This is a genomic window from Yonghaparkia sp. Root332 (genome assembly GCF_001425665.1).
Lineage (GTDB): Bacteria > Actinomycetota > Actinomycetes > Actinomycetales > Microbacteriaceae > Microcella.
Genome location: NZ_LMCX01000001.1, coordinates 452,456 through 562,786 on the forward strand (window position 1 = coordinate 452,456; position 110,331 = coordinate 562,786).

A 110,331-nucleotide genomic window follows, 5' to 3' on the forward strand; every position below is an offset into this window, starting at 1 on the left:
CCTCGTCCTGCATCGCGACGGCGGCCACGGCATCCTCGAGATTGAGGCTCGGGCCGTCGATGAACTGCGGGTCGCGGCGCGTCGACCAGGCGATCGACCGGGCGACGTTCTCGAGCTCGATGATGAAGCCGATCGCGCTCGTGCCGCCGCCGACGACCACGACGTCCTGGTCGGCGAACTCGCTCGCCGCGGCGTAGTCGGCGGTGTGCACGTGGCGGCCCGCGAACTCGCGCAGTCCGGGGTACCACGGCACGAACGGCGAGCCCCACGTGCCGGTCGCGTTGACGATCGTCGAGCCGAGCAGCTCGAGGTCGCCGCCCTCGGTGCTGATCTCGACGAGCAGGGGCCCGCCGGTGTCGGTGACGCGTGTGACGGTCGCGGGGCGCACGACCTTGAAGTCGTAGTGCTCCTCGTACTGGCGGTAGTAGTCCATGACGACCTCGCGCGCGGGGATGTCGCGGTCGGCCGTGCCGAAGCTCAGGCCGAGCTCGTCCATGCCGGGCAGGTCGTTGACGCGGTGGGCCGACCCGAGCCGGAGCGAGGCCCAGCGGTGCTGCCACGCGCCGCCCGTATGCGGGCCGCGGTCGAGGAGCACGAACTCCTCGCCGGCCTCGAGCCCGAGCCTCTGCAGGTAGTACGCGGCCGAGAGCCCGGCCTGCCCGGCGCCGATCACCACGCACTTCGTCGCGAGGGCGGATTCGGTCACGCGTAGAGGCTAGTCGTTCGCTCCGAGCGCAGGCCCGCGAGCGACTCTCGCGAAGGGGCCTGCATGGTAGACTCAGCCCCAGTTTTTGTACCGTCCCGATTCGGCGTTCCCGGGATTCCCGACAATCCTGATCCGACAATCTGAGTCGACACACTTGTGAGGGGGTCACGCATGGGGCGCGGTCGTCAGAAGGCGAAGCACACCAAGGTGGCGCGCGAGCTGAAGTACTTCACTCCCGACACCAACCTCAGCGCGCTCGAGCGCGAGCTCGCGGCCAAGGCTGCGGCGGAGGACGAGTACGTCGACAAGTGGGCCGACGACGAGGACGACGAGGACGACGCCTACGGCGTCCCCAGCGAGGCCCCGCGCACCGCGTAGGCCCCGCGCACGATCTCGAGCCCGTCCCCGCGAGGGGGCGGGCTTCGTGCATGCCCGCGTCGCCAACGAGACGGCGGATGCGCAGGCGCGGCGGGTGCGCCCAACCCTTCCGGGCATCCGCCCGCGGGGTTAGCGTGGCCTCATGCCGCTCGACCTCGACGCCCTCTACCGCGACCTCCATTCCCACCCCGAGCTGTCGTTCGCCGAGACCCGCACCGCAGGGTCAGCCGCCGCGCGTCTGCGCGAGCTCGGTCTCGACGTGACCGAGGGCGTGGGCCGCACGGGCGTCGTGGGCGTGCTCGCCAACGGCGCCGGGCCGGTCGTGCACCTGCGCGCCGACATGGACGCGCTGCCCGTGACCGAGGCGACGGGCCTCGATTACGCGAGCACGCAGCGAGCCGTCGGGCCCGACGGGGTCGAGGTCGGCGTCATGCACGCGTGCGGCCACGACATGCACGTGACGTGGCTGCTCGGCGCGCTCGAGCGGCTCGTCGCGACGCGCGAGGAGTGGTCGGGCACGGTGGTCGGCGTGTTCCAGCCGGCGGAGGAGACGATCGGCGGGGCGCGCGAGATGGTCGCCGACGGGCTCGTCGACCGGTTCCCGCGCGCCGACGTCGTGCTCGGCCAGCACCTCGCCCCGCTGCCGGCGGGCGTTGCGAGCGTCACGAGCGGCCCCGCGATGGCGGGCGCCGACACCCTCACGATCACGATGCACGGCCGCGGCGGGCACGGATCCCGGCCGCAGTCGACGATCGACCCCGTTCTCGCGGCGGCGTCCGCGGTCGTGCGCCTGCAGTCGATCGTCTCGCGCGAGGTCGCGCCCGGCGCGCTCGCGGTCGTGACTGTCGGGTCGTTGCATGCGGGCACGAAGAGCAACATCATCCCCGCCGAGGCGACGATGGGCGTGAGCGTGCGCTCGGTCGACGCGGATGTCCGCACGACCCTGCTGGACGGCATCCGCCGCATCGTGGAGGCCGAGGCGACCGCGAGCGGCATGACGGAGCCGCCGACCGTGGTCGTCGACGAGACCGTCGCCGCGACCGTCAACGACCCCGAGGCGACCGCGCGCGTTCGCGCCGCGCTCGAGGCGCGGTTCGGCGCGGAGTCGGTCATCGACATCGGCACGCTCACGGGCAGCGAGGACGTCCACGAGCTCGCCACCGCGGCCGGGGCGCCGCTCGTCTACTGGTTCGTCGGCGGCGTCGACCCGGAGGCCTTCGCCCGGGCGGCCGCGGCGGGCCGGGTCGAGCAGGAGATCCCGACGAACCACTCGCCGTTCTTCGCGCCCGTGCTGCACCCGACGATCGAGCACGGCGTCGAGACGCTCGTCGCGGCGACGCTCGAGTGGGTCGGGCGGGGCTAGCTCGCGCGGCGCCGTGGCGGGCTCAGCCCGCGTACGCGCCGACGAGGCGCACGGCGCCCCCGTCGACGCCCTTGGCGCCCTGCTCGAAGCCGGCGAGATCACGGGAGTGCGTCGACACCGCACCTGCCACCCACGACGGGATTCCGCGCGATTCGAGGGCGCGGATGACGGAGCTCGCGGAATCGTGCGCGACGACCGCGAGCATCCCGATGCCCAGATTCCACGTCCCCTCGGTCGATTCGAGGCTGTCGCCCGCGAGGTCGGCGAGCACCCGGAAGACCGTCGACGGGCTCCATGAGGCGCGGTCGAGCTCGACCCAGCTTCCGACGGGGAGGACGCGCGCGAGGTTCGCGGCGATGCCGCCGCCGGTGACGTGGCTGAGGGCGTGCACGGCGCCGGGGAGCTCGGCGAGCACGTCGAGCAGGGGCGCGGTGTAGAGGCGCGTCGGCTCGAGGAGGGCCTTGCCGACCGAGCCGCCGAGCTCGGCGAGGTCGTCGTGGTAGCCGATGCCCTTCTGGGCGAGGATGTGCCGCACGAGCGAGAAGCCGTTCGAGTGCAGGCCCGAGCTCGCCATCGCGATGACGAGGTCGCCGTTCTGCACGCGCTCCGGGCCGAGGACCTCGTCGGCCTCGACGACGCCGACTGCGGCGCCCGCGACGTCGTAGTCGTCGACGCCCAGCAGGCCCGGGTGCTCGGCGGTCTCGCCACCGACGAGCGCGGTGCCGGTCGCGGTGCAGGCCCCGGCGATGCCGCGCACGATGTCGGCGATACGCTGCGGGTGCACCTTGCCGCACGCGATGTAATCGGTCATGAACAGGGGCTTGGCGCCGACGACGACGATGTCGTCCACGACCATCGCGACGAGGTCCTGCCCGATGGTGTCGTGGATGTCGAGGGCCTGCGCGATCGCGACCTTCGTGCCGACGCCGTCGGTGCTCGTCGCGAGAAGGGGCTTGCGGTAGGCGGTGAGGGCCGAGGCGTCCCACAGGCCCGCGAAGCCGCCGACGCCGCCGAGCACCTGGGGGCCGTGAGTCGCTCCGACGGCGGCCTTCATCAGTTCGACGGCCAGGTCGCCCGCGGCGGTGTCGACCCCTGCCGCCGCGTAGCTCGAAGCGTTGTCATTCACGGACCCAGGCTACCGGCCGCGGCACGCGCGAATGAGCGGGTGTGTCAGACTGGATGCGGCCCGATCGGGCCGTCCCACCACCCCCTTTGGGAGCTCGCTCGCGCATGTGCGGCATCGTCGGAGTCGTCTCGTCCAGCCCCGTCAACCAGCAGGTCTACGACGCGCTGTCACTGCTGCAGCACCGCGGTCAGGATTCCACCGGCATCGCCACGGCCGAGGGCCGCGTGATGCACATCCAGAAGGCGAAGGGCCAGGTGCGCGAGGCGTACCGCACGCGCGACATGCGCTCGCTGCTCGGCACGATGGGCCTCGGCCACGTGCGGTACGCGACTCGCGGCTCGGCCTCGAGCGAGGAGGAGGCGCAGCCGTTCTACGTGAACGCGCCATACGGCATCATCCTCGTCCACAACGGCAACCTCACGAACACGCGCGAGCTCACGCGCGAGCTGCACGAGATCGACCGCCGGCACCTCAACACGAACTCCGACACCGAGCTGCTCGTCAACGTGCTCGCGCACGAGCTGCAGCAGCAGGTCACGGGCGACGACCTCGACCCCGACCAGCTCTTCGCGGCGATCACGCGACTGCACGAGCGCGTCGAGGGCTCGTACGCGGCGATCGCCCTCATCGCCGGCCACGGACTGCTGGCCTTCCGCGACCCGTTCGGCATCCGCCCCCTCGTGCTCGGCCGCCGCTCGACGGGGCTCGTCGGCGACGAGTGGGTGGTCGCGAGCGAGTCGCTCGTGCTCGAGCACGGCGGCTACGAGATCGTGCGCGACCTCGCCCCGGGTGAGGCCGTCTTCATCTCGATGGGCGGCGAGATGGTCTCGCGCCAGTGCGCGGTGAATCCGCGGCTGATCCCGTGCTCGTTCGAGTACGTCTACCTCGCGCGGCCCGACTCGATCATGAACGGCATCTCGGTGTACGAGGCGCGCCTGCGGCTCGGCGACCGCCTCGCGACGACGATCCAGCAGCACGCGCCCGCGGGCGACATCGACGTCGTCATGCCCATCCCCGACTCCTCGCGCCCCGCCGCGATGCAGGTCGCGCAGAGGCTCGGCATCGAGTACCGCGAGGGCTTCTACAAGAACCGCTACGTCGGCCGCACGTTCATCATGCCCGGGCAGGCGGAGCGCAAGAAGAGCGTCAAGCAGAAGCTCAACGCGATGTCGTCCGAGTTCCAGGGCAAGAGCATCCTCATCGTCGACGACTCGATCGTGCGCGGTACGACCTCGAAGGAGATCGTCGAGATGGCGCGCGCCGCGGGGGCCGCGAAGGTCACGTTCACGTCGGCCGCCCCTCCGGTGCGCTACCCGCACGTGTACGGCATCAACATGCCGACCTCGCGCGAGCTCATCGCGCACGGGCGGAGGATTCCGGAGATCGCGCAGGAGCTCAGCGCCGACGCGCTCATCTACCAGGAGGTCGCCGACATGGAGTCGGCGATCCTCGAGGGCAGCGACATCGAGGGCCTGGAGATGAGCTGCTTCACGGGCGAGTACGTCACCGGCACGGTGACGCCCGAGTACCTCGACTGGGTCGAGCGGAACCAGAACAGCTGATCGGCTCGGGCTGACGCTGCGGCGGATGCTCGGCGCGGGTCGCTCTTACTGCTCGAGCTCGCCCTCGACCGGTGCCGGGTCGACGGCCTCGCGCTCGGCCTGCAGCGTGCGGGCGCGCTTGCGCGAGCGGCGGTCGAGCACGATGCCGACGACGGCGCCGAGCAGCACGCCGATCGTGATGCCGTAGACCGAGAAGTAGGCGACGAGCGTCGCGAAGCCGACCTCTTCGTCGGCGGGGAACAGGCTCGTGGCGATGAGCGTGCCGAGGAAGCCGAGGAAGCCGCCGACGACGAGGAACGCGGGGATCTTCGGCGCGCGGCGCACGGTGACCTGCTCGGGCTGGGCCGGGGTGCTGGGCTGGGCCGAGTCGCCGGCCGGCGTGGTGTCGCTCACCCGCTCATTCTCGCGCACGGCAGGTGAGCGCCCGCTCACCACGCGACGGGCAGAAGGTGGGAGATGTCGGACCGCGCACCTGAGGCCTGGATGCGGCCGGCAGCGGTCGCGGTCGCCCAGTCGGTGCTGGTTCTCGGGTCGTCGTCGGCCCCGCCGCCTGCCGCGATCGCGACGAAGGTCTGCGCGTCGAGCTCGACGACATTGGGCGGCGTGCCGCGCGTGTGCCTCGGGCCTTCGACGATCTGAACCGCGCCGAACGGGGGCACCCGCACCTCCACGCTCTTGCCCGGAGCCGCCTCGGCCAGGCACTGCAGCAGATACCGCACGGCGGTCGCGAGCTCATCGCGCGCCGGGGCGGGGGCGCTCGGGTCGGCGACGCGGGCGGCGTAGGCCGCGACCGCGGCCCGCACGGATGCCTGACCGGCGGTCTCGTCGATGCGTGCGCGGGGCATCCCTCGAGGGTACGCGCGCCGCCGTCTGCTCGCCGTGACGCTCGCCCCTCTGCGGGTTCGTCGCCCGCAGCTCGCCGCTCGTCGTCCGCGGGCGGCCGCTCGCAGCCCGCAGCCCGCAGCGCGCGAAGCTCGCCGCTCGTCGCCCTGCTCGTCGCGACTTCCGTTGTTGAGGAGTGACGTAATGGCATTTCGACACTCCTCGACAACGGAAGGATGCGCGGACCGCACGCCGCACCCCGCGCGGCGCCGCACCCACGCCGTGCCCGCCGACGTCGTGCCCGCCGGCGTCGTGCCCGCTCGCGCCCGGAACGCGCCCCGCGCCCCGCGAACAGCCGCCCGCACCCCCGAACTGCGCATCTGCGCACGCTGGGTAGGCTGTGCGGGTGAGAATCCTCGTCCTCGGATCGGGCGCGCGCGAGCACGCCATCATCACGGCGCTCCTTCGCGAGAACGCGGGCCACCAGATCACCGCCGCGCCCGGCAACGCGGGCATCGCGCAGGCGGTCGAGACGGTCGCGCTCGACCCGACCAAGGCCTCCGTCGTCGCCGACTACGCCGTCGACAACGACATCGAGCTCGTCGTCATCGGGCCCGAGGCTCCGCTCGTCGCGGGCGTCGCCGACGCGCTGCGCTCGCGCGGCATCGCCACCTTCGGCCCCGGCAAGGCCGCCGCGCAGCTCGAGGGCTCGAAGACCTTCGCGAAGCGCATCATGGACGCCGCGGGCGTTCCGACTGGTCGTGCGGTGCGCGCTGGCACCCTCGCCGAGGCGGATGCCGCGCTCGACGCCATGGGAGCCCCCTACGTCGTCAAGGCCGACGGCCTCGCCGCCGGCAAGGGCGTCATCGTCACCGACGACCGCGACGCCGCTCGCGCCCACGCCGAGCACTACCTGCAGCAGGGCGGCGTGCTCGTCGAAGAGTTCCTCGCCGGCCAGGAGGTCAGCCTCTTCCTGCTGAGCGACGGCCACACCGTCGTGCCGCTGAGCCCCGCGCAGGACTACAAGCGCATCGGCGACGGCGACACCGGCCCGAACACCGGCGGCATGGGCGCCTACTCGCCGCTTCCCTGGGCCCCCGCGGGCTTCGTCGATGAGGTCATCGAGACCATCGCGCAGCCCACCGTGCGCCAGCTCGCCGAGGAAGGCACGCCCTTCATCGGGCTGCTCTACTGCGGCCTCATCGTCACCGACAGGGGCATCCGCGTCATCGAGTTCAACGCCCGCTTCGGCGACCCCGAGACTCAGGTCGTGCTGCCGCGCCTCGTCACTCCGCTCAGCGGCCTGCTCTTCGCCGCCAGCACCGGCCAGCTCGCCGGAGTTCCGCACCCCGAGTTCAGCGACGAGGTCGCCGTGACGGTCGTGCTCGCGAGCGAGGGCTACCCCGAGACCTCGCTCACCGGCCGTCCGCTCAGCGGTCTGGCCGAGGCCGAGCGAGTCGAGGGCGTGCACCTCTGCCACGCCGCGACCGCGCGCACCGACGACGGGTTCCTCGCCACGGGCGGCCGCGTGCTGAGCGTCGTCGCGACCGGAGCCGACTTCTCAGAGGCCCGCGAGCGCGCCTACGAGGCCATCGGCCGCATCGGTCTCGAGGGCGGCCAGTACCGCCGCGACATCGCCGCGCGCGTCGTCGAGGGCTGAGCCGCATGAGCGAGCAGGCCGCCGGGCTCGACGTCGACGCGCAGCACCTGCCGGGGTGGCGGCGCGCGTACTCCGGGAAGGTGCGCGACCTGTACGTCCCGGAGGGAGCATCCGACCTCGCGAGCGCCGTCCGGGTGCTCATGGTCGCGAGCGACCGGGTGAGTGCGTTCGACCACGTGCTCGAGCCGGGCATCCCGGGCAAGGGCGCCCTGCTCACGCAGCTCACGCGCTGGTGGTTCGACCGCCTCGGGTTCCCGACGCACCTCGACCCCGAGCAGAACATTCCCGCCGAGGTCGCCGACCGCGCCGTCGTCGCGCGCCGGCTGAACATGCACCCCGTCGAGTGCGTCGTGCGCGGCTACCTCTCCGGCTCCGGCTGGGTCGAGTACCAGCAGTCGCAGAGCGTGTGCGGCATCCCGCTGCCCGCCGGACTCACCGACGGCGACCGCCTGCCCGAGCCGATCTACACGCCGGCGTACAAGGCGCCGCTCGGCGAGCACGACGAGAACGTCACCTTCGAGCGCACCGTCGAGCTCGTGGGCGAGCAGACCGCGACGGCGCTGCGGGATGCCGCTCTCGACCTCTTTCGTCGCGCGAGCTCCATCGCCGAGCAGCGCGGGGTGATTCTCGCCGACACGAAGTTCGAGTTCGGCGACGACCCCGCCACGGGCGTGCTGACCCTCGCCGACGAGGTGCTCACGAGCGACAGCTCGCGCTACTGGGACGCGGAGCTCTACGCCGCGGGCGGCCCCGACCGCCTCGCGAGCTTCGACAAGCAGATCGTGCGCGACTGGCTCGCCGCCCACTGGGACAGGCACGGCACGCCTCCGCGCCTGCCCGACGAGATCGTCGAGCGCACGGCCGCGCGCTACCGCGAGCTCATCGCGCGGCTGACCGGCGCCTGAGCCGACCAGCGACCGGAACCGCCGGGAATCGTGCGCGACAGCCGTCGGTTAGAGCATCCATGACCGCCACCCCGCGCCTCGCCCACGACACCTCGATGGGAGCGGTGACGCTCGACGTCGCCGACCTCGATCGGCTCACCGCGTACTACCGCGACGGCGTCGGCCTCGAGGTGCTCGCGACCGAGCCCGCGCGCGACGGCGAGCCCGCGATCGTGACCCTGGGGCGCACGCGGCGCGACGCCGACGGCGCGACGGCCGCGAGCATCCCCCTCGTGGTTCTTCGGCACAGCCCGACCCTGCGCCACGCGGGGCCTCGGGATGCCGGGCTCTTCCACACGGCGATCCTGTTCGAGACGCAGGCCGCGCTCGCCGCCGCCGTCGCGACCGTCGCCGAGCGGCACCCGGGCACCTTCACCGGCTCGAGCGACCACCTCGTCAGCCAGGCGTTCTACTTCGACGACCCGGAGGGCAACGGCGTCGAGCTCTACTGGGACCGCGACCGCTCCGAGTGGAGCTGGACCCACGGCCAGGTCGAGATGTCGACGCTCTACCTCGACCCGAACGCGTTCCTGCAGCAGCACCTCACCGAGCAGGCGCTCGCCGAGCACGCGAGCGCGCCGGCCGTGATCGGGCACGTGCACCTCTCGGTCGGCGACGTCGCCACGGCGAAGCGCTTCTACGTCGACGAGCTCGGCTTCGACCTCACGACGAGCTACGGCGGGCAGGCGATCTTCGTGAGCGCCGGCGGCTACCACCACCACATGGCGATGAACGTGTGGCGCAGTCAGGGCGCGGGCCGTCGCCAGTCGACCCTCGGGCTCGGTCGCGTCGACATCGTGCTGCCGCACGCCGACGAGATCGGCGCCCTCGGCGAGCGCCTCGCCCACTTCGGCCACGAGGTGCGCGATGACGGCCGCACCGTGCACGTCGACGACCCGTGGGGCAACCTCCTGCGGGTCACGGTCGCGCCCGTCGTCTAGGAGAGCGTCGTAGGCTCGGCGCGTGACCGAGACCCGCCCACCCCGCGCGCTGCGGCTGAGCCGCGCGATCGCGGTCGCCCAGGCGCCGGTCATCCTGCGCCAGGGCCGACGGCTGCGGCGCGAGACGCCGCGCCTTCCCGACGCGCCCCTGCCGTGGGAGGGCACGGCCGGCGACGGCGAGCGCCCGCTGCACCTGCTCGTGCTCGGAGACTCGACCGCGGCGGGCGTCGGCGTCGATCACGCCGAGCTCGGGCTCGCCGGGCGGCTCGCCGAGGCCCTCTCCGCCCGCACCGGCCGGCCCGTGCAGTGGCGCGCCCGCGGGCGCAACGGCGCTACGGCCCGCGACGTCGTCCGCCACCACCTCGACGACGCCCTCGATGCCCCCGTCGACGTCCTCTTCCTCACGGTGGGCGCGAACGATGCGCTCGCCCTGCGATCGGCGAGATCCTTCGAACGGGATGTCCGGCGCATCCTCGATCGGACCCGCCGAGCGCACCCGCACGCGGCCGTGCTCATGTCGTCCCTGCCGGCGTTCTTCCGGTTCCGATTGCTGCCTGAACCCCTCCGCCGGACCCTCTACCGCCACTCGCAGGCGCTCGAGTCGGCGGCCCGCGCGGTCGTGACCAGCCGGGAGCGCGCGCACATGTCGCCGCCCCCTCCGCCGTACACGGACGGGTTCTTCGCGAGCGACGACTTCCACCCGAGCGCGCTCGGCTACCGCGACTGGGCCGACTTCGCCGTCGAGGACGCCGCGCTCGCGGGCATGATGGAGCTCCTATGACCTCTTCCGCGCCCTCCGCCCCGGCTCCGGGCGACTCGGTTCCCGCCGGGAGGCTCTTCGTCGACGAGTCGGGGCCGCGCGATGCGGAGTCGATCGTCTTCCTCCACGGCGGCAACGTCTCGGGCTGGATGTGGGGGCCGCAGCGGGACGCGATGCCCGACTACCACCAGCTCGTGCCCGACATGCCGGGCTTCGGGGAGTCCAACGACGTCCCGTGGCGCTCGATGGCCGAGACGGCCGATCGCATCGCGAGCATCATCCGTGAGCGCGGGCACGGGGGCCGCGCGCACATCGTGGGGCTCTCGCTCGGCGGGATCGTCGGGGCGCTCGTCGTCGCGCGCCACCCCGACGTCGTGCGCAGCGCCGTGCTGAGCGGCACCCCGCTCCGCGGGCTGGGCCCGGTCATGTCGTGGTTCTCACGCGTGCAGCTGAAGCTCTGGCAGACCGCCGCCTACTGGACGACGATGGGCCGCGGCTACCACCTCGATTCCGAGGCGCTGACGAAGTTCGTCGAGACCGGCATCGGCATCGACCCGCGCAGTGCGCGTCGCATGGTCGAGCAGACGAACGCGGGCATGCTGAGCGAGATCGACGGCTTCGACGGCAACCCCGTCCCCATCCTCGGCCTCGCGGGCGGCGCGGAGTCGCGCACCGTGACGGGCGCGCTGCGGTTCTTCCTCCGCGCCCCGAACGCCGAGGTGCGCCTCGCCCCCGGCATGCACCACGTGTGGAACATCGAGAACCCGCGGCTCTTCACCGAGACCGTGCGCGCCTGGATCGTCGACGGCCGCGCGCACGAGGAGCTCGAGGCCGTGCCGCCGCACCTCCTCGCGACCCCGCGCCGCGAACGGCGAGACGGCGACGACGGCGGCGCTACGAGCTGACGCGCTCGTCATCCGTGGACGGCACCTCCGCGATCTCGACGCGCTGCACGGGCAGCGCCTGCGCGTGCTCCCGCCGCACGAAGTCGACGATCCGCTCGCGCACGAGCACCTGCAGATCCCACATGTCCGAGCTGTTCGACGCCGACATGAGCAGCCGCACCCGCACGAGCCCGCCCGTCGCGTCGGTCACCTGCACGTTGGAGGCGGCGCCGTTGAACAGCGGCGTCTCGGCGAGGACGCGGTCGAGCTCGACCCGGACATCCTCGATCGGGACCCGCCAGTCGAGATCGAGCGACACGGTGCCCAGGAGGTCGGCCGTCGTGCGCGTCCAGTTCTGGAACGGGGTCGTCGTGAAGTACGTCGACGGCAGGACGAGTCGGCGCTGATCCCACACGCGGACGACGACGTAGGTGAGCGTGATCTCCTCGATGCGGCCGAACTCGCCCTCGACCACGACGACGTCGTCGACGCGGATGGCATCGGAGAAGGCGAGCTGCATGCCGGCGAACACGTTCGCGAGCGTCGACTGCGCCGCGAGCCCGGCGACGACCGAGGCGAGGCCGGCCGAGGCGAGCAGGCTCGTGCCGACCGCCTGCGCGCCGGGGAAGGTCAGGAGGATCGCGCCGATGGTCACGATGCCGACGACGACGAGGGCGAGGCGCTTGAGGATCAGCAGCTGGGTGCGCATGCGCCGCGCGACCCGGTTGTCGGCGACCGTGATGTCGTAGCGGCGCGTCGCCCGCGCGAACAGCAGCGTCACGATCGCGGCGACCGCCCAGCCGCCGGCCGCCAGGGTCGCGATGAGGAAGGCCTGATTGACCGCGGGCCGCCACTCGGGCTCGGGCAGCGTCAGCGCGACGGCGATCCAGACCGCGATGAGGGCGAGCAGGATGCGCACCCTCCTCCGCAGCGATCCGAGCGTCGCGTAGACGCCCGGCCGCCGTCGCGCCACCACGCGCACGATGAGCGCCATCGCGGCGACGAGGACGATGACGACGCCGAGGGCGATGGCCACGGCGATGCCGAGGCCCGTCCAGCTGGTCCAGTCGAGCACATCGACTCCTTCCGATCGGGGATGCGCGGGAGGCGCGCACGGGGCGCTGCGAGGACGCGCACCGCACGCAAAGCCCCCGACCCTACCCGCGGCCCCTGGAAGAACTGCGCGCATGAGCACGGATAGACTGGGGGCATCCACCACTTCGCATCTCGAACGGGAGTCGCCGTGCCCACCATCGTCGTCGAGGTCATGCCCAAGGCTGAGCTGCTCGACCCCGCGGGCAAGGCGGTCGCCGGCGCCCTGCACCGCCTCGGTCACGACCGCATCGGCGACGTCCGCATCGGCAAGCGCTTCGAGCTTCACGTCGACGGCGAGGTCGACGCCGAGCTGCTCGCCGCGGTCGAGAAGGTCGCCGGCGAGATGCTCGCCAACACCGTCATCGAGGACGTCGTGACCGTCGAGGTCCAGGGCGCGAGCGTTCCCGGCGAGACCCACTGATGCGCATCGGCGTCATCACCTTCCCCGGCTCGCTCGACGACCGGGACGCGATGCGGGCGATCCGCCTCGCGGGCGCCGAGCCCGTCGCGCTGTGGCACGGCACGCACGACCTGCAGGGCGTCGACGCCATCGTCCTGCCCGGCGGCTTCAGCTACGGCGACTACCTGCGCTGCGGTGCGATCGCGGCCCGCTCGCCGATCATGGCCGAGGTCATCGATGCGGCGAACGGCGGGATGCCCGTGCTCGGCATCTGCAACGGCTTCCAGATCCTCGTCGAGACCCACCTGCTGCCGGGCGGGCTCATCCGCAACGATCACGGCGACTTCATCCGCCGCGACCAGCGCCTGCGCGTGGAGTCGACCGATTCCGCCTGGACGAGTGGCTTCTTCGTCGGCCAGGAGATCACCATCCCGCTCAAGAACGGCGAGGGCGGGTACATCGCCGACGAGTCGACGCTCGACCGCCTCGAGGGCGAGGGCCTCGTCGCCTTCCGCTACCTCGATGTGAACCCCAACGGCTCGCTTCGCGACATCGCGGGCTTGCGCAACGAGCGCGGCAACGTCGTCGGCCTCATGCCGCACCCCGAGCACGCGGTCGAGCCGGGCTTCGGCCCCGACACCCGCGACGCGATGCGCTCGGGCGTCGACGGGCTGACCTTCTTCACGAGCGTGCTCACCGCGACCCTCGCGAGCGCGTGACCCCGAAGCGCCTCTACCGCGTCGTCGCGACCGCCGAGGCGATCACCTGGACGCTCCTGATCGGCGGGCTCGTGCTGCGCGCCGTCGTCGGCGGCGAGACCGGCGACCTCGCCGTGCGGGTCGGCGGGAGCATCCACGGATTCGTTTTCCTCGCCTACGGGGCGACGGCTGTGCTGACCGCGATCAATCAGCGCTGGGGGGTCGGCCTCGGCTTCCTCGCGGTCGTCACCGCGGTCATCCCGTACGCGACGATCCCGTTCGACATCTGGGCGCACCGCGCGGGCCGCCTCGACGGCGACTGGCGTCGCGAGGCGACGGACGACCCGAGGGACGCCGTCTGGTTCGACCGCCTGGTTCGGTGGATGCTCCGCCACCCGTACCTCCTGGGTGCCCTGCTGCTCGCCGCCGTCGTCGTGATCTTCGTCGTGCTGCTGCAGCTCGGCCCGCCCGTACCGAAGGACTAGCGGCCGCGAGGGCCCTCGAATCGGGGGCACGGGGGTCCACTCGAATCGCCCTGGCGCCGCATAGAGTAAGAACAGGATTCACGTTCGTGCTCCGCCCCTTCGTCGATCGAGGCCCCGATGCTGCGTTCCTCCTCTCTTCGCGCGCGGGGGTGCATCCTCGGCGTCGCAGTGACGCTCACCACTGCGAGCCTCGTGGTTGCCGCACCCGCGGCCGCGGTGACCTTCGGTCCGGTGTCCGACCTCGCCTGACTTCAGCAGGCGATCGCCGACGCGAACGCGAACCCGGGCGCCGACGTCATCACGGTCGCACCGACAGCCACGATCGTCGGGGCGGGCGGCGCCGTCACGGTCGACTCGAACCTCGTGATCGACCTCGACGGCGCGACAGTCGACGACCTCCGCGTGTTCGTGGTCGGCGCTGAGCTCACGCTGCAGGACGGCACCTGGACGGCGCTGCCCGACGCGAACGCGACGCTCGTCGCTCCGGGGTTCGGGGTCGGTGCAACAGCCTCCCTCACGCTGCAGAGCATGACCGTGACGGCGACTGGCTCGGAGTGCGACGCCGCGATCGGCGGCTGGTTCACGGCAGCCGGCCAACCTACGCAGTGCAACAGCGGCACGACCGCGGCCTCCGGCGCGATCACCATCGTTGACAGCACTGTCACGGCAACGGGCGGCAGCTTCGGCGCCGGCATCGGCGGCGGATCCCGCGGCGACCAGGGGTCGGTCACGATCACGAGCAGCACCGTGACCGCGACGGGCGGATACGGCGCGGCCGGCATCGGTGGCGGCAAGGATCGACCGGGCGGGAGCGTCGAACTCACCGACAGCACCGTAACGGCGACCGGCGGCATCGGCGGGGCTGCCGGCATCGGCGGCGGCGAGTACAGTGCGGGCGGCTCGGTCGTCATCGATGGTGGAGTCATCATTGCGAACGGTACGAGCCGAGGCGCGGGCATCGGCGGCGGCGGCGAGTTCGGCGTCGGCGGCACGACGACGATCACCGGCGACGCGATCGTCACCGCGACGGGCGCGACTTTCTCGTCGGGCATCGGCGGCAGCTACCAGGGCCGGGGCGGCACGACGAACATCGGCGGCACCGCGGTCGTCACGGCGATCGGCCGCGACGGCGGCCCGGGCATAGGCAGCAGCTACACCTCCGCCGCGAGCGGGCCCACCACGATCACCGACGGCACGCCCACGCTCATCACCGCGTCGATCCAGGGTTCGTTCGCGGTCGCCTCGAGCGCCGCGGTCACGCTCGCCCCCACCGGCACCATGGTGCTCGACGGTGCGTCGAGCAACGCGGGCGCGATCACTGTGAACGCCCCGAGCCAGCTCGAGATCCCCTCAGGCGACACGTTCACGAACGCGCAGGCGATCGCCGGCACGGGCACGCTTCGCGGCGGCGGCACGATCGACAACACGGGCGTCATCTGCGCGAACGTCGGCACCGATCTGATAGTCACGGGCACGGCGTTCCTGCTCGAGTACGCGCTCCCCGGCGGCGGCACCGAGCCGCTCTCGGTCTACGCGACGAGCCTCACCGCTGGATGCCGCGAACTGCTCGACATCTCCACGAGCGAGCAGGTGCTGCTCGGATGGACGATCGGGGTCGACGGCCCCTACCTCACCACCCTCACCGATCTCGAGGCGGAGGTACCGAGCGGCAGCGCCACGCTGGAGCCGGTGCTCGCGGATGCAGTACTGACGTTCACCCCCGCATCGACGCTGTCGACGGCGGGCGAGACGGTGCAGGTGCAGGCGTTCGGCCCCATGCCGATGAGCATGACGCCGAGCACCGACCTCACCGAGTTCCTCCTGCTGGGCGGCGACATCGCGCTCGGTGCCGTGGGCGGCGAGTTCGTCTCGACGACGGCGGGCGAGCAGACCATCACGGGCACGCTCGGCTTCACGACGGAGGGCGGCGAGATCGTGCTGTCGGGATCATTCACGCACACGACTCTGACCGCGCCGCTCGACGCGATCGCACTGACGGCATCCGCGCTCACGGTCGATCAGGGCCGCTCGGTCACGCTGCAGGTCGAGGGTCAGGATGCCTTCGGCAACGCGATCGAGATCGATCCGGCCGACGTCGTGGTCACCTCCTCGGTGCCGACCGACGTCATCGACGGGCTCACCGTCACGTTCCCGACGGCGAGCCCCCATGTGCTGACCGTCACGGTCGGCGACGTGAGCGCGCAGGTGACGATCGAGGTCACGCCCGCCGCGGTCATCCCGGTAATCCCGGTCGACCCGGAGGATCCGACCAGCCCGGCCGTTCCCGAGCTCTCGGCGACCGGTGGCAACGACGTCACGGGCGGCATCGGTCTCGCCGCCCTCCTTCTAATGCTCGGCGTCGCGCTCGTCCTGGTTCGCCGCCGGCTCGCCTGACTCCGCTCGACGGCACGCTCGGCCGGGCACCCGCAGGGCCGAGCGTGCTCATCCGCGCGGGTAGGCTGGGAGCATCCGGCACGCCCTCGACACAGGAGCCCTCGCCACCGTGACCACCCCCACCACGCACGTTCCTGACACCGTCGAGAACGCCATCGCGACGCCCGAGAAGCACCAGCCGTTCGAGGCCCTCGGCCTCAAGGCCGACGAGTACGAGGCCATCAAGCAGCTGCTCGGCCGGCGCCCCACGAGCGGCGAGCTCGCCATGTACTCCGTCATGTGGAGCGAGCACTGCTCGTACAAGTCGAGCAAGGTGCACCTGCGCCAGTTCGGCCAGAAGGTCTCGGATGAGATGAAGACCCACCTCATGGTGGGCATGGGCGAGAACGCCGGCGTCGTCGACATCGGCGAGGGCTGGGCGGTCACGTTCAAGATCGAGAGCCACAACCACCCGAGCTACATCGAGCCGTTCCAGGGCGCCGCGACCGGCGTCGGCGGCATCGTGCGCGACATCATCTCGATGGGCGCGCGCCCGGTCGCGGTGATGGATGCCCTGCGCTTCGGCGCCATCGACCACCCCGACACGGCTCGCGTCGTGCCCGGCGTCGTCTCCGGCATCAGCCACTACGGCAACTGCCTCGGCCTGCCGAACATCGGCGGCGAGACCGTCTTCGACTCGGTCTACCAGGCGAACCCCCTCGTCAACGCGCTCGCCGTCGGCGTGCTGCGCCACGAGGACCTGCACCTCGCCAACGCTCGCGGCGTGGGCAACAAGGTCGTGCTGTTCGGCGCCCGCACGGGCGGCGACGGCATCGGCGGGGCGAGCATTCTCGCCTCCGACACATTCAGCGAGGGCGGGCCGACCAAGCGCCCCGCCGTGCAGGTCGGCGACCCGTTCGCCGAGAAGGTGCTCATCGAGTGCTGCCTCGAGCTGTATCGCGGCGACCTCGTGGAGGGCATCCAGGATCTCGGCGCAGCCGGCATCTCGTGCGCGACCTCCGAGCTCGCGAGCAACGGCGACGGCGGCATGGTCATCGACCTCGACGCCGTGCTGCTGCGCGACCCCTCGCTCACGGCCGAGGAGATCCTCATGTCGGAGAGCCAGGAGCGCATGATGGCGATCGTGCAGCCGTCGAAGCTCGACGCGTTCCTCGCCGTGACCGCCAAGTGGGATGTCGAGACGAGCGTGCTCGGCGAGGTCACCGACACCGGCCGCCTCGTCATCCACTGGCAGGGCGAGACGATCGTCGACGTCGACCCGACCACGGTCGCCGTCGACGGCCCGGTCTACAACCGGCCGTACCACCGCCCCGCATGGCTGGATGCCCTGCAGGCCGACAGCGCGGAGAAGCTCGCTCGCCCCGCCGACGACGCCGAGCTGCGCGCCCACGCGCTGCAGGTGCTGGGCGGCCCGAACCTCGCCGACACGGCCTGGATCACCAACCAGTACGACTACTACGTCATGGGCAACACGGCCCTCGCGACGCCCGACGACGCCGGCATGATCCGCGTCGACGAGCAGAGCGGGCTCGGCGTCGCCCTCGCGACCGACGCGAACGGCCGCTACTGCCAGCTCGACCCGTACGTGGGCGCGCAGCTCGCGCTCGCCGAGGCGTACCGCAACGTCGCGACCTCGGGGGCGACTCCGCTCGCCGTCTCTGACTGCCTCAACTTCGGCAGCCCCGAGAACCCCGAGGTGATGTGGCAGTTCGAGCGGGCCGTCACGGGTCTCGCCGACGCGTGCCTCGAGCTGGGCATCCCCGTCACCGGCGGCAACGTGTCGTTCTACAACCAGACCGGCGACGTGCCCATCCACCCGACGCCCGTCGTCGCGGTCATGGGCGTCATCGACCACGTCGACCGCCGCCTGCCCTCGGGCTGGCAGGACGAGGGCGAGAACCTCTACCTCATGGGCACCACGCGCGACGAGCTCGACGGCTCGGTGTGGGCGGACGTCGTGCACGGTCACCTCGGCGGCCTGCCGCCGCAGCTCGACCTCGCGGCCGAGAAGAACCTCGCCGGCCTCATGTCGGCCGCGGCCGAGGAGGGGCTCGTCACCTCGGCGCACGACCTCTCGGAGGGCGGCCTGCTCGCGACGCTGGCCGAGGGAGTGCTGCGCTTCGGCGTCGGCGCGCGCGTCTGGCTCACCGAGCTCATGGAGCGCGATGGGGTGGATGCTCTCGCCGCACTGCTGTCGGAGTCGCAGGCCCGCGTGCTCGTGTCGGTGGCCCGCGAAGACGACGTGAAGTTCCGCGGCCTGTGCGAGGGGCGCGACGTGCCCGTGCTGCGCATCGGCGTCACCGACGCCGAGGTCGACGGCCTCGAGATCCAGGACCGCTTCACGCTCACGCACGCCGAGCTGCGCCACGCGCACCGGTCGACGCTGCCCGAGCGGTTCGGCGCGGTCGTCGGGGGCTAGGCCTTCCGACCCTCGGCGGGCGACGAACCGAGGGCTAGGCTCGCGCTCGTGACGAGCATCACGGGGCTCAGCCGCGCCGACGTGCGCGAGCGACGCGACCGCGGTGAGATCAACACGCTGCCGAACGACACCGGCCGCTCGCTCTGGCGCATCCTGCAGGCGAACCTCTTCACGCTCTTCAACGCGATCGTCGGCGGCAGCTTCCTCGTGCTGCTCGTGCTCGGCTACTGGCAGGATGCCTTGTTCGGCTTCTTCGTCATCGCCAACGTCGCCATCGGGGTCGCGCAGGAGTTCCGGGCCAAGGTGACCCTCAGCCGGCTGGCGGTGCTCAACGCTCCGCGGGCGAGAGTCTTGCGCCGAGCATCCGCCGACGGAGACGGCGAGGTGGCGGAGGTCGCCATCGCCGACGTCGTGCTCGATGACGTGCTCGCGCTGAGCGCGGGCGACCAGGTCGTCGCCGACGCCGTCGTGCTCGAGGCGTCGGGGCTCGACGTCGACGAGTCGCTGCTGACCGGCGAGGCCGACCCGGTGCCGTCGCCCGCGGGCCGCGAGCTGCTGTCGGGGTCGACGGTCGTCGGCGGCAGCGGGCTCGCGCGGGTGATCCGCGTCGGCGCCGACTCGTACGCGAGCCGCATCACCGCCGAGGCGAAGCAGTTCTCGCTCGTCGGCAGCGAGCTGCGCGACTCGATCGCGCGCATCATCCGCTGGATCAGCATCGGCCTGCTGCCGGTCGGCGCGATCGTCGTCAACGGGCAGATGCAGGCGGTCGGCGGGTGGGAGGTCGCCCTGTCGTCGGGGGCCTGGCGCGAGGCGGTCGTCGCCGCGACCGCGAGCATCATCGCGATGGTGCCGCAGGGGCTCGTGTTCATGACGTCGGTCGCGCTCGCCGTCGGCGCCGTGAAGCTGTCGCGCCGCGAGGTGCTCGTGCAGGAGCTCGCCGCCGTCGAGGGCCTCGCCCGCGTCGACATGCTCTGCCTCGACAAGACGGGCACGCTCACCGAGGGCGGGCTCGCGCTCGACGGTGTCGAGGACGCCCCGGGCGTCGCCTCCGATCCGGCGCTGCGCGCGGCGCGGGATGCTGCGCTCGCGTGCTTCGCGGACGATCGCGACGCCAACGCCACGGCCCGCGCGCTCGGCGAGCGCTTCGGTGCGCGCGGGGGCTCGGCCTCCGCTGCCGCGGTCGACCCGTCTCTCGCCCCAGCGGCACCGAGCGTCGCGGCGCTGCCGGCGATCGTCGCGCGCGTGCCGTTCTCGTCCCTGCGCAAGTGGAGCGCCGCGCAGCTCGCCGACCCCGCCGGCAGCTGGCTGCTCGGCGCCCCCGACATCGTGCTCGCGCGGGTGGACGGGTCGGCGGGCGACGGCGTGGCGGTCGACGCCACGCTCGCGCGGTGCCGCGAGCTCGCCGCGAGCGGCCTGCGCACGCTCGTGCTCGCGCGCTCGAGCGCGCCCCTCACGTCGGCGGCCGGAGCCGGGGCCGACGAGCACGGGGTGATCGAGGCGCGCGAGGCCGCCCTCCCTGCCGGGCTCGAGCCGGTGGCGGTCGTCACGTTCCGCGAGCGGGTGCGGGGGGATGCGCACGAGACGCTGCAGTACTTCCGCGAGCAGGGAGTGAGCATCCGCATCATCTCGGGCGACGACCCGCGAACGGTCGCCGCCGTCGCGCGCGAGGCGGGCGTCGACCACGTCGGCGACGGCTTCGACGCGCGGCAGCTGCCCGAGGGAGTCGCCGAGCTCGACGACGTCATGGCGCGCGAGCACGTGTTCGGGCGCGTCACCCCCGAGCAGAAGAAGGCGATGGTGAAGTCGCTGCAGCGGCTCGGCTACACCGTGGCGATGACGGGCGACGGCGTCAACGACGCGCTCGCGCTCAAGCACGCCGACTTGGGGATAGCGATGGGGTCGGGGGCGCCGGCGACCCGGGCGGTCGCGCGCCTCGTGCTGCTCGACGGGCAGTTCAGCCGACTTCCGCGCATCGTCGCCGAGGGGCGGCAGGTGATCGCGAACGTCGAGCGGCTGGCGAAGCTGTTCCTGTCGAAGACGGTCTACGCGATCCTGTTCGCGGTCGTGTTCGGGGCGCTGCTGTGGCCGTTCCCGTTCCTGCCGCGGCAGCTGTCGATCGTCGACGGCCTGACGATCGGGCTGCCCGCGATCGTGCTCGCCCTGCTGCCCAACGCGCGCGTGTACCGGCCCGGATTCCTGCGGCGGGCGGCGAGGTTCTGCATCCCCTCGGGCGTGCTCGTGGCCGCGACCGTCATCGGCGTGGTCGCGTACGCGTACGCGGTCGTGGATGCTCCCGCCGACGAGGTGCAGACGACCGCGGTCATCACGCTCACGCTCTCGGCGCTGTGGGTGCTCGTGATCCTCGCGCGGCCGCTGTCGCGCGTGACGCTGCCCATCGTGCTCGCCGCGTACGCCGGGCTCGTGGTCGTGCTGTCGATCCCGATCGCCGTCGACTTCCTGCAGCTCGCCTCGCCGCCGCCGACGGGGCTGCTCGTCGTCGCGGTGGGCGCATCCGCCGCCTGCTCGCTCGCCCTCGAGGTGCTGCACCGCCTGATCGCCCGCGCGACCCGCTGACCCGTGCGGCCTGTCGGCCCGCGGCGACGATGCGCCAGTTCGATGACACTGCGCCACATCAAAGCCGCGCATCGTCACCAGACCTGCGCACTCACGCGCGCGGGGAGTGGAGGGCAGCGAGCATCCGCATACATGACGGACGGCCCCCGCCTCCACCCGACGAGGGCCGTCCGTGTCGTTCCGGGGCGGGAGGACCAGGCTTCCCCCCGCCCCGAACCTGAGCCGGGCTGCCGCACGACGGGCGACGAGCCCGTCGCGCGGCCATCCGGTGCCGCGTTCTAGTGCGCGACCGACTTCTCGGCGCCGACGCCCGTGAGCGACCGCACCTCCATCTCGGTCTGCTTCTCCAGGCTCTCCTTCTTCTTGTCGAGCACCGACCCGAGCCAGCCGAGGAAGAAGGCGAGCGGGATCGACACGATGCCGGGGTTCGACAGCGGGAAGACCGCGAAGTCGACCCCCTGCAGCATCGACTTCTCGCCGCCGGAGACGACCGGCGAGAGCGAGATGAGGATGATCGCCGAGGCGAGGCCGCCGTACATGCTCCACAGCGCGCCCTGGGTGGTGAAGTTCTTCCAGAACAGCGAGTAGACGATCGTGGGCAGGTTCGCCGACGCCGCGACCGCGAAGGCCAGGGCGACGAGGAACGCGACGTTCTGCCCGTTCGCGCCGATGCCGCCGAGGATGGCGACGATGCCGATGACGACGACCGTGCGGCGCGCGACCTTGACCTCGGCGCCCGGGGCCGGGTTGCCCTTCTTGACGACGCTCGCGTAGATGTCGTGCGAGAAGGACGCCGCGGCGGTGATGGTCAGGCCGGCGACGACCGCGAGGATCGTCGCGAACGCGATCGCCGAGATGATGCCGAGCAGCACCGAGCCGCCGAGCTCGAACGCGAGCAGCGGGGCGGCCGAGTTGGCTCCGCCGGGCGCGGCGGCGATGCGCTCCGCGCCGATGAGGGCGGATGCTCCGTACCCGAGCACGAGCGTGAACAGGTAGAAGATGCCGATGAGCCAGATCGCCCAGACGACGCTCTTGCGGGCCTCCTTCGCCGTCGGCACCGTGTAGAAGCGCATGAGCACGTGCGGCAGAGCCGCGGTGCCGAGCACGAGCGCGAGGCCGAGCGAGAGGAAGTCGAGGCGCGTGATGTCGCTCAGCCCGTACTGCAGGCCCGGGGCGAGGATCGCCGGGTTGCCCGAGGTCTCGACCGCGCTGTCGAGCAGCGTCGAGAGGTTGAACCCGTTGATCGCGAGCACCCAGATCGTCATGACGCCGGCGCCCGCGATGAGAAGGCCCGCCTTGATGATCTGCACCCACGTGGTGCCCTTCATGCCGCCGACGAGCACGTAGAGGATCATGAGCGCACCGACCACGGCGATGACGACCGACTGGCCGACGCGGTCGTTGATGCCGAGCAGCAGCGCGACGAGGCCGCCGGCTCCCGCCATCTGCGCGAGCAGGTAGAAGAAGCAGACCACGAGCGTCGAGATCGCCGCGGCGATGCGCACCGGGCGCTGCTTGAGGCGGAAGGCCAGGACGTCGGCCATCGTGAACTTGCCCGTGTTGCGCAGCAGCTCGGCGACGAGCAGCAGCGCGACGACCCACGCGACGAGGAACCCGATCGAGTAGAGGAAGCCGTCGTAGCCGTTGATCGCGATCGCGCCGACGATGCCGAGGAACGACGCGGCCGAGAGGTAGTCGCCCGCGATGGCCGAGCCGTTCTGCCCGCCCGAGAACGAGCGGCCGGCGGCGTAGTAGTCGGCGGCGGTCTTGTTGTTCCGCGAGGCGCGGAACACGATGACCATCGTGATCGCGACGAAGAGGCCGAAGATCGCGATGTTGAGGACGGGGTCGCCGGGGGCGGCCGGAGCGGTGACAGCGAGGTGCAGCATCAGCGCACGCCCTCCTTGGTCTCGAGACGGTCGCGGATGGCCGCCGCGTCGGGGTCCAGCTGCTTGTTGGCATACGAGACGTAGATCATCGTCACCGCGAAGGTCGTGACGATCTGCGAGAGTCCGAGCAGGATGCCGATGTTGACGCGGCCGAATACGGGCGTCGCCATGAAGTCGGGCGCGTACCCGGCGAGCAGCACGTACGTGAAGTACCAGAGCAGGCAGGCCGCGGTCACGGGAAGCACGAAGCCGCGGTGCTTGCGCTTGAGCCGGCGGAACTGCTCCGAATCCTGCGTCTCTCGGAACACCGCGGCCGAATGGCCGGACGAGTGCTCCACGTTCAGGGCGTCGTTGCCCATGGGTTCTCCTCGAGAGGTCGCGGCAGCGACGACGGCGACGCTGCCGATTGGTGACGGAACGCCCGCCAGCATCCCCCGAACGCGGGGCCCCGTCATCGGGATGCGCGCTCGTCGTCGCCGGGCGGCGTCGTGCGTGCGACGAACGGCGATCCGGCCGCCGTCGGCCGCGCACCCGGCCGCCCCGCATCGCCTACCGTGGTGCCGTGACCGCGTCCGTCCTGCTCGCCCTCGCCATCGGCGTGCTCGTCGGCATCGCCGCCGCGGTGCTGCTCGTCGTCGCGTGGCGGGTCGTGCGCCTCTCGCGCGAGATGGGCACGGCGGCCGAGCGCGCGACCTACTCGACCCTGCACCTCGCGAGCCAGGCGGCGACGCACGTGCGCGGCGGACTCGACACGGGCGACCCGCAGCGCGCCGTCCGCCCGCTGCGCCAGCTGCTCGACTGCCGCGTCCTCGCCCTCGCCGACGACCACGGAGTCCTCGCCATCGATGCCGGCCCCGCCGACCAGCGGCTCGCCGAGCACCTGCGCGAGACGGCCGAGGGGCTCGCGGCCGAGGTGCGCGCCGGCGACCGGCCGCAGGTCTTCCGCGGCATCGACCCGACCGGCAGGGGGATCCAGGCGACGGACGCCGTGGCCGCCCCGATCATCGCCGGCGACCGCACCGCGGGGGCGATCGTCGCGTTCTCGCCCACGGTCCGTCCGGGGCTCGTGCGCGCGACGGGCGAGGTGGCCGAGTGGCTCGCGGCGCAGCTCGAGCTCGGCGAGCTCGACGCGAGCCGCGCCGCGCTCGCCGAGGCCGAGGTGAAGGCGCTGCGCAGTCAGATCAGCCCGCACTTCATCTACAACGCGCTCACGGCGATCGCCAGCACGATCACCACGAACCCGCCGCGGGCGCGCGACCTCGTTCTCGAGTTCGCCGACTTCACGCGGTACTCCTTCCGCCGGCAGGGCGACTTCACGACGCTCGCCGACGAGCTGCGCAGCGTCGACAGCTACCTGCAGCTCGAGCGTGCACGCTTCGGCGAGCGCCTGACCCTCACGCTGCAGGTCGCGCCCGAGGTGCTCAGCACGGTCATCCCGTTCCTGAGCGTGCAGCCGCTCGTCGAGAACGCCGTGCGGCACGGCCTGGAGCCGAAGCCCGACGGCGGCAGCATCACGATCCGGGCGAGCGACGCGGGCGCGTTCGCGCTCATCGAGGTCGAGGACGACGGGGTCGGGATCGATCCCGAGCGCTTGCGGGGCATCCTCGCCGGGCGGCCGTCGGCCGATCACGTGGGCGTTCGCAACGTGGATGCCCGGCTGCGGCAGCTCTACGGCGACGAGCACGGGCTCGTGGTCGAGACGAACCTCGATGCGGGCACGCTCGTGAGCATGCGCGTGCCGAAGTCGCAGCCGCAGAACACGACCGCCCCCGGCCCGAGCAGCTGACGCAGTGCGAGGATGTGAGCCGTGACCGACCCGATGACCGTGCTCGTCGCGGACGACGAGCAGCCGGCGCTCGATGAGCTCGCGTACCTGCTCGGGCACGACGAGCGCATCGGCACGATCCACCGCGCGTCGAACGGCGCCGACGCCCTGCGCATCCTCACGCAGGAGACGATCGACGCCGTGTTCCTCGACATCCACATGCCGGGCCTGAGCGGCATCGACCTCGCCCGCGCGGTCGGCCACTTCGACCGCCGCCCGCCGTTCGTGTTCGTCACCGCCGACGAGGAGCGCGCGCTGGAGGCCTTCGACCTCTCGGCGGTCGACTACGTGCTGAAGCCCGTGCGCTCGGAGCGGCTCGCGCGCGCCGTGGGGCGGCTGCTGGATGCGCGTGCGGCGAGTTCGATCGAGTCGAGCGCCGACGCGCCCGCCGCGGCAGCGCCCGTCACCGCGCCCGCGGCACCGCCCACGGCGAGCACCCCCGCCCTCGTCGCCGTGAGCCTCGGCGGCACGACGCGCATGATCCGGCAGGACTCGATCCAGTTCGTGCAGGCGCAGGGCGACTACGCGCGCCTTCACACCGACGACGGCAGCTACCTGGTGCGCGTGCCCATGAGCGACCTCGAGCGGCAGTGGTCGGCCGCCGGCTTCGTGCGGATCCACCGCTCGTACCTCGTGTCGCTCACCCACGTGTCGCGCCTGCGCCTGGGGGCGAGCAGCCCGACCGTGCTCGTCGGCGGCACCGAGCTGCCCGTGAGCCGTCGCCTGCTGCCCGCCCTGCGCGACCGCGTCGCCGCCAACCGCATCCGGCCGCGGGCGTGAGCGAGGCGCACGAGCAGCCGGCGCCCGCGTCGAGCCCCGGCCCCGCGCGGCCCGAGCGCGTGCGGGTGACGGCGCCGAGACCCGGCGAGCCCATCGCGGCCCCGGCGGAGCATCCGTCGATCGAGCGCAGCGACACGGCGACCGTCTACGTGCGCTCGCTCATCCGGTCGCAGCTGCGCCTCGCGATCATCTGCGCGAGCGGCTTCATCGTGAGCCTCGGGATGCTCTGGCTCGTCCTCGCCGCCGCCCCCGCCCTCGACGCGGTCGTCATCGTCGGCGCCCCCGCGTCCTGGCTGCTGCTGGCGTTCGGGGCCTACCCGGCCATCCTCGCGTTCGCCGTCATCTTCGTCGTCGCGAGCACCCGCAACGAGGCCGGCTACCGCTCGCTCATGAGCTCGGGGGCGGAGCCGTGAACCCCGTCCTCGGGTACGTCGCGATCGCCGCGGTCACGATCGCGACGGCCCTCATCGGCTTCTTCGGGCTGCGCATATCGCGCACGACGCAGGACTTCTACGTCGCCTCGCGCACCGTCCGTCCCTGGTGGAACGCGTCGGCGATCGGCGGAGAGTACCTGTCGGCGGCGAGCGTGCTCGGCATCGCGGGGCTGATCCTGCTGCAGGGGGCGGGCGGGCTGTGGTTCCCGATCGGGTACACGGCCGGCTACCTCATGCTGCTGCTGTTCGTCGCGGCGCCGCTGCGGCGGTCGGGGGCGTACACGATCCCCGACTTCACGGGCGCGCGACTCGAGTCGCTCGCCGTGCGGCGCCTCACGACGGTGCTCGTGATCCTCATCGGGTGGTTCTACATCGTGCCGCAGCTGCAGGGCGCGGCGCTCACGATCCGCATCACGACCGGGCTGCCGTCGTGGATGGGCGCCGTCGCGGTGTCGATCATCGTGGGTCTCATCGTCGCCGCGGGCGGCATGCGCTCCATCACGTTCGTGCAGGCGTTCCAGTTCTGGCTCAAGCTCACGGCGATCGCCGTGCCGGCCGTCCTGCTGCTCATCACGGTGGGCCGCGATGGCGGACCGGCCGTCGACGCGGCGGTCGCGTTCCCGGCGGCGCTGGGCCCCGCATCCCTCGACGCGTACTCGACGGTGTCGCTCGTCATCGCGCTGCTGCTCGGCACGATGGGCCTGCCGCACGTGCTCGTCCGCTTCTATACGAACCCCGACGGCGCGGCGGCGCGGCGCACGACCCTCATCGTGCTCGGGCTGCTGTCGGTGTTCTACGTCTTCCCGACGGTCATCGGGCTGCTGGGCCGAGCGCTCGCCCCCGAGCTCGCGAGCTCGGGCGAGGCCGACGCCCTCGTGCTGCTGCTCCCCGGCATGGTCATCGGCGGGCTGCTCGGCGACGTGCTCACCGCGCTCGTCATCGCGGGAGCCTTCGGCGCCTTCCTCTCGACGACCTCGGGCCTCGTCGTCTCGCTCGCCGGCGTCATCTCGCAGGAGCTCGCGGGCGGCTCGGTGCGCGGCTTCCGCATCGCGGCGATCGCCTCCTCGCTCGTGCCGCTCGCCGTCGCGCTCGCGCTCGAGCCGGGCGGGCTCGCCGGCAGCGTCGGGCTCGTGTTCGCCTTCACGGCGTCGACCCTGTGCCCGGTGCTCGTGCTCGGCATCTGGTGGCGGGGGCTGACGGCGCGCGGCGCAATCGTGGGGATGCTCGGGGGCGCCCTCTTCTGCGGCACAGCGATCCTGCTCGGGCCGCTCCTGGCGGCTGGCGGGGGCTGGCCGTCGGGCGTGCTGGCCGCGCTAGCTCAGCCCGCGGCGTGGACGGTGCCTCTCGCGTTCGCCCTCACCGTGGTCGTGTCGCGCCTCGACCGGCGCCGCGCGCCCCGCGGAGCCGACCGCGTCCTCGCGCGGCTGCACGCGCCCGAGCCCGTCGCGTAGTCGCGGTGCCGCCGCGATCAGCCGGCGCGCGCCCTCAGCCCGCCCGGCGCGGCCAGCGCAGTCGGCGCTGCGCGAGCAGCACGCCGACGATCACGAGCAGCGCGCCGACGGGCTCGTTCCACACGAGCACCTCGCCGAGCACGACGATGCCGAGCAGGACCCCGACGACGGGCGTGATGTACGTGACGGTCGCGGCCCGGGTGGCCCCCCATGCGCGCACGACGTTCTGATTCCACACGTAGGCGAAGCCGGTGCCGAGAGCTCCGAGCAGCACGATCGCGACGATCACCGACGCGTCGAGCGTCATCGGCGAGGGGCTCACGACGGGCGCGAGCGCGAGCAGCACCACGGCCGCGATGCCGATGTAGACGAACGTGAACGACACCGCCGAGACGCCCGTGCCGGTGAGGAAGCGCCGCATGTACGACAGACTGAACCCGTAGCAGGCGGTCGCCCCGAGCATCGCGAGCTGCGGCACGAGGTCGCCGCCGAGCTCGATGCCGCGCCACGGCCCGATGATGACGATCACCCCGACGATGCCGATCGCGATGCCGATGACCTGCGCGCGCGTGAGCCGCTCGACCCGCAGCACGAGGGCGGCGATGATCGCCGTCATGATCGGCGTCGTCGCGTTGTAGACGCTCGCGAGCCCCGAGGCGACGTACTGCTGCGCCCACGCGAACAGCAGGTACGGCAGCACGCAGAACGTCACGCCGACGACGGCGAGGTGCCCGTAGATGGGCCCCCAGGCGGGCAGTCGGTCGCGGGTGACGAGGACGATGAGCCCGAGCGTGAGCGCTCCGAGCAGAGCCCGGCCGGCGGCGACCTGCACCGGCGTCATGCCGGTGAGCGCGATCGCGATGAACAGGAAGCTCGCGCCCCACACGAGCCCGCTGAGCGCGAACTGCGTCGCGACCCAGCCCTCGCGGGGCGCGGCGGATGCCCGCGGCGCGTCGGTCGTGTCGGTCACGCCCCGACGCTAGCGCCTCGCCACGACGCCGGCTGCCGCTCGCGAGCGCGACGGCCGAAAGCCGCCGCCGCTACGCCTGCGGCGCCCCCGGCTCGGTCGAGATCGTGCCCGTCGAGGCGATCTGCTCGTGGTGGTGGATCACCTCGGCGACGATGAAGCTCAGGAACTTCTCCGCGAACGCGGGGTCGAGCTCGGCCTCCTCGGCGAGGGCCCGCAGCCGCGCGATCTGGATGCGCTCGCGGTCAGGGTCGGAGGCGGGCAGGCCGACGGCGGCCTTGAGGCGTCCGACGGTCTGCGTGCACTTGAACCGCTCGGCGAGCAGGTGCACGAGCGCCGCGTCGATGTTGTCGATGCTCTTGCGCAGCGAGCCGAGCTCGCCGAGGGCCGCGTCGTCCATGCTCCGAGCGTATCCCGCGCGGGGCTCGGCGACGCCCCGTCCGAGGCGGCGCTCCGTCGGGGGCCTCAGTCCTCGGCGATCTCGGTCTCGGCGCGCTGCGCCCAGACGTCGAGCTCCTCGCGCTCGATCGCGCGGATCGCCTCGTCGACCTCCGCCGGCGTCACGAGCCCGTCGGCGACGGCCCGTTCGACGTCGCCCTCGCTCAGCAGCACCGCGGCCAGCAGGACGCCGCGCGCGCTCAGGTCGCTCGGCAGCTCGCGCACGAGCGTTGGGTGCGGGCTCGGAGCGGCCTCGGCCTCACCCGCGCAGCCCGCGAGCGCGATCGCGGCGAGCAGCGCCATCGATGCGGCGAGGGATGCCCTCGCCCGCATCACTTCCCGCCGGGCTTGCCGGCGTGGTCGGGCTTGCCGCCCCCGCCGCTGTTGCCCGAGCCACCGACCTTGTCCGGCTTGCCGGGCTTCTCCGGCTTCCCGGGCTTGCCGGCGCTGCCGGTGTCGGACGGCGACTCGGCGTCCGCGTCGGTCGACTCCTCGTCGGCGCCGAGCTTCGTCATGGCGCGCTCGAGGCGGGCGGCGTCGCGGTCCGCGACGCGCGCCTGCGTGCGGTCGAGCTTGTCGATCGCCTTCGAGAGACGTCGGTCGAGCTCCTCCTGCGCGGCGGCGCGGTCCTCCTCGGGGAGGGCGGCGATGGCCGCGCTCTGCGACTCGAGGAACTCCACGAGCGTCTCGGCGAACGCGACCTGCAGGCGCCCGGAGAACGCGACGGCGCAGTCGCCCTTGCCGCCCTCGGCCTCGGCGCGGCAGGCGTCGAACTCGGTCTTGACCTCGGCGAAGGCCGTGCGCCAGAGCTCGGCGCGCTCGTTCCAGGCGAGGAAGGACTCCTCGAGCTCCTCATCGGTCGACTCGGCGTCGCCGCCCTCGGCCTCGTCGCCCTCGGCGTCGTCGCCGTCGGCGGCGTCGCCCTCGGCGTCGTCACCGTCCGTGACTCCGTCGTCCTCGAGGGCGTCATCGAGCGCGTCATCCTCGACCAGGTCGTCGACGAGCTCCTCGCTCGCCTGCACTCCGAGCGATGAGAGCGCCGTCTCGACGGTCGTACGGACGTCCGACGCGTACGCCGCCGTCCCGATCCCTCCGATGACGAGCACGGCCGCGGCGATGCCGGCGGCGAGCGCAGTGAGTCCCCGATTCCCCATGGCCGCATGGTACGCCTCGGGGCGAGGCGCTCGCGTTCCCGCGAACGGGGGTCACCGTACCTGCGGATCCCGGCTCCGGCAACGGGGTGGGGGCGACGGATGCTCGGGGTTACGGTTCCGCGCATGACTGATCACGCCGCATCCCCCGACCCGTCGACCGCGTCGACCCTCATCGAGCGCATCGCGCTCAGCCACCCCCGTTCCGGCGCGGAGGGCCGCGCGTACGCCGAGGCGCTGCAGGCTCTCGCCGACTGCGCGACCGCGTGCACGGTGTGCGCCGACGCGTGCCTGAGCGAGGAGGACCCGACCGCGATGCTCGAGTGCGTGCGCGTCGACCTGCTGTGCGCCGCGATCTGCGCGGCCACGACGCAGGCCGTGGCCGGCGCGCCCGAGGAGCACTCGTCGATCATGCGCGCCCAGCTGCGGGCGTGCATCGAGGCCTGCCGCTCGTGCGCCGAGGAGTGCGAGCAGCACGCCGGCCACCACGAGCACTGCACGCTGTGCGCCGAGGCGTGCCGCCGCTGCGAGAAGGCCTGCGAGGCGCTGCTCGCCGTCATCGGCCGCTGACGCGGCGACGAGGCATCTCGCCCTCACGACGAGCGGCGCGGACCCCGACAGCTCGGGAGTCCGCGCCGCTCGCGCCGGGGAGCCGGTGTCAGTGAGCGTTCTCGAGCTCGCGGGCTCCGCGGCCGTCGGCGGGGACGTCGACATCGCGCAGCGCCAGGGCGGCCGCGCTCAGCACGCCGTCCTGCTCGATGAGCTCGCACGGGCGCAGGGCGCTCTCGGCGTGCATCCACGCGTCGAGGGTGTGGGCGGCGGCCAGGTGGTCGACGAGTCGACGCGCGTCGCGGGCGAACCGACGGGCGTCGGTGCGCACGGGGGCGGCGGCGTCGTCCACGGCCAGCTCGACGCCGAGGCGCCCGGCCGCGGCGACGATGCAGCCCGCGAGCGGAGGCAGCTGGGCGGCGACCGCGGAGCGCCCGCGCAGGGCCGTGGCGGCGAGCATCGTCGCCGTCGTGCGCGCCGTGATCACCCGGACGTCGACGGCGTCGACGTAGTGCCCGGGCGAGCAGTCGAGCCCCGCGCCCTCGAGGGCGGTGGCGAGCTCGGGCATCGACTCGCACGTCGCCGAGACGGCGGCGATGGCGAGGAACTCGTCGAGCTCGGCGGTCGTCGCCTCTGCGGCGAGGAAGGCGGCGAGGCGGTCGGTGCCGTCGGCCACGATCGGCGCGCGCGACAACCGGTCGCGCAGGGCCTCCTCGAGCGCCGACTCGAGAGTCCGGCGCACGTCGGCGAGGATGCCGTCGTCGGCCCAGCGCGGGTCGACGCCGACGATGCCGCCGTCGCCGAGCGCGTGGAGGAAGAGGAGCGCGAGCTGCAGGTCGTCGTCGGTCAGGATGTCGCGGCTGTTGATGACGGCGCGCTCGACCTGAGCATCCAACGACGAGACGATCGGGGGAAGGTCGATCGGGCCGGTGACGACGGCGACGACCGCGGCGCTCACGGGGCCGCGAGGAGTGGGGATGGCCATGGGGGCGCGCGTCGAGCGCGCGGCGGGGGCGATGCGGGTGGTCATAGTAGCGACGGTAGGTGCGCGCAAGAATGGCGAACAGGGGATTGACAGGCGTGCGACGCTTCGATGAGGTCGGGTGTGCGCGCGGAGCAGTCGACCTCTGCGCCCCCGATCGGAAGGACCCCTGGATGACCGAGCCCGCCCGCGCGGAGCCCACCGTCTCGGTCGTGATCCCGGTGCGCGACGACGCCGGCTACCTCGAGCGGTGCCTGCGCGCTCTCGCGGTGCAGACGTCTCCGCCGCTCGAGATCGTGGTCGTCGACAACGGCAGCACCGATGAGAGCGCGGCCGTCGCTCGGCGTCACGGGGCTCGCGTCGTCGAGCAGCTCCAGGTGGGCATCCCCATCGCGAGCGCGACCGGGTACGACGCCGCGGTCGGCGACATCATCGCGCGCCTCGATTCCGACAGTCGGCCCGGGCCGGAGTGGGTCGCCACGGTGCAGCGGCTGTTCGCCGAGCATCCGGAGGCGGACGCGCTCACCGGCAGCGGTCTGCTCGAGACGGACGAGGGCGAGTCGCAGCCCGTGCGGTCGCGCCTCTACCTCGGGCCGTACTTCGTGCTCGTGCGCTGGGCGCTCGCGAACCTGCCCGTGTTCGGGTCGGCGATGGCGCTGCGGCGCTCGGTGTGGGAGCGCGTCGGCGACGAGGTCTGCCGGCACGACGCCGACGTGCACGACGACATGGATCTCAGCGTGCACCTCGGCCCGGACGCGATCGTGCTCTTCGACGACCGGCTCACGCTCCCCGTCTCGGCGCGCCCGCTCGAGCACGTGCCGTCGATGCTGCGCCGCGGCTGGCGCGGCATGTACACGCTCGCGCGGCACTGGCCGCAGGAGCACCCGCTCGGGCGGCACGTGCGCCGCCTGCGCGCTCAGCGCTCGGTGCGGCGGCGCGCGGCCCTGAGTGCGGCGTCGCGCGTCGCCTGAGTCGCGACCGGCTCAGTCGAGCAGGTCGTGCCGCGCGATGATCGCATCGCGGCCGGGGCCCACTCCGATCGCGGAGATGCGCGCGCCGCTCATCGCCTCGATCGCGAGCACGTAGTCCTGCGCGTTCTTCGGGAGGTCCTCGAACGTGCGCGCGCCCGAGATGTCCTCCGACCAGCCGGGGAACTCCTCGTAGATCGGCGTCGCGTGGTGGAAGTCGCTCTGCGACACCGGCACCTCGTCGACCCGCACGCCGTCGACGTCGTAGGCGACGCAGACCGGGATCGTCTCGAGGCCGGTGAGCACGTCGAGCTTCGTCATCACGTAGTCGGTCACGCCGTTGATGCGCGCCGAGTAGCGGGCGATCGGGGCGTCGTACCAGCCGCAGCGGCGCGGGCGGCCCGTCGTCGTGCCGAACTCGTGGCCGTTGGCGCGGAGGAACTCGCCCCACTCGTCGAACAGCTCGGTCGGGAACGGGCCGGCGCCGACGCGGGTCGTGTACGCCTTGACGATTCCGATGACGCGGTCGATGCGGTTGGGCGCGATGCCCGAGCCTGTCGCGGCGCCGCCGCTCGTCGCGCTCGAGGACGTGACGAAGGGGTAGGTGCCGTGATCGACGTCGAGCATCGTGGCCTGACCGCCCTCGAAGAGCACGGTCTCGCCGCGCTCGAGCGCCTGGTGCAGCTCGAGAGCCGTATCGACGACCATGGGTCGCAGCCGGTCGGCGTACGACAGCAGGTCGCTGACGATCTCGTCGACCGTGATCGCGCGGCGGTTGTAGACCTTCACGAGCAGGTGGTTCTTCTGGTCGAGCGCGCCCTCGACCTTCTGCCGCAGGATGTTCTCGTCGAAGAGATCCTGCATGCGGATTCCCACGCGGTTGATCTTGTCGGCGTACGTCGGGCCGATGCCGCGGCCGGTCGTACCGATCTGGCGCTTGCCGAGGAAGCGCTCGGTGACCTTGTCGAGCGTGCGGTGGTAGTGCGTGATCACGTGCGCGTTGGCGCTGATGCGCAGCTTCGACACGTCGACGCCGCGCGCGCTGAGCGCCTCGAGCTCCTCGAAGAGCACCTCGATGTCGATGACGACGCCGTTGGAGATGACGGGCGTCACGCCCGGGGTGAGAATGCCGCTCGGCAGCAGGTGCAGGGCGTACTTCTCGACGCCGATGACGACCGTGTGCCCGGCGTTGTTGCCGCCGTTGAACTTGACGACGTAGTCGATGCGGCCGGCGAGGAGGTCGGTCGCCTTGCCCTTGCCCTCGTCGCCCCACTGGGCGCCGATGATGACGGCGGCTGGCATAGGGGGTCCCTTCGGATCGGAATGGGATTGCACCCCAGCCTATCGGGGTGCCGCGCGGCTCAGCCGAGCCACTGGCCGCGCGCGGGCGCGCGGTCCGCCGCCGCGAGGGTGCCGGGCGCGATCGCGAGGCGAGCCTCGACGGCGGCGAAGACGATCTCATCGGCGGCCGCGGCATCCACCATGCCCATCGCGTGGTGCTGCACGGCCATGCCGTCGGCGAGCGCCGTGAGCATGCGCGAGTCGGCGTCGACGTCGAGGCTGGATGCGGCTCCCGCGGCGACCGCGCGCCGGATCACGTCGGCGAGGATCCGCTCGCAATCGCTGTGGTGACGCAGCACGGCGGCGGCGAGGGCGGGGTTGCGCGGGGCCTCGCTCCACGCGTCGATCCAGACGAGGTAGTGGTCCTCCGGGGTCGTGGAGAACCACGCGGCGAGCGCGGCGATCGGGTCGAGGCCCGCGAGCATGGCCTCGTCGCTCGCGAGCTCGGCGGTCACGGCGTGGTCGAAGGCCGCCGCGACGAGCTCGTCCCGGCTGGCGAAGTAGTGGCGGATCAGGCCGTGCACGATGCCGACCTCCGCCGCGACGTCGCGCAGCGTCACGCTCGCGAAGCCCTTGCGCGCGACCAGTCGCAGGGTCGCGCCGATGATCTGCTCGCGACGCTCCTCGGAGCTCTTCCGTTCGGCCACGGCTCGAGCATAGGCGCTCGTTGTCCGCGCGGATAAGGCGTGCTAGCGTTGTTGTCCAGTTGGACAATTTTGGAGCGGGAGAATGACGACCATGGAGCGGGCGATGACCGGAGCGAGCGCGGGCGATGATGCCGGCGGCGCACCCGACCGTCGCGCACGGCGCCTCGTGCCGAGCGTCGTCGCCGCGATGGTGCTGCTGTCGTCGGCCTCGTTCGTGATCTTCCCGCTCATCCCGTCGCTGCAGGGCTCGCTCGGAGTGAGCACCGCCGAGGTCGGCTACCTCGCCGCCGCCGGGTTCGCCGCCGCGCTCATCGCCGAGCTGCTCGTCGCGCCCGCCGCCGACCGCGGCCACGCACGCCTCATGGCCGTCATCGGCGTGGCTCTCGTCGCTGGGTCGCTCGGGCTCAGCGCCGCCGCCACCGAGGGCTGGCAGCTCATCGTCGGCCGCGCGGTCGGCGGCTTCGGGTTCGGCATCTTCGTCATCGCCGCGAGCGCCCTCATCGTCCGCCACGACCACCGGCGCAGCGGCGAGCTGCTCGGCCGCCTCGGGGCCGCCGAGCTCGCGGGCATCGCCGTCGGGCCGCTCGCCTCGGGGCTCGCGCTGACCTTCGCCGGGCCGTCGGCGATCCTCGCCGTATCGGCCGTCGTCGTGCTCGTCGCCCTCGTGCCGGTGCTGGTCGGGTTCCGCGAGGCGAGCGCCTCGACGGCCGGGGGCCGCGCGCGCGGCGGCCACGGGCATCCGCGCACGGGGACCGGCGCCGGCGGCGACGCGACCCGCGGCGACGGCGACGGCGACGAGTCGATCGGCGACGACCCGCACCCGCGCACCGGTGGCATCGCCGCGGGCGTTCTCGGCTTCGACGGCACCGACGCCGACCGGTCGCTGCGGTTCGGGTCGAGCGCTCCGCGGACGAGCCTCGACCTGCTGCGCTCGCCGCGCATCGTCGGCATCGTGCTGCTCTACGCGGCGGTCATGATCCCGACCGGAGCGTACGACGGCGTGTGGCCGCGCTTCATGGCCGACATCGGCGCCGACCCCGTGCTCACCGCGCTCAGCTACGCGCTCTTCGCCGTGCCCTACGTGCTCGTCGCCGGGTGGGCCGGGCGCCTCGCCGACCGCCGCGGCGGCGTCTCGGCGTACGCGCGCGGCATGCTCATCCTGCTGCCGATCGTCACGCTCTACGGTTTCGTCGCGAACCCGTTCATCGCGACCGGCATGGGCTTCGTCGAGTCGACGGGTCAGGCGCTCGCCTTCATCGGAGCGGCCGCCGCCATGGCGCACGCGGTCGACCCGGCCCGTGCGGGCTCGGCGCAGGGACTGCTGCGCGGCATCGGCCTCGGAGCGGCGACGATCGCGGCCGCCGTCTCGGGCCTCGCCTACGAGAGCGGCGGAGCCCTGCTGCTCTTCGGCGGCACCGCGGTCGCCGTGGCGGTCATCGCCGCGGTCGGGCTGTTGCTCGCGCGCACGCGTCGCGCCCGCTGAGCCGCGGCGGTGGCTGCGCACTACGCGCCGTCGCGCCCGCTGAGCAGCGGCGGTCGCTGAGCGGCGGCGCCTCTCGGCCGGCAGCGACCCCTGAGCCGGGCCCTGCGCGCCGGGCGGACATGCGCAACTCAGGAACGTCGCCCCTGGCCACCGACCGCGGCTCTCGTGCGGCCTGCGAATCCGCGCACGGCCACCGGCGTGCCGCATCGGCTTCCTGAGTTGCGCACACCCGCCTCCCGGGATCGCCGCGCGGGTCCTCCAGGGCTGCCGGCAGCAGGAACCAAGCGGCAGAGGATGCTCGGCGCACGCTCGGCGACGCCCCGCAGAATGGCGGGCATGGGCCGACAGCGCCAGCCGCGCAGCTCCGAGCGCGAGCGCGGCACCTCCCTCCAGCCGAGCACCTCCGCCGCCGAGCGCGCCGCCAAGACGTGCCGCTCGTGCGGGCGCCGCATGGAGTGGCGCGCCGCGTGGGCGAGGAACTGGGACGACGTGGCCTACTGCAGCGACGCCTGCCGGGCCAGGAAGGTGCGGCCGCTCGATCGCGCGCTCGAGGAGACCATCCGCCGCCTGCTGGGCGGGCGCGCCGCGACCGCGACGATCTGCCCGAGCGAGGCGGCGCGAGCGGTCGCCGCCGCGCAGGGTGACGCGAGCGACGACGCGTGGCGCGCGCTGATGGAGCCCGCGCGCCGCGCCGCTCGACGCCTCGTCGCGGCGGGCGAGGTCGAGATCACGCAGGGCGGCCGGGTCGTCGACCCGTCGACGGCGAAGGGCCCGATCCGCGTGCGCCGCGCCCGCTGAGGGAGCGCGCTCAGGGCGTGGCGACGTTCCCGAGCACTCCAGCCTGGAGCAGCACCACGAAGGCGATGACCACCACCGCGACGACGGCGATCAGGACGACGGGGCGCACCGCGCCCTACCGGATCCGCGTCTGCTGGTGCGCCGCCACCCGCCAGCGGCCCTCGACGTACGTGTAGGTCGTCGCCATCCGCCGCTCGAGCACCTGGCTGGCGCGGTGCGCGATCACCCGGTACACGAGCACCGCGGCGCGCTCGCCGAGGCGGACGATGCGGTGCTCGCTCATCGTGTACGAATCCCACGTCTGCCCCTCGAGGGCGGCGATCGCGGCGTCGCGCTCGATGATGCCGTCCTCGACGATGAGCACGCCGTCGGGGGTCATCGCGTGGTGGTAGAAGGTTCCGCCGTCACCGCGGCAGACCGCATCCCACCCCTCGTGCTCCTGGTGGATGAGCTGGGCGGGCAGATCGTCGGTGATCGCGGTCATGCCGACAGGCTACGGCTCGAGGCGACCCTGATGCTCGCCACCCGCCGCGTGCACCCGCACCCACTCGTGCATGACGACCGCGGCGGCGGCGCTCGCGTTGATCGACCGCGTCGAGCCGAACTGCCGGATCTCGACGACCCTGTCGGCCGCGGCGAGCGCCTCGTCCGAGAGGCCGGGGCCCTCCTGCCCGAACAGCAGCAGGCATTCGCGCGGCAGGGGCGCGGCATCCACCGGCACCGAACCGGCCACATTGTCGACCGCGACGATCGGCAGAGAGGATGCCCGGGCGAACGCCACGAGGTCGGCGATCGTCCCGTGGTGGGTCACGTGCTGGTAGCGGTCGGTGACCATCGCGCCCCGCTTGTTCCAGCGCCGGCGGCCGACGATGTGCACCTCCGCGGCGAGGAACGCGTTGGCGCTCCGCACGATCGAGCCGATGTTCATGTCGTGCTGCCAGTTCTCGATCGCGACGTGGAACGGGTGCCGGCGGGCGTCGAGGTCGGCGACGATCGCCTCCATGCTCCAGTAGCGGTAGCGGTCGATGACGTTGCGGGTGTCGCCGTCGCGCAGCAGCTCGAGGTCGAACTCGGGGCCGGTCGGCCACGGCTCGGGGTGCGGGCCGACGCCGTGCGTCGTGCGCTCGGGGTGCGGCTCGGGGTCGGTCACGGCTCCAGGCTAGAGCGCGGTACGGCGCCCGCCTGCTGTTAACCTCGCCCCATGCCGAGCCCGCAGCCGACCCCGCTGTGGGCCCCCGATTCCCCCGACCTCCTCATCCACGCCGACAACCTCACCGCGATGCGACGGATGCCCGACTCGAGCATGCGCATGGCCTACCTCGACCCGCCCTTCAACACGGGCCGCGCGCAGCTGCGCCGCACGACGAGCCACAGCCGCGCATCCGCCGCCGAAGACGAGAGCACGCAGACCCCGACCGCCTGGCAGGGCTTCGGCGGCGAGTCCTACATCCGCACCGTCGAGGCGCTCTCGAGCTACGACGACCGCTTCGCCGACTACTGGGCCTTCCTCGCACCCCGACTGCAGGAGTCCCACCGCCTGCTCGACGACCGCGGAACCCTCTACCTGCACCTCGACTACCGCGAGGCGCACTACGCGAAGGTCGCGCTCGACGCCCTGTTCGGCCGCGACTGCTTCCTCAACGAGATCATCTGGGCCTACGACTACGGGGCGAAGAGCCGCAGCCGCTGGCCGACGAAGCACGACACGATCCTCGTCTACGTGAAGGACCCGGAGCGGTACCTCTTCGACTCGACCGAGGTCGACCGCGAGCCGTACATGGCTCCGGGGCTCGTGACGCCCGAGAAGGCCGCGCGCGGCAAGCTGCCGACCGACGTCTGGTGGCACACGATCGTCGGCACGACGAGCCGCGAGAAGACCGGCTACCCGACGCAGAAGCCCGTCGGCATCCTGCGCCGCATGATCCAGGCGTCGACCGCGCCGGGCGACTGGGTGCTCGACCCCTTCGCCGGCAGCGGCACGACCGCGGCCGCCGCGCGCGCCCTCGGGCGCCGCAGCGTCAGCATCGATTCGGGCGCGGATGCCGTGGCCGTGATCGAGCGCCGCCTCGCGCTCACGGCGACGCGCCTCTGAATCGCGGCCGGGGCATCCGCCCCCTGACGGGGTCACCCCCGCTGACTAGGCTTGAGCGCATGCGAGACCGACGAGAGATCGAGTGCTGGCTCACCGACATGGACGGCGTGCTCGTCCACGAGAACACCGCGCTGCCGGGCGCCGCGGCGCTCATCCAGCAGTGGCGCGACGCCGGCACCCCCTTCCTGGTGCTCACGAACAACTCGATCTTCACCCCGCGCGACCTCGCGGCCCGCCTGCGCGCGAGCGGCATCGACGTGCCGGAGGAGGCGATCTGGACGAGCGCTCTCGCCACGGCCGACTTCTGCAAGAGCCAGATGCCCGGCGGCAGCGCGTTCGTCATCGGCGAGGCCGGCATCACGACGGCCCTTCACGAGGCGGGCTTCATCATGACCGAGACGAACCCCGACTACGTCGTCGTCGGCGAGACCCGCAACTACTCGTTCGAGGCGATCACGAAGGCGATCCGCCTCATCAACGGCGGCGCGCGCTTCATCGCCACGAACCCCGACGCGACCGGCCCGAGCGCCGACGGCCCGCTGCCGGCGACGGGCGCGATCTCGGCGCTCATCACGAAGGCGACGGGCCGCACCCCCTACGTGGTCGGCAAGCCGAACCCGATGATGTTCCGCTCGGCGATGAACCGCATCGGCGCCCACAGCGAGAACACGGGCATGATCGGCGACCGCATGGACACCGACATCATCGCCGGCATCGAGGCGGGCCTGCACACGGTGCTCGTCATGACCGGCATCGCCGACGAGCGCGAGATCGCGCGGTACCCGTTCCGACCGAGCGAGATCCTCGAGGGCGTGCACGAGCTCGTGAACCCCGAGCCGGTCGAGGCCGAGCTGTAGCCGGTCGCTCTCGCCGGTCGGCTGCACGCGCCCGGCTCAGCCGGTCGGCGCGACCGACCCGGTGATCGACTCGCCGGAGGAGCGCGTGACGAAGCAGAAGTAGTCGCGCTCCCCGGCCTCCCACGCCTCGGCCGAGACCGGGTAGGCGGCCTGCACCTGCAGGTCGGCGTACGCGCCCGCGGTCGCGAGGTCGAGGCCTGTCGGCGCTCCGCAGATGACGGGGACCTGCGACGCGATCGCCTCCTCTCCCGGGTACGCGGCGGCGGCGTCGGTCGACAGCGGCCCGCGGTAGGTCAGCTGCGCGGGGTGCGGCTCGGCGCAGTCGATGACCGTGAACTCGAGCTGCCACGGGTCGACGTACTCGGCGAGGCACTCGCCGCCGAAGAGCGCCGTCCACTCGTGCACGCCCGGCGCGGCGGGCGCCGTGGGTCGCGCGACGGGCGTCGGCGTCGGGGTCGGCGTGGGGGTGGGCGTGACGACGGTCGGCTCGGGGGTCGACTCGGCGGCGGGCGCGGCCCCCCATTCGGCGATGCGCGTGCCGAGCAGGAAGAGCCCGATGAGCGCGAGCACGGCCGCGAGCGCCCCCGCGACGATGACGAGGATGCCCGGCCGGCGCGGCGCTTCGGCGCGCGCCCGCGCGCGGCGGCTCTCGATCGCGGCTCCGGCCTCCGCGGCGAGCGCCTGCGTGCGCGGGTCGGGCTCATCGGCGACGGCGAGCGCCTCCGTCGGCACGTCGACAGCGTCGATCGCCTCGGTCGGCACGTCGACGGAGTCGAGCGCCTGCGTCTCGAGGTCGTCGTCGCGCGCGCCCATGGCGGGTGGGGCCTACGCCAGCCCGAGGTCGGCGAGCCCGATCGCGGCGCGGTACTCGTAGCCCGCATCCTCGATGATCTGCTGCGCGCCGGTCGCGCGGTCGACGACGACCGCGACGGCGATGACGATCGCGCCGACCTTCTCCAGAGCGCGAGCGGCGGTGAGCGGCGAGCCCCCCGTCGTGGAGGTGTCCTCCAGCACGATCACGCGCTTGCCCTCGAGGTCGGGGCCCTCGACCTGCTTGCCGCGCCCGTGGTCCTTGGGCTCCTTGCGCACGACGAAGGCGTCGTAAGTCCTCCCGAGAGCGGCGCCCTGGTGCAGCACGGCCGAGGCGATCGGGTCGGCGCCCATCGTGAGCCCGCCGACGGCGGCGATGTCGGGGATGTCCGCGATGAGGTCGACCATGACGCGGCCGATGAGCGGGGCGACGCGGTGGTCGAGGCTGACCTTGCGCAGGTCGATGTAGTAGCTGGCCTTCTTGCCGCTCGTGAGCGTGAAGTCGCCGTGGAAGACGGCCTCGTCGCGGATGTACTGGATGAGCTGCTCGCGCGCGTCGGTCACGCCCGCCAGCCTACCGAGCGCATCCGATCGACCGTGGCCGAGCATCCGCCCCGGCCGGTCAGCGACGCCGAATACGCTTGCCCCATGCGCATCGCCACCTGGAACGTCAACTCGATCCGCACCCGTCACGGCCGCGTCGTCGACTGGCTCGTGAACGCCGACATCGACGTGCTGGCGATGCAGGAGATCAAGTGCAAGGACGAGCAGTTCCCGCGCGATGGCTTCGAGGCCGCCGGCTACGAGGTGGTGACGTGGGGCCTCAACCAGTGGAACGGCGTCGCGATCGCGAGCCGCCTGCCGATCACCGACGTCGAGGTCGGCTTCCGCGGGCAGCCCGGCTTCGCGAAGGGCCATGAGGGGCTGGATGCCCCGCTCGAGGCCCGAGCGCTCGGCGCGACGATCGACGGGGTCCGCGTCTGGAGCCTCTACGTTCCCAACGGCCGCGGCCTCGACGACCCGCACTACGACTACAAGCTGCGCTGGCTCGCCGCGCTCGCCGACGACGCGCAGGCGTGGATGGCGGCGAACCCCGGCGCGCCGATGGCGCTCACGGGCGACTTCAACGTCGCGCCGACGGACGCCGACATGGGTGACCCGAGCTTCGTCCCGGGCGTCTCGACCCACATCTCGCCGCGCGAGCGCGTGGCCTTCGCCCACTTCGAGGCGATCGGGCTCACCGACGTCGTGCGGCCCATCCAGCCGGAGGGCTTCACCTTCTGGGACTACAAGCAGCTGCGGTTCCCGCGGAACGAGGGAATGCGCATCGACTTCATCCTCGGCACCCCGGGCTTCGCCGATCGGGTGGTGGATGCCCGGATCGAGCGCGAGCAGCGCAAGGGCGACGCCCCGAGCGATCATGTCCCCGTGCTCGTCGAGCTCGCGAGCGACGAGGACGACGACGACCGCCCGATGATCTTCTGACAGGGGCGCGGAGTCGCACGAAGCGGCCCCGGTAGGCTCGGGCCCCATGGGAATCGACGACTGGGCCATCGCCATCATGGAGTCGCTCGGCGTCGTCGGCGCCGGGCTCCTCGTGGCGATCGAGAGCCTGTTCCCGCCGATCCCGAGCGAGATCATCCTTCCGCTCGCGGGCTTCACCGCCAGCCGCGGGTCGTTCTCGCTCGTCGGCGCGATCATCGCCACGACGGCCGGCTCGCTCATCGGCGCCCTGGGCCTCTACTACCTGGGGCGGTTCGTGGGCGTCGCTCGCCTGCGGCGCTGGGCCGACAAGGTGCCGCTCATGAGCGCGGACGACGTCGACAAGTCGATGATCTGGTTCGGAAAGCACGACAAGGTCGCCGTGCTCACCGGTCGCTTCGTGCCGATCGTGCGCAGCCTCGTGTCGATCCCTGCCGGGGTCGAGCGCATGCACCTCGGGCTCTTCCTGCTGCTGACCCTCATCGGCTCGGGCATCTGGAACTCGCTCTTCATCATCCTGGGCTTCGTCCTCGGCGAGAACTGGACGGTCGTCGAGGCGTTCATGGCGCAGTACTCCCGCCTCATCCTCGTGATCGCGGTGCTCGCGCTCACGGTCGTCATCGTGCTGCGCATCCGTCGCCAGCGCCGCGCGCACCAGGCCGGCGACCCCTCCGCCGACATCTGACGCCCCGCCCCCGTCAGCGCGGGGCGAGCAGCGCCGCGACGACGACGAGCGCGGGCACGGAGAGCGCCGTCGTGATGAGCACGGCGTCGCGCGCCACGACCGTCGCCCGGTCGAAGCGCTGCGCGTACTGGAAGACGTTCTGACCGGCCGGGAGGGCCGCGAGGGTCACGACGGTGAAGAGGTCGGCTCCGTCGAGCCGGAGGACGAACGCGCCGATCAGCCAGGCGGCGATGGGCATCACGACGATCTTGAGAGTCGTCGCGAGGAGGACGTCCCTCCGGCCCGTCCCCGCGGCGAGGATGCGCTCGCCCGTCAGCGAGAGGCCGAGCACGAAGAGCACGACGGGCACGGCCGCCCCTCCCAGGAGCCGGAAGGGCTCCATGACGGGGCCGGGCAGCTCGACATCCGTCACGGCGAGAAGCAGTCCGAGCGCCGAGCCGATGATGAGCGGGTTGCGCACGGGCTGCGACAGGATCCGCCCGACGGACACGCGCCCGCTCGTCGAGACGTCGAGGATCGTCAGCGCGATCGGGGCGATGACGATGAGCTGCAGCAGGATGACCGGCGCCGACAGCGAGGGATCCCCCAGTACGTACGCCGCGAGCGGCAGACCGATGTTGTTGGCGTTGGTGTAGCTCGACGCGAGCGCGCCGATCGTGGATTCCGCCGCCCCTCGCCGCCAGACCAGCCGCGCCACGAGCGCGAACCCCAGCAGGCAGATCGCCGCGGCCGCGGCCGAGACGATCAGGAGCCGCGAGAACAGCTGCTCGACGTCGGCGTCGGCGAGCACGGTGAACAGCAGCGCGGGAGTGAACACGAAGAACGCCGCCCGCCCCAGCACGGTCGCCGCGTCGGGGCCGAGCACGCCGAGGCGCCCGGTGAGCCAGCCGACAGCCACGATCGCCCCGATGATCGCGAACCCCGTGAGCACTCCGACCATGCATCCAGTCTCCCGGATGCCCGACGAGCGCCCGCGCGCGCGCGATCCGCGCCGTCCACTGTCTCCATTCGCAACCATGCTGCTTCCGATGGCCGGCCCGTGACGTTTTCGTGCGCCGGGCGCAATCAAAACCGAAGGAATTCCGCATACGCTCGAAGGGCATCCCGCCCCGCTTCCCGGCGACTCTCCAGGGTGCCCCCGCGACCGACCGAAGGAGGACTCATGACCGACACCGCACGCACCGTCGCGCCCGTCATCGGAGAGCCCGAGGTCGTCGAGGACGCCCGACCCGCGACCGCCGTGATCGACGGGCCCGCCCACATCGCCGCCGAGATCGTCGCCGACCCGCAGTGGGCGGCTCTCAAGGCCGCCGCCGAGGCGATCCGCCCGCACCAGGTGAAGGACGGCTCGATCCCCGACGAGTCGGTGCACGCCGAGGCGGCCCACCACGTCGGCGTCATCGTCGAGTCGCTGCGGCACTTCGCCCCGCGCATCCCGTACGACACCGACTACCTCCTCGCGGCCGCCCGCGACTTCGAGGCCTGGCGCGACGGCGGCTTCGCGGTTCCCGACTTCTACGACGCGCTCGACGCGTTCCGGCCGGCCGATCAGCGCCGCGACGGCGTCGCGCACCTCGTGGTCTTCCCGATGTACACGCAGAACGGCTCGACCGACCGCCTCGTCGAGGCCGTCGTGTTCGAGGTCATCTGGCCCGACTTCATCGCCGAGCTCGAGGCCGGCGAGTACGGCAACGCGCTGTACCTCGGCCTGCGTTTCGCCGACTTCACCCCCGGCTACGACACGAACTCGGCCGTGCTCTTCCCCGAGTCGGTCGCCGTCACGCCGCGCGTGCCGGCCGGAGCCCCCGAGGGCACGCCCGCGCAGCTTCCGGTCTTCACGTGGGGCGCGATCTTCGCCGACCGCGAGGCCGCGCGCTACCGCCGCGTCGTCCGCGCCGCCGCCGAGATCACGAAGCTCGACCTGCCCGAGGGCGCGAGGCGCATGCTCGACGACCAGGAGCTCACCGAGCGCACCTTCGTGATGTGGGACATGATCCACGACCGCGCCCACATGCGCGGCGACCTGCCCTTCGACCCGTTCATGATCAAGCAGCGCATGCCGTTCTTCCTCTACACGCTCGAGGAGCTGCGCTGCGACCTCACCGCCTTCCGCGAGGCCGTGCGCCTGCGGCGCGACGATGCGACGGATGCCGTCACGCGCGAGCACGCCCAGCTGGTGCAGTACGCGGTCATCTTCGATCGCATCTTCCGCTTCTCGATCACGGGCACCCGCACCCGCAACTACGACGGCGTCGGCGGCCAGCTGCTGTTCGCCTGGATGCACCAGAAGGGCGTGCTGCACTGGACGGACACGCAGCTCGCGATCGACTGGGACGCCGTGCCCGACGTCGTCGTCGCCCTGAGCGACGCGATCAACGAGCTCTACTGGTCCTCGATCGACCGCCCCAAGGGCGCGCACTGGCTCGCCGCCTACGAGCTCGTCTCGTCGACCCTCACGCCGCACCCCGCCTCGCAGTGGGCGGCCGGGCTCCCGCGCGCGGTGCTCGAGGGCCCGCTCAAGGGCTGGACCGACCTCGTGATGGACGACGAGTTCCCGCTGTCGATGTTCTTCGAGGCCCTGCAGAAGAAGATGGCCCTCGTCATCGAGTCGACCGCGGGCATCACCGGGGCGACCGACGCCGCCGCGACCGACGCGGCATGAGCGAGGCGGCATGAGCGGGGCGGCTAGCCTCGACGGCATGACCGACCCCGCCGCCGACACCGCCGCCGCCCACGACCGCACGGTCGTCGTCGCCGGAGCGGGCGGCGCCGCGGGCCGCGAGGTCTGCGCCGCGCTCACCGCGGCGGGCGCCTACGTCGTCGCCGTGAGCTCGCGCCCCGACACGATCGAGGAGATCGCGGCCGCCGAGACGCACGCTCTCGATCTCTCCGACGCGGATGCCGTGGCCGAGTGGGCGGCGGCGCTCCGCACCCGGCGCCCCTCCATCGACGGCCTCATCCACCTCGTCGGCGGGTGGCGGGCCGGGGCCTCCGACGCGGACTGGGAGTGGCTCGAGAGGCGCGTGCTGACGACCTTGCGGGTGACCTCGCGCGAGCTGCGCGACGACCTCAGCGCGTCGAGCGCGGGGCGTCTCGCGATCGTGAGCAGCGCATCCGTCGCCGCACCCCGCTGGGGCATGGTGAACTACGTCACCCTCAAGACGGCCGCCGAGACGTGGGTGCAGGCGCTCGCGAACGGCTGGCGCGTGAAGGGCACCCCGACGGCCGCCGTCACGTTCGTCGTCGAGTCGCTCGACGGCGAGGGCGTCGTCGACGCGCTCGCGCAGTCGGTCGCCGCGCTGTGGGACCTCCCGCACGAAAAGCTCAACGGCGTCGTCGCAACGCTCGGCGACGACGCGGCCGTCGAGTAGACGGCCGGGATCCGTCGCGCGACGGATGCCGAGCGGTGCTCGACCCGACTACGGTGCTGACGTGAGCGCCATGGAACTCGACGCCGACGGGCACTGGATGCGCCCGGGCCCCGGTCGCGACGGCATGCGCGCCGACGGCCTGCTCGCGGTCACGATCGCGATCGGGGCCACGTTCGCGATCGTCCTGTACGCCTCGGCCGGCTTCTTCGACGAGCCGCCCGTGCCGTGGCACGCGGCCCTCATGGTGCTCGGGGTGTCGGGCCCGCTCGTCTGGCGGCGCACGCATCCGATCACCGTCACGATCGTGATCTCGCTCGTGTACTTCCTCGGGATCCTCAACGAGGTGCCCGAGGTGCTGTTCAGCAACATCGCGCTCTTCTCGGCGATGTACTCGATCGGCGCGTGGGGGCGCAATCGGCGTGCGGCGCGCATCAGCCGCATCATCATCGTCATCGCGATGTTCATCTGGCTGTTCTGGAGCGTCACGCAGGCCGCGTTCGACACGAGCCTCGTCCCCGAGGACTCGGGTGTCGGGCTCGTCGCGCCGGGCGTCGCGTTCGGCCTCATCACGCTCATCACGAACGTTCTGTACTTCGCGGGGGCGTGGGCGTTCGGCGACCGCGCGTGGGAGGCCGCGCGCGAGCGAGCCGTGCTGCGGGCCCGCACCGACGAGCTCGCCCGCGAGCGAGAACTCACCGCATCGCAGGCCGTCGCCCTCGACCGCGTCCGCATCGCGCGCGAGCTGCACGACGTCGTCGCGCACCACGTCTCGGTCATGGGCATCCAGGCGGGGGCCGCGCGACGCGCGCTCGGCGCGGGCGGCCCCGACGCGGAGGAGCTCGCGACGACCGCCCTCGGTGCGATCGAGCAGTCGGCGCGTGACGCCGTCGACGAGCTGCACCGGCTGGTCTCGACGCTCCGCGGGGCGGACGGACCCGCGGGCGAGCCCGGCGACGGCCCGAGCACGCGCGGCGTCGCCCACCTCGAATCGCTCGCGGAGGACGTCCGGGCGGCGGGCCGCACCGCGCGCTTCCAGTCGATCGGCGAGCCCCGGCACCTCTCGCCGCTCGTCGACACGACCCTCTACCGCGTGGCGCAGGAGGCCGTGACGAACAGCCTCAAGCACGCGGGCGCGAGCGCCACGATCGAGGTGCGGGTGCGGTACTCCGACGACGCGGTCGAGCTCGAGGTCGCCGACACGGGAATCGGCGAGCGCCGCGCCCCGACTGCGCCGAGCCCCACGGGTGCGCCGGGCGGTCTCGGCCAGCTCGGCATGCGCGAGCGGGTGGCGGCCGTCGGCGGCTCGCTCGAGGCTGGCGCGCGCAGCCGCGGCGGCTACCTCGTGCGGGCCCGCGTGCCGCTCGTCGTCGCCGAGGCCGCGCCGTGAGCCCGACGCCACCGGCCGCGATCCGCGTCCTCCTCGTCGACGATCAGGACCTCGTGCGCGCGGGCTTCCGCGTGATCCTCCAGTCCGAACCCGGCATCGAGGTCGTCGGCGAGGCGCGCGACGGTGCCGAGGCGGTCGCGCTCGCGCGCGAGCTGCGGCCCGATGTCATCTGCATGGACGTGCAGATGCCGGGCGTCGACGGCCTCGAGGCGACCCGGCGCATCCGCGCCCTCGAGGCGGATGCCCCGGCGGGGTCGGCGGCGCACCCCGGCGTGCTGGTCCTCACGACGTTCGATCGCGACGACTACCTGTTCGCGGCGCTCGAGGCGGGCGCGAGCGGGTTCCTGCTCAAGACCGCGAGCCCCGAGAAGCTCGTCGAGGCCGTGCAGGTGATCGCCGCGGGCGACGCGCTGCTCGCCGCCGACGTGACGCGGCGGGTCATCGAGCGCGCGGCGGGCGCGGCCGACGGGCTCGCTGTCGAGCGGCCAGCCGACCCGCGGCTCTCCGAGCTCACCGAGCGCGAGACCGAGGTCCTCGGGCTGCTCGCTCGCGGGCTCAGCAATGCCGAGATCGCCGCCGCGCTGTGGCTCGGCGAGGCGACCGTGAAGACCCACGTGTCGAAGATCCTGCTGAAGCTCGAGCTGCGCGACCGCGTGCACGCGGTCGTCTTCGCGTACGAGAACGGCGTCGCCGTCCCCGGCGGCGACGGCTGACCGGCGCTCCCTCCCCCGCGGGGATGACGCGCACCGCCGGCGGACCCGCCTCGCGGCGGATGCCGCGGATCGCTCGACTTCGTAGTGTGAACGACGACGGAAGGGGCATCCATGCTCGAGATCAGAGGCGCGACCAAGCGCTTCGGCGACCGCACCGTGCTCGACGACGTGACCTTCGGCGTCGGCGCCGGCCGACTCACCGGCTTCGTCGGCGGCAACGGCGCCGGCAAGACGACGACCATGCGGATCCTGCTCGGCGTGCTCGATGCCGACGCCGGCGAGGTGCTCGTCGACGGCCGGCCGATCACCGCCGACGACCGCCGCGGCTTCGGCTACATGCCCGAGGAGCGCGGCCTGTACCCGAAGATGCGCGTCCACGAGCAGCTCGTCTACCTCGCCCGGCTGCGCGGCATGCGCAACGCGGATGCGAGCGACGCGGCCGACGACCTCATCGATCGCCTCGAGCTCTCGGAGCGACGCGACGAGCCCATCGAGAAGCTCTCGCTCGGCAACCAGCAGCGCGCGCAGATCGCCGCGGCTCTCGTGCACGACCCCAGCGTCCTCGTGCTCGACGAGCCGTTCTCGGGCCTCGACCCGATGGCGGTCGAGACCGTGCTCGGAGTGCTCGCCGAGCGCGCCGCGCGCGGCGTGCCTGTGCTGTTCTCGAGCCACCAGCTCGACCTCGTCGAGCGGCTGTGCGACGACGTCGTCGTGATCTCCGAGGGGCGCATCCGCGCGGCGGGCACGCGCGACGAGCTGCGCTCTCGCGGCGCCGGCCGGCAGTGGGAGCTTCAGGTCGGCGACGACGCCGGGTGGGTGCGCTCCCTCCCGGAGGTCGCCGTCATCGAGTTCGACGGCGACTACGTGCTGTTCGAGGCCGACCCCGCTGCGGCGCAGTCGGTGCTGCGCCTCGCCTCCGAGCGCGGCGCCGTCGAGCGGTTCGCCCCGCGCCGCCCCACCCTGACCGAGATCTTCCGAGAGGTCGTGCAGTGATGTCGTTCTCCTCCTCCACCGCATCGGGCGCCCGCCGCCCGGGCGACGCGCTCGCCGCACCGAGCCTCCGCGCATCCGTCGCCCTCATCGCCGGTCGCGAGATCACCTCCCGCGTGCGCTCGAAGTCGTTCCTCATCTCCACGGCGATCCTCCTGCTGTTCGTCGTCGCGGGAATCGTGGGCTCGCACCTATTCTCATCCTCCCTCGGCGACACCAGGGTCGCCGCGGTGGGTGCCGCGGCCGAGCTCCTCGACTACGCCCCCGGCCTCGAGATCGAGAGTTCGACGAGCGCGGAGGCGGCCGAGCGGCTCGTTCGCGACGGCGACGTCGAGGCGGCGGTCGTCCCGCTCCAGGACGCGGAGCCCGGGGCCCCGGCGTTCGAGGTCATCGCGCTCTCCGACGCTCCGGGAGCGCTCGTTCAGGCGCTCTCCATCGCGCCGGACGTCCGCCTGCTCGACCCGTCACCGGTCGACCAGGGCATCGGCTTCATCGTGGCGTTCGCCTTCGGCATCATCTTCTTCACGGCCGCGATCACGTTCGGCGGCACCGTCGCCCAGAGCGTCGTGGAGGAGAAGCAGACGCGCATCGTCGAGATCCTGCTGACGGCCGTCCCCGCGAAGGCGCTCCTCGCCGGCAAGGTCATCGGCAGCTCGGTGCTCGCGCTCGGGCAGATCCTGCTCATCGCGGTCGCCGCGGGGCTGTCGCTCATGCTCACCGGTCAGGACGTCCTGCTCGCCGACCTCGGCCCCGCCGCGGTCTGGTTCCTCGGCTTCTTCGCGATCGGCTTCGTGCTGCTCGCGGCGATGTTCGCGGCCTCGGCGGCGCTCGTCTCGCGCTTGGAGGACGTGGGCACGGTCATCCAGCCCGTCACCTGGCTCGTGATGCTGCCGTACTTCCTCATCATCTTCTTCAACGACAACGAGGCGGTGCTGACGGTCATGTCCTACGTGCCGTTCTCGTCGCCGGTAGGGATGCCCGTCCGCATCTTCCTCGAGCAGGCCCAGTGGTGGGAGCCCCTCGTGGCACTCGTGCTCCTCGCGGCCACCGCGGTGGTCATCGTGCAGCTGGGGGCGCGGATGTACCGCAACTCGCTCCTGCGCACGGGAGCGCGGGTGCGACTCGCGGAGGCGCTGCGCGGCTGATCGGCGGCGACCGTGCGCCGGGCATCCGCCTGGAAGAATGAGCACGTGACCCGACTCCACGACACGACCTACCGAGGCTTCGCGAGCGACAACTACGCGGGCGTCCACCCCGAGGTGCTGCAGGCGATCGCCGACGCGAACGAGGGCCACCAGATCTCGTACGGGGAGGACCAGTACACCGAGCGCCTCGCCGACGTCGTGCGGCAGGAGTTCGGCGAGCAGGCCGAGGTCTTCCCCGTCTTCAACGGCACGGGCGCGAACGTGCTCGCGCTCACCGCCCTCATGCCCCGCTGGGGCGCCGTGATCGCGAGCGGCACCGCCCACATCCACACCGACGAGGGCGGCGCGCCCGAGCGCGTGAGCGGGCTCAAGCTCTTCACCGTGCCGACCCCCGACGGCAGGCTCACCCCCGAGCTCGTCGCGACGGAGGCGTTCGGCTGGGGCGACGAGCACCGCGCCCAGCCGCTCGCCGTGAGCATCACCAACACGACCGAGCTCGGCACGCTCTACACGCCCGACGAGGTGCGCGCGCTCGCCGACCACGCCCACGAGCACGGCATGGCCCTGCACCTCGACGGCGCGCGGGTCTGGAACGCGGCGGCCGCACTCGGCACCTCCCTGCGCGCCTTCACCGCCGACGCAGGCGTCGACATCCTCTCGCTCGGCGGCACCAAGAACGGGCTCCTCGGCGCCGAGGCGATCGTCGTGCTCGACCCCGCGCGCGTGGACGGGCTCACCTACCTGCGCAAGATGAACATGCAGCTCGCGAGCAAGATGCGCTTCCTCTCCGCCCAGCTGATCACGCTGTTCGAGGGCGGGCTGGGCATCCGCTCGGCCGCGCACGCGAACGCGATGGCCGCGCGCCTCCGGGCGGGCCTCGAGCGGATGCTCGCCGACGGCTCGGTGCCCGCCGACTCGCTCGGCTTCAGCCAGGCGACCGAGGCGAATGCCGTGTTCGCGGTGCTCGACAACGCCGTGGCCGACCGGATCCGGGAGCGCGTCCGGTTCTACGACTGGGATCGCGCGCGCGGCGAGGTGCGCTGGATGTGCGCCTTCGACACGACCGAGGACGACATCGACCGCTTCCTCGCGGTCGTGCGCGAGGAGCTCACGCGCTAGCGGCTCACTATTCGCGCTGGCGCAGTACGAACTGAGCCATGTGCGGAACGGTGAACGCCACCAGCCCGCGATCGGGAGAGTAGATGATGCCCTTCTCGATCAAGCTCTGACGGGATGGACTGAGCCGAGACGGGGGAACTCCCATCCGCTCGGCGACGACAGCGCTCCGGACCGGCGCATCTCCGCTCTCGCTCATCGCTCGCAGATAGTCACGCTCCGACCGCGTCGCGCGTTCCCATCGCGCCGGGAAGAAGCCCATGTCCAGCTCGGCGGTGCCGGCAACGATCGCGTCGGCAGCATCGGCCTCGGTAATGAGACGGTCACTAGCGATATCCCACACTGCCTGCCCGTATGTCTGCAAAAAGTACGGATAGCCCCCGGCCGCAGACACAATCATCGAGAGCGCTTGCTGATCGAAGCGCACTCCTCTCTCTTCCGCCGGTCGGGACAGTGCGGCGATGGACGCTTCCTCGTCGAGCGCCGCGATCGCGCGATAGTTGTACAGCCGCTCGGCGTACGACTTGCTCGCACTCAGTGTCGCGGGAAGCGATGGCAGCCCCGCCCCGATGACGTAGAACGGCCAGCCCCGTTGCCCAGCGCGATGCTGAACGGCGAGAAGCGCAGAGAGCAGCTCTGGATCGAGGTCCTGCATTTCGTCGACGAAGATCGCGAAGGCGCTCGCCGCCTTGCTCAGAGCAGGGGCGAGATCTTCGACGAGCTCTTCGAGATCGACATCGAGACGCCCGGAGTCAGCTCTCCCAGTTGCTGCGGGGACGTCGAATTGCAGTGTGGGGCCGGCGAGGGAGATCCCAAATGACTTGACAGTGCCCAGCGCAGACGACACCGCTCCGGATACTAGCTTCCCCCGCTGCAGCTTTCGTGCCGACAGCACCAGTGAACGCGCGAGCCGCTGCCTCACCGCCTCCCGGCCGCTCGCTTCTGTTCGTCCTTCAATTTCGACAATGAACCAGTCCGCTCGTTCAGCCTGATCTCGAAAAGAGTTCAGCAACACGGTCTTGCCTACTCCTCGAAGGCCGTGGAGCACGAGACCCCGACTGGGTCGTTGTCCCCTGGTCCGCGCTACGAGCAGATCGAATGCGTCGATTTCCGCTTGCCTTCCGACGAGAGCAGGCGGGCGCAAGCCGGAACCGGGAGAGAAGGGATTGAGCGCAGATTCCATCTAACTGAATATAGCAATGTCTATGTTTTTTCTTATATTGCTGCAGATATGTGTCGAAAGACCAGAAGGTCCTTGTTGCTCCCGATGGAAGCGCCGAACGCTGGTGCATCAATAGCGCGCACCCGAGTCGAACGACCAGAATGCGGAGATGTCCTCCGTCTTCGAGAGCCGCCCGTGGCTCGACCAGTACGCGCCCGGCGTCCCGCACGACATCGCTCCCGTCGCCCAGTCGCTCGTCGACATGATGGACGAGTCGGTGCGTCGCTTCGGCTCTCGCGTCGCGCTCGACTTCTTCGGCGCGGAGACGACCTACGCCGAGCTCGGCGAGCGCATCGATCGCGTGGCGCGGGCCCTGGCCGACCGCGGCGTGACGGCCGGCGACCGCGTCGCGCTCGTCCTGCCCAACTGCCCGCAGCACGTCATCGCGTTCTACGCCGTTCTGCGCCTCGGCGCGATCGTCGTCGAGCACAACCCGCTCTACACCGCCGCAGAGCTGAAGCACCAGTTCGCGGATCACGGCGCCCGCGTCGCGATCGTCTGGGATGCGACGGCGGCGACCGTGCGCAGCTTCGCCGACGAGCTCGGCGTCTCGACGATCTTCGGCGTCGACATGACTCGCGCCATGCCGCTCGGGACTCGGGCGATGCTCCGGCTGCCGGTGGCGAGGGCGCGCAGCTCGCGGGCCGCGCTCACCGCGGGCTCGCTGCCCGAGGGGGTCGAGCCCTGGGCCGCGCTCGAGCGCGGCCCGCGGCTCGCGCCCGGGCATCCGCGCCCCGCTCTCGATGACATCGCCGCCCTGCAGTACACGAGCGGGACCACCGGGCGACCGAAGGGCGCCATCCTCAGCCACCGCAATCTGCGCGCGAACGCCGCGCAGGGCCGCGCCTGGGTGCCGGGGCTCAGCGAGGGCGCCGAGGTCGTGTACGCGGCCCTGCCGATGTTCCACGCGTACGGGCTGACGCTGTGCCTGACCTTCGCGATGAGCATCGGCGCGCGGCTCGTGCTGCTGCCGAAGTTCACGGTCGAGCTCGTGCTCGCTGCCCTGCGCCGGACGCCCGCGACCTTCCTGCCCGCCGTGCCGCCGATCTACCAGCGGCTCGCGACCGGTGCGGCGGAGGCGGGCGTGAGCCTCGACGGCATCCGCTTCGCGATCTCGGGGGCGATGAGCCTGCCGGTGAGCATCGTCGAGCAGTGGGAGGCGGCGACCGGCGGCCTGCTCGTCGAGGGCTACGGCATGACCGAGTCGTCGCCCGTCGCGGTCGGCAACCCGATGGGGCCGACGCGGCGACCGGGCACGGTGGGCGTTCCGTTCCCGAGCACGGACATCCGCGTCGTCGACCCGGAGGACCCGACCGTCGACCGCGGCGTCGGCGAAGAGGGCGAGCTGCTGCTGCGCGGCCCGCAGGTCTTCCAGGGCTACTGGAATCGGCCGGACGAGACCGCTGCGACGCTCCTGCCGGGCGGCTGGCTGCGCACGGGCGACATCGTGACGGTGTCGTCGGACGGCTTCATCACGATCGTCGACCGCATCAAGGAGCTCGTCATCACCGGCGGGTTCAACGTCGCCCCGAGCGAGGTCGAGCAGGTGCTCGCCGCCCACCCGAGCGTCGAGAGCGCCGCGGTCGTCGGGCTCGCGTCGCCCCAGGGCGGCGAGGAGCTCGTCGCCGCCGTCGTGCTCGCCGAGGGCGCGACCCTCGACACCGAGGCCCTGCGCGCCCACGCCAAGCGCAGCCTCGCGGCCTACAAGGTGCCCCGTCGATTCGAGGCGGTGGATGCCCTTCCGACGTCGCTCATCGGCAAGGTGCTGCGCCGCGAGGTGCGCGACGAGCTGACGCGGAGGCTCGTGCGGTGAGCGGGCTCCAAGGGCGGCGGCGGAGGATGGGCGCATGACCGAGCCCGAGCCGCGCATCCTGCGCCCCGGCGATGCCGCGTACACGGTGGCCGACGATGCGCGGCGGCAGGGGCCGGTGCGCTCGGCCGCGGGCGCCGCGCGCGAGGCGATCCGTCGGAACCCGCGCCTCGACTCGGCCTACCGCACCGGCGTGAAGGTCGTCGGCGGCACGACCGTCGGCCTGGGCGTCGTGCTCATGCCGCTCCCCGGCCCGGGCGCCCTCATCGCGCTCGGGGGCCTCGCCATCCTCGGCACCGAGAGCCCGCGGGCGAAGAAGCTCAACCAGCACGGCGTGGCGATCGCGAAGAGGGCCGCGGCTGCGGCGCGCGCCCGTCGCGAGGCGCGACGCGCGCAGGACCCCCTCCGGGACGCCGGACGGACGGAGACCCCGCCCCGGGCGTAGCGTGGGGTCCATGCGATTCGGACTCTTCATCCCCCAGGGCTGGCGCCACGACCTCGTCGACATCGACCCGACCGACCAGTGGGCGGTGATGAAGCGCCTCGCGCTCCACGCCGACGCAGGCCGGTGGGAGTCGATCTGGGTCTACGACCACTTCCACACCGTGCCGGTGCCGAGCGAGGAGGCCACGCACGAGGCGTGGACGCTCATGTCGGCCTTCGGCGCCGTCACCGAGCGGGTGCGTCTCGGTCAGATGTGCACGTGCATGGGCTACCGCAACCCGGCGTACCTCGCGAAGGTCGCCGCGACGGTCGACCACGTGTCGGGCGGCCGCGTCGAGATGGGCATCGGCGGCGGCTGGTACGAGCACGAGTGGAAGGCGTACGGCTACGGGTTCCCCGAGATCGGCGACCGCCTGCGCGCGCTCGACGAGGGAGTGCAGATCATGCGGCAGGCCTGGACCGAGGGGCGCGCGACCCTCGACGGCCGCTACTTCCAGGTCGACGGCGCGATCGTGCGCCCGTTGCCGGTGCAGGAGCAGGGCATCCCCCTCTGGATCGCCGGCGGCGGCGAGAAGGTGACCCTGCGGATCGCCGCGCAGTACGGGCAGTACACGAACTTCGCCGGCGACCCGGAGGAGTTCGCGCGCAAGAGCGAGATCCTCCGCGGGCACTGCGAACGGCTCGGCACGAGCTTCGAGGCGATCACGCGCTCGTCGAACTTCAACACCGTCATCGGGCGCGACGAGGCCGAGGTCGCCGACCGCATTGCCGCGATCGAGGCGCGCATGGCGCGGTTCATCGGCGAGGAGCGCGCGACGAAGGCCGTCGCCGATCTGCGCAACGGGACCGGGCTCGCGGGCACGCCCGAGCAGATCGTCGAGAAGCTGCAGGGCCTCGAGAGGATCGGCATGACGTACGCGATCACGTACTTCGCCGAGGCCGCCTACGACACGAGCGGCATCGAGCTGTTCGAGCAGGAGGTCATGCCGGCCCTCGCCGGCTGAGCGGCGGATGCTCGGCGCGCGCGGCGACCGCGCGGCGGGCCGCCCCGCCCTCCCCCGCGTCGACGAGCACCGTTCGCGTCCGCGCGGCGCGTCGGCGCAGCGATAGGGTGGCTCTCCCCCTGAGCAGCGAGGAGCACGCGTGACCCCGACGACCCTCGGCGAGGCGGCCCTCGCGGGCATCCTCGCCGGCTACGCCATCGCGATCCCGGTCGGCGCGATCGCCGCGCTGCTCATCACGCTCGGCGCCCAGCACGGGGCGCGCACCGCGGCGGGCGGCGCGCTCGGCGCCGCGACCGTCGACGGCGTCTACGCGACCGTCGCGGTCATCGCCGGCGCCGCGGTCGCGCCGCTCATCGCGCTCATCGAGGAGCCGCTGCGCTGGATCTCGGTCGCCGTGCTGGTCGTGCTCGCCATCATGATCGCCCTGCCGGGCCTGCGACGGGCCCGCACTCCGGCGACCCCGCCGCCCGGCGAGGCGGATGCGCGGCTCGGCTCCGGCGCCCGCACGACGACCGGCACCCGCCGCACCACCGCCGTCCGGCTCTTCCTCACCGTCGGCGGGCTGACCCTCGTCAACCCGGTGACGGTCGTCTACTTCGCGGCACTCGTGGGCAGCTCGACGCTCGCGGCCGGCGCGAGCTGGGGCGCGCGGGCGGTCTTCGTCCTCGCGGCGTTCGCGGCCTCGCTCAGCTGGCAGCTGCTGCTGACGACCGCCGGTGCACTCGTCGGCCGCGCGCTCACGGGTCCCATCGGCGCGCGCGTGACGGCGCTCGCGGGCGGTGGGATCATCCTGGTGCTCGCGCTCCGCGCCGCCCTCGGTGCGTGACGGGGATCGGCGTTACGGGCGGAGGAGGACCTTGATCGCGCGGCGCTCGTCCATGGCCGCGTAGGCCTCGGCGACCTCGGCGAGCGGCAGCTCGAGATCGAACACACGACCGGGCTCGATCGTGCCGTCGAGCACGAGCGGGAGCAGCTGCTCGACGTAGTTGCGGACGGGCGCGATGCCGCCGGCGACTCCGACGTTCGTGCCGAAGAGGGTGCGGATCGGCAGCTCCGCTCCGCCGCTCGACACGCCGACGTAGCCGACGCGGCCGCCGGGGCGGGCAGACCGGATCGCCTGGTCCATCGACTCGGCGGTGCCGACGCACTCGAGCACGGCATCCGCGCCCAGGCCGTCGGTGAGCGCCTGGATGCGCTCGATGCCCTCGTCTCCGCGCTCGGCGACGATCTCGTCGGCGCCGAAGACGCGGGCGAGCTCCTGGCGCTCGGGGGTGCGCGACATCGCGATGATGCGCTCCGCGCCGAGCTGCCTCGCCGCGATGACGGCGCACAGGCCGACCGCGCCGTCGCCGACGACGGCGACCGTCGAGCCCGGCCCGACGCCCGCCGATACGGCGGCGTGCCAGCCGGTGCCCATGACGTCGCTCAGAGCGAGCAGGTGCGGCACCATCGCGTCGTCGACCGGGCCTGGCACGGCGACGAGCGAGCCGTCGGCGCTCGGCACCCGCACGAGCTCGCCCTGCGCGCCGTCGGCGAAGTGGCCGTCGCGGTCGTCGCGCCCCCACCAGTTGCCGTTCAGGCACGAGGGGCTCACGCCGTTGACGCAGTTGGCGCACGTCATGTCGCAGTCGTAGAACGGGGCGATGACGAAGTCGCCGGGCCTCACGGCGCTCACGTCGTCGCCGACCTGCTCGACGATCCCGACGAACTCGTGGCCGATGCGCCGCGGCTCCGTCGTCTCGGTGACGCCGCGATAGGGCCACAGGTCGCTGCCGCACACGCACGCCGCGAGGACGCGGACGATCGCGTCGCGACCGGTGCCGCTCAGCTGCGGGTCGGGCGCCTCCTCGAGGCGGATGTCGCGGGGGCCGTGGATCACCGTTGCACGCATGGGCACGAGGGTAGCGAGCCGGCGTGAGCGGTCACTGGGTGCGGCCGCGGGCGTGGCTTCCACGCCCGTGCACTCTCGCCGGTCTATCGGTCAGTCGTCGGGCGGCGGCCCGACCTCACCCGCAACACGTGACCGATAGAGCGCCTCCGGTACCGGAGCGTTTCCCGGCGCCGTTACCGGCGCCATTGCCTACAGCGTCGGCACGTCCTCCATGCGCGTCACCGCGAGGCCGTCCGCATCGCCCGGCGCGACGTCGACGCGAACGACGTCGCCGTCGTGGATCTCTCCGCCGATGATCGCGCGGGCGAGCGCGTCGTCGATCTCGTGCTGCATGAGCCGACGCAGCGGACGCGCCCCGTAGATCGGGTCGTAGCCGCGCTCCGCGAGCCAGGTGCGGGCATCCGGCGTCACCGCCAGCTGCAGTCGGCGATCGGCGAGACGGCGCTCGAGGCGGTCGATCTGCAGCGACACGATCTGGCCGAGGTCGTCGGTCGAGAGCGTCGAGAACACGACGATGTCGTCGAGGCGGTTCACGAACTCGGGCTTGAACGACTGCCGCACGAGGTCGTTGACGCCCGCGACCTTGGCATCCCAGTCGAGCGACGGGTCGATGAGCAGCTGCGAGCCGAGGTTCGAGGTCAGGATGAGGATCGTGTTGCGGAAGTCGACCGTGCGGCCCTGCCCGTCGGTGAGCCGCCCGTCGTCGAGCACCTGCAGCAGCAGGTCGAAGACCTCCGGGTGCGCCTTCTCGACCTCGTCGAGCAGGATCACCGAGTAGGGGCGGCGGCGCACGGCCTCGGTCAGCTGGCCGCCCTGCTCGTAGCCGACGTACCCCGGAGGGGCGCCGATGAGGCGCGAGACGCTGAACTTCTCCCCGTACTCGCTCATGTCGATGCGCACCATCGACTTCTCGTCGTCGAACAGGTAGTCGGCGAGCGCCTTCGCGAGCTCGGTCTTGCCGACGCCCGTCGGGCCGAGGAACAGGAAGCTCCCCGTCGGCCGGTCGGGATCGGATATGCCGGCGCGCGTGCGCCGCACCGCCTCGCTCACGGCGATCACGGCATCCTTCTGCCCGATGATGCGCTTGCCGAGCTCGGCCTCGAGGGTCAGCAGCTTCTCGGTCTCGCCCTGCGTGAGCTTGTCGACGGGGATGCCCGTCCAGGCGGCGACGACCGCGGCGATGTCCTCGTCGGTCACCTGGTCGTTGACCATGCGCGGGCCCGCCTCGACCGTCTCGGCCTCGGCGAGCTGCTGCTCGATCGCGGGGATGACCTCGTAGTTGAGCTTCGATGCCTCCTCGTAGCGCTGCTCGCGCATGGCGCGGTCGAGCTCGATGCGCGCGTCGTTGAGTCGCGTCTTGAGGTCGCCCATCGCGGTCAGCCCCGATTTCTCGGCCGTCCAGCGGCGCTGCAGGGCGTCGCGCTGCGCGGTCTTCTCCTTGAGCTCGTCGCGGAGCTTCGCCAGGCGCGCCTTGCTCGCCTCGTCCTTCTCCTTCTTGAGCGCGAGCTCCTCGATCTCCAGGCGCGTGACGGCGCGCTTGAGCTCGTCGAGCTCGACCGGGCTCGACTCGATCTCCATCTTGAGCCGGCTCGCCGCCTCGTCGACGAGGTCGATCGCCTTGTCGGGCAGCTGGCGGCTGGTGATGTACCGATTGCTGAGGGATGCCGCGGCCACGAGGGCGCTGTCGGCGATCGCGACCTTGTGGTGGGCCTCGTAGCGCTCCTTGAGGCCGCGGAGGATGGCGACCGTGTCCTCCACGCTCGGCTCGCCGACGTAGACCTGCTGGAACCGCCGCTCGAGCGCGGCGTCCTTCTCGATGAACTCGCGGTACTCGTTGAGCGTGGTCGCGCCGATGAGTCGCAGCTCGCCGCGGGCGAGCATGGGCTTGAGCATGTTCGCGGCGGCCACGGAGCCCTCGCCGCCGCCCGCCCCCATGAGCGTGTGGAGCTCGTCGATGAAGGTGATGACCTGCCCGTTAGACTCGTCGATCTCCTTGAGCACGGCCTTGAGGCGCTCCTCGAACTCGCCGCGGTACTTCGCGCCGGCGATGAGGGCGGCGAGGTCGAGGCCGACGAGCTGCTTGTCCTTGAGCGAGTCGGGCACGTCCCCGGCGACGATGCGCTGCGCGAGCCCCTCGACGACGGCGGTCTTGCCGACGCCGGGCTCCCCGATCAGGACGGGGTTGTTCTTGGTCCGGCGGCTGAGCACCTGGCTCACGCGGCGGATCTCGGCGTCGCGCCCGATGACGGGGTCGAGCTTGCCGGAGCGCGCGATCTCGGTCAGGTTGACGCCGTACTGCTCGAGCGCGGACTTCTGCTTCTCCTGGCTGGAGGGGGCGCCCTGCATGTTGGCCATGTGCGTGTGTTCCTCTGAACGGGGTGGACCTGGCCGCGGCATCAAAACCTGAGCCCGCGTGACTCAAGTTTACGGCCGGGCATGGCGCCCGCGCCAGGGGGAATGCACGCTCACGGCGAACGTGCGGCTGCCTGGGCATCGCCTCCGTGCGGGAATGCTCGCTCGCCCGAGCGCCTTGACCCCCGCATGACCACCATCGGAATCATCGGCTCCGGCAACATCGGCTCCCAGCTCGCCCACGCGCTCACGCGCATCGGCCACGACGTCGTCGTGGCGAACTCGCGCGGCCCCGCATCGCTCGGCGAGCTCGTCACGACCGTGAGCGAGCACGCGCGCGCAGCGGGTAGCGCGGCGAGCGCCACCGCAGGCACCGTCGAGGAGGCCGCGCAGGCGGGCGAGCTCGTCGTCGTGACCATTCCCCTCAAGGCCGTCACGGACATCCCCGCGCACCTGCTCGAGGGCCGCATCGTGATCGACACCAACAACTACTACCCGCAGCGCGACGGTCAGATCGCCGAGCTCGACGACGAGAGCACGACGACCTCCGAGCTCGTGGCGCGGCACTTCGCCGGCGCGCGCGTCGTGAAAGCGTTCAACCACATCCCCGCGACTGAGATCGCCGATCACGCGCAGGCGCCCGGGACGGAGGGCCGTCGCGCCCTCGCCGTCTACGGGGATGACACGGGCGCGGTCGAGCAGGTCAGCGGGCTCATCGACGCCATCGGCTTCGACGTCGTGAATGGCGGCGGGCTCGCCGAGAGCTGGCGGATCCAGCGCGACACCCCCGGGTACATCCCGAGCTTCACGGCCGAGGAGCTGACGGCCAAGCTCGCCGAGGCGAAGCGCTACCGCGACATGTGACACACCTCGCGGCGTCGGCGGGGCGCGCGGTCAGCGCCGCGTCGACGCCGTGACGGTGAACTTGGGCCCGCGCGCCACCTGGCGCGTGGGCCCGACCGCTCTCTCCAGGGCCGGCGCGTAGCGCAGGTGGGAGTTCCAGACGACCCACAGCTCGCCCCCCGGGCGCAGGACGCGCGCCGCATCGGCGAACAGCCGCAGCGCGATGCCCGTGTGCACCGCCGCCCCGACGTGGAACGGCGGGTTGAGCGCGATGAGGTCGGCGCTCGCGTCGGGCTGGGCTCCGAGGCCGTCGTCCTGCACGACCTCGATCTCGACACCGTTCGCGGCGGCCGTGAGCCGCGCGCTCGCGACCGCCGCCGCCGACACGTCGGAGGCGATCACCCGCGCGCCGGGGTTCAGCCGCGCGAGAGTCGTCGCGATGAGGCCGGTGCCGCACGCGAGGTCGATGACCGTGCCGGCGGCGCCCACCCGCGGGGCATCGTCGAGGGCGGCGATGAGCGCGCGCGCGCCGATATCGACGGATGCCCCCGCGAACGTGCCGGGGACCGCGACCACCTCGAGCCCGAGGCCGCCGTCCCGCGCGCGCGCCGGCTCGAGCTCGGCGATCTCCCCGGCGGGCAGCGGAGACCGCGCGACGAGCGCCCGCGCCTTGCGCCGCGCGAGGCTCACGTCGAGGCGGGCGAACGACCCGCTCAGCACGTCGTTGGCGCCGAGGCTCATGTGCTTGACCATGCCGGCCGCGAGGAGGGCGACGCCGGGGTCGGAGCCGCGGGCGACCGCGCGCGCGATCGCGTCGAGGGCGTCGAGGGCGCGGGGGAGGCGGACGAGCGCGAGACGGGCATCCGTCGAGGCGACCTCGGCGAGCGCGTGCTGCGTGTACGCCGCGAGCCCGAGCGTCGCGGCGTTCGCGGCGAGGGCGCGCTCGGCGACGATCGAGTCCTGATGCACGCGGACGTGTCGCGCGCCGAGGGCGAGGGCGCCGAGCGTCAGGGCTCCGTGGGTGTCGCCGATGACGACGACCTCGTGGCCGACGAGGGCCTCGGCGTGGTCGGCTGCGGCGAGCTCGAGCAGCAGGCGATCAGCGGCGTCGTGGGCGCGCAGCTCAGGCGACTCGAGGTCGGGGCGTCGGCGGACGGCCGCGAGCAGAGGGTCGAGGAGGTCGGCGCCGCCAGTCATGATCTCCGCTCCCCCACGGCGTCCACGCTAGCGGGGCGGCGCGTCCGCGGCGCGCCCGCGTCGGCCGTCAGCGCGCGTCGAGGAGCGCGCTGAGCCGCTGCTGCAGGTCGGCGGCGCGGAACGGCTTGATGACGTAGTCGTCGACGCCGGCCGCGAACGCGCGCGCCAGGTCGTCCTCGTGGGCCTTGGCCGTGAGCATGACGATCTTCATGCGGCCGACGCGTGCGTCGGCGCGGATCGCCCGGCACACGTCGAGGCCGGTGCGGGTCGGCATCATCCAATCGAGCACGACGAGGTCGAGCGGCTCGGCGAGGGCGATCGCGAGCGCGGAGTCGCCGTCGACGGCCTCGATGACCTGGTGGCCCAACTGCGTCACGCGCCGCGCGACGAGAGCCCGGATGTCCGGGTCGTCCTCCGCGATCAGAACACGCGCCATCGTGGGGCCCTTCTTTCTGGGCGCAGGCCGCTCCCAGGACTAGTCTCTGCCCATGAAGGCCGTTCACAAAATAGGGGCCGCGTCACCGCCGCCCGCGGGCGTCACCGTTCCGGCTCTCATCGAGCGCTCGCGGGAGTGGTCGCTCGCGCTCTACGTGATCGTCATCGCCGCGCTGTCGCTGCTGTCGTTCCTCCTCGGCTTCGCCTCGCTCTACATCACCGCGCCCGGGGCGGGGGTCGCGATCTGGTGGCCCGCCGCCGGCGTCGGCGCGCTCATCTACCTGCTGTACCGGGGCCCGCGCTGGCAGGTGTTCCTGCTCGTGAGCGCGGTGGGGCTGCTCTCGAACATCGCGGTGGGCCGCCCCCTGAGCTTCGCGCTCACCGCCGCGATCATCCTCGTCGTCGAGCTGCTCGTGTTCGTCATGGTGCTGGGCCCGCAGTCGCGCGGGGCGCTCCTGTCGACGATGCGGGGGCTCGGCCGGTTCCTCATCGCGGTGCTCGCCGGGGCGCTCACGATCGGACTGGAAGGCGCGGTCACGCTCTTCCTGCTCGCGGGCATCGACCCGCTCGTGTCGTTCACGGCGCTCCTGCCGTCCCACGCATCCGCGCTCGTGCTCATCGTCCCGCTCGCGCTCGTCCCGCTGCCGCGGGCGGGCGTTCGGACCTTCCTCGCTCGACGCATCGAGGGGGTCGTCCAGTTCGCGCTGACGGTCGCCCTCGGATTCGTCGTGTTCTCGCCGACCCTTCCGATCCCGATGCTGTTCACGCTCTTCCCGCTCTTCGCATGGGCGGCGTCGCGCTTCTCGCCGATCTTCGTCGTCGCCGAGCTGCTGGCCGTCGCGGCGATCGCGCCGACCATCACCGTCGCGAGCGGCGGGCCGTTCGGCTACTCGCAGGGCATCGAGAATCCGGGCTGGATCGTCCAGCTCTTCATGCTCTCGGCGGGCATCACGGCCCTCTTCCTCTCGGTCGTGCGGAGCGAGCGCGAGGCCCTCGCGACCGAGAAGGAGCGCCAGGCGGCCGTCATGCGCGGCGGCTTCCTCGGCTCGCAGGTCGGATTCCTCGTGCTCCGGTCGACGCCCGCCGAGGGCATGCAGGTCCTCGAGGCCAACGCGACGGCGACCGAGATCGTTGCGCGCGGATGGCTGCCGTCGGTGATCGGGAACTGGCTGGACCGCCCCATCGACGACCTCAATCGAGAGCTCACCCTCCCCGACGGCCGCAGCTGGCAGGTCTTCGGCAGCCTCGCGCCCTCGGCCCGCGGGGAGGTCATCGCGGGCATCCAGCTCGTCGACGTCAGCGACCACGTCGCGGCGCGCGAGGCGATGGCCCACGCCATCGACCGCGAGCGGGCCGTCGCGGAGGAGCTGCGCGCGCTCTCGCGGCAGAAAGACGACTTCGTGTCGGCCGTGAGCCACGAGCTGCGCACGCCGATCACGAGCATCCTCGGCTTCGCGGAGGATCTCGACGAGTCGGCGTCGCCCGAGGAGCACGTGATGACCGAGGTGATCGTGCGCAACTCCAAGCGCCTCGCTGGCATGGTCGAGCAGCTCCTCGAGCTCGGACGGATGACCGCGCCCAACCCCGTGGGGGCGACCGGCGCGGTACCCCTCAACCGGATCGTCGCCGAGACGGTGGAGGAGCAGGGCCACATGGCAGAGTCGGCGGGGGTCGTGGTGGAGACGCGTCTGCACGAGGCCTCCCCGACCGTGGTCGGCGACGAGATCTCGATCGGCCGCGTGGCGACCAACCTGCTCTCCAACGCGATCAAATTCACGCCGGCCGGCGGAATCGTCCGGTTGACGACATCGATCGACGACGAGTACGCGGTGCTCGCGGTTGACGACTCGGGCGTCGGAGTCAGCGCAGACGATCGCGAGCGGGTCTTCGAGCGCTTCTACCGCTCGAGCGACGAGGCGAAGCTCGCCGCTCCGGGAACGGGGCTCGGACTGTCCATCGTGCGGTCGCTCGTCGAGCTGCACGACGGAACGATCACGATCGAGGACTCGCTCCTCGGCGGTACCCGATTCGTCGTGCGCGTGCCGCTCGTCATGACCTCTCGAGAAGAGCAGCGATCCGTTCCTGGAGCTCGTCGGGCCGGAACGGCTTGATCACGTACTCGTCGATCCCGGCGTCGAACGCCGCCGCCATGTCCGTCTCCTGGGCACGCGCCGTCAGCATCAGGAGCCTGCTGGTGCTCGCCGCGGGATGCGCACGAAGCGCGCGGCACACCTCGAGACCGGTCAGGCCGGGCATCATCCAGTCGAGGACGATGACGTCGGGCGACTCCTCGAGAGCAAGTCGGTAGCCGTCCTCCCCGTTCATCGCGGTGATGACCTCATGGCCCGCTCGGACCAGGCGGCGCGTGATCAGTGCGAGGAGGTCGGTTTCGTCCTCGCAGACCAGAATCCTCGCCACGCTGGCCTCCTTTTCTCCCGAGGAACATTACTCTCAGCATCATGCGCATCCCCGGTCAGAGTCGACTGAAGCGCCAGGAGGACGCGCTCCTGGGCGCCTCCGGGCTGATCGAGCGGTCGAGGTCGTGGTCGCCATCGGTCTACATCGGCACGATCGTGTCGCTGGCGGGCCTCACCCTCCTTCTCGGACTGGCCGCCTTCGCCCTCACGCCGTCGAGCGGGTCCACCGCGATCTGGTGGCCGGCCGCGGGCACCGCGGCGATCCTCTACCTGCTGTATCGGGGGCCCCGATGGCAGGCCGTCGTGCTCGTCGCCGTGCTCGCCGGTCTCTCGAATCTCATCGTCGGCCGGCCCCTGTCGTTCGCGCTGGGGGGAACGATCGTGACCGGTGTCGAGATCGCGGTCTTCGGGGCGCTGCTCGGAGCCCAGGCTCGCGTGGCGATGCTGGCAAGCACGCGAAAGCTCCTGCGATTCGTCGCCGCGGCCCTCGCCGCCGCGGTGTCTGTGGGCGTCCTCGGCGGGATCATGTTCCTGCTCCTGGTGAACGCGAACCCGATCGACACGTTCGCGACCCTCGTGCCCTCGCACGTCTCGGCCCTCCTCCTCATCGCGCCGCTGGCCCTCGTGCCTCTCCCCCGGCAGACGACGCCGCAGGGGTGGGAGCTCGCCCTGCAGATCGCGTCGTCCGCGGCGGCCGCCGCCGTCATCTTCCTCACGCCTCAGAGCGGCAGCCTGAGCACGCTGGCCCTGCCCTTCCTGGGTTGGGCGGCCGTGAGATTCCGTCCGATCGTCGCCATCGCCCAGGTGCTGGCGCTGAGTGTGGTCACCACCGTCGCGGCAGTGCTGGGGTCCGGCCCGTTCGTCTCCCCGGGCACGGCTCCGCCGATCGCCACCCTGGTGCAGATCTATCTGCTCTCGATCGCCGCGACGATGCTCTTCCTCATCGCATCGCGCAGCGAGCGAGCCGAGCTGCGCGCGCAGAATGAGCGAAGCGAAGCGCTGCTCCGCGGCGGCTTCATCGGCTCGCGCGTCGGATCGCTGTTCGTCCGCACCGACGACCTCGATGGGCCCGACATCATCGAGATCAACGAGGTCGCCGAGAATCTCGTTCGCGGTCAGTGGTTCGAGAATCTGATCTCGGAGTGGGTGAGTTCGGGATCGGAGGACATCTCGAGCGAGATCACTCTCGACAACGGCCACATCGTGCAGGTCTTCGGTCGTCGCGTTCCGACCGAGTACGGCGAGTCCATCCTCGCCGTGCAGCTCGTCGACGTCACCGACCTGGTGCGCGCGCGCGAGAGTCTCGAGAAGACGGTGACGCTCGAGAGGCAGATGGTCGACGAGCTCCGCAAGATCTCCTCCCAGAAGGACGATTTCGTCGCCGCTGTCAGCCACGAGCTGCGGACGCCGATCACGAGCATCGTCGGGTTCTCCGAGGAGCTCGACGAGTCGGCGAATGAGGAGCAGCGCGAGTACACGACGATCATCCGACGCAATGCGCGACGACTCACGGAGATGGTCGAGGAGCTGCTTGAGCTGGGGCGCATGACCGCGCCGAACCCCGTCAGAGACCGCAGCGACATCGACGTCGAGCCGGTCATCCGCGAGGTCATCGATGACCAGACGATGAGCGCGCGCGCTCGGGGGGTCACCATCACGTACGCGCCGTCCCTCGCAACGAGCATGGTGAGCGGGGACGTGAACGCCCTCAGCCGCATCGTCACCAACCTGCTGTCGAACGCCATCAAGTTCACGCCGGAGGGCGGCGTCGTGGAGGTCAGAACGGAGATCCACGACGAGGGCGCCTCGCTGACGCTGTTCGTCGACGACTCCGGACCGGGCATCAGCGACGCCGATTCCCTGCATGTCTTCGATCGCTTCTTCCGCAGCGAGAGCGCGGAGAAGCGGCTCACGCCGGGGACGGGCCTCGGGCTCTCGATCGTGCGCTCGCTGGCGCAGCTTCTCGGCGGGACCGTGGAGATCGGCAGGTCCGCTCGAGGAGGCGCCCGCATCGCGGTGACGCTGCCCAGGGTCCAGGAGACGCAGGCCGTCTAGCTCCGCCGGAGCGGCCGCCAGACGACGAGCTGATTCGCCTTCTGCGCGCGCGTCCCGGCCCGCAGCGTGACGACCTCGCCCTCGGCTCCTGCGGCGAACACGCGCCGACCGGGCTTCGCGAGCAGCTCATCGGCGAGGGCGGTCTCGAGCTCGCGCACGCGCGACCGCAGCGCCTGGTTCTCGTTCTCGAGCTCGAGGATGCGGCGGATGCCCTCGAGGTTGAGCCCCTCGGCGCCGAGCCGCGCGATCTCGCGCAGCTGAACGACGTCGCGCATCGAGTACCGCCGGCTCTGCCCCGCCGTTCGCGTCGGCGACACGAGACCGAGACGGTCGTACTGCCGCAGCGTCTGCGGGTGCATGCCCGCGAGCTCGGCCGCGACCGCGATCGCGAACAGCGGGGTCGACTCGTCCATCACCGTGCTCCTTCCTCGCACCACGGCATCGGCGTCATCGCCGGTCAGCCCTTCGCCCTCGCGAGCAGGTCGTCGCGCGGGTTCTCGTCGCCGAGGGCCTTCGCGAACGCCTCGAGCTTCTTCCTCGCGTCGGCGCTGAGGTTGCCGGGCACCGCTACCTGAACGGTCGCGAGCAGGTCGCCCGTGCCCTTCGGCGTCGTGACGCCGCGGCCCTTCACGCGCAGCACGCGTCCGCTGGGGGTGCCGGGCGCGACCTTGAGCCGCACCGGCTCGCCGCCGAGGGTCGGAACCTCGATGGTCGCGCCGAGCGCGGCCTCGTGGAAGGTGACGGGCACGTCGAGCCGGAGGTCGAGCCCGTCGCGGGCGAACACCGGGTGCGGGCGCACGGTGACGCTCAGCACCAGGTCGCCGGGGTCGCCCCCGGTCGTGCTCGCCTCGCCCTTGCCGCGCAGCCGGATCTTCTGACCATCGGCGACGCCGGGCGGGATCTTCACGGTGAGCGGCCGGCCACCCTCCCGCTCGAGCTGGACGGTGTCGCCGTGGATCGCCGTGAGGAAGTCGAGGGTCACCTGGGCTATCTGGTCGCGGCCCTTCTGCGGCCCCCGGCCGAATCCGGCGGATGCTCCGCCGGCGCCGAACTGCCCGCCGAACATGCTCCCGAAGATGTCGTCGAAGCCCGCGGACTGCGCACGCCGACCTCCCGGGGCGCCGCCGCCGAACATTCCGCCGAAGACGTCCTCGAAGCCGCCGGGCTGCCCGCCCGCCGTGAACCGCGCGCCCGATCCCATCGCCCGCAGCTGGTCGTACTCGGCGCGCTCGGACGGATCCGAGAGCACCGAGTACGCTTCGCTGATCTCCTTGAAGCGCGCCTCGGCTGCCGCATCACCCGCGTTGGAGTCGGGGTGGTACTGCCGCGCGAGCTTGCGATAAGCCTTCTTGAGCTCGGACTCCGAGGCGGTCCTGGGCACGCCGAGGACCGCGTAGAAGTCCTTGTCGAACCAGTCGTTGCTGGCCATCGGCGCCTACCCCTCGGGCGTGAAGACGGCGACCTTGGCAGCGCGGATCAGGCGGTCGCCGAGGATGTAGCCGACCTCGATGACATCGCCGACGACGTTGCTCGTGACGTCGGGCTTGGGCAGCTGCACGAGGGCCTCGTGACGGTTCGGGTCGAAGGGCTCGCCGATCTCGCCCACCTTCGCCAGGCCGTAGCGCTCGAAGCCGCTGCGCAGCTTCTGCGCGACGAGCTCGAGCGGGCTCCCGGCGAGGTCGCCGTGCGACTCGGCGCGATCGAGGTCGTCGATCGCGGGGAGCAGCGTGCGGATGACCTCGGCGATGTTCGCCTCGCGGTTGGCGGCGCGGTCGCGCTCGACGCGCGTACGGAAGTTCGCGAGCTCCGCCTCCGCGCGCGCGGCGCGGTCGCGGTACTCGGCGATCTCCTTCTGCCCGGCCTCCGAAAGGATCCGATCGATGTCCGCATCCAGGCTCGCCCCGGTCTCGGAGACCTCCACGTCGGCATCCTCGACCGCGAACAGCTCCTCGATCGTCTCCGCGTCGGTCGGCGCGCCGTCCTCCGCGAGGGGGGCCTCGTCGGCCTCCCCCGCGGCGGGGGCCGTCTCGGGCTCGGGCGAGCCGTCGGGGCCGAGGTCGATGACCTTCCCGGTCTCGTCATCGATGCGGCGTCGCCGCTTGATGACGGGCTTCTGGTCGTCGTCGCCGTCGCGCTTGCGGGCGGCCATGACTACTTCTTGTCCTTGTCGTCCTCGTCGTCGACGATCTCGGCGTCGACCACGTCCTCGTCGCTCGAGGAGCTCTGCGGCTCGGAGGCCGCCGACTCCTCGGCCTGCGAGGCGGCGTAGATCGCCTCGCCGAGCTTCGTCTGCGACTGGTTCAGGGCGTCGTAGGCGGTCTTGACCGCCTCGTCGTCGGTGCCGGCGAGCGCCGTCTTGAGCGCGTCGACATCCGCCTGCACCTCGCCCTTGACGTCGTCCGGCAGCTTGTCGGCGTTCTCGGCGATGAGCTTGTCGATGGAGTAGGCGAGCTGCTCGGCGCTGTTGCGCACCTCGGCGGCCTCGCGACGCGCCTTGTCCTCGGCGGCGTGCTCCTCGGCCTCGCGGACCATGCGCTCGATGTCCTCCTTCGCGAGCGACGAGCCGCCCGTGATGGTCATCGACTGCTCCTTGCCGGTGCCCTTGTCCTTGGCGGAGACGTGGACGATGCCGTTGGCGTCGATGTCGAAGGTGACCTCGATCTGGGGGATGCCCCGGGGCGCGGGCGCGATGCCCGTGAGCTCGAAGGTGCCGAGGTTCTTGTTGTCGCGCGTGAACTCGCGCTCGCCCTGGAAGACCTGGATCGCGACGGACGGCTGGTTGTCGTCGGCCGTCGTGAAGGTCTCGCTGCGCTTGGTGGGGATGGCGGTGTTGCGCTCGATGAGCTTCGTCATGATGCCGCCCTTGGTCTCGATGCCGAGGCTCAGGGGGGTCACGTCGATGAGCAGGACGTCCTTCCGCTCGCCCTTGAGCACGCCGGCCTGAAGGGCGGCGCCGACGGCGACGACCTCATCCGGGTTCACGCCCTTGTTGGGCTCCTTGCCGCCGGTGAGCTTCTTGACGAGCTCGGTGACGGCGGGCATGCGGGTCGAGCCGCCGACGAGCACGACGTGCGCGATGTCGGCGACCTTGACGCCGGCCTCCCGGATGACGTCCTCGAAGGGCTTCCGGGTTCGCTCGAGGAGGTCCTTCGTGAGCTCCTCGAACTTGGCGCGGGTGAGCGACTCGTCGAGGTTCGCGGGTCCGTTCTCGGTGAGCGAGAGGTACGGCAGCTGGATGTTGGTGCTCATGGAGCTCGAGAGCTCCTTCTTCGCCTGCTCCGCGGCCTCCTTGAGGCGCTGCTTGGCGATCTTGTCGTTGCTGACGTCGACGCCCGTGGTCTCCTTGAAGCGCTGGATGAGGTAGCTCACCACGCGTCCGTCCCAGTCGTCGCCGCCGAGGCGGTTGTCGCCCGCGGTCGCGCGCACCTGGATGGTGGAGAAGTCGTCGTCCTTGCCGACCTCGAGCAGGCTCACGTCGAAGGTTCCGCCGCCGAGGTCGAAGACGAGGATGAGCTCGTCCTCCTTGCCGCGGTCGAGGCCGTAGGCGAGGGCGGCCGCGGTGGGCTCGTTGATGATGCGCAGGACGTTGAGGCCCGCGATCTCGCCGGCCTCCTTCGTCGCCTGGCGCTCGGCGTCGTTGAAGTACGCGGGAACGGTGATGACGGCGTCGGTGACGCTCTCGCCCAGGTACTGCTCGGCGTCGCGCTTGAGCTTGGCGAGCGTGCGCGCCGAGATCTCCTGCGCGGTGTACTTCTTGTCGTCGATCTCCTTCTTCCAGTCGGTGCCCATGTGGCGCTTGACGGAGGCGATCGTGCGGTCGACGTTGGTGACGGCCTGGCGCTTCGCGGTCTCGCCGACGAGCACCTCGCCGTCCTTGGTGAAGGCGACGACCGACGGGGTCGTCCGGAAGCCTTCGGCGTTGGCGATGACGGTGGGCTCGCCACCCTCGAGCACGGAGACGACGGAGTTGGTGGTTCCGAGGTCGATTCCGACGGCACGGGCCATGGGGGTTGCTCCTTCTGAAGATCGGGTGCACGGGTGAACTTGAGCCGTGCAATGTCAAGTTTGAGAACGCGGATGCTCGCTGTCAAGTCGAGCAGCCCCGAACTTGCGCCATCCCGACTCAATTCTCAGGCGGGAGCGGTGCCGTGTTCGCGCTCAGCGTGCGCTCGAGCCGCGTGGACACGCGCCTCGGCGCGTCACCCGCGGTTCACCGGCCGGCAGTACCGTGAGCGCATGACAGAGAAGTCGATCCCCGTCGCCGCCAACACCCTCGCGGTCGGGGTCATGGGGCTCGACCTGCAGCAGGGCATCCAGGTGCCACGGCGGCGAGTGTTCGCCTGGGCGTTCTGGGACTGGGCGACGCAGCCCTTCAACACCGTACTTCTCACCTTCGTGTGGGTGCCGAGCTACCTCACGAGCACCTTCTTCGTGGACCCGACGGTCATCGGCACCGATCGGGAGGAGGCCGCCCTCGGCCAGCTCGCGAGCTACCTCGGCTACGGCGTCACGATCGCGGGATTCCTCATCCTGCTGCTGGCGCCCGTGCTCGGGCAGCGGGCCGACCGCGCGGGCCGGCAGAAGCTGCAGCTGCTCGTCTTCACCGCTCTGCTGATCGTCGCGCAGCTCGGCCTCGCCTTCGTGCAGCCGGGCGGCGAGTGGTTCTGGATGGGCGTGGCGCTCATCGCCGCCGGCAGCGTCTTCGGCGAGATCGCGGGCGTGAACTACAACGCGCTGCTCATCTCGGTCTCGACGCCCAAGACCATCGGCAAGGTCTCGGGCCTCGGCTGGGGCTTCGGGTACCTCGGCGGCATCGTCGCCCTCACGATCGTCGTCGGGCTCATCCTCGGCGGCGTGCTCGACGGCGAGTCCGGCACGACCTTCCAGCTCATCGCGCTCGGCGCCACGATCTGGACCATCATCTTCGTGATCCCGATCTTCCTCAGCGTCCCCGAGCCGCCGAAGCTCGCCGCCGAGCAGAAGGTCGGCTTCTACCGCAGCTACGTCGAGCTCGGCCGCAGCATCGCCCGCCTGTGGCGCGAGACACGCCCGACCTTCTGGTTCCTGCTCGCGAGCGCCGTCTACCGCGACGGGCTCTCGGCGGTCTTCACCTTCGGCTCGGTCATCGCCGGCATCGTCTTCGGGTTCGGGTTCACCGACCTCGTGATCTTCGGCATCGCGCTCAACATCGTGGCGGGCGTCTCGACCATCCTCGCCGGGCGCCTCGACGACCGCTTCGGCCCCAAGCGGGTGATCCTGGTCTCGGTCTTCGGGCTCGTCGCCTGCACGCTCGTCGTGTTCTTCCTGGCCGACCTCGGCGCCGGTCTGTTCTGGGGCGTGGGCATCGTGCTCGCCGCGTTCGTCGGACCCGCGCAGGCGGCGTCGCGGTCGTTCCTCGCGCGCGTCACGCCCGCGGGCCGCGAGGGCGAGGTGTTCGGCCTCTACGCGACCACGGGTCGCGCGACGGGGTGGATCGCCTCGCTGCTGTGGGGCGTGTTCATCACGCTCGCCGCCAACCAGACCCTCTACGGGATCCTCGGCATCACGCTCGTGCTGCTCGCGGGCGGCATCATGCTCCTTTTCGTGAAGGCGCCGCCGGCGACCGTCGGCGCCTAGCGCCCCCGGCGACCCGAGTCAGGTCCGCGCCAGGGCGGCGATGTCCTCTCCGAACTCCGCCGCCTCGGTCGCCGACACCGTCGCGCGCGTGCGATCGATCGCGGCGAGGTAGTCGGCGGTCGACGGACCGCGCACGGCCGCGCCGTCGACCCCGTAGACCGATTGCTCGAGCGCGGCCTGCGACGCCGAGCGCGCAGCGAACTCGATGTCGGCGGGCGAGTAGCCGTCGGTGCGCGCGACGAGCTGCGCGAGATCGACCTCGCCCTCGACGGCGTCGGGGATGTACCGCGACCAGATCGCCTCGCGCGCGGCGGAGTCGGGCAGCCCGATCGGGATGACGTAATCGAAGCGCCCGTGGCGCAGGAACGCCGCGTCGAGCGCGCGGATGAAGTTGGTCGCGCAGATCAGCAGCCGGCCGGGCGAGTCGCGGAAGGCCGGGATGATCTTGAGCAGCTCGTTCGTGACGCCCTGCATGGCGGATGGCGGCTCGCCGCCGCGCTGGCCGGCGATCTCCTCCACCTCGTCGATGAAAACGATCACGTGGTCGAGGTCGGCGATGCTCTGGAAGGTCTCGCGCAGCCCGCCCGCGAGCCCCGCCGGCCCCGCGGCGAGGCGCGAGGGGAAGACCTCGACGAACGGCCACTGCAGCCGGGAGGCGACGGCCTTCGCGAAGGTCGTCTTGCCCGTGCCGGGAGGCCCGAAGAGCACGATCGAGCGGGGCGGCTGCACGCCGAACTGGTCGGCGAGCGCCGGGTCCGAGAGCGGCAGGACGAGCCGGCGCTCGAGCAGCTCCTTCTCGGTGCGCATCCCCGCGATCGAGCCCCACAGGTCGCGGGGCAGGATGCGCCCGCCGAGCTCGCGCAGCACCGCGAGCTCGCGCTGCTTCACGGGGATCTCTCGCTCGAAGTAGCTCAGGTGCGCGCGGTCCTGGAAGCCGGCCTTGGTGAGCGCGCCGAACTGCTGCTGCTGGTCGGGCACGAGGATCGACAGGCGCGTGAGGCCCTGCGGCGCCATCCGCTGCTCGAGACCGGCGAGGATGCGCCCGGCGAGCCCGTGACGGCGAGCGCTCGCGGTGACGGCGAGGAAGACGATCCAGCCCTGGTCGTGCGCTGCGCGGGCGACACCGACGCCCAGCACGTGGTCGCCGTCGACGGCGACGACGGCGTGGTCCTTCTCGCACGAGGCGAGCACCTCCGCGAGCGCGTAGACTGGCTCGGCACCCTCCGCGCGCACCTCGTCCCACAGTCGGAGGACGGCATCCATGTCGGCGGCCTGGTAGTCGCGCAGGCGGATCTGGGTCATGCTCCATGATCACAGTCGCAGGACCCCGTCACACGTCGTGGGGCTGGGATTCAGCCCCCAGATCTCTGCGGCTGGCAGAGTGATCGCATGACCGACTCCGCCTCGCCCACCGCCGCTTCGACACCCTCCCCCTCGACCGCCGAGAAGGCCGCCCTGCTCGCCTCGCTGCACGTGCCCGGCGACCCGCTCGTCGTCGTCAACGTGTGGGATGCGATCACCGCGCGCATCGTCGCCCGCACGCCGGGCGTGCGCGCGCTCGCGTCGGCGAGCCACGCGGTCGCCTTCGCCTACGGCGTGCCCGACGGCGAGGGCATGACCGTCGAGATGGCGCTCGATGCGGCCCGCCGCATCACGGCATCCACCGATCTGCCCGTGAGCATCGACTTCGAGCGCGGCTACGCGCCCGATGCCGCGGGCGTGCAGGCGAACGTCGCGCGCCTCATCGAGGCGGGCGCGGCGGGGCTCAACATCGAGGACTCGCTCGCAGGCGCCACGAGCGACCGTCGCCCGATCGCCGAGGCTGCCGCGCGCGTGGCCGCCGCGCGCGCCGCCGCCGACGCCGCAGGCGTGCCGCTCGCGATCAACGCGCGCACCGACACCCTCGCCGGCTCGCCCGACGCGTTCGACGAGGCCGTCGACCGCGCGAACGCCTACGTCGACGCGGGTGCGACGAGCATCTTCATGCTGGGTCTGCGCACCGAGCAGATGGTGGCGGATGCCGTGGCCGCCGTCCGCGCGCCGGTCGCCGTGTTCGCCCACCCCGGCTACCTGCCCCTCGCCCGCCTCGCCGAGCTCGGAGTGGGGCGCATCTCGTTCGGACCGCAGATCCTCGGCCTCACGCTCGCGCACCTCGCCTCGGCGGCGGAGCAGCTCACCGCTCGCGGCGACTACCCGGCCGAGCTCGCGACGCGCTACGAGCTGTAGCCGCGGGCCGGCCGGCTCAGACGGCGCGCGCCGCGCGCACCCGTACGACCGCGGCCGAGCGCGCCGGCAGCGTCAGCACGCCGTCGACGAGAGTCGCGTCGGGCGTCGTCGACAGCTCGAGCGCGGCCTCCGCACCGACCTCGAAGGAGGCCTCCTCGCGGATGGCGGCGCACACGCTCACGATGCCGCCGAGCGGCGACTGGATGCCTGCCCCGCGATCGAGGCGGAACACCGCGAGCCCGTCATCGCCCTCACCCGCCGCGAGCGTGTGCTCGAAGCGCGGGTCGGTGAGTTCGGGCAGCTCGCGCCGCAGTCGGATGAGCGTGCGGTGCAGCGCGAGCAGGCGAGCGTGCCGCGACTCGTCGACCTCGTGCCACTGCAGCTTCGAGCGCTCGAACGTCTGCGGATCCTGCGGGTCGGGCACGACCGACTCGTCCCAGCCCATCTTCACGAACTCCTCCAACCGCCCCTCGGCGGTCGCCCTGCCGAGCTCGGGCTCGGGGTGCGAGGTGAAGAACTGCCACGGGGTCGTCGCCCCCCACTCCTCGCCCATGAAGAGCATGGGCGTGAACGGCGACGTGAGGTTGAGCACCGCCGCGACCGCGAGCTCCCGCTCGTCGAGCGACTGCGAGATCCGGTCGCCCGCCGCTCGGTTGCCGATCTGGTCGTGATCCTGCGTGAACGTCACCAGGCGCCACATCGGCACCTCGGGTGGGATGGGGAAGCCGTGCGCGCGCTCGCGGAACGAGGAGAACGACCCGTCGTGGAAGAACCCCTTCGTCGAGGTCTTCGGCAGGGCATCCGCCGTCGCGAAGTCGGCGTAGTAGCCGTCGGCCTCGCCGGTGACGGCCGCGTGGATGGCGTGGTGGTGGTCGTCGCTCCACTGCGCGGTGAGGCCGTAGCCGCCGGCCTCGCGCGGCAGGATGAGCCGCGGGTCGTTCATGTCGCTCTCGGCGATGAGCGTGAGCGGGCGGCCGAGGTGGGTCGAGCGCGCGTCGGTCTCCTCCGCCATCGCCTGCAGGATGTGCGTCGGCGAGTCGTCGATGAGCGCGTGCACGGCGTCGAGGCGCAGGCCGTCGACGTGGAAGTCCTCGAACCACATCGCGACGTTGTCGAGCACGAAGCGCCGCACCTCGAGGTTGCCGAGGTTGACCGAGTCGCCCCAGGTGTTCGCCGAGTGCGCGTGCAGGTACGGGCCGAACCGCGGCAGGTAGTTGCCGCTCGGGCCGAGGTGGTTGTGCACGACGTCCTGGATGACGGCGAGCCCGCGCGTGTGGCACGCGTCGACGAAGCGGCGATAGCCCGCCGGCCCGCCGTACGCCTCGTGGACGGCGAACCAGGCGACGCCGTCGTACCCCCAGTTGCGCTCGCCGTTGAACCCGTTGACCGGCAGCAGCTCGACGAAGTCGACGCCGAGCTCGACGAGGTGGTCGAGGCGCGCGATCGCCCCGTCGAACGTGCCCTCGGGGCTGTAGGTGCCGATGTGCAGCTCGTAGATGACGCCGCCGGCGAGCTGCCGGCCGTGCCAGTTGTCGTCGAGCCAGTCGGCGTCGGCGGGGTCGTCGAGCGCGCTGAGCCCGTGCACGCCGTCGGGCTGGCGACGCGACCGCGGGTCGGGCAGGGGATGCTCGTCGTCGTCGAGCAGGAACCCGTAGCGATCACGCGCTTCCAGCGCCCCGATCGCGACCCACCACTCGCCGTGGCGGGTCAGCTCGACCCGCTCCGCGGCTCCCGCGCGCACGCGGTGGAGCGCGACCCGCTCGGCCGCGGGCGCCCAGACGCGGGCGTCGAACCTGCGGCCGCCGGTTCCGTCAGTCAGCTCGCTCATGCCGCGTCATCCTGCTCGACCTCCACCAGGAGGGCAACGGGGTAGCGCTCGAGCACGTCGGCGAGTCGCAGCTCGCCGCCGGCGTAGACGCGGCCCGTGAAGGCGTCGAGCACGGGGCGCTGCGGCAGCACGACGACGGTCTCGCCCCAGCCGCCGAGGCGCTCGAGGCCGACGGGCAGGCGCGTCGCGATCGCGACCGCTCCCCCGCGGTCGAAGGCGACGGCGTGCGCGGCCGCGGAGCCGATCGCGGGCAGCGGCGCGTAGCGGGTGAACAGCTCGGGCCGGTCGCGGCGGACGCGGAGGGCGCGACTCGCGACGAGGAGCTTGGCGGCTCCGTCGGCGTCGATGCCGGGCATCCACCCGGGGGTCGCCGAGGGGTGCTCGCCGTCGATGCGCGCGAGCAGCTCGCGCCGCGCGGCGTAGTCGACGGGGCGGCGGTTGTCGGGGTCGACGAGGCTCGTCTCCCACAGCTCGCTGCCCTGGTAGACGTCGGGGACGCCCGGGGCGGCGAGCTGCAGCAGCTTCGCCGCGAGCGCGTTCGACCAGCCGTACGGGGCGACGGCGTCGACGAACTCCTGCACGAGGTCGTGCAGCTCGCCCGCGCCGAGCACGGCGTCGATCGCGTCGTGCATGCGCGTCTCGAAGGCCTCGTCGGGCTCGGTCCACGTCGTGGCGGTCCCGGCCTCGCGAGCGGCCTTCTCGGCGTACGCGTGCGCGCGCTCTGCCGAGATCGGCCAGGCACCGACGAGCGACTCCCACAGGATGTTCTCGAAGGGGCCGTCGCCGATCGGGGCGCGTTCGCGCAGCTCGGCGAGCAGCGAATCCCACGCCTCGGGGACCTCGGCGAGCACGTGGATGCGCGCCCGAGTGTCCTCCCCGCGCTTCGTGTCGTGGGTCGAGAGCGCCGTGAGGGAGGCCGGGAAGCTGCCCTGACGCACGAGCTGCCGGCGGTGGAACTCGTCGACGTCGACGGCGAACTCGGCCGGGTCGGCGCCGACCTCGGTGAGGGACGCCAGGCGCGAGTAGCGATAGAAGGCGGTGTCCTCCACGCCCTTCGCCATGACCATGCCGCTGGTCTGCTGGAAGCGGCGCGCGAGCGGTTCGGCGGGGTCGGCGAGGAGCGGTGCGAGCGCGTCGAAGGTCGCCGCGAGCTCGGGGCGGGATGCCCGAGCGGAGTCGAGCGCGGCCTCGAGCTGCTCGACCCCGACCGGCAGGTACGAGCGGTAGACGGGGAAGCACGCGAGCAGCTCGGCGAGCGCGTCGGCCGCCTCCGGGATGGCGTGCGGCAGCTCGCGCTCGAGCCGCAGCACCTCGCTGCGCAGGATCGTGTCGGCGATGCGCCGCTTGGTGCGGCGGATGAGCGCGTGCCAGTCGAGCCGCTGGGGCTCGTCGGCGCCGCCCGCGGTCGACTCCTGCAGCTGGCCGGCGGTCGACGTCTCGGCCCGCAGGCGCGCGTCGAGGTCGTCGAGCGCACCGCGCCCGGCGTCGTCGACGAGCACGCGGTCGATCGTGGCGAGCGCGTCGTAGCCGGTCGTGCCGGCGACCTGCCAGAACGCGGGCAGCTGCTCGTCACCCTCGAGGATCTTCTCGACCCACACCGGCGCGTGGCCGGTCGCGGCGGCGAGATCGTCGAGGTACCCGCCCGGGTCGAGCAGGCCGTCCGGGTGATCGACGCGGATGCCCTGCACGAGCCCCTCGCGCACCCAGCGCACGATCTCGGCGTGCGAGCGCTCGAACACCCACGGCACCTCGACGCGCACGGCGGCGAGCGTGCTCACGGCGAAGAAGCGCCGGTAGTTGAGCTCGGAGTCGGCGCGCCGCCAGTGCACGAGCTCGTAGTGCTGGCGGTCGAGCACCGCGCGCAGCTGCGCGGGAGTCGCCGAACCGCGTTCGTCGACGTCGTCGGCGGTGCCGGGGGCGAGCGGGTACTCGGTGCCGTAGACCGCGATCGCATCATCGCGCAGCTCGACGTGCCCATCGGCGATGACCTCGTCGAGCTCGGCACCGAGCACGGGGATGCGCACCCGATCCCCGCCGAACGCCCAGTCGACGTCGAACGCCTCCGCGATCTCGCCCGCGCGCCCGTCGCGCAGCAGGCTCCACCACCAGTCGTTCTGCCGCGGGTCGGCGACGCCCATGTGGTTCGGGACGATGTCGACGAGCACGCCGAGGTCGCGCTCGACGGCGGCCCTGGCCGCGCGCTCGAGGGCCTCGGGCCCGCCACGCTCCGCGTCGACGGCGCCGTGATCGACGACGTCGTAGCCGTGCTGCGAGCCGCGCGTCGCCTGCAGCAGCGGTGAGAGGTAGAGCCAGTCGGCGCCGAGGAGGCGCACGTAGTCGGCGAGCGCCGCGACCTCGTCGAGCGGGAACTCGGGGCTCACCTGCAGGCGGTACGTCGAGCGGGGAAGTTCGGTGCGACTCATGCGGGCGTCACCGCCGGGGTGCCGATGACCTCGACCGGGGCCGGCGAGAGCGACAGCGACACGGCGTCGTCGACCGTGTGCTCCGCCTCGACGTGCTCGCGGAGCACCACCAGGCTGATCGCCTCGAGCTGCATCGAGGAGCCGGCGTCGATCACCGCGGCCGTGTCGCCGAGGCCGCTCGTGTCGACGAGCCGCTCCCAGCGCGCGCCGTACTCGGCGGGCGGCAGCGTCAGCTGGATCGGCTCGGTGTGGGCCGAGAAGTAGACGAGGAAGTTGACGTCCGTGATGCGCTCGCCCCGGGCATCCCGCCCCCGGATGCCGTGGCCGTTGAGGTAGATGCCGACCGTGCGGCCGAAGCCCGACTCCCAGTCCGACTCGTCCATCGCGGAGCCGTCGGGCCGCAGCCACGCGACGTCGGGCAGCGGGTCGCTCTTGCCGCGGCGGACCGGCCGGCCGTCGAAGTACCGGGTGCGGCGGAAGGTGGGATGCTCGCGCCGCAGCCGCGCGAGCGAGCCGACGAACTCGACGAGCGAGGTGTCGGCGGTCGCCCAGTCGACCCAGGCCAGCTCGTTGTCCTGCGCGTAGACGTTGTTGTTGCCCTGCTGGGTGCGGCCGAGCTCGTCGCCGTGGGCGATCATCGGCACGCCCTGGCTCAGCAGAAGGGTCGCGAGGAAGTTGCGGACCTGCCGGCCGCGCAGCGCGAGGATGATCGGGTCGTCCGTCGGTCCCTCGACGCCGAGGTTGTACGAGCGGTTGTGGCTCTCGCCGTCGTTGTTGCTCTCGCCGTTGGCGTCGTTGTGCTTCTCGTTGTACGACACGAGGTCGCGCATCGTGAAGCCGTCGTGCGCGGTGACGAAGTTGATGCTCGCCACCGGGCGGCGGCCGTCGGCCTCGTAGAGGTCGGCCGAGCCCGTGAGGCGCGCGGCGAACTCGCCGAGCGTTCCCTCCTCGCCGCGCCAGAAATCGCGGACCGTGTCGCGGTACTTGCCGTTCCACTCCGTCCACTGGGGCGGGAAGTTGCCGACCTGGTAGCCGCCGGGTCCGATGTCCCACGGCTCGGCGATGAGCTTCACCTGCGACACGATCGGATCCTGCTGAACGAGGTCGAAGAACGCCGACAGGCGGTCGACGTCGTAGAACTCGCGCGCGAGCGTCGCCGCGAGGTCGAACCGGAACCCGTCGACGTGCATCTCGGTCACCCAGTAGCGCAGCGAGTCCATGATGAGCTGGAGCGAGTGCGGGTGGCGCACGTTGAGGCTGTTGCCGGTACCGGTGTAGTCGCGGTAGTACTGCGGCTCGTCGTCCATGAGCCGGTAGTAGGCGGCGTTGTCGATGCCCTTGAGGCTCAGCATCGGGCCCATGTGGTTGCCCTCGGCGGTGTGGTTGTAGACCACGTCGAGGATGACCTCGATGCCGGCGGCGTGCAGGGCGCGCACCATCGACTTGAACTCCTGCACCTGCTGGCCGCGGTCGCCCGCCGAGGAGTAGGCGTTGTGCGGGGCGAGGAAGCCGATCGTGTTGTAGCCCCAGTAGTTCGCGAGGCCCTGGTCGACGAGGTGCTTGTCCTGCACGAACTGGTGCACGGGCATGAGCTCGATCGCGGTCACGCCGAGGCGGCGCAGGTGCTCGATGATCGCGGGGTGCCCGACGGCCGCGTACGTCCCGCGGATCTCCTTCGGGATGTCGGGGTGCGTCATCGTGAGGCCCTTGACGTGCGCCTCGTAGATGACCGACTGGCTGTAGGGGATGCCCGGGGAGCGGTCGCCCGCCCAGTCGAAGAACGGGTTGATGACGACGCCGAGCATCGCGTGCGGCAGCGAGTCGAGGTCGTTGCGCTCGTCGGGGGCGTCGAAGCGGTAGGGGAAGAGCGACTCGTCCCAGTCGATCTGGCCGTGGACGGCCTTCGCGTACGGGTCGAGCAGGAGCTTGCTCGGGTTCGCCCGGCGACCCGTCGACGGGTCGTCGACGCCGTGCACACGGTAGCCGTAGAGCTGCCCGGGCTGCACGCTCGGCAGGTAGGCGTGCCAGACGAAGGCGTCGACCTCGATGAGCTCGATGCGCTCCTCGACGCGGCGGCCGCCGCGCCTCTCGTCGATGAGGCACAGCTCGACGCGCTCGGCGGCCTCGCTGAAGATCGCGAAATTGGTGCCGTTGCCATCGAACGTGGCTCCCAGCGGATACGCACTGCCCGGCCATGAATGCATTGTCAAGCCCCCTCCGTTTTCGAGGGTTTCCCTCGAATCTTTGCCCTTCGGCCCCTAGCCTGTGCCTCACTATGGGGGCCATCGGATACGTCGTTCACTACTTCGGGAACAGGTACATCGCCGAGACGGAGATGGCCCTGATCTTCCACCGACGCATGCGCGCCCTCATCGAGGCGGGGGAAGGAGAGCTGGTTCCCCTGCGGCACGTCGAGGGTATCGACCTGCTCTGGATCGCGGCGGAGGTTCCCTGCCGGCTCGAAGAGATCGAGGTCCCTGCAGGGACCGACCTGGATCAGGCGCGCGCGCGGTGGGGGCTCCGTTGCCACAAGTCGCTGACGGTAGCACCGACGAGCAGATTCAGCGGCCCAGTACCCAGACGATCAGCAGGATCGTGACGAGGGCTCCGGCCAGGAAGTTCAGCCAGAGGAACCGCTTCCACCCCCGGTTGGCGCTCTCGGCGTCCTCGTCGCGCACGCTCCACCACTGCGCGGTGCTCACGGCGTAGGGCACCGCGGCGAGCGCCGCGAGCGGCCCGGGCCAGTCGGTGCCGAGGAGCAGCAAACCCGCGAGCACGTAGCTCGCGACGGCGAACCGCACGGTCGCGCGCGCGCCGATCACGGTCGCGATCGACGAGATGCCGCCCTCGCGATCGGCGATGACGTCCTGCACCGCTCCGAATGCGTGACTCGCGATGCCCCAGAGGAAGAACGCCGCGAGGATCAGCCAGAGCTGCGGGGTGAAGGTCGCCCCGGCGAGCACCAGGCCGTAGACGGCGGGGCTCACGAAGTGGGTGCTCGAGGTGAGCGAGTCGAGGAAGGGCTTCTCCTTGAAGCGCAGCCCCTTCGCCGAGTACGCGACGACGGCGAACATGCTGATCGCGAGGACGAACCACGACAGCGGCCCGCCGAGCGCGATGAGGACCACCAGGAACGGCAGGCACGAGAGACCCGCTGCGACGAGCGTCGTGCGGTGGATGCGCGGGTCGAGCAGCGCCCCCTCGACGCCGCCCTTACGGGGGTTCCGCAGATCGCTCTCGTAGTCGAAGACGTCGTTGATGCCGTACATCGCGAGGTTGTACGGGATCAGGAAGAAGATCGTGCCCACCCAGAACGCGAGGTCGAGCCGCCCCGCCGTGATCAGGTACGCGGCTCCGAACGGGAAAGCCGTGTTGATCCAGCTCAGGGGGCGCGAGCTGACGAGCAGCTGGCCGATGGTCCTCACGAGTGCTCATCCTGCCGCGGGCGGCGGCGGGCGAGGAGCTCCCACACCGCGGGCAGCAGGACGAGGGCGGCGACCGTGTACGCGAAGTCCTCGATCGGGGCGAGGCCGATGCGCAGGCCGCTGATGAGGCTGTCGTCGTACGCGACGAGGCCCGTGCCGATGATGACGTTGTCGAAGACCGCCGTCATCGTGAGCAGGAGCACGGCGGCGAGCCCGATCGCGCGCCAGCGCGGCGATCGACGGGCGACGACGGCCGCGACCGCGACGAGGACGACGACCCCCAGGAAGACGATGTTGAGGAGGGTGTAGGTCATCCCGCGCCCCGTCCGTCGGCGGCGACGGATGCCCGGCGCCGGCTCCGCGCGTCGAGCAGGTCGCCCGCCGCCGCGTAGGAGTTCATCGTGAGATAGCTCAGCAGGGTGAGGAAGACGACCTCCTCGATCGGCAGCTCGGGCCCGATCAGCAGCCCCGTCATGAACTCGGTCTGCCCGCGGAAGAAGATGCCGAGCGCGATGCCGAAGACGTCCCAGACGAGGAAGAACGCCACCCCCAGCGGCAGCACGACGGATGCCCGGCGCCAGTCGCGCCAGAAGAACAAGCGGAATCGGCGATCGAGCATCACCATGCCCGTGATCGCGATCGCGAGCGCGGCGAGGTAGCTGAGGCCGATCACGCCGCGGGCGCCGCCGCCGGCCTGCTCGCCTCGAGGGGCTCGGGGAGCGGACCCGTCGAGGTGTCGCCGCGCAGGCGCTTGATGAGCACCTCGGCGCTGATGAGGCACATCGGCAGACCGATGCCCGGAATCGTGGACGCGCCCGCGTAGTAGAGGCCGCGCACCTTCTTCGACACGTTGCCGGTGCGGAAGAACGCGCTCTGCTTGAGCGTGTGCGCCGGGCCGAGCATGCTGCCGCGCCAGGCGTTGAGGTCGGCGTGGAAGTCGCCGGGGCCGTACGTGCGGCGGAGGACGATGCGGTCGGCGAGGTCGGGGGTCTTCGTCCACTCGGCGATCTGGGCGATGATGCGGTCGGCGTAGACCTCGAGCGGGGTGTCGCCGTCGCCGTCGACCTCGCCGCGGCCGAGCGACAGGTCGGCGGGTGCGGGGACGAGCACGAAGAGGTTCTCGTGACCCTCGGGGGCGACGGAGGGGTCGACGCCGCTCGGCTTGCAGATGTACAGCGAGGCCGGGTCGGGCAGGCGCGAGTTCTCGCCGAAGATCGCCTCGAAGTTCTCGCGCCAGTCGGCCGCGAACAGCAGCGTGTGGTGCTCGAGGTTCGGCAGCTCGCCCTTCACGCCGAGATACATGAGCAGGGCGCTCGGGCCGGGGTTGCGGTCGCTCCAGTACTCCTCGGGGTACGACTGGAAGCGCTCGGGCAGCAGCTGGGTCTCGGTGTGGTGCAGGTCGGCGGCCGAGACGACGATGTCGGCGTCGATCACCTCGCCCGACTCGAGCTCGACGCCGCGCGCGGCGCTCGAGGCCTCGTCGACGAGGATGCGACCGGCGGGCGCGCTCGTGCGGATCGTCACGCCGTGCTGCTCGGCGACCGCGTGGATGCGCTCGATGAGCGTCGTGAAGCCGCCCATCGGGTAGAGCACGCCGTCGGCGAGGTCGAGGTGGCTCATGAGGTGGTACATCGACGGGGTGTCGAAGGGCGAGGAGCCGAGGAAGACGGCCGGGTAGCCGAGCACCTGGCGCAGGCGCAGGTCGTCGAAGCGGTTGGCGACGTACGTGTCGAGGTTCTGCAGGAGCATCTTCACGAGCTTCGGCGCGCGCTTGAGCACGTCGGTCGTCAGCAGCGGGCCGAACGACTCGAAGCTCGTGTAGAGGAAGCGGCGCTTGGCCATCTCATACGTGTCGTACGCGGAGTCGAGGTAGCGCTCGAGCTCGACGCCCGCGCCCTGCTCGATCGACTCGAACAGCGCGACGTTCTCCTCGCGCGTCGCCGCGACGTCCGTCCACTCGTCGTGGCCCTGCGTGATGACGCGGTACCCGGGGTCGAGCTGCACGAGCTCGAGCTGCTCGGCGGCGCTCGTGCCGAGGAGCCTGAAGAAGTGGTCGAATACCTCGGGCATGAGGTACCAGCTGGGGCCGGTGTCGAAGCGGAAGCCGTCGGACTCCCACGAGCCGGCGCGGCCGCCCGTGGCGTCGCGCTTCTCGACGAGCGTGACCTCGTGGCCCTCGCGGGCGAGGAGGGCCGCGCTCGCGAGACCCGCGATGCCGCCCCCGATGACGACGACGCGACTCACGCGGTCACCGCCGAGGCGCGGGCGGGGGCGGGCTGGGGCAGGCGACCGGCGAGAACGCTCGCGGCGATGCGGAGCTTGACGGGGTCGGGCACGCGCACTCGGGTGCGCACGAGCTCGTTCGCGGGCGTGCGGCGCAGCCGTGCGGCGAGCTCGGCGAAGAGGCCCTGGGCGAGGGCGACGGCCCGCCGGCTGGACGCCGGGAGGTCCGGGAGGACGGCGGCGGACATCCGCAGATCGTCGTCGATGTCGTCGAGCAAGCGGTGCTTCTCCTCTTCCGTGAACGAGTCAACGCGGACCCCCGGGAAGTAGCTGCGACCGAGGGTCTCGAAGTCGGCCGAGAGGTCGCGGAGGAAATTGACCTTCTGGAACGCCGCGCCCAGGGCTCGGGCGCCGCGCACCATGCGGTCATTCTGGTCGCCGCTCACCGGGGCTTCCTGCATGAAGGCTCGGAGGCACATGAGCCCGACGACCTCCGCCGAGCCGTAGACGTAGAGGTCGAAGCTCGCCTGGTCGTGCTCGGTGTCGGTGAGGTCCATGCGCATCGAGTGGAAGAACGGCTCGGTGAGCTCGCGGCCGAAGCCGACCTCCCGCGCGGTGCGCGCGAAGGCGTGCACGACGAGGTTGGAGCTGTAGCCGTGCTCCATGGCCTGGTTCGTGTCGGCCTCGAGCTCGTCGAGGTAGCGCCCGGCCGCGGCCTGATCGAGGCCCGCCTCGGCGACGCCGCCGTCGACGATCTCGTCGGCGACGCGCACGAGGGCGTAGATGTTCTCGACGTGCTGGCGGATGCCCGGCCCCAGCAGGCGGGAGGCCAGGCCGAACGACGTCGAGTAGCGGCGGATCACGACCCCCGCGACCTCGTCGGCCGTGCGGTCGTACAGGCTCAAGCGCGTCATCTCACCCTGTTCAGGACGGTCTCGGCGACGGGGTGGAGCTCGTCGCGGAGGGCGGCGGGGATGTGCGGCTCGGCCAGACGCGTCAGGGCGCGCTGCGCGTAACCGCGGGCGAGGTCCTCGGCGAAGGCCTTGGCCCCGCACTGGACGAGGAGCAGGCGCGCCTCGATGGCCTGCGCGTGCGTGAGGTCGGGGTCGCCGATGAGCTCGCGCAGCCGCGCCCACTCCGGAGTCGAGCACGCGAAGGCGATCATGACGGTGCGCTTGCCCTCGCGGAGGTCGCCGATCGTCGTCTTTCCCGTCGCCTCCTCCTCGCCGAAGACGCCCAGGACGTCGTCGACGATCTGGTAGGCGATGCCGATCTCGCGCCCGAACTCGCCGAGCGTCGCGACGGTCTCCTCCCCGGCCCCCGCGAGCACGGCGCCGGCCTGGAGCGGCGTCTCGAAGGAGTAGACGGCGGTCTTGAGGCGCTCCATCGTGAGGATGTCGTCGACGAGAGGGGTCGTCGTCGCCATCGAGAGGTCGACGTCGATGAGCTCGCCCGCGGCGCTCGCGAACATCGCCTCGTCGAGGATGTCGAGGAGGCGGTCGCGCATCTCGCCCGTCACGCCGCTCTTGTCGATGAGCCGGTAGGAGTTGAAGAGGGCGAGGTCCCCGGCGATGACGGCGGCGGAGACCCCGCGATGCTCGGCGATCTCGACGCTCGCGCCGCGGTCGACGGCGTGGTCGCGGTACGAGCCCGAGATGTTCGGGATGCCCCGCCTCACGAAGTCGCGATCGATCACGTCGTCGTGCACGATGAGCGCGGTGTGCAGCAGCTCGAAGCTCGCGCCGATGTACGCCGCGGCATCCATGTCGTCGCCGCCGAGGCCGGCGTAGGCGGCCATGACCATGCGCGGGCGGAAGCGCTTGCCGCCCTGCGTGTTGCGCTCGAGCAGACCCCAGAGGTGCTCGTACGGGGCGCCCAGGGGCGTCGCGCGCTTCTTGGATAGGCTGAAGAAGCGCTCCAGAACAGCGTCGACCAGGGCGCCGCGCTCCGCGGCCACCGCCACCCTGTCGTGTCGATCCACCTCAGCAGACTAGCGGCACCCATGACCGGAATCCCCGAGAACGTCGTCCTCCTCGCCGAGGACGGCACGCCCGTCGGCACCGCCCCCAAGGCGACCGTCCACACCGACGACACCCCGCTGCACCTGGCCTTCTCGTGCCACGTGTTCGATGAGCGGGGGTGGGTTCTCGTGACCCGCCGGGCCCTCGGTAAGGCGACCTGGCCGGGCGTGTGGACGAACAGCTTCTGCGGTCACCCCGCGCCCGATGAGGACTTCGTCGAGGCGATCGCGCGCCGCGCCGAGCGCGAGCTCGGACTGCGAGTGCACTCGGTGCGCAGCGCGCTGCCCGACTTCCGGTACCGCGCCGTCGACGCCTCGGGCATCGTCGAGAACGAGATCTGCCCCGTGTTCACCGCGATCGCCGAGGGTGACCCCGCGCCGGCCGACGACGAGGTCGCCGAATGGGCGTGGGTCGAGCCGGAGGCCCTGCGCTCGGCTGTGACGGCGACCCCCTTCGCCTACAGCCCGTGGCTCGGGTGGCAGCTCGCCGCGTGGCAGGGCGACTACAGGGCGCCGTAGCGGCCCGCGCCGCGCGTCAGGCGTGGCCGGCGCTCACGGCGTCGTCCTCGTCGATCGCAGGAGAGGCCTCCGCCGTCGCCGCATCGCGGTCCCACGGGAGGTGAACGCGCGCGGTCGTGCCCGAGGCGCCGTCGGATTCGAGCTCGACGCGGCCGCCCAGCCGCTGCTCGACGAGCGAGCGCACGATCGGCAGGCCGAGACCCGTCCCGGGGACGTCACGGTGCTCGGCGTCGGAGACGCGGTAGAAGCGCTCCCAGACCTGATCGAGCACGGCGGGCGGGATGCCCGGTCCGTGATCGGCGATCGAGATGACGACCCCGTCCGCGCTCGGATCGACGCGCACCTCGACCTCTCCCCCGTCGGGAGTGAACTTCACCGCGTTCGACAGGAGGTTCGCCAGCACGCGCGTGAGGTCCTGCGGCACGGAGCGAATCGGGAGGGCATCGACCGGGGACTCGACGCGCATGCTGACCGCCCGCCCGACGGCGAGGCCCTCCGCGTCCTGCGCGCAGTGGCGGGTCACAGCGATGACGTCGAACGAGACCGTGGGCCGCGACACCGCCGCCGACGAGCTGAGCTTCCCGAGCTCGAGGACGTCCTCGATGACGTCGGCGAGTCGTCGCGCATTGCGGGCGATGACATCGGTCGCGACGCGCTCGGCGGGCTTCAGGTCGGCACCGTCGAGATCCTCGACGAAGCCGAGGATGCTCGTGACGGGAGTGCGCAGCTCGTGGCTCACCGAGGCGATGAAGTCGTCCTTCTGCCGGTTGAGGTCGCGCATCTGCTCCGCGGCCTGGATCGCACGGCGCTCGCGCTCGCCGCGCGTGGTGACGTCGGTGAAGACGATCGTCATGACCGTCGCACCGCCCACGCCGTCGTGCAGGCCGAGGTCGACGTCGAAGCGGCGGCCCTCACGCTCGAGCTCGAGTCGGGCGATCTCACGGCGCCGGATGGCGTCGTCGAGCTCCGCCACGCCGAACACGGGCTGCCCCCGCGAGATGCGCAGACCGACCACCCCCCACGTCGGCGGCATGGTCTCGCGGCCGAGCGCGACCAGGGCGGTCGGGTTGACGCCGACGACGCGGAGGCGGTCGCCGTCGAGGATCTCGGCGATGAGGATGCCCGTCTCCGAGTTCACGATGCCGCCGCGCAGGAGCGCCTCCCGCGCGCCGAGCTGCGTGACGACGTTGGCCCAGTCGTTGCGGGCCGCGGAGACGAAGAGCGCGGCGCACGCGTGGACGACGAGGAAGAGCTGCAGGAGCACGGCCGCGATGCGCGGGTCGGAGTCGGTGTACTGGCCGATCGCGCCGCCGCCCATGCCGGCGAGAGTCGTCGCGAGCACGGCGACGACGAGGAGCTCGACGGCGACCACCGTGATCGGCAGCCGGAACGCCGCCCAGAGGAGCGCGACGAGCGGGACGAAGGCGAGCGGGAGGGTGTTGCCCGGCCAGAAGACGAGCGCGACGATGACGACGAGCACCGTCAGCTGCACGACGACCTCGAGGCGGCGGACGCCGCGCGCGAGGCGTCTGCTGACGAGGGCGACGGGAGCGACGACGAGCATCGCGGAGCCGTGCGACGACACGAGCGCGAAGGCCGAGCTCAGGAAGTCGGCGCCGACGGCGAGCGCCGCGGTCAGCCCGCCGAGCAGGCCCATGACGAGGGCCCCGAGCACGACGGCGATGATGAAGCGGCTGACGTCGCGCAGGCTGTCGAGTCGGGCCTCCGGGCCGCCGCGCGAGGCGAACTGCGCGACGACGTAGGCCTCGGCCGCATTGGCGACGGCGTACCCGACGGTCAGGCCGAACTCGCGGCCGAGGAGGGCGTTCGCGGCGAGGGCGGCCACGAAGATGCCCGCGGTCACCACCAGTCGCGAGCCGCGCGAGGCGAGCACCGCGATCGCGGCGACACCCGCCGCCGGCCACCACGGCGCGATCGGCGAGCCCTCGACGCGGGTCGCCACGCTCAGCCAGCCGATGATGCCCGTCATCACGACGAGCGCCGTGATCCCGGCGCGCCGGATGCCCGGGGTGGCGTACCAGAGCTGGGTCGCGATGCCCGCTTGACCCATGGGGGTGCTCCTCTCGCGACGCGGCGCCCGAAAGGTCGAATGCGTGTCACTCGTGAGACTAGAGTCTGAACACCGGAGAGGGGAATCGTGTCGCGAATCCTGATCGTCGAAGATGAGCCCGACGTTCTGCTGCTGCTCGAGAATCGAGTGCGCGGTGCGGGCCACGACGTCCAGAGCGCGAGCGACGGCGAGCGCGGGCTCGAGCTCGCTCTGTCGGAGAGCCCCGACCTCATCATCCTCGACTGGATGATGCCCAAGCTCGACGGCATCGAGGTGCTCGAGCGGCTGCGCGCTGACGAGGTCGGCGGCCGCATCAAGGTGCTCATGCTCACCGCGCGCTCGCAGCAGAACGACGTCGACCGCGCCTTCGCGGCCGGGGCGAACGACTACATCGTGAAGCCGTTCAGCTCGCGCGAGCTCGTCGAGCGGATCGCCATACTGCTCGAGGCCGCCGCGTAGATCGAGGGCTCTGAGCGGCGCGAGCCGAGCATCCGCCCCCTGGCGACGATCAGTCGGCGGAGTCGGAGCGCGCGATGACCGTGCGGTGGAAGTTCTGGAACGACCGCGAGGCGGTCGGGCCGCGCTGGCCCTGGTAGCGGTTGAGGTAGGCGCCCGTCCCGTACGGGTTCTCGGCGGGCGAGCTGAGGCGGAAGAAGCACAACTGGCCGATCTTCATGCCCGGCCACAGCTTGATCGGCAGCGTCGCGACGTTGCTGAGCTCGAGAGTCACGTGACCGCTGAAGCCCGGGTCGATGAAGCCCGCCGTCGAGTGGGTCAGCAGGCCGAGTCGACCGAGCGAGCTCTTGCCCTCGAGGCGCGCGGCGATGTCGTCGGGCAGGCTCACCTGCTCGTAGGTGGCGCCGAGCACGAACTCGCCCGGGTGCAGGATGAACGGCTCGTCGGCCTTCGCCTCGACCAGGCGGGTGAGCTCGGGCTGCTCCTCGGCGGGGTCGATGTAGGGGTACTTGTGGTTGTCGAACAGCCGGAAGAACGAGTCGATGCGCACGTCGACGCTCGACGGCTGCACCATCGCCAGGTCGAGCGGGTCGAGGCCGATGCGGCCCGACTCGAGTTCGGCACGGATGTCGCGATCGCTCAGCAGCATGCGGTCAGCCTATCGACGCGGCGAGGTTCGCTACACTGGAGCAGCACCCTTCGGGCGTGCGACCGGGGATGTAGTTCAATGGCAGAACTTCAGCTTCCCAAGCTGATAGCGCGGGTTCGATTCCCGTCATCCCCTCTCCGCTTCCTCTGCTTCGCCGCCGTTCCTGCGGCGAACGCATCGTTCCGCGAGTCCCGCCCCTGATCGGAGACAGATGCAGCTGACGGATGCTGGGCTCGCGTTCGTGACCGAGCGCCACCTCGGAACGCTCGCGACGGTGGACCGTGACGCGCGCACGCACGCGGTGCCGGTCGGCTTCACGTACCTCGACGGCGTCGTGCGCGTGATCGGCAGCCGGGGGTCGCAGAAGTTCGTCAATGCGCGGCGGTCGGGCCGGGCATCCGTCAGCAGCGTCGACGGCGCGCGCTGGATCAGCTTCGAGGGGCCCGTGCGGGTGCTCACCGATGCGGAATCGGTCGCCCGCGCCGTCGAGCTGTACGCCGCGCGCTACCGCCAGCCGCGCCCGAACCCCGAGCGCGCGGTGCTCGAGCTCACTGTCGAGCGCGTGCTCGGCTCGAGCGGCATGCGCGACGGCCGCGGCTGAGCGCCCGCGTCCGCGCCCGCGTTCTCCTCAGCGCTCCTCGACGAGGGCGAGCTGCGAGCCGTCGAGGTCGACGAGGAACGCCGCGCGCCGACCCCACGCCTGCATCGCGATGGGCGTCAGGCGGGGGATGCCCGTGGTCGACTGGGGGACCCCCGCCGCGGCCATCGCCGCATGAAGCGCATCCAGCTCGCCGACGCGGATGACGCACTGGTGCGCGCTCGCCGTCGGGTCGAGGTCGGCGTGGGGGAAGAACTCGAGCTCGATGCGGCCGCGGCGCACGCGCAGCCACGACTCGTCGTGGTGCACCGCGTGAAAGCCGAAGCGGCCGTAGAACTCGGCCGTCGCGGCGAGATCGCGAGCGGGCAGGGCGGGGTTGGCGCGGTCGGTCATGGTGATCTCCCTCCGGTGACGGCGAGCGTACCCCCGACGCCCGCAGTGCGCGCCGGGTAGCGTGGTCGCGTGCACCTCGCCGACCTCACCGCGAACCGCGCCTTCGCCGTCGGGCTCGGCGCGGCCCACCTGCTGCTCGGGGCGGTCGGATTCGTCGTGTCGTTCGGAACTCCCCCGCTCGACCCCGCCGGCGTGCTCGTCATCGCCTACTTCACCGCGAACCCGCTGCACTCGGTCGTGTCGATGGCCATCGGAGGCGTGCTGATCGTCGCGGGTCTGCGCTCGCTCGCCGCGGCGCGGCGCGTCAACGCGATCATGGGTACGTTCCTGCTGGTGTTCGGCGTCGCCGGCCTCTACCTGATCGGGACCCCCGCCAACGTGCTCGCCCTCACCCCGAGCGACGTGCTCGTGCTCTTCGCCTCGGCCGCGCTGCTGCTTCCCGCGAGCCTCGGCGCCGACCGCGCCGCCGGGGGAGCCGTCGAGAGCGGCTCGGGCGCCGCCCCCGCTGCCTGAGACGCTGCTGAAGGCGGCCATCCGCCGAGAACCCCGCGCCGAATGATGGGCATGACCCAGACGCACCGCGCTCTCGCCGCGCTCGCTCTGCTCGGCGCGAGCGTCGTGCATCTCGCCGTCGCCGCGACCGGCCCGGCATCCGCCGTCGCCATCCTGCTCGGCACCCTCGGCCTCGCGGAGGCCACCGGCGCCGCCGCCGTCGCCCGCGGCGCTCTCGCCGACCATCCGGGGGCACTCGCGGCGCTCCTCGTGCTCCCCGTCGTCGTGCCCACCGGCGCCCTGACGATCGCGAGCGCGCTCGAGCGCCCCGATCTGACTGGCGCCCTCCTGCAGCCGACCCTGCTCGGAGCCGCCCTCCTCGCCTTCGCCGGTGCGCTCGTCGCCGCGAGCGCGGCGCGTCGACTCCGGGCGACGGATGCTCGCACCGAGCAGCCCGTCGGCCCCGGCCGCCCCGGCCGCCCCGCCCGTCAGGCGGCGGTCCTCGTCGCCGCGGCGCTCGTCACCGGTCTCGTCTCGGCTCCCGCCGTCGCGTCGGCCCGACCCGATGTCGTGCCAGGTGGTCCCGTCGCGTCGCTCACGGGCCGGACCGCCACCGAGGCGGACGGCGAGCGTGCCGGCCAGGGGGCCGCAGCGGCCGAGGCGGAGGACGACGCGCCGCGCTTCGCCGTCCCGGTCGGGCACGAGGGTCACGCCGGCCACACGCCCTGACCCCTCCGGCCGCGCCCCGCCGGCGGGGTCGGTCGGCGACTCAGACGGCCTTCTCGACCGCCCGCCCGATGACCGGCTCGACGTCGGCCATGAACCGTCGCACGTCCTCGTCGACGATCACGTCGCTCGGCCGCAGCCCGCGCGTCAGATAGAGGCCCTCGATCGATCGGATGCGCGACAGCGCCACGTACGCCTGACCGGGAGCGAACGCCCGCGGCCCGAGATCGACGATCGCCTGATCGTAGGTCGAGCCCTGCGACTTGTGGATCGTCACCGCCCACGCCAGCCGCAGCGGGAACTGCGTGAACTCCGCCACGACATCGCGCGTGACGCGCTTCGTCGCCGCCGAGTAGGTGTACCGGTACTTCTCCCACACCGCCGGCAGCACCTCGAAGCTCTCGCCCTCGACGTCGACCCACACGGTTTTGCCGATGCGCTCGACGGTGCCGAGCGTGCCGTTGACCCAGCGCGGGGTGCCGTCGCCGCCGGTGTCGTTGCGCAGGAACATCACCTGCGCGCCGATCTTCAGCTCGAGCGTCTCGTCGGCGGGGTAGCCGCCTCGCCCGCCGAACTCGCCCGCGATGTCGGCGCGCGCCGTCTTCGGGGCTCCGGGGAGCCGGCGCAGGGCATCCGTGTTGATGCGGGTGACGGTCGCGTTCGTCGTCGCGAGGGTCAGGATGCCCTCCGTCGGGGCGGGGCGCGCGCCGGCCTCGTTGAGGGCGCGCCCGATCTCCGGCGTGACCTCCCCGTGGCGGACGGCCGAGAGCATCGCGCGGAACGCCTCGTCCTGCTGGCGGTGGATGGTCTGCAGCTCGACTATGCGCAGGTCGGCCTCGCGCCACACCTTCGCGTCGAAGAACCACATCGAGCGGTAGTGGTCGGCGTAGTAGGCGCGCTCGCCCTCGTCGCGGCCCGGCACCGGGGCGAGCTGGTACGGGTCGCCGAAGAGGACCACCTGCGCGCCGCCGAAAGGCTCGTGCGGCCGGCGGCGCGACTGGCGCAGGCGGCGATCGATCGCGTCCATGAGATCGGCGCTGACCATCGAGATCTCGTCGATGACGACGGTGTCGACCTCGCCGAGGAGGCGCGCGAGCTGCGGCGGGTTCTCGAGCTCCTGGTCGGCGATGAGCCCGATCGGCAGCCGGAACAGCGAGTGGATCGTCTGCCCGCCGACGGTGAGCGCCGCCACGCCCGTCGGCGCGCACACGATGACGGTGCGATCGGTCGCGGCGAGGAACGCCTGCAGCAGCGTCGACTTGCCCGTGCCCGCGCGCCCCGTGACGAACACGTGGTCGCGCGTCGACTCGATGAGCTCGAGCACCGCCCGCTGCTCTGCGGCGAGGCCGCCGTCGGGTCGATCGGGCATGCCAGCCAGGGTACTGCGCCCGGGGCGCGCGCCCCGCCCGCACCTAGGCTGATGCGCATGGCGCGGCGGGGGATGCTCTGGGGAGGGATCATCGCCGCCTCCGTCGCGGTCGCCGGGCTCTCGATCGCGGCCGCGGTCGCCGACGCGACGAGCCCGGAGCGCGTCGTCCGCGACTACCTCGCCGCGCTCGCCTCCGACGACCTCGCCACGGCCGCCGCCCTCGCCGGGCTCGACGCGGCCGACCTCGACCGGCTCGGCGGCATGCCTCTCGGCGACTCCGGCCCCGCCGACGTCGCCGAGATCGTCGACGTCGTCGACCTGGCGACGGGCACGCGCATCGTTTCAGCGCGCTTCGGTGAGCGCGGCGTCGATGTCGCCGCGGTGCGCTTCGAGCTCGAGCCCGCGCCGTTCGGGCCGTTCACGCGGTGGGTGCTGAGCGAGCCGCCCCTCGCCGAGCTCGCCGTCGTGGCGGACCGGCACGACGAGCTCGTCGTCAACGGGATGCCGCGCTCAGCCGAGCGCACGGGGGGCGCCGTGCGGGTCGTCGGCTTCATCCCGGCACGACTCGAGGCCGGGATCGCGAGCCCGTACCTCGACGGCGCGACGGTGCGCGCGCGCTTCGGCACGGCATCCGCCGCCGGAGCGCTCGTCGTGGAGGTCGCGCCGTCACCGCGGCTGCAGCGGGCCGTCGAGCGCGAGGTCGAGGCGTTCCTCGCCGACTGCGTCGCGCAGCGCGTGCTGCAGCCGGCCGGCTGCCCGTTCGGCATCGCCGTCCCCGACCGGCTCGTCGAGCCTCCGCAGTGGCGCGTGAGCGTGCCCCCGGTCGTGTCGCTCGTGCCGGGCGCGAGCGCGGGGGAGTGGACGATCGAGGGCGGGGTGACCGTGAGGGTCGCACTGCGCGTCCAGCGGCTCATCGACGGGGTGATCGAGGAGCGCGACGAGGCGGTCGTCGCCGTCGTCCGCGGGGCGGTCGCGGTCGACGACGAGGGGCTCACGATCACGATCGCTCCGCCGGAGGACGAGAAGGGCTAGCGGGATTCGTCGCGGGCGGGCTGACGGAGCTCGTCGCGCGCGGCGCGCTGGGCGAGCATCGCGTTGTACGCCTTGAGCTCGGCGTCGTCGTCGCGGTCGGCCTGCCGGTCGCGCCGCTTCGACTCGCGCGAGTCGTCGCGGCTCCACATGACGGCGACGAGGATGGCGAGGGCGAGGGTTGGGATCTCGCCGACGCTCCACGCGATCTCGCCGCCGCGGATCTGGTCCGCCAGCGGCGTCGCGCCCCACTCGCGGCCCATCGCGCCGAACCACTCCGGCAGCAGCAGGCTCGTGCCGGTGATGAGCGAGAGCCCGAAGAAGGCGTGGAAGGCCATCGTCGCGAGCAGGATCATCAGCCGCACCGGGTACGGCGGGCGGTACGGCGCGGGGTCGACGCCGATGAGCGCGTTGACGAAGAAGTAGCCGCTCAGCAGGAAGTGCAGGATCATCCACTGGTGGCCGAGGTGGTCGCTGACCGCCCACGAGAACAGCGGCGAGTAGTAGAAGACGAGCAGCGACACCGCGAAGATCACCGACGCGACGATCGGGTGGCCGACGATCGACGCGAAGCGCGAGTGCACGATCGCGAGGATCCACTCGCGCGGCCCGCTCGAGCCGTCCTTCCGGACGTGGATCGCGCGCGCCGCGAGCGTCACGGGCGCCGCGAGCACGAGGAGCACGGGGATCCCCATGCTGAGCATCATGTGCCCGAGCATGTGCACGCTGAACAGGTAGCGCTCGTACACCGCGAGGCCGCTGCTGGTGACGACGACCAGGGCGACCATCCCGGTCACCCACAGGATCGAGCGGTGCACGGGCCAGTGGTCGCCGCGGCGGTGCATGCGGATCACGCCGGCGAGGTAGAAGAACGTGCCGAACGCGGCGAGCAGCGCCCACAGGAGGTTGAGATCCCACTCGGTGAGCACGCGCCACGGCTCGAACGGCGGCGGCAGCGGCGCGCCCGTCAGCCACTCGGCGGGCGAGGGGTCGGCGAGCTGGTCGACCGGCACCTCGGGCACCGGCGAGGGGGTCCGCGCGAGGGCCGTCGCGAGGCCGCTCGCGACGCCCATGACGGCGAGCTCGACGACCACGACCGTCCAGAAGGATGCCCGGGGCGCCTGCTCGCGCACGACGCGTCCGATGAGAACGCGCCGGTACGCCGCCCCGAAGCAGCCGAGCGCGACGAGCGCCACGACCTTCGCGATGAGGATGGCGCCGTAGGCGCTCGCAAGTCCGTCGATCCCGCCGACGCGCAGCTGCGCGCTCACGAGCCCGGAGACGGCGACGACGATGAACGCGATCAGGGCGAGGGTCGAGTACCGCGCGAGCACGACCGGCAGCCGGTCGCCGAGCTCGCGACGGAGGAGGACGAGCACCAGGAGCCCGCCGACCCACACGGCGGCGAAGACCGAGTGCAGGTAGACAGCGGTGACGGCGGCGTCGTGGTCGGCGGTGCCGCCCGCGTGACCCTGCTGGGCGACCGGCCACAGCGTCGCGACGGCGAGCACGCCGACGAGCGCGAGCACGCCCTGCGAGCGGGCGGCGAAGCACAGCACGGTGACGGTCGCGGCCATGACGGTCGTCCACAGCCAGGCGCGGCCGATGTCGGTCTCGCCGAAGAACGTCGCGAGCAGGCGGCCGAAGCGCTCGTCGAGCGCGATCGGCTCGAGGAAGACGCTGAGGAAGGTGAGGAAGCCCGCGACCGCGGAGGCGAGGGTCCAGAGCCCCGCCGCGCCGGCGGCGATGTCGAGCGCGCGGTGATGCTCGGGTCGGCCGGGCGCGAGCGCGATGAGGGCGAGCAGCAGGCCGCCGATCGTGGCGGCGGCGGAGAGAGTGAGGACGAGCTTGGCGACGGGGAGTCCGTACCGGACGACGGGCCCCGGGTCGGCGACGAGCGGAGCATCGGCGCCGCCGCCGAGCGCGAGGGCGACGACGAGGGTCAGCACCGCGGTCGTCAGCAGGGCGCCCAGGCCCAGAGCGCCCCAGGGGGAGCCGGCCGTCGCGGCGCGAGCCGACGGGCGCGGTGCGGGCGCCGTGCGGGTCGAGGTCACGCCATAAGGGTAGGCGAGCATCCTGATGCGGCGGTGCGCGGGGGCGGCAGGCCGCAGCCCGCCCGCGAACGCGACGACGGGGGCGACCCGTGCGGATCGCCCCCGTCGTCGGAGACCTGTGCGGTCGGACCTACTTGGCGGCAGCCTTCAGCTTGCTGCCGGCGCTGATCTTCACGCCGTTCGACGCGGCGATCTGGATCGTCTCGCCGGTCTGGGGGTTGCGGCCCTGGCGGGCGGCGCGAGCGGTGCGCTCGACCGAGATCCAGCCCGGGATCGAGACCTTGGTGCCCTTGCCCACGGCGTCGGACAGGACCGAGAACAGGCCGTCGACGACACGGTTGACGTCGGCCTGGCTCAGGCCCGACTCAGCGGCCACGGCGGCGACGAGCTCGGAACGGTTCATGGTGTCCTCCTCGGACGTCAAGTTCGGTGGAACGATCCGTGACCAGGGGATGGCCGCGAACCGCCTCGAAACTAGCACCAGTCCCGCGAGTTTCCGGGCTCATTCGCGGCTCGGGGCGCTGATTCGTCGTCGTTTTCGACGTTTCGAGCCCGATCGGGCGCTCCTGGCTGGGAAAAGCACGAAAGGCGCCCCGCGAGCGGGACGCCTTTCGCTGCCGACGACGCGGCGGGTGAGCCGGTTACCAGCTCGACTTCGTGATGCCGGGCAGCTCGCCGCGGTGCGCCATGTCGCGGAAGCGGACGCGCGAGATGCCGTACTGCTTGAGGTGACCGCGGGGGCGACCGTCGACGGCGTCGCGGTTGCGGACGCGCACGGGCGAGGCGTCGCGGGGCAGCTTCTGCAGGCCCTGGCGCGCGGCCTCGCGCGACTCGTCGGTGCCGTTGGGGTCGACCAGGGCCTTCTTCAGCTCGAGGCGCTTCGCGGCGTAGCGCTCGACGATGACCTTGCGCTGCTCGTTGCGCGCGATCTTGCTCTTCTTCGCCATTTCTTAGCGCTCCTCGCGGAATTCGACGTGCTTGCGGATGACCGGGTCGTACTTCTTCAGCACGAGGCGGTCGGGGTCGTTGCGGCGGTTCTTGCGGGTCACGTAGGTGTACCCGGTGCCGGCGGTCGACCGGAGCTTGATGATGGGACGGACGTCCTGCTGCTTGGCCATTAGATCTTCTCCCCACGGGCCAGGAGGTCCTTGACCACGGACTCGATGCCGCGCGCGTCGATGACCTTGATGCCCTTGGCCGACAGCGTCAGCGTGACGTTCCGGCGGAGCGACGGCACGAAGTACGTCTTCTTCTGGATGTTCGGGTCGAACCGGCGCTTGGTGCGCCGGTGCGAGTGCGAGATGTTGTGCCCGAAGCCGGGAACGGCTCCGGTCACCTGGCAGACGGCTGCCATGGTTCCTCCAAATATTCGGCTACCGTGCGGCGAGCGCCGCACCCAAGGTCACTTGTCGGCACGCTGACACCGCCTGTTCCGTTCGAGTAGCGGGTGAACGGGGCGGAGAGCGCACAGGAAGGGCGAATGATCGCCCGACACAATCGCCCAGCTTACGGCCTGGATGCCCGATCGGCCAAGTCGGAGCAGCGCGCGCACACGCCGAAGATGTCGACGACGTGCTCGGCGCGCGTGAAGCCGTGCTCGGAGGCCGTGCGGCGCGCCCACTCCTCGACCGGCTGGGCCTCGATCTCGACGGTCGTGCCGCAGCGCCGGCAGATCAGGTGATGGTGGTGGCTGCCCGGGGTGCAGGCGCGGTAGAGCACCTCGCCCTCCTGCTGCAGGCTGTCGGCCTCGCCCTCGTCGGTGAGGCCCGTGAGGGCGCGGTAGACCGTCGCGAGCGCGATCGTCGAGCCCGACTCCCGCAGGGCCGCGTGCAGGGCCTGCGCGCTGACGAAGCCGCCCGCGTCGCCGAGCGCCGAGCGCACGGCCTCCTTCTGCCAGGTGTTGCGCTTCACCGCGCCACCTCGGCGAGCGCCGGCGTGCGCGGGCGCCGGCTGGCGCCGCCCTTCAGGCGGCGCTCGAGCAGCCGGCACACGAGGTAGATCGCGAACGAGATCGTCGTGATGTACGGGCTGATCGGCAGCGAGCCGCCGAGCGCGAGCAGGATCCCGCCGACGGCGGAGACGAGCCCGAAGACCATGCTGAGGAGCGGCACGAGCACCGGCGAGGCCGAGACGCGCAGCGCCGCGGCGGCGGGCGTGACGAGCAGGGCGAGCACCAGCAGGGCGCCGATCACCTGCACCGAGACCGCGACCGTCAGACCCAGCAGGACCATGAAAACGATGCTGAGGGTGCGGCCGGGCACGCCGCGCGCGCTCGCCACCTCCGGGTCGAGGCTGTCGAAGGCGAGCGGGCGCCAGATGATGACGAGAGCGACGAGCACGACGACGCTGAGGGCGAGCAGGAGCCTCAGCTGCGGCAGATCGACGCTGATGATCTGACCGGTCAGCAGGCCGAACTTGTTGCCGCTGCGCCCCGGGTAGAGGGCGAGGAAGAGGATGCCGAGGCCGAGGCCGAAGGGCATGAGCACGCCGATGATCGAGTTGCGCTCGCGGGCCCGCGCGCCGAGGACCCCGATGATCGCGGCCGCGATGAGCGAGCCCACGATCGATCCGGCGACGACGTTGACGCCGAGCAGCAGCGCCGCCGCCGCACCCGCGAACGACAGCTCGCTGATGCCGTGGACGGCGAAGGCCATGTCGCGCTGCATGACGAAGACGCCGATGAGGCCGCCGACGACGCCGAGCACGGCCGCGGCGATGATCGAGTTCTGCACGAGCCCGAGCAGCTGCGCGTACGTGGCCCAGTCGACCGTGATCATGCGACCACCTCGTGGTGGTGATCGCCCTCGGGAGCACCCACGACGACGACGCGGCCGTGGGTGCGGATCACGTCGACAGGCGTGCCGTACAGCCCGCTCAGCACGTCGCTGCGCAGCACCTCGTCGGGCGCGCCGATCGTGAAGGCGCCGTGGGCGAGGTAGAGCACGCGATCGACCATGCCGAGGACGGGGTTCACGTCGTGCGTGACGAACACGACCGCGGTCGCGTGATCCCGGCGGCGCGCATCGATGAGCTCGCTCACCCCCCGCTGGTGGTGCAGGTCGAGACTCATGAGCGGCTCGTCGCACAGCAGCAGCGCAGGGTCGTCGGCGAGCGACTGGGCCACGCGCAGCCGCTGCTGCTCGCCGCCCGAGAGGCTGCCGAGGGGCTGGTCGGCGTAGTGGGCGGCTCCGACGGCGGCGAGGAGGGCATCCACCCGTTCGCGGTCGGCGCGCGTCGTGATCGGCGGGCCGTAGCGGTGGCCGTTGACGCCGAGCATCACCAGATCGCGCCCGCGCAGCGGGGTGCCCGGCGCGACGATCTTCTGCTGGGGGATGTAGCCGATGCGCCGGTGACCCCGATGCGCCGGATGCCCGTCCACGAGCACCTCGCCGGCCGCGAGCCGCTGCTCGCCGAGCATGGCCTTGAGCAGGCTCGTCTTGCCCGTGCCGTTCGCGCCGAGCACCGCGATGAACTCGCCCGCGCGCACCTCGAGGTCGAGGCCGCTCCAGAGGGTGCGGGCGCCGAACGCGAGCGCCCCGCCGCGGATGCTGAGCACCGGGGCGAGATCGGTCGACGGGGTCGGAGTCGTCATGCGGGGCTCAGCGCTCCGACGACTCTCTCGATGTTCGCGCGCATCCACGAGAGGTAGTCCTCCCCGTCCGGCAGGGTCTCGACGAACGAGACCACGGGGATCCCGGCGGCGCCGGCCGCCTCGCGCACGCGCTCGGTCTCTGGGCTCGCCGTCTGGTCGTTGTAGGCGAGCAGGACGACCTCGCCCGAGCCGATCAGGTCGAGCGTCTGCTGGAGGGCGAGCGGGGGCACGTCGGCGCCCTCCTCGATCGCCTCGGAGAACTGCTCGGGCGTCTCGTCGTCGAAGCCGAGCTCGGCGAGGAGGTAGTACGGGACGGGCTCGGTCGCGGCGATCGAGCCCCCGCCCAGGGCCGCCGCGGCCTCATCGAGCTCGGTCGCGAGCGCCTCGAGCTCGGTCATCCACGCCGTGAGGTTCTGCTCGTAGACCGCGGCGTTGTCGGCGTCGAGGTCGGCGAGCTCGGTCGCGATCGCGGCGGCGACCTCCTCCATGACGTGGATGTCGTACCAGACGTGCTCGTTGACGCCCTCGACGTGGGCGTGGTCGGCGCCGTCGGCGTGCTCGTCCTCGGCGTGCGCGTCTGCGGAGGCGTCGGCCTCCTCGCCGGCGTGGGCCGCGTCGCCGTGGCCGTGGTCGTCATCGATCCCGGCGATCGTCGCGGCCGTGATGACGGCGGCGTCGGCGCCCGAGCCCTCCAGGAGCAGGTCGATGAAGGGGTCGTAGCCGCCGCCGTTCTCGATGACGAGGTCGGCGCCGGCGATCGCGAGCTGGTCCTGCGCGCTCGCCTCGTAGCTGTGCGGGTCCTGCGCGGGGGAGTCGATGATGCTCGTCACGCTCGCGAGGTCGCCCACGATGGCCGCGGCGATGTCGCCGTAGACGTTCGTCGAGGCGACGATCGAGAGCCCCTCGGTCGAGCCGGTCGGGGCCGGTGCGGCGCAGCCCGTGAGCGCGAGACCTGCGGCGGACGCGACGAGGAGCGCGGGGACGGAGCGGCGGAGCGCGGGCATGAGCCGATGCTAGGACTTACTGAGAACCGTTGTCAAAACGATTCTCAATAAGGATCGCTCGAGTGTCGAGGCGGGTGTCGATACGGGAGGTGGCTCGGCGTGCCCGGCGCCCGCCCCGCGTGCACGTTCTCCGGAGATCCGGTCGCGACGCGGCAGGGCACCCCGGCGCTGCCGGCACGCGGCGCCGGATCTCCGGAGAACGTGCACGCCGTCGCGGTCCGGCGGAGTGCGGGCCCGGAGGCGGGCTCGCCAGGGCGGAGCGGGCAGGCCGGAGCGGGCGGGGCGGAGCGGGCGGGACGGAGCGGGCGGGCCCGACCGGGCGGGCTCGGCGGGCTCCCCGGCGGCGCGGCTACCCTGCGCTCCATGTCGAATCGTCTGGCCATGCTCGCGATGACCGGGCTCCACCGCGTCGTGCTGCGCCTCACCGGCGGCCGGGTCGGCGCCTCGCTCGGGCGCATGCGCGTGATCGAGCTCGTGACGCGCGGCCGGAAGTCCGGCGCGGAGCGCCGGGCCATCCTCACCGTCCCCGTCGTCGAGACCACGGAGGCGGGCGAGACGCTCGTCGTCGTGGCCTCGCGCGGCGGGGACGACCTCATGCCGTCGTGGTACCTCAACCTCGTCGCCGACCCCGAGGTCGGCGTCGCCTCGGCCGCGGGCGGCGATGCGATGCCGTATCGCGCCCGCACCGCGAACGACACCGAGCGGGCACGGCTGTGGCCGCTCGCCGTGCGCGCCTACAGCGGATACGCCGCCTATCAGCGGCGAACGCGGCGCACGATCCCGCTCGTGCTGCTCGAGCCCGAGCCTCAGCGGGACGCGCGACGCGACACGGAGGCCCGCGCGCGGACGGTCGGGGAGGCCGGCTCGGAGCCCGGGAGCTAGTCGAGCAGGAGCGCCGGCTCCTCGATCACGCTCGCGACGTCCGCGAGGAAGCGGCTCGCGACATCCCCGTCGACGACGCGGTGATCGAACGACGCCCCGAGCGTCGTGACGAAGCGCGGACGCACCTCGCCGTCGACGACCCACGGCTTCTGCTTGATCGTGCCGAGCGCGACGATCGCGACCTCGCCGGGGTTGAGGATGGGCGTGCCGGTGTCCATGCCGAAGACGCCGATGTTCGTCACCGTGATGGTGCCGTCGGCCATGTCGGCGGGCTGCAGGCGCCCATCGCGGGCCGTGATCGTGAGCTGCTCGATCGCCTGCGCGAGCTCGCGCAGGCTCATCGCCTGGGCGTTCTTGACGTTCGGCACGACGAGCCCGCGCGGCGTCGCGGCGGCGAAGCCGAAGTTGACGAAGTGGTGGACGATGATCTCCTCGTCCGTCCACGTCGAGTTGACCGTCGGGTTGCGGCGCACGGCCCAGATCATGGCCTTCGCCATGATGAGCATCGGCGAGACCTTGATGCCCGCGAAGTCGGGGCTCGCCTTGAGGCGCTTGACGAACTCCATCGTGCGGGTGGCGTCGACGTCGACGAAGATGCTCACGTGCGGGGCGGTGAAGGCGCTGCGCACCATGCCCTGCGCGATGGCCTTGCGCACGCCCTTGACGGGGATGCGCTCCTCGCGCACCTCCGGCCACTCGGGCGTCTGGATGTTGCGGAACACGCTCGCCTGCGACGCCTGGCGGATGACGTCGTCGCGGGTGATCTCGCCCGCGAGGCCGGTCGGCTGGACGGTCGCCAGGTCGACGCCGAGATCCTTCGCGAGCTTTCGGATCGGCGGCTTCGCGATCACCGGCCCGGCCGAGGCGGCCGGCACGAAGGGCGAGGGGGCGGGGCGGGATGCCACGGCGCTCGTCGCGGCGTCGCCCTCGTGGCGCCCGCCCGCGTCACCGCCCGAGCCCGCGCGCCGGCGGCGGGACGCCACGTGGCCCTTCGCTCCGTACCCGACGAGCACGGCTCCGGGCCTCTCGTCGTGGTCGATGCTCTCGGCGGTGTCGGTCGCGGCGGCCGATACCTCCTCGGCGCGCGCGGCGGACGGAGCGGCGGCCGGAACGGCGGCGGCCGGGGCGGCGGCCGATGGGGCCGCGCCGTCGGGCCGAGCCGCGGAGCCCGCGGACGGCGCGGCGTCGGCGGGGGCATCCGCCCCATCGCGGACGCGCACGATGGGGGTGCCGACCTCGACGGTCTGCCCCTCGGCGACGAGGAGGGCGTCGACGGTGCCCGCGAACGGGCTCGGCAGCTCGACGAGCGACTTCGCGGTCTCGATCTCGCACAGCACCTGGTTGACCGTGATGGTCTCGCCCGGCCGCACGCGCCACGACACGATCTCGGCCTCGGTCAGACCCTCGCCGACGTCGGGGAGCGGGAACTCGGAAACGCTCATGGTGACTCCTGGCTGATCAGTACGAGAGAGCGCGGTCGACGCCGTCGAGGATGCGGTCGACGTCGGGGAGGTAGGCGCCCTCGAGCTTCGCGGGCGGGAAGGGCGTGTCGAAGCCCGAGACGCGGATGACCGGGGCCTCGAGCGAGAAGAACGCGCGCTCGGAGACCGTCGCGGCGATCTCGCTGCCGACGCTCACGCCGCCGGGCGCCTCCTGCGCGACGACGAGGCGGCCGGTGCGGCGCACCGACTCCAGCAGGGGCTCGTAGTCGATCGGGCTCAGCGAGCGGAGGTCGACGACCTCGATGCTCGTGCCCTCCTCTTCGGCGAGCGCCGCCGCGTCGAGCAGCATGCTCACCATCGCCCCGTGGCCGACGACGGTGACGTCGGTGCCGCGGCGCACGATGCGGCTGGCGTGGAGGGCCAGCCCCGAGGCGTCGAGGTCGACGGGCCCCTTGGGCCAGTAGCGACTCTTCGGCTCGAAGAACAGCACGGGGTCGTCGCTCGCGATCGCCTCCTGGATCATCCAGTACGCGTCGTGCGGCGTCGCCGGGCTCACGAGGCGCAGGCCCGGGGTGTGGGCGAAGTAGGCCTCGGGGCTCTCCTGGTGGTGCTCGACGGCGCCGATGTGCCCGCCGTACGGCACCCGGATCACGACGGGCATGCGCAGCGAGCCCTCGTGCCGCGCGGTGAGCTTCGCGAGCTGGGTCGTGATCTGGTCGAAGCCGGGGAAGATGAAGCCGTCGAACTGGATCTCGCACACCGGCCGGTAGCCGCGCATCGCGAGCCCGATCGCGGTGCCGATGATGCCCGACTCCGCGAGCGGGGTGTCGATGACGCGGTGCGCGCCGAAGTCGCGCTGCAGATTCTCGGTCACGCGGAAGACGCCGCCGAGCGGCCCGATGTCCTCCCCCATGAGCAGAACCTTCTCGTCGGCCGCGAGGGCGGCCGCGAGGCCGGCGTTGAGCGCCTTCGCCATCGGCATCGTGCGCACGCCGCCGCCGGTGATGAGGGATGCCGCGCTCGCGCCGGCCGCGTCGCCGCTGGTCGCGTGCGCGGTCGCGCTCGTCGTCGTGCTCACGGCGGCGGAGGCGTCGAGCGTGTCGGTCATGCGTCTCCTCCGAAGGCGGCCTCGTAGCTGCGCAGCCACTCGCGCTGGGTATCCATCACCGGGTGCTGCTCGCTGTAGACGTGGGCGAACATCGACTCGGCCGTCGGCGGCTCGAGGGCGAGGGTGCGGCGGCGGGCGTCGGCGGCGAAGTCGGCGGCCTCGGCGGCGACCTCGGCGAAGAACTGATCACTCGCGCCGCGGCCCCGCAAGTAGGTCTCGAAGCGAGCGATCGGGTCGCGGCGGCGCCACGACTCGACCTCGTCGTCGGCGCGGTACTTGGTGGGGTCGTCGCTCGTGGTGTGCGCGCCCATCCGGTAGGTGAGCGCCTCGATGAAGCGCGGCCCCTCACCGGAGCGCGCGGCGTCGAGGCTCTCGAGGGTCACCGCGTAGCTCGCGAGCACGTCGTTGCCGTCGATCTGCACGCTCGGGATGCCGAACCCGGCCGGTCGGTGGAAGAGGGGCGTGCGCGACTGCACGCTCACGGGCACCGAGATCGCCCAGTGGTTGTTCTGCAGGAAGAACACCTGGGGCGTGGCGTAGCTCTGCGCGAAGACGAAGGCTTCGTTGACGTCGCCCTGGCTCGTGGCGCCGTCGCCGAAGTAGACCATGACGGCGGTGTCGCGGGTCTCGTCGCCGGTGCCGACGAGCCCGTCGAACTGCACGCCCATCGCGTAGCCGGTCGCGTGCAGGGTCTGCGACCCGATGACGAGCGTGTAGAGGTGGAAGTTGCCGACCTCCTCCGGCACCCAGCCGCCGTGGCTGAGGCCGCGGAGCATGGCGATGATCTGCACGACGTCGAGGCCGCGGATGTGGCCGACGGCGTGCTCGCGGTAGGCGGGGAAGATGTGGTCCTGCGGGCGGGCGGCGTAGCCGGAGCCGACCTGCGCGGCCTCCTGCCCGAGGCTCGGGATCCACAGCGCGAGCTGGCCCTGGCGCTGCAGGTTGCCGGCCTCGATGTCGAAGGCGCGGATGACCGTCATCGTGCGGTGGAAGCTCTGCAGCAGGCTCTCGTCGAGGCCGTCGACGACGGGCCGGTACCGCTCGGCGCGCTCGCTGTCGACGAGTCGGCCGTCGGGCGCGAGGAGCTGCAGGGTCTCGGCCGTGTGCGACATGGAGTCCACTCTAGGCGCGGGCTGGGGCACCCGCTCAGAGGGTGCGGACAACCTCGCCCGCGATCCGCAGGAGGGTGGCGACAGATCCGGCTTCGCCGATCGAGACGCGGATGCCCTCCGGAGGGAAGGCGCGGGCGATGATGCCAGCCTCGGCCAGGAGCTCGGCGACCGCGGCCGTGCGCTCGCCCGTCGCGAGCCACACGAAGTTGCCCTCGCTCTGCGGGATCGCCCAGCCCTGCGCGCGCAACGCGTTCACGACCTCGTCGCGGCGGTCGGCGAGCTCGGCGACGTGGCCGAGCAGCTCGTCCTCGTGGTCGAGCGCGGCGAGGACGGCCGCCTGCGCGGCGCCGGTGACGGAGAGCGGGATCTGCGTCGCGCGGGCGGCGTCGATGATCGGGCGATCGGCGATCGCGTAGCCGATGCGGAGGCCGGCGAGACCGTAGGCCTTGGAGAAGGTGCGGAGGATGACGAGGTTGGGCCAGCGGCGCACGAGGCACGCGCCGTCGACGGCCCCGTCGGCCCGGACGAACTCGGCGTACGCCTCGTCGAGGAGCACGAGGAGGTCGGCGGGCACGGCGGCCATGAAGCGCTCGAACTCGTCGGCGCCGACCGCGGGGCCGGTCGGGTTGTTCGGGCTGCAGACGATCACGAGCCGCGTGCGATCGGTGACGGCCGCGGCCATCGCGGTCAGATCGTGCCGCGCGTTCTCGTCGAGCGCCACGGGCACGCCGACGGCGCCGGCGACCGTGATGAGGCCGGGGTAGGCCTCGAAGCTGCGCCAGGCGTGGACGACCTCGTCGCCCGCGCCGGCCGCCGCGGAGATGAGCTGGGCGAGGATGCTGACGGATCCGGCGCCGACGATGATCTCGTCGGCGGTGACCCCGTGGCGTGCGGCGAGGCGCTCCCGGACGCCGAGCGCCGTCGCATCCGGGTACCGATTGGTCGTGGCGGCCGCCTCGGCGATCGCGGCGAGGACGGCCGGATGCGGCGGGGCGGGGTTCTCGTTGCTGGAGAGCTTGAACGCGTCGGCGGCCGCCGGGCGACCCTGGCGGTAGGGCTGCATCGCGACGATCTCGGGGCGCAGGCGCACGGTCGGCGCGGGGACGGTCGGCGCGGGCTCGGTCACGCTGTCAGGATACGGCGCGGGCGGCCCGTTCCTGCTGGCGAGGGGCGGCCGCGCGGGGCATAGTGGGCTCATGAAGCGATTCGTCGTGCGCCTGATCATCAACTCGGTGGCCCTCTGGCTCACCACGCTCATCGTCGCGGGCGTCTCGGTCGAGTCGTACGCGCCGGACGACACGCTCGCCACCGTGCTGACGTACCTGCTGGTGGGTCTCATCTTCGGCGTCGTCAACGCGGTCATCGGCAACTTCATCCGCATCGTCGCCTTCCCCGTGTATCTGCTCACGCTCGGTCTCATCGCTCTCGTCGTGAACGCGCTCCTCCTGCTGCTCGTCGCCTGGATCTCCGACCTGATCGGCTTCGGCCTCTCGGTCGACGGCTTCTGGTGGGGCGTGCTCGGCGCGGTCGTGCTCGGACTCCTGAGCTGGCTCATCGGAGTCCTCCTGCGCCCGATCGTGGGTCGCAACCGCTGAGCCGGCGCGCGGTGTAGCTGAGCGCGTCGCCCGTCGCTCCGTCGCGGCCGTCGGGCAGCCGCGCGATGGTCTCGCTGAGCAGCGGTGCACCCGAGGCGTCGACGCGGGCCGCGGTCTCGCGGTAGGCGTCGATCGCGTGGCCCGCGAGCACCGGGTCGCCCTCGCGCCACCCCTCGCCCCTCGGGGCCGTCACGACGACGGCGTTGGTGATCTCCTGCGGGCCGCCCAGCGCGGTGACGGGATCGTCGTCGTGGGCGACCACCACCGCGGGGTAGTCGCCCGTGACGGGAATCCCCCCGGTCGGCGCGCCGACGGTGACGAGGCCGGAGGTCGCGTACTCCCCCGACTCGGCCATGAGTGTCGCGATCGCCGCGCCCTGCGAGTAGCCCGTGAAGACCACGGGCGATGTCGGACCCGCGCCCGCGTCGGCGAGCGCCTGCCTCACCGCCTGCAGCGAGGAGGAGTCGTGCTCGGCGATGAGGGCGATGTTGCTCGACATGTCCCACGGATGCTCGCCGCCCTCGACGAGCGGTGATCCGTCGGCCGCGGAGCCCGCCGTGCCGGCGATGTAGACCTCGAAGCGGTCGCCGCCCGGCGCCGGGTAGCGCTCGATGCGCACGGGCTGGGCGGAGTCGGGGATGCGGGCCACGCGATCGGCGATGCCGAGGGGCGCGGCGACGGCGACCGGCGGCGCGGCCCGCGCCACGGCGGCGGGGGCTCGGCCGCGGTCGCCGGAGAGCAGGCCGACGCCGAGCACCGCGCCCGCCGTGCGCGCCACCGACCCCGACCCGCTGGCGCGGTACGCGGCGAGCATCGCCGGAGGCACGCCGAGCGCCCCGAGCACGGCGTCGTCGACGGAGGTGGCGAGCAGGCGCAACGCCTCGGTGGTGGCGGGGGAGTCGAGGAGCGTGCCGGCGAACCGCTCGACCCCCGCCGTCGAGCTGCGCGACAGCGAGTCGCGCGAGGAGGCCGGCAGGAGCATCCACGCACCCGCTGCGAGGGCGACCACGGGAAGGACGGAGGGCAGGAGGCTCAGCCCGAGGCGCCCGGCGAGGAAGCCGACGGTCGAGGCGACGGGCGCGATGGCGCCCTCGAGCCACGAGCGCGCGCGGGACTCGGCCCACCCGTAGCCGTCGACGGCCGTGCGGAGGGCGCCGCCGAGCAGCTCCAGAGCCTCGGACTCGCGACCCAGCGCCGCGGCGGCCTGCGCGAGCTCCGCGCCCGTGCCGTTCCAGCGGTCGCCGGGCGTCGCCGCGGTGAGCGGGTCGAGCCGCCGCGCCGCGGTCGCGCACGTCACCGAGCTCCGGCGCAGCCGTTCGAGCGAGACGAGCAGGTGCTCCGAGGCGACGGCGGTCGAGCCGCCCCCGCCGATCAGCAGCGCGTCAGCCATTGCCCGCCCCCGGGAGCGCGCTCGTCGCCGCCCGTCGCTCGGCCTCCATGCGGGCGAAGGCGAGGGCCTGCGAGGCGAGATCGAGCGATCGGCGAGCGTCGACGAGTCCGCGCAGGCGGCCCTCCACGGCGCGCGCGTAGGCCCGCGCCGCGGGGCCGCGCCACTGGTCGTCGTGGGCGGTCGCGCCCACGAGCGACATGACCGTCTCGACCTGCGCGGCGACGGCGTGGACGACGAGCTCGCGATGCCGCAGCTCGGCCGCCTGAGCGGTCAGCTGCGCGGCGTTCGGATCGGCGTTCGGCAGGGGCGGGTGCGCCACGGGGGCCCTCCTTCGACTCGTGGGGGTCATCAGGATGCGGGAGGCGCCCGTCCGCGGCGGCGTCGCGGGCGCGGTCGGGGCATCCCCTCGCCGTCACGCGGGCTGTGGAGGAGCAGGAAGTGGGGGATGATGGGGGCATGAGCTTCGACCGGGACCTCGGCGTGCCCGGCGTGTTCCGCATCTGCTTCGTGTGCACCGGCAACATCTGCCGCTCGCCCATGGCGGAGGCCGTGTTCAAGGAGCTCATTCGCAAGCGCGGCTGGGAGCACCTCGTCTCGGTGCGCTCCGCGGGCACGGGCGAGTGGCACGTGGGCGAGTCGAGCGACCCGCGCACGCTCGCGGCCCTCCGCGCGCGCGGCTACGAGGGCGACGTGCACCGCGCGCGCCAGTTCGAGAGCCGCTGGTTCACCGACCTCGACCTCATCATCGCCTTCGACCGCACGCACGAGCGGATCCTCAAGACCTGGGCGCCCGACGACGACGCGCGCAGCAAGGTCCACCTGCTGATGTCGTTCGACCCCGCCCACAACGAGGCGCA

The 110,331-nt window shown here is 72.1% G+C and carries 110 protein-coding genes and 1 tRNA gene (2 of these 111 only partly in view); 53 read left to right on the forward strand and 58 right to left on the reverse strand.

Features of this window, described 5'->3' with window-relative positions; all coding sequences use genetic code 11:
* Positions 1 to 706 carry the 5' portion of an NAD(P)-binding domain-containing protein gene (locus tag ASC54_RS02125; RefSeq protein ID WP_055896391.1) on the reverse strand. It extends 395 nt beyond the left edge of the window, so 706 of the gene's 1,101 nt are visible here — the first part of the coding sequence; its start codon is at positions 704 to 706; its stop codon lies off the left edge, out of view.
* 171 nt (positions 707 to 877) lie between these two features.
* Here ASC54_RS02125 and ASC54_RS02130 point away from each other — a divergent pair, with 171 nt between their 5' ends.
* Positions 878 to 1,084: a DUF3073 domain-containing protein gene (locus ASC54_RS02130; protein WP_055857919.1), complete on the forward strand. Its 207-nt coding sequence runs from the start codon at positions 878 to 880 to the stop codon at positions 1,082 to 1,084.
* Between the two features lie 142 nt (positions 1,085 to 1,226).
* Positions 1,227 to 2,447: an amidohydrolase gene (locus ASC54_RS02135; RefSeq protein ID WP_055857917.1), complete on the forward strand. Its 1,221-nt coding sequence runs from the start codon at positions 1,227 to 1,229 to the stop codon at positions 2,445 to 2,447.
* Positions 2,448 to 2,469: 22 nt separating this feature from the next.
* Here ASC54_RS02135 and purM read toward each other — a convergent pair whose 3' ends face one another.
* Positions 2,470 to 3,573 carry a phosphoribosylformylglycinamidine cyclo-ligase gene (gene purM, locus ASC54_RS02140; protein ID WP_055896394.1) on the reverse strand — a complete coding sequence of 368 codons (1,104 nt, stop codon included), beginning with the start codon at positions 3,571 to 3,573 and terminating at the stop codon, positions 2,470 to 2,472.
* 104 nt (positions 3,574 to 3,677) lie between these two features.
* Here purM and purF point away from each other — a divergent pair, with 104 nt between their 5' ends.
* Positions 3,678 to 5,135, forward strand: coding sequence for an amidophosphoribosyltransferase (gene purF, locus ASC54_RS02145; RefSeq protein WP_055857913.1), 1,458 nt, complete (start codon positions 3,678 to 3,680; stop codon positions 5,133 to 5,135).
* A 45-nt stretch (positions 5,136 to 5,180) separates the two neighbouring features.
* On the opposite strand, the gene ASC54_RS02150 is transcribed toward purF, so the two are convergent.
* Positions 5,181 to 5,528 carry a hypothetical protein gene (locus ASC54_RS02150; RefSeq protein WP_055857912.1) on the reverse strand — a complete coding sequence of 116 codons (348 nt, stop codon included), beginning with the start codon at positions 5,526 to 5,528 and terminating at the stop codon, positions 5,181 to 5,183.
* A gap of 35 nt (positions 5,529 to 5,563) precedes the next feature.
* On the reverse strand, positions 5,564 to 5,980 hold the full coding sequence (locus ASC54_RS02155; protein WP_055857911.1) for a sterol carrier family protein: 417 nt from the start codon (positions 5,978 to 5,980) through the stop codon (positions 5,564 to 5,566).
* Between the two features lie 383 nt (positions 5,981 to 6,363).
* On the opposite strand from ASC54_RS02155, the gene purD reads away from it, so the two are divergent.
* The 5 genes from purD to ASC54_RS02180 are packed head-to-tail and all read left to right on the forward strand — an operon-like array spanning position 6,364 to position 11,167.
* Complete coding sequence (gene purD, locus ASC54_RS02160; protein WP_055857909.1) at positions 6,364 to 7,617, forward strand: phosphoribosylamine--glycine ligase; 1,254 nt, start codon at positions 6,364 to 6,366, stop codon at positions 7,615 to 7,617.
* A gap of 5 nt (positions 7,618 to 7,622) precedes the next feature.
* Positions 7,623 to 8,522 (forward strand): phosphoribosylaminoimidazolesuccinocarboxamide synthase, encoded by a 900-nt coding sequence (locus ASC54_RS02165; protein ID WP_055896396.1) that lies wholly within the window; start codon positions 7,623 to 7,625, stop codon positions 8,520 to 8,522.
* Between the two features lie 59 nt (positions 8,523 to 8,581).
* Complete coding sequence (locus ASC54_RS02170) at positions 8,582 to 9,502, forward strand: VOC family protein (protein WP_055896397.1); 921 nt, start codon at positions 8,582 to 8,584, stop codon at positions 9,500 to 9,502.
* Positions 9,503 to 9,524: 22 nt separating this feature from the next.
* On the forward strand, positions 9,525 to 10,283 hold the full coding sequence (locus ASC54_RS02175) for an SGNH/GDSL hydrolase family protein (RefSeq protein ID WP_055857903.1): 759 nt from the start codon (positions 9,525 to 9,527) through the stop codon (positions 10,281 to 10,283).
* Positions 10,280 to 11,167: an alpha/beta fold hydrolase gene (locus ASC54_RS02180; protein ID WP_055857901.1), complete on the forward strand. Its 888-nt coding sequence runs from the start codon at positions 10,280 to 10,282 to the stop codon at positions 11,165 to 11,167. Before ASC54_RS02175 ends, ASC54_RS02180 begins: the two co-directional genes overlap by 4 nt.
* Here ASC54_RS02180 and ASC54_RS02185 read toward each other — a convergent pair.
* Positions 11,157 to 12,221 carry a mechanosensitive ion channel family protein gene (locus ASC54_RS02185; RefSeq protein WP_055857900.1) on the reverse strand — a complete coding sequence of 355 codons (1,065 nt, stop codon included), beginning with the start codon at positions 12,219 to 12,221 and terminating at the stop codon, positions 11,157 to 11,159. The two genes, ASC54_RS02180 and ASC54_RS02185, sit on opposite strands and share 11 nt — an antisense overlap.
* Before the next feature lie 168 nt (positions 12,222 to 12,389).
* Here ASC54_RS02185 and purS point away from each other — a divergent pair, with 168 nt between their 5' ends.
* From purS to ASC54_RS02215, 6 genes are all read left to right on the forward strand, one after another.
* Positions 12,390 to 12,662, forward strand: a complete 273-nt coding sequence (gene purS / locus ASC54_RS02190; RefSeq protein WP_055857898.1) for a phosphoribosylformylglycinamidine synthase subunit PurS — start codon at positions 12,390 to 12,392, stop codon at positions 12,660 to 12,662.
* Positions 12,662 to 13,360: a phosphoribosylformylglycinamidine synthase subunit PurQ gene (purQ, locus tag ASC54_RS02195; RefSeq protein ID WP_055896399.1), complete on the forward strand. Its 699-nt coding sequence runs from the start codon at positions 12,662 to 12,664 to the stop codon at positions 13,358 to 13,360. The genes purS and purQ overlap by 1 nt, the downstream gene beginning before the upstream one ends.
* A complete protein-coding gene (locus ASC54_RS02200; RefSeq protein WP_055896402.1) occupies positions 13,357 to 13,824 on the forward strand; it encodes a DUF3817 domain-containing protein in 468 nt (155 codons plus the stop codon). Before purQ ends, ASC54_RS02200 begins: the two co-directional genes overlap by 4 nt.
* A 363-nt stretch (positions 13,825 to 14,187) precedes the next feature.
* Positions 14,188 to 16,218, forward strand: a complete 2,031-nt coding sequence (locus tag ASC54_RS02205; protein WP_055896405.1) for a hypothetical protein — start codon at positions 14,188 to 14,190, stop codon at positions 16,216 to 16,218.
* A gap of 109 nt (positions 16,219 to 16,327) precedes the next feature.
* Complete coding sequence (gene purL, locus ASC54_RS02210; RefSeq protein WP_055896408.1) at positions 16,328 to 18,637, forward strand: phosphoribosylformylglycinamidine synthase subunit PurL; 2,310 nt, start codon at positions 16,328 to 16,330, stop codon at positions 18,635 to 18,637.
* A 48-nt stretch (positions 18,638 to 18,685) separates the two neighbouring features.
* On the forward strand, positions 18,686 to 21,211 hold the full coding sequence (locus tag ASC54_RS02215; RefSeq protein ID WP_055896410.1) for an HAD-IC family P-type ATPase: 2,526 nt from the start codon (positions 18,686 to 18,688) through the stop codon (positions 21,209 to 21,211).
* Between the two features lie 278 nt (positions 21,212 to 21,489).
* On the opposite strand, the gene ASC54_RS02220 is transcribed toward ASC54_RS02215, so the two are convergent.
* Both ASC54_RS02220 and ASC54_RS02225 read right to left on the reverse strand, forming a co-directional pair.
* Positions 21,490 to 23,100, reverse strand: a complete 1,611-nt coding sequence (locus ASC54_RS02220; RefSeq protein WP_055857887.1) for a cation acetate symporter — start codon at positions 23,098 to 23,100, stop codon at positions 21,490 to 21,492.
* On the reverse strand, positions 23,100 to 23,459 hold the full coding sequence (locus ASC54_RS02225) for a DUF485 domain-containing protein (protein ID WP_055857885.1): 360 nt from the start codon (positions 23,457 to 23,459) through the stop codon (positions 23,100 to 23,102). The genes ASC54_RS02220 and ASC54_RS02225 overlap by 1 nt, the downstream gene beginning before the upstream one ends.
* Positions 23,460 to 23,662: 203 nt before the next feature.
* Here ASC54_RS02225 and ASC54_RS02230 point away from each other — a divergent pair, with 203 nt between their 5' ends.
* From ASC54_RS02230 to ASC54_RS02245, 4 genes are read left to right on the forward strand one after another with little or no spacing between them, the layout of a single operon-like run.
* Positions 23,663 to 24,886: a histidine kinase gene (locus ASC54_RS02230; protein WP_055857883.1), complete on the forward strand. Its 1,224-nt coding sequence runs from the start codon at positions 23,663 to 23,665 to the stop codon at positions 24,884 to 24,886.
* 33 nt (positions 24,887 to 24,919) lie between these two features.
* Positions 24,920 to 25,705, forward strand: coding sequence for a LytTR family DNA-binding domain-containing protein (locus ASC54_RS02235; RefSeq protein ID WP_055859361.1), 786 nt, complete (start codon positions 24,920 to 24,922; stop codon positions 25,703 to 25,705).
* On the forward strand, positions 25,702 to 26,118 hold the full coding sequence (locus tag ASC54_RS02240; protein WP_055857881.1) for a hypothetical protein: 417 nt from the start codon (positions 25,702 to 25,704) through the stop codon (positions 26,116 to 26,118). The genes ASC54_RS02235 and ASC54_RS02240 overlap by 4 nt, the downstream gene beginning before the upstream one ends.
* The gene (locus ASC54_RS02245) at positions 26,115 to 27,590 is read left to right on the forward strand and encodes a cation acetate symporter (RefSeq protein WP_055896413.1); all 1,476 of its coding nucleotides are present in this window, start codon (positions 26,115 to 26,117) and stop codon (positions 27,588 to 27,590) included. Before ASC54_RS02240 ends, ASC54_RS02245 begins: the two co-directional genes overlap by 4 nt.
* Before the next feature lie 34 nt (positions 27,591 to 27,624).
* Here ASC54_RS02245 and ASC54_RS02250 read toward each other — a convergent pair whose 3' ends face one another.
* From ASC54_RS02250 to ASC54_RS02265, 4 genes are all read right to left on the reverse strand, one after another.
* Complete coding sequence (locus ASC54_RS02250; RefSeq protein WP_055857877.1) at positions 27,625 to 28,560, reverse strand: DMT family transporter; 936 nt, start codon at positions 28,558 to 28,560, stop codon at positions 27,625 to 27,627.
* 70 nt (positions 28,561 to 28,630) lie between these two features.
* Positions 28,631 to 28,957, reverse strand: coding sequence for a chorismate mutase (locus ASC54_RS02255; protein ID WP_055857875.1), 327 nt, complete (start codon positions 28,955 to 28,957; stop codon positions 28,631 to 28,633).
* Between the two features lie 65 nt (positions 28,958 to 29,022).
* Entirely contained in the window at positions 29,023 to 29,331 is a 309-nt protein-coding gene (locus ASC54_RS02260) for a hypothetical protein (RefSeq protein WP_156376697.1), read from the reverse strand.
* Complete coding sequence (locus tag ASC54_RS02265; protein ID WP_055896416.1) at positions 29,328 to 30,149, reverse strand: hypothetical protein; 822 nt, start codon at positions 30,147 to 30,149, stop codon at positions 29,328 to 29,330. Before ASC54_RS02265 ends, ASC54_RS02260 begins: the two co-directional genes overlap by 4 nt.
* Positions 30,150 to 30,272: 123 nt before the next feature.
* Between ASC54_RS02265 and ASC54_RS02270 the strand changes: the two genes are divergently transcribed.
* Complete coding sequence (locus tag ASC54_RS02270; protein ID WP_082514795.1) at positions 30,273 to 30,716, forward strand: four-helix bundle copper-binding protein; 444 nt, start codon at positions 30,273 to 30,275, stop codon at positions 30,714 to 30,716.
* 88 nt (positions 30,717 to 30,804) lie between these two features.
* On the opposite strand, the gene ASC54_RS02275 is transcribed toward ASC54_RS02270, so the two are convergent.
* Complete coding sequence (locus ASC54_RS02275; RefSeq protein ID WP_055857870.1) at positions 30,805 to 31,725, reverse strand: hypothetical protein; 921 nt, start codon at positions 31,723 to 31,725, stop codon at positions 30,805 to 30,807.
* A gap of 125 nt (positions 31,726 to 31,850) precedes the next feature.
* Between ASC54_RS02275 and ASC54_RS02280 the strand changes: the two genes are divergently transcribed.
* Positions 31,851 to 32,648 (forward strand): glycosyltransferase family 2 protein, encoded by a 798-nt coding sequence (locus ASC54_RS02280; protein ID WP_055857868.1) that lies wholly within the window; start codon positions 31,851 to 31,853, stop codon positions 32,646 to 32,648.
* A gap of 12 nt (positions 32,649 to 32,660) precedes the next feature.
* On the opposite strand, the gene ASC54_RS02285 is transcribed toward ASC54_RS02280, so the two are convergent.
* Positions 32,661 to 33,947 carry an adenylosuccinate synthase gene (locus tag ASC54_RS02285; protein WP_055896419.1) on the reverse strand — a complete coding sequence of 429 codons (1,287 nt, stop codon included), beginning with the start codon at positions 33,945 to 33,947 and terminating at the stop codon, positions 32,661 to 32,663.
* A gap of 59 nt (positions 33,948 to 34,006) precedes the next feature.
* Entirely contained in the window at positions 34,007 to 34,633 is a 627-nt protein-coding gene (locus ASC54_RS02290; RefSeq protein ID WP_055857864.1) for a TetR/AcrR family transcriptional regulator, read from the reverse strand.
* 103 nt (positions 34,634 to 34,736) lie between these two features.
* On the opposite strand from ASC54_RS02290, the gene ASC54_RS02295 reads away from it, so the two are divergent.
* Together ASC54_RS02295 and ASC54_RS02300 are read left to right on the forward strand one after the other, a co-directional pair.
* Entirely contained in the window at positions 34,737 to 36,116 is a 1,380-nt protein-coding gene (locus ASC54_RS02295; RefSeq protein WP_162242483.1) for an MFS transporter, read from the forward strand.
* 336 nt (positions 36,117 to 36,452) lie between these two features.
* On the forward strand, positions 36,453 to 36,914 hold the full coding sequence (locus tag ASC54_RS02300; protein WP_055896424.1) for a DUF3253 domain-containing protein: 462 nt from the start codon (positions 36,453 to 36,455) through the stop codon (positions 36,912 to 36,914).
* 115 nt (positions 36,915 to 37,029) lie between these two features.
* Here the strand turns inward: ASC54_RS02300 and ASC54_RS02305 are convergent, their stop codons facing one another.
* Both ASC54_RS02305 and ASC54_RS02310 read right to left on the reverse strand, forming a co-directional pair.
* Positions 37,030 to 37,398 (reverse strand): nuclear transport factor 2 family protein, encoded by a 369-nt coding sequence (locus ASC54_RS02305; RefSeq protein WP_055896426.1) that lies wholly within the window; start codon positions 37,396 to 37,398, stop codon positions 37,030 to 37,032.
* A 9-nt stretch (positions 37,399 to 37,407) separates the two neighbouring features.
* Positions 37,408 to 38,064: an RNA methyltransferase gene (locus ASC54_RS02310; RefSeq protein ID WP_055896429.1), complete on the reverse strand. Its 657-nt coding sequence runs from the start codon at positions 38,062 to 38,064 to the stop codon at positions 37,408 to 37,410.
* Positions 38,065 to 38,115: 51 nt separating this feature from the next.
* On the opposite strand from ASC54_RS02310, the gene ASC54_RS02315 reads away from it, so the two are divergent.
* Both ASC54_RS02315 and ASC54_RS02320 read left to right on the forward strand, forming a co-directional pair.
* On the forward strand, positions 38,116 to 39,006 hold the full coding sequence (locus ASC54_RS02315) for a site-specific DNA-methyltransferase (RefSeq protein ID WP_055896431.1): 891 nt from the start codon (positions 38,116 to 38,118) through the stop codon (positions 39,004 to 39,006).
* 59 nt (positions 39,007 to 39,065) lie between these two features.
* Positions 39,066 to 39,863 carry an HAD-IIA family hydrolase gene (locus ASC54_RS02320; protein WP_055857858.1) on the forward strand — a complete coding sequence of 266 codons (798 nt, stop codon included), beginning with the start codon at positions 39,066 to 39,068 and terminating at the stop codon, positions 39,861 to 39,863.
* A 36-nt stretch (positions 39,864 to 39,899) separates the two neighbouring features.
* On the opposite strand, the gene ASC54_RS02325 is transcribed toward ASC54_RS02320, so the two are convergent.
* The gene (locus ASC54_RS02325) at positions 39,900 to 40,676 is read right to left on the reverse strand and encodes a septum formation family protein (RefSeq protein WP_055896433.1); all 777 of its coding nucleotides are present in this window, start codon (positions 40,674 to 40,676) and stop codon (positions 39,900 to 39,902) included.
* A gap of 12 nt (positions 40,677 to 40,688) precedes the next feature.
* Entirely contained in the window at positions 40,689 to 41,237 is a 549-nt protein-coding gene (pyrE, locus tag ASC54_RS02330; protein WP_055896434.1) for an orotate phosphoribosyltransferase, read from the reverse strand.
* A gap of 84 nt (positions 41,238 to 41,321) precedes the next feature.
* Between pyrE and ASC54_RS02335 the strand changes: the two genes are divergently transcribed.
* A complete protein-coding gene (locus ASC54_RS02335) occupies positions 41,322 to 42,158 on the forward strand; it encodes an exodeoxyribonuclease III (protein ID WP_055896436.1) in 837 nt (278 codons plus the stop codon).
* Positions 42,159 to 42,204: 46 nt separating this feature from the next.
* Positions 42,205 to 42,840: a DedA family protein gene (locus ASC54_RS02340; protein WP_055896440.1), complete on the forward strand. Its 636-nt coding sequence runs from the start codon at positions 42,205 to 42,207 to the stop codon at positions 42,838 to 42,840.
* A gap of 13 nt (positions 42,841 to 42,853) precedes the next feature.
* Here ASC54_RS02340 and ASC54_RS02345 read toward each other — a convergent pair whose 3' ends face one another.
* Positions 42,854 to 43,780 carry an AEC family transporter gene (locus tag ASC54_RS02345; RefSeq protein ID WP_055896441.1) on the reverse strand — a complete coding sequence of 309 codons (927 nt, stop codon included), beginning with the start codon at positions 43,778 to 43,780 and terminating at the stop codon, positions 42,854 to 42,856.
* A gap of 222 nt (positions 43,781 to 44,002) precedes the next feature.
* On the opposite strand from ASC54_RS02345, the gene ASC54_RS02350 reads away from it, so the two are divergent.
* From ASC54_RS02350 to ASC54_RS02380, 7 genes are all read left to right on the forward strand, one after another.
* Complete coding sequence (locus ASC54_RS02350; RefSeq protein ID WP_055896444.1) at positions 44,003 to 45,502, forward strand: DUF6421 family protein; 1,500 nt, start codon at positions 44,003 to 44,005, stop codon at positions 45,500 to 45,502.
* Positions 45,503 to 45,539: 37 nt separating this feature from the next.
* Positions 45,540 to 46,211: an SDR family NAD(P)-dependent oxidoreductase gene (locus tag ASC54_RS02355; protein ID WP_055857844.1), complete on the forward strand. Its 672-nt coding sequence runs from the start codon at positions 45,540 to 45,542 to the stop codon at positions 46,209 to 46,211.
* Between the two features lie 70 nt (positions 46,212 to 46,281).
* On the forward strand, positions 46,282 to 47,598 hold the full coding sequence (locus ASC54_RS02360) for a sensor histidine kinase (RefSeq protein WP_055859352.1): 1,317 nt from the start codon (positions 46,282 to 46,284) through the stop codon (positions 47,596 to 47,598).
* On the forward strand, positions 47,595 to 48,311 hold the full coding sequence (locus ASC54_RS02365; RefSeq protein ID WP_055857842.1) for a response regulator transcription factor: 717 nt from the start codon (positions 47,595 to 47,597) through the stop codon (positions 48,309 to 48,311). Before ASC54_RS02360 ends, ASC54_RS02365 begins: the two co-directional genes overlap by 4 nt.
* Before the next feature lie 111 nt (positions 48,312 to 48,422).
* Complete coding sequence (locus tag ASC54_RS02370) at positions 48,423 to 49,304, forward strand: ABC transporter ATP-binding protein (protein ID WP_055857840.1); 882 nt, start codon at positions 48,423 to 48,425, stop codon at positions 49,302 to 49,304.
* On the forward strand, positions 49,304 to 50,446 hold the full coding sequence (locus ASC54_RS02375; RefSeq protein WP_055897879.1) for an ABC transporter permease: 1,143 nt from the start codon (positions 49,304 to 49,306) through the stop codon (positions 50,444 to 50,446). The genes ASC54_RS02370 and ASC54_RS02375 overlap by 1 nt, the downstream gene beginning before the upstream one ends.
* Positions 50,447 to 50,491: 45 nt before the next feature.
* A complete protein-coding gene (locus tag ASC54_RS02380; protein WP_055857838.1) occupies positions 50,492 to 51,565 on the forward strand; it encodes a low specificity L-threonine aldolase in 1,074 nt (357 codons plus the stop codon).
* A 7-nt stretch (positions 51,566 to 51,572) separates the two neighbouring features.
* Here the strand turns inward: ASC54_RS02380 and ASC54_RS02385 are convergent, their stop codons facing one another.
* On the reverse strand, positions 51,573 to 52,745 hold the full coding sequence (locus tag ASC54_RS02385; RefSeq protein WP_055896446.1) for an AAA family ATPase: 1,173 nt from the start codon (positions 52,743 to 52,745) through the stop codon (positions 51,573 to 51,575).
* Positions 52,746 to 52,893: 148 nt separating this feature from the next.
* Between ASC54_RS02385 and ASC54_RS02390 the strand changes: the two genes are divergently transcribed.
* The 4 genes from ASC54_RS02390 (at position 52,894) to ASC54_RS02405 (ending at position 56,868) form a co-directional block, all read left to right on the forward strand.
* Entirely contained in the window at positions 52,894 to 54,597 is a 1,704-nt protein-coding gene (locus ASC54_RS02390; protein ID WP_055896449.1) for a long-chain-fatty-acid--CoA ligase, read from the forward strand.
* A gap of 34 nt (positions 54,598 to 54,631) precedes the next feature.
* Positions 54,632 to 55,039, forward strand: coding sequence for a PGPGW domain-containing protein (locus ASC54_RS02395; protein ID WP_082514798.1), 408 nt, complete (start codon positions 54,632 to 54,634; stop codon positions 55,037 to 55,039).
* A 10-nt stretch (positions 55,040 to 55,049) separates the two neighbouring features.
* Complete coding sequence (locus tag ASC54_RS02400) at positions 55,050 to 56,042, forward strand: LLM class F420-dependent oxidoreductase (RefSeq protein WP_055896452.1); 993 nt, start codon at positions 55,050 to 55,052, stop codon at positions 56,040 to 56,042.
* Positions 56,043 to 56,181: 139 nt separating this feature from the next.
* Positions 56,182 to 56,868: a LysE family transporter gene (locus ASC54_RS02405; protein ID WP_055896454.1), complete on the forward strand. Its 687-nt coding sequence runs from the start codon at positions 56,182 to 56,184 to the stop codon at positions 56,866 to 56,868.
* 12 nt (positions 56,869 to 56,880) lie between these two features.
* Here the strand turns inward: ASC54_RS02405 and ASC54_RS02410 are convergent, their stop codons facing one another.
* Both ASC54_RS02410 and ASC54_RS02415 read right to left on the reverse strand, forming a co-directional pair.
* Positions 56,881 to 57,933: a zinc-dependent alcohol dehydrogenase family protein gene (locus tag ASC54_RS02410; protein WP_055896457.1), complete on the reverse strand. Its 1,053-nt coding sequence runs from the start codon at positions 57,931 to 57,933 to the stop codon at positions 56,881 to 56,883.
* Positions 57,934 to 58,122: 189 nt separating this feature from the next.
* Entirely contained in the window at positions 58,123 to 60,288 is a 2,166-nt protein-coding gene (locus ASC54_RS02415) for an AAA family ATPase (protein ID WP_082514799.1), read from the reverse strand.
* A gap of 186 nt (positions 60,289 to 60,474) precedes the next feature.
* Here ASC54_RS02415 and ASC54_RS02420 point away from each other — a divergent pair, with 186 nt between their 5' ends.
* Entirely contained in the window at positions 60,475 to 61,149 is a 675-nt protein-coding gene (locus ASC54_RS02420; protein WP_055896459.1) for an NADPH-dependent F420 reductase, read from the forward strand.
* A 30-nt stretch (positions 61,150 to 61,179) separates the two neighbouring features.
* On the opposite strand, the gene ASC54_RS02425 is transcribed toward ASC54_RS02420, so the two are convergent.
* Positions 61,180 to 62,325 (reverse strand): class I SAM-dependent methyltransferase, encoded by a 1,146-nt coding sequence (locus ASC54_RS02425; protein ID WP_055857823.1) that lies wholly within the window; start codon positions 62,323 to 62,325, stop codon positions 61,180 to 61,182.
* A 67-nt stretch (positions 62,326 to 62,392) separates the two neighbouring features.
* Entirely contained in the window at positions 62,393 to 62,761 is a 369-nt protein-coding gene (locus ASC54_RS02430; RefSeq protein WP_055857821.1) for a response regulator transcription factor, read from the reverse strand.
* A gap of 52 nt (positions 62,762 to 62,813) precedes the next feature.
* On the opposite strand from ASC54_RS02430, the gene ASC54_RS02435 reads away from it, so the two are divergent.
* Positions 62,814 to 64,871: an ATP-binding protein gene (locus ASC54_RS02435; RefSeq protein ID WP_055857819.1), complete on the forward strand. Its 2,058-nt coding sequence runs from the start codon at positions 62,814 to 62,816 to the stop codon at positions 64,869 to 64,871.
* Here ASC54_RS02435 and ASC54_RS02440 read toward each other — a convergent pair.
* Positions 64,810 to 65,178, reverse strand: a complete 369-nt coding sequence (locus ASC54_RS02440; protein ID WP_055857816.1) for a response regulator transcription factor — start codon at positions 65,176 to 65,178, stop codon at positions 64,810 to 64,812. The two genes, ASC54_RS02435 and ASC54_RS02440, sit on opposite strands and share 62 nt — an antisense overlap.
* A 41-nt stretch (positions 65,179 to 65,219) precedes the next feature.
* Here ASC54_RS02440 and ASC54_RS02445 point away from each other — a divergent pair, with 41 nt between their 5' ends.
* A complete protein-coding gene (locus ASC54_RS02445; RefSeq protein ID WP_055896462.1) occupies positions 65,220 to 67,232 on the forward strand; it encodes an ATP-binding protein in 2,013 nt (670 codons plus the stop codon).
* Here the strand turns inward: ASC54_RS02445 and ASC54_RS02450 are convergent.
* From ASC54_RS02450 to dnaK, 4 genes are read right to left on the reverse strand one after another with little or no spacing between them, the layout of a single operon-like run.
* On the reverse strand, positions 67,229 to 67,645 hold the full coding sequence (locus ASC54_RS02450) for a heat shock protein transcriptional repressor HspR (protein WP_055857813.1): 417 nt from the start codon (positions 67,643 to 67,645) through the stop codon (positions 67,229 to 67,231). The two genes, ASC54_RS02445 and ASC54_RS02450, sit on opposite strands and share 4 nt — an antisense overlap.
* Positions 67,646 to 67,689: 44 nt before the next feature.
* Positions 67,690 to 68,661 carry a DnaJ C-terminal domain-containing protein gene (locus tag ASC54_RS02455; RefSeq protein WP_055896464.1) on the reverse strand — a complete coding sequence of 324 codons (972 nt, stop codon included), beginning with the start codon at positions 68,659 to 68,661 and terminating at the stop codon, positions 67,690 to 67,692.
* Between the two features lie 6 nt (positions 68,662 to 68,667).
* Positions 68,668 to 69,381, reverse strand: a complete 714-nt coding sequence (locus tag ASC54_RS12540; protein ID WP_082514800.1) for a nucleotide exchange factor GrpE — start codon at positions 69,379 to 69,381, stop codon at positions 68,668 to 68,670.
* A gap of 2 nt (positions 69,382 to 69,383) precedes the next feature.
* Complete coding sequence (dnaK, locus tag ASC54_RS02465; RefSeq protein WP_055857809.1) at positions 69,384 to 71,237, reverse strand: molecular chaperone DnaK; 1,854 nt, start codon at positions 71,235 to 71,237, stop codon at positions 69,384 to 69,386.
* 231 nt (positions 71,238 to 71,468) lie between these two features.
* On the opposite strand from dnaK, the gene ASC54_RS02470 reads away from it, so the two are divergent.
* Complete coding sequence (locus ASC54_RS02470) at positions 71,469 to 72,848, forward strand: MFS transporter (RefSeq protein WP_055896465.1); 1,380 nt, start codon at positions 71,469 to 71,471, stop codon at positions 72,846 to 72,848.
* An 18-nt stretch (positions 72,849 to 72,866) separates the two neighbouring features.
* Here ASC54_RS02470 and ASC54_RS02475 read toward each other — a convergent pair whose 3' ends face one another.
* Positions 72,867 to 74,150 carry an ATP-binding protein gene (locus ASC54_RS02475; RefSeq protein WP_055857805.1) on the reverse strand — a complete coding sequence of 428 codons (1,284 nt, stop codon included), beginning with the start codon at positions 74,148 to 74,150 and terminating at the stop codon, positions 72,867 to 72,869.
* A gap of 87 nt (positions 74,151 to 74,237) precedes the next feature.
* Here ASC54_RS02475 and ASC54_RS02480 point away from each other — a divergent pair, with 87 nt between their 5' ends.
* Positions 74,238 to 75,074: an isocitrate lyase/phosphoenolpyruvate mutase family protein gene (locus ASC54_RS02480; RefSeq protein WP_055896467.1), complete on the forward strand. Its 837-nt coding sequence runs from the start codon at positions 74,238 to 74,240 to the stop codon at positions 75,072 to 75,074.
* Positions 75,075 to 75,090: 16 nt separating this feature from the next.
* Here the strand turns inward: ASC54_RS02480 and treZ are convergent, their stop codons facing one another.
* Genes treZ through glgX form a run of 3 tightly spaced genes read right to left on the reverse strand, consistent with a single transcriptional unit; the run spans position 75,091 to position 81,529 of the window.
* The gene (treZ, locus tag ASC54_RS02485; RefSeq protein ID WP_055896469.1) at positions 75,091 to 76,902 is read right to left on the reverse strand and encodes a malto-oligosyltrehalose trehalohydrolase; all 1,812 of its coding nucleotides are present in this window, start codon (positions 76,900 to 76,902) and stop codon (positions 75,091 to 75,093) included.
* Positions 76,899 to 79,325 (reverse strand): malto-oligosyltrehalose synthase, encoded by a 2,427-nt coding sequence (gene treY, locus ASC54_RS02490; protein ID WP_055896472.1) that lies wholly within the window; start codon positions 79,323 to 79,325, stop codon positions 76,899 to 76,901. Before treY ends, treZ begins: the two co-directional genes overlap by 4 nt.
* Complete coding sequence (glgX, locus tag ASC54_RS02495; protein ID WP_055896474.1) at positions 79,322 to 81,529, reverse strand: glycogen debranching protein GlgX; 2,208 nt, start codon at positions 81,527 to 81,529, stop codon at positions 79,322 to 79,324. The genes treY and glgX overlap by 4 nt, the downstream gene beginning before the upstream one ends.
* Before the next feature lie 71 nt (positions 81,530 to 81,600).
* Here glgX and ASC54_RS02500 point away from each other — a divergent pair, with 71 nt between their 5' ends.
* Positions 81,601 to 81,924, forward strand: a complete 324-nt coding sequence (locus ASC54_RS02500) for a hypothetical protein (RefSeq protein WP_055857794.1) — start codon at positions 81,601 to 81,603, stop codon at positions 81,922 to 81,924.
* On the opposite strand, the gene ASC54_RS02505 is transcribed toward ASC54_RS02500, so the two are convergent.
* Genes ASC54_RS02505 through ASC54_RS02530 form a run of 6 tightly spaced genes read right to left on the reverse strand, consistent with a single transcriptional unit; the run spans position 81,887 to position 86,954 of the window.
* Positions 81,887 to 82,750 (reverse strand): prenyltransferase, encoded by an 864-nt coding sequence (locus tag ASC54_RS02505; protein ID WP_055896477.1) that lies wholly within the window; start codon positions 82,748 to 82,750, stop codon positions 81,887 to 81,889. The two genes, ASC54_RS02500 and ASC54_RS02505, sit on opposite strands and share 38 nt — an antisense overlap.
* On the reverse strand, positions 82,747 to 83,064 hold the full coding sequence (locus ASC54_RS02510; RefSeq protein ID WP_055896479.1) for a lycopene cyclase domain-containing protein: 318 nt from the start codon (positions 83,062 to 83,064) through the stop codon (positions 82,747 to 82,749). Before ASC54_RS02510 ends, ASC54_RS02505 begins: the two co-directional genes overlap by 4 nt.
* A complete protein-coding gene (locus ASC54_RS02515; RefSeq protein ID WP_369813313.1) occupies positions 83,061 to 83,423 on the reverse strand; it encodes a lycopene cyclase domain-containing protein in 363 nt (120 codons plus the stop codon). Before ASC54_RS02515 ends, ASC54_RS02510 begins: the two co-directional genes overlap by 4 nt.
* Entirely contained in the window at positions 83,420 to 84,994 is a 1,575-nt protein-coding gene (gene crtI / locus ASC54_RS13015) for a phytoene desaturase family protein (RefSeq protein ID WP_055896481.1), read from the reverse strand. The genes ASC54_RS02515 and crtI overlap by 4 nt, the downstream gene beginning before the upstream one ends.
* The gene (locus ASC54_RS13020; protein ID WP_055896483.1) at positions 84,991 to 85,887 is read right to left on the reverse strand and encodes a squalene/phytoene synthase family protein; all 897 of its coding nucleotides are present in this window, start codon (positions 85,885 to 85,887) and stop codon (positions 84,991 to 84,993) included. The genes crtI and ASC54_RS13020 overlap by 4 nt, the downstream gene beginning before the upstream one ends.
* Positions 85,884 to 86,954 carry a polyprenyl synthetase family protein gene (locus tag ASC54_RS02530; protein WP_235451365.1) on the reverse strand — a complete coding sequence of 357 codons (1,071 nt, stop codon included), beginning with the start codon at positions 86,952 to 86,954 and terminating at the stop codon, positions 85,884 to 85,886. The genes ASC54_RS13020 and ASC54_RS02530 overlap by 4 nt, the downstream gene beginning before the upstream one ends.
* 21 nt (positions 86,955 to 86,975) lie before the next feature.
* Here ASC54_RS02530 and idi point away from each other — a divergent pair, with 21 nt between their 5' ends.
* Entirely contained in the window at positions 86,976 to 87,512 is a 537-nt protein-coding gene (idi, locus tag ASC54_RS02535) for an isopentenyl-diphosphate Delta-isomerase (protein ID WP_055857784.1), read from the forward strand.
* 16 nt (positions 87,513 to 87,528) lie between these two features.
* On the opposite strand, the gene ASC54_RS02540 is transcribed toward idi, so the two are convergent.
* Entirely contained in the window at positions 87,529 to 89,583 is a 2,055-nt protein-coding gene (locus tag ASC54_RS02540) for an ATP-binding protein (protein WP_055896484.1), read from the reverse strand.
* A gap of 87 nt (positions 89,584 to 89,670) precedes the next feature.
* Between ASC54_RS02540 and ASC54_RS02545 the strand changes: the two genes are divergently transcribed.
* Positions 89,671 to 90,042 carry a response regulator transcription factor gene (locus ASC54_RS02545; protein WP_235451366.1) on the forward strand — a complete coding sequence of 124 codons (372 nt, stop codon included), beginning with the start codon at positions 89,671 to 89,673 and terminating at the stop codon, positions 90,040 to 90,042.
* A gap of 49 nt (positions 90,043 to 90,091) precedes the next feature.
* Here ASC54_RS02545 and dcd read toward each other — a convergent pair whose 3' ends face one another.
* Complete coding sequence (gene dcd, locus ASC54_RS02550) at positions 90,092 to 90,688, reverse strand: dCTP deaminase (RefSeq protein ID WP_055857779.1); 597 nt, start codon at positions 90,686 to 90,688, stop codon at positions 90,092 to 90,094.
* Between the two features lie 64 nt (positions 90,689 to 90,752).
* On the opposite strand from dcd, the gene ASC54_RS02555 reads away from it, so the two are divergent.
* Both ASC54_RS02555 and ASC54_RS02560 read left to right on the forward strand, forming a co-directional pair.
* Positions 90,753 to 90,823 (forward strand) — tRNA-Gly (locus tag ASC54_RS02555).
* 76 nt (positions 90,824 to 90,899) lie between these two features.
* The gene (locus ASC54_RS02560) at positions 90,900 to 91,289 is read left to right on the forward strand and encodes a pyridoxamine 5'-phosphate oxidase family protein (RefSeq protein WP_055896486.1); all 390 of its coding nucleotides are present in this window, start codon (positions 90,900 to 90,902) and stop codon (positions 91,287 to 91,289) included.
* A 27-nt stretch (positions 91,290 to 91,316) separates the two neighbouring features.
* Here the strand turns inward: ASC54_RS02560 and ASC54_RS02565 are convergent, their stop codons facing one another.
* Complete coding sequence (locus tag ASC54_RS02565) at positions 91,317 to 91,679, reverse strand: VOC family protein (RefSeq protein WP_055857775.1); 363 nt, start codon at positions 91,677 to 91,679, stop codon at positions 91,317 to 91,319.
* Positions 91,680 to 91,748: 69 nt separating this feature from the next.
* Here ASC54_RS02565 and ASC54_RS02570 point away from each other — a divergent pair, with 69 nt between their 5' ends.
* Both ASC54_RS02570 and ASC54_RS02575 read left to right on the forward strand, forming a co-directional pair.
* Positions 91,749 to 92,192 carry a DUF4383 domain-containing protein gene (locus ASC54_RS02570; RefSeq protein ID WP_055857774.1) on the forward strand — a complete coding sequence of 148 codons (444 nt, stop codon included), beginning with the start codon at positions 91,749 to 91,751 and terminating at the stop codon, positions 92,190 to 92,192.
* A 51-nt stretch (positions 92,193 to 92,243) separates the two neighbouring features.
* On the forward strand, positions 92,244 to 92,900 hold the full coding sequence (locus ASC54_RS02575; RefSeq protein ID WP_055857771.1) for a hypothetical protein: 657 nt from the start codon (positions 92,244 to 92,246) through the stop codon (positions 92,898 to 92,900).
* Positions 92,901 to 92,940: 40 nt separating this feature from the next.
* Here ASC54_RS02575 and ASC54_RS02580 read toward each other — a convergent pair whose 3' ends face one another.
* A complete protein-coding gene (locus ASC54_RS02580) occupies positions 92,941 to 94,266 on the reverse strand; it encodes an ATP-dependent RecD-like DNA helicase (protein WP_055896488.1) in 1,326 nt (441 codons plus the stop codon).
* Positions 94,267 to 94,323: 57 nt separating this feature from the next.
* Between ASC54_RS02580 and ASC54_RS02585 the strand changes: the two genes are divergently transcribed.
* Entirely contained in the window at positions 94,324 to 95,298 is a 975-nt protein-coding gene (locus tag ASC54_RS02585; RefSeq protein ID WP_055896491.1) for a hypothetical protein, read from the forward strand.
* On the opposite strand, the gene ASC54_RS02590 is transcribed toward ASC54_RS02585, so the two are convergent.
* The 9 genes from ASC54_RS02590 to ASC54_RS02630 form a co-directional block, all read right to left on the reverse strand.
* Positions 95,295 to 97,274 carry a cytochrome c oxidase assembly protein gene (locus ASC54_RS02590; RefSeq protein WP_055897889.1) on the reverse strand — a complete coding sequence of 660 codons (1,980 nt, stop codon included), beginning with the start codon at positions 97,272 to 97,274 and terminating at the stop codon, positions 95,295 to 95,297. The genes ASC54_RS02585 and ASC54_RS02590 overlap by 4 nt on opposite strands.
* 205 nt (positions 97,275 to 97,479) lie before the next feature.
* The gene (locus ASC54_RS02595) at positions 97,480 to 97,752 is read right to left on the reverse strand and encodes an HU family DNA-binding protein (RefSeq protein ID WP_055857765.1); all 273 of its coding nucleotides are present in this window, start codon (positions 97,750 to 97,752) and stop codon (positions 97,480 to 97,482) included.
* A gap of 238 nt (positions 97,753 to 97,990) precedes the next feature.
* Positions 97,991 to 98,296: a 30S ribosomal protein S14 gene (gene rpsN / locus ASC54_RS02600; RefSeq protein WP_055857764.1), complete on the reverse strand. Its 306-nt coding sequence runs from the start codon at positions 98,294 to 98,296 to the stop codon at positions 97,991 to 97,993.
* Positions 98,297 to 98,299: 3 nt separating this feature from the next.
* Positions 98,300 to 98,467: a 50S ribosomal protein L33 gene (gene rpmG / locus ASC54_RS02605; protein ID WP_055857761.1), complete on the reverse strand. Its 168-nt coding sequence runs from the start codon at positions 98,465 to 98,467 to the stop codon at positions 98,300 to 98,302.
* Entirely contained in the window at positions 98,467 to 98,703 is a 237-nt protein-coding gene (gene rpmB / locus ASC54_RS02610) for a 50S ribosomal protein L28 (RefSeq protein ID WP_055857759.1), read from the reverse strand. Before rpmB ends, rpmG begins: the two co-directional genes overlap by 1 nt.
* A gap of 152 nt (positions 98,704 to 98,855) precedes the next feature.
* Complete coding sequence (locus tag ASC54_RS02615) at positions 98,856 to 99,260, reverse strand: Fur family transcriptional regulator (RefSeq protein WP_055896494.1); 405 nt, start codon at positions 99,258 to 99,260, stop codon at positions 98,856 to 98,858.
* Positions 99,257 to 100,126 (reverse strand): metal ABC transporter permease, encoded by an 870-nt coding sequence (locus ASC54_RS02620; protein WP_055896496.1) that lies wholly within the window; start codon positions 100,124 to 100,126, stop codon positions 99,257 to 99,259. Before ASC54_RS02620 ends, ASC54_RS02615 begins: the two co-directional genes overlap by 4 nt.
* Positions 100,123 to 100,941 (reverse strand): metal ABC transporter ATP-binding protein, encoded by an 819-nt coding sequence (locus ASC54_RS02625; RefSeq protein ID WP_055896499.1) that lies wholly within the window; start codon positions 100,939 to 100,941, stop codon positions 100,123 to 100,125. Before ASC54_RS02625 ends, ASC54_RS02620 begins: the two co-directional genes overlap by 4 nt.
* The gene (locus ASC54_RS02630; protein WP_055896501.1) at positions 100,938 to 101,945 is read right to left on the reverse strand and encodes a metal ABC transporter solute-binding protein, Zn/Mn family; all 1,008 of its coding nucleotides are present in this window, start codon (positions 101,943 to 101,945) and stop codon (positions 100,938 to 100,940) included. The genes ASC54_RS02625 and ASC54_RS02630 overlap by 4 nt, the downstream gene beginning before the upstream one ends.
* A 363-nt stretch (positions 101,946 to 102,308) precedes the next feature.
* Here ASC54_RS02630 and ASC54_RS02635 point away from each other — a divergent pair, with 363 nt between their 5' ends.
* Positions 102,309 to 102,827, forward strand: a complete 519-nt coding sequence (locus ASC54_RS02635; RefSeq protein WP_082514802.1) for a nitroreductase/quinone reductase family protein — start codon at positions 102,309 to 102,311, stop codon at positions 102,825 to 102,827.
* On the opposite strand, the gene ASC54_RS02640 is transcribed toward ASC54_RS02635, so the two are convergent.
* The 4 genes from ASC54_RS02640 to ASC54_RS02655 form a co-directional block, all read right to left on the reverse strand.
* Positions 102,824 to 104,269: a dihydrolipoamide acetyltransferase family protein gene (locus ASC54_RS02640; RefSeq protein ID WP_055896504.1), complete on the reverse strand. Its 1,446-nt coding sequence runs from the start codon at positions 104,267 to 104,269 to the stop codon at positions 102,824 to 102,826. The genes ASC54_RS02635 and ASC54_RS02640 overlap by 4 nt on opposite strands.
* Before the next feature lie 16 nt (positions 104,270 to 104,285).
* Entirely contained in the window at positions 104,286 to 105,251 is a 966-nt protein-coding gene (locus tag ASC54_RS02645) for an alpha-ketoacid dehydrogenase subunit beta (RefSeq protein ID WP_055897891.1), read from the reverse strand.
* 122 nt (positions 105,252 to 105,373) lie between these two features.
* Positions 105,374 to 106,489: a thiamine pyrophosphate-dependent dehydrogenase E1 component subunit alpha gene (locus ASC54_RS02650; RefSeq protein ID WP_055896507.1), complete on the reverse strand. Its 1,116-nt coding sequence runs from the start codon at positions 106,487 to 106,489 to the stop codon at positions 105,374 to 105,376.
* A gap of 34 nt (positions 106,490 to 106,523) precedes the next feature.
* Positions 106,524 to 107,552, reverse strand: a complete 1,029-nt coding sequence (locus ASC54_RS02655) for a histidinol-phosphate transaminase (protein ID WP_055897894.1) — start codon at positions 107,550 to 107,552, stop codon at positions 106,524 to 106,526.
* 133 nt (positions 107,553 to 107,685) lie between these two features.
* Here ASC54_RS02655 and ASC54_RS02660 point away from each other — a divergent pair, with 133 nt between their 5' ends.
* The gene (locus tag ASC54_RS02660; protein WP_055857748.1) at positions 107,686 to 108,084 is read left to right on the forward strand and encodes a phage holin family protein; all 399 of its coding nucleotides are present in this window, start codon (positions 107,686 to 107,688) and stop codon (positions 108,082 to 108,084) included.
* On the opposite strand, the gene ASC54_RS02665 is transcribed toward ASC54_RS02660, so the two are convergent.
* Positions 108,041 to 109,474, reverse strand: a complete 1,434-nt coding sequence (locus tag ASC54_RS02665) for a hypothetical protein (protein WP_055857746.1) — start codon at positions 109,472 to 109,474, stop codon at positions 108,041 to 108,043. The genes ASC54_RS02660 and ASC54_RS02665 overlap by 44 nt on opposite strands.
* Positions 109,467 to 109,793, reverse strand: a complete 327-nt coding sequence (locus ASC54_RS02670; protein WP_055857744.1) for a hypothetical protein — start codon at positions 109,791 to 109,793, stop codon at positions 109,467 to 109,469. The genes ASC54_RS02665 and ASC54_RS02670 overlap by 8 nt, the downstream gene beginning before the upstream one ends.
* A 137-nt stretch (positions 109,794 to 109,930) precedes the next feature.
* Between ASC54_RS02670 and ASC54_RS02675 the strand changes: the two genes are divergently transcribed.
* Positions 109,931 to 110,331, forward strand: the 5' portion of a protein-coding gene (locus ASC54_RS02675; RefSeq protein ID WP_055857742.1) for a low molecular weight protein-tyrosine-phosphatase. The gene runs 127 nt beyond the window's last position; 401 of the gene's 528 nt are visible here — the first part of the coding sequence; it begins with the start codon at positions 109,931 to 109,933; its stop codon lies off the right edge, out of view.

Coding starts and splice junctions, on each gene's coding strand:
- ASC54_RS02130 (WP_055857919.1), top strand. CDS start 878: ATGGGGCGCGGTCGTCAGAAGGCGAAGCACACCAAGGTGGCGCGCGAG.
- ASC54_RS02135 (WP_055857917.1), top strand. CDS start 1,227: ATGCCGCTCGACCTCGACGCCCTCTACCGCGACCTCCATTCCCACCCC.
- purF (WP_055857913.1), top strand. CDS start 3,678: ATGTGCGGCATCGTCGGAGTCGTCTCGTCCAGCCCCGTCAACCAGCAG.
- ASC54_RS02155 (WP_055857911.1), bottom strand. CDS start 5,980: ATGCCCCGCGCACGCATCGACGAGACCGCCGGTCAGGCATCCGTGCGG.
- ASC54_RS02165 (WP_055896396.1), top strand. CDS start 7,623: ATGAGCGAGCAGGCCGCCGGGCTCGACGTCGACGCGCAGCACCTGCCG.
- ASC54_RS02170 (WP_055896397.1), top strand. CDS start 8,582: ATGACCGCCACCCCGCGCCTCGCCCACGACACCTCGATGGGAGCGGTG.
- ASC54_RS02180 (WP_055857901.1), top strand. CDS start 10,280: ATGACCTCTTCCGCGCCCTCCGCCCCGGCTCCGGGCGACTCGGTTCCC.
- purQ (WP_055896399.1), top strand. CDS start 12,662: ATGCGCATCGGCGTCATCACCTTCCCCGGCTCGCTCGACGACCGGGAC.
- ASC54_RS02220 (WP_055857887.1), bottom strand. CDS start 23,100: ATGCTGCACCTCGCTGTCACCGCTCCGGCCGCCCCCGGCGACCCCGTC.
- ASC54_RS02225 (WP_055857885.1), bottom strand. CDS start 23,459: ATGGGCAACGACGCCCTGAACGTGGAGCACTCGTCCGGCCATTCGGCC.
- ASC54_RS02235 (WP_055859361.1), top strand. CDS start 24,920: ATGACCGTGCTCGTCGCGGACGACGAGCAGCCGGCGCTCGATGAGCTC.
- ASC54_RS02255 (WP_055857875.1), bottom strand. CDS start 28,957: ATGGACGACGCGGCCCTCGGCGAGCTCGGCTCGCTGCGCAAGAGCATC.
- ASC54_RS02265 (WP_055896416.1), bottom strand. CDS start 30,149: ATGGGGAATCGGGGACTCACTGCGCTCGCCGCCGGCATCGCCGCGGCC.
- ASC54_RS02270 (WP_082514795.1), top strand. CDS start 30,273: ATGACTGATCACGCCGCATCCCCCGACCCGTCGACCGCGTCGACCCTC.
- ASC54_RS02275 (WP_055857870.1), bottom strand. CDS start 31,725: ATGACCACCCGCATCGCCCCCGCCGCGCGCTCGACGCGCGCCCCCATG.
- ASC54_RS02280 (WP_055857868.1), top strand. CDS start 31,851: ATGACCGAGCCCGCCCGCGCGGAGCCCACCGTCTCGGTCGTGATCCCG.
- ASC54_RS02285 (WP_055896419.1), bottom strand. CDS start 33,947: ATGCCAGCCGCCGTCATCATCGGCGCCCAGTGGGGCGACGAGGGCAAG.
- ASC54_RS02295 (WP_162242483.1), top strand. CDS start 34,737: ATGACCGGAGCGAGCGCGGGCGATGATGCCGGCGGCGCACCCGACCGT.
- ASC54_RS02300 (WP_055896424.1), top strand. CDS start 36,453: ATGGGCCGACAGCGCCAGCCGCGCAGCTCCGAGCGCGAGCGCGGCACC.
- ASC54_RS02305 (WP_055896426.1), bottom strand. CDS start 37,398: ATGACCGCGATCACCGACGATCTGCCCGCCCAGCTCATCCACCAGGAG.
- ASC54_RS02315 (WP_055896431.1), top strand. CDS start 38,116: ATGCCGAGCCCGCAGCCGACCCCGCTGTGGGCCCCCGATTCCCCCGAC.
- ASC54_RS02320 (WP_055857858.1), top strand. CDS start 39,066: ATGCGAGACCGACGAGAGATCGAGTGCTGGCTCACCGACATGGACGGC.
- ASC54_RS02325 (WP_055896433.1), bottom strand. CDS start 40,676: ATGGGCGCGCGCGACGACGACCTCGAGACGCAGGCGCTCGACTCCGTC.
- ASC54_RS02335 (WP_055896436.1), top strand. CDS start 41,322: ATGCGCATCGCCACCTGGAACGTCAACTCGATCCGCACCCGTCACGGC.
- ASC54_RS02340 (WP_055896440.1), top strand. CDS start 42,205: ATGGGAATCGACGACTGGGCCATCGCCATCATGGAGTCGCTCGGCGTC.
- ASC54_RS02345 (WP_055896441.1), bottom strand. CDS start 43,780: ATGGTCGGAGTGCTCACGGGGTTCGCGATCATCGGGGCGATCGTGGCT.
- ASC54_RS02350 (WP_055896444.1), top strand. CDS start 44,003: ATGACCGACACCGCACGCACCGTCGCGCCCGTCATCGGAGAGCCCGAG.
- ASC54_RS02355 (WP_055857844.1), top strand. CDS start 45,540: ATGACCGACCCCGCCGCCGACACCGCCGCCGCCCACGACCGCACGGTC.
- ASC54_RS02360 (WP_055859352.1), top strand. CDS start 46,282: ATGGAACTCGACGCCGACGGGCACTGGATGCGCCCGGGCCCCGGTCGC.
- ASC54_RS02370 (WP_055857840.1), top strand. CDS start 48,423: ATGCTCGAGATCAGAGGCGCGACCAAGCGCTTCGGCGACCGCACCGTG.
- ASC54_RS02375 (WP_055897879.1), top strand. CDS start 49,304: ATGTCGTTCTCCTCCTCCACCGCATCGGGCGCCCGCCGCCCGGGCGAC.
- ASC54_RS02385 (WP_055896446.1), bottom strand. CDS start 52,745: ATGGAATCTGCGCTCAATCCCTTCTCTCCCGGTTCCGGCTTGCGCCCG.
- ASC54_RS02390 (WP_055896449.1), top strand. CDS start 52,894: ATGTCCTCCGTCTTCGAGAGCCGCCCGTGGCTCGACCAGTACGCGCCC.
- ASC54_RS02395 (WP_082514798.1), top strand. CDS start 54,632: ATGACCGAGCCCGAGCCGCGCATCCTGCGCCCCGGCGATGCCGCGTAC.
- ASC54_RS02400 (WP_055896452.1), top strand. CDS start 55,050: ATGCGATTCGGACTCTTCATCCCCCAGGGCTGGCGCCACGACCTCGTC.
- ASC54_RS02410 (WP_055896457.1), bottom strand. CDS start 57,933: ATGCGTGCAACGGTGATCCACGGCCCCCGCGACATCCGCCTCGAGGAG.
- ASC54_RS02415 (WP_082514799.1), bottom strand. CDS start 60,288: ATGGCCAACATGCAGGGCGCCCCCTCCAGCCAGGAGAAGCAGAAGTCC.
- ASC54_RS02420 (WP_055896459.1), top strand. CDS start 60,475: ATGACCACCATCGGAATCATCGGCTCCGGCAACATCGGCTCCCAGCTC.
- ASC54_RS02425 (WP_055857823.1), bottom strand. CDS start 62,325: ATGACTGGCGGCGCCGACCTCCTCGACCCTCTGCTCGCGGCCGTCCGC.
- ASC54_RS02430 (WP_055857821.1), bottom strand. CDS start 62,761: ATGGCGCGTGTTCTGATCGCGGAGGACGACCCGGACATCCGGGCTCTC.
- ASC54_RS02435 (WP_055857819.1), top strand. CDS start 62,814: ATGAAGGCCGTTCACAAAATAGGGGCCGCGTCACCGCCGCCCGCGGGC.
- ASC54_RS02445 (WP_055896462.1), top strand. CDS start 65,220: ATGCGCATCCCCGGTCAGAGTCGACTGAAGCGCCAGGAGGACGCGCTC.
- ASC54_RS02450 (WP_055857813.1), bottom strand. CDS start 67,645: ATGGACGAGTCGACCCCGCTGTTCGCGATCGCGGTCGCGGCCGAGCTC.
- ASC54_RS02455 (WP_055896464.1), bottom strand. CDS start 68,661: ATGGCCAGCAACGACTGGTTCGACAAGGACTTCTACGCGGTCCTCGGC.
- ASC54_RS12540 (WP_082514800.1), bottom strand. CDS start 69,381: ATGGCCGCCCGCAAGCGCGACGGCGACGACGACCAGAAGCCCGTCATC.
- dnaK (WP_055857809.1), bottom strand. CDS start 71,237: ATGGCCCGTGCCGTCGGAATCGACCTCGGAACCACCAACTCCGTCGTC.
- ASC54_RS02470 (WP_055896465.1), top strand. CDS start 71,469: ATGACAGAGAAGTCGATCCCCGTCGCCGCCAACACCCTCGCGGTCGGG.
- ASC54_RS02475 (WP_055857805.1), bottom strand. CDS start 74,150: ATGACCCAGATCCGCCTGCGCGACTACCAGGCCGCCGACATGGATGCC.
- ASC54_RS02480 (WP_055896467.1), top strand. CDS start 74,238: ATGACCGACTCCGCCTCGCCCACCGCCGCTTCGACACCCTCCCCCTCG.
- treZ (WP_055896469.1), bottom strand. CDS start 76,902: ATGAGCGAGCTGACTGACGGAACCGGCGGCCGCAGGTTCGACGCCCGC.
- treY (WP_055896472.1), bottom strand. CDS start 79,325: ATGAGTCGCACCGAACTTCCCCGCTCGACGTACCGCCTGCAGGTGAGC.
- glgX (WP_055896474.1), bottom strand. CDS start 81,529: ATGCATTCATGGCCGGGCAGTGCGTATCCGCTGGGAGCCACGTTCGAT.
- ASC54_RS02500 (WP_055857794.1), top strand. CDS start 81,601: ATGGGGGCCATCGGATACGTCGTTCACTACTTCGGGAACAGGTACATC.
- ASC54_RS02510 (WP_055896479.1), bottom strand. CDS start 83,064: ATGACCTACACCCTCCTCAACATCGTCTTCCTGGGGGTCGTCGTCCTC.
- ASC54_RS13020 (WP_055896483.1), bottom strand. CDS start 85,887: ATGACGCGCTTGAGCCTGTACGACCGCACGGCCGACGAGGTCGCGGGG.
- idi (WP_055857784.1), top strand. CDS start 86,976: ATGACCGGAATCCCCGAGAACGTCGTCCTCCTCGCCGAGGACGGCACG.
- ASC54_RS02540 (WP_055896484.1), bottom strand. CDS start 89,583: ATGGGTCAAGCGGGCATCGCGACCCAGCTCTGGTACGCCACCCCGGGC.
- dcd (WP_055857779.1), bottom strand. CDS start 90,688: ATGCTGCTGAGCGATCGCGACATCCGTGCCGAACTCGAGTCGGGCCGC.
- ASC54_RS02560 (WP_055896486.1), top strand. CDS start 90,900: ATGCAGCTGACGGATGCTGGGCTCGCGTTCGTGACCGAGCGCCACCTC.
- ASC54_RS02565 (WP_055857775.1), bottom strand. CDS start 91,679: ATGACCGACCGCGCCAACCCCGCCCTGCCCGCTCGCGATCTCGCCGCG.
- ASC54_RS02575 (WP_055857771.1), top strand. CDS start 92,244: ATGACCCAGACGCACCGCGCTCTCGCCGCGCTCGCTCTGCTCGGCGCG.
- ASC54_RS02580 (WP_055896488.1), bottom strand. CDS start 94,266: ATGCCCGATCGACCCGACGGCGGCCTCGCCGCAGAGCAGCGGGCGGTG.
- ASC54_RS02585 (WP_055896491.1), top strand. CDS start 94,324: ATGGCGCGGCGGGGGATGCTCTGGGGAGGGATCATCGCCGCCTCCGTC.
- ASC54_RS02595 (WP_055857765.1), bottom strand. CDS start 97,752: ATGAACCGTTCCGAGCTCGTCGCCGCCGTGGCCGCTGAGTCGGGCCTG.
- rpsN (WP_055857764.1), bottom strand. CDS start 98,296: ATGGCGAAGAAGAGCAAGATCGCGCGCAACGAGCAGCGCAAGGTCATC.
- rpmG (WP_055857761.1), bottom strand. CDS start 98,467: ATGGCCAAGCAGCAGGACGTCCGTCCCATCATCAAGCTCCGGTCGACC.
- rpmB (WP_055857759.1), bottom strand. CDS start 98,703: ATGGCAGCCGTCTGCCAGGTGACCGGAGCCGTTCCCGGCTTCGGGCAC.
- ASC54_RS02620 (WP_055896496.1), bottom strand. CDS start 100,126: ATGATCACGGTCGACTGGGCCACGTACGCGCAGCTGCTCGGGCTCGTG.
- ASC54_RS02625 (WP_055896499.1), bottom strand. CDS start 100,941: ATGACGACTCCGACCCCGTCGACCGATCTCGCCCCGGTGCTCAGCATC.
- ASC54_RS02630 (WP_055896501.1), bottom strand. CDS start 101,945: ATGCCCGCGCTCCGCCGCTCCGTCCCCGCGCTCCTCGTCGCGTCCGCC.
- ASC54_RS02635 (WP_082514802.1), top strand. CDS start 102,309: ATGTCGAATCGTCTGGCCATGCTCGCGATGACCGGGCTCCACCGCGTC.
- ASC54_RS02640 (WP_055896504.1), bottom strand. CDS start 104,269: ATGAGCGTTTCCGAGTTCCCGCTCCCCGACGTCGGCGAGGGTCTGACC.
- ASC54_RS02645 (WP_055897891.1), bottom strand. CDS start 105,251: ATGCCGATGGCGAAGGCGCTCAACGCCGGCCTCGCGGCCGCCCTCGCG.
- ASC54_RS02650 (WP_055896507.1), bottom strand. CDS start 106,489: ATGTCGCACACGGCCGAGACCCTGCAGCTCCTCGCGCCCGACGGCCGA.
- ASC54_RS02655 (WP_055897894.1), bottom strand. CDS start 107,552: ATGCAGCCCTACCGCCAGGGTCGCCCGGCGGCCGCCGACGCGTTCAAG.
- ASC54_RS02660 (WP_055857748.1), top strand. CDS start 107,686: ATGAAGCGATTCGTCGTGCGCCTGATCATCAACTCGGTGGCCCTCTGG.
- ASC54_RS02665 (WP_055857746.1), bottom strand. CDS start 109,474: ATGGCTGACGCGCTGCTGATCGGCGGGGGCGGCTCGACCGCCGTCGCC.